General features: G+C 60.9%; 75 protein-coding genes. 19 read left to right on the top strand and 56 right to left on the bottom strand.

Translation table 11 applies throughout. The annotated features are described in order from the left end of the window. Positions 1-260 precede the first annotated feature (260 nt). The 4 genes from FIV38_RS18240 to FIV38_RS18255 all read right to left on the bottom strand — a co-directional run bounded on the left by FIV38_RS18240 (position 261) and on the right by FIV38_RS18255 (position 4,193). On the bottom strand, positions 261-716 hold the full coding sequence (locus FIV38_RS18240) for a hypothetical protein (RefSeq protein ID WP_235861047.1): 456 nt from the start codon (positions 714-716) through the stop codon (positions 261-263). Between the two features lie 83 nt (positions 717-799). Continuing rightward, a complete protein-coding gene (mapR, locus tag FIV38_RS18245) occupies positions 800-2,209 on the bottom strand; it encodes a GntR family transcriptional regulator MpaR (RefSeq protein WP_029291598.1) in 1,410 nt (469 codons plus the stop codon). 133 nt (positions 2,210-2,342) lie between these two features. After that, a complete protein-coding gene (gene ccoG / locus FIV38_RS18250) occupies positions 2,343-3,758 on the bottom strand; it encodes a cytochrome c oxidase accessory protein CcoG (RefSeq protein WP_029291600.1) in 1,416 nt (471 codons plus the stop codon). 195 nt (positions 3,759-3,953) lie between these two features. Next, on the bottom strand, positions 3,954-4,193 hold the full coding sequence (locus FIV38_RS18255) for a DUF3203 family protein (RefSeq protein ID WP_070994825.1): 240 nt from the start codon (positions 4,191-4,193) through the stop codon (positions 3,954-3,956). A 121-nt stretch (positions 4,194-4,314) separates the two neighbouring features. Between FIV38_RS18255 and FIV38_RS18260 the strand changes: the two genes are divergently transcribed. Continuing rightward, entirely contained in the window at positions 4,315-4,809 is a 495-nt protein-coding gene (locus FIV38_RS18260) for an MgtC/SapB family protein (protein ID WP_070994826.1), read from the top strand. 9 nt (positions 4,810-4,818) lie between these two features. Here FIV38_RS18260 and FIV38_RS29985 read toward each other — a convergent pair whose 3' ends face one another. Further along, positions 4,819-4,977, bottom strand: coding sequence for a hypothetical protein (locus tag FIV38_RS29985; protein WP_167362635.1), 159 nt, complete (start codon positions 4,975-4,977; stop codon positions 4,819-4,821). 200 nt (positions 4,978-5,177) lie between these two features. Here FIV38_RS29985 and FIV38_RS18265 point away from each other — a divergent pair, with 200 nt between their 5' ends. The 4 genes from FIV38_RS18265 (at position 5,178) to FIV38_RS18280 (ending at position 17,348) form a co-directional block, all read left to right on the top strand. Next, positions 5,178-7,151: an alpha-1,4-glucan--maltose-1-phosphate maltosyltransferase gene (locus FIV38_RS18265; RefSeq protein ID WP_092236799.1), complete on the top strand. Its 1,974-nt coding sequence runs from the start codon at positions 5,178-5,180 to the stop codon at positions 7,149-7,151. 155 nt (positions 7,152-7,306) lie between these two features. Then, positions 7,307-10,624, top strand: a complete 3,318-nt coding sequence (gene treS / locus FIV38_RS18270) for a maltose alpha-D-glucosyltransferase (RefSeq protein WP_092236793.1) — start codon at positions 7,307-7,309, stop codon at positions 10,622-10,624. A gap of 51 nt (positions 10,625-10,675) precedes the next feature. Continuing rightward, positions 10,676-12,904 (top strand): 1,4-alpha-glucan branching protein GlgB, encoded by a 2,229-nt coding sequence (gene glgB, locus FIV38_RS18275; RefSeq protein ID WP_092236790.1) that lies wholly within the window; start codon positions 10,676-10,678, stop codon positions 12,902-12,904. Between the two features lie 340 nt (positions 12,905-13,244). Continuing rightward, positions 13,245-17,348: a hypothetical protein gene (locus tag FIV38_RS18280; protein ID WP_092236787.1), complete on the top strand. Its 4,104-nt coding sequence runs from the start codon at positions 13,245-13,247 to the stop codon at positions 17,346-17,348. Between the two features lie 48 nt (positions 17,349-17,396). On the opposite strand, the gene FIV38_RS18285 is transcribed toward FIV38_RS18280, so the two are convergent. From FIV38_RS18285 to FIV38_RS18365, 17 genes are all read right to left on the bottom strand, one after another. Beyond that, complete coding sequence (locus tag FIV38_RS18285) at positions 17,397-19,979, bottom strand: autotransporter family protein (RefSeq protein WP_092236782.1); 2,583 nt, start codon at positions 19,977-19,979, stop codon at positions 17,397-17,399. 240 nt (positions 19,980-20,219) lie between these two features. Further along, a complete protein-coding gene (locus tag FIV38_RS18290; protein ID WP_029291613.1) occupies positions 20,220-20,981 on the bottom strand; it encodes a PIG-L deacetylase family protein in 762 nt (253 codons plus the stop codon). A 174-nt stretch (positions 20,982-21,155) separates the two neighbouring features. Beyond that, positions 21,156-21,815 carry a glycosyltransferase family 2 protein gene (locus tag FIV38_RS18295; RefSeq protein WP_092236780.1) on the bottom strand — a complete coding sequence of 220 codons (660 nt, stop codon included), beginning with the start codon at positions 21,813-21,815 and terminating at the stop codon, positions 21,156-21,158. After that, complete coding sequence (locus tag FIV38_RS18300) at positions 21,812-22,411, bottom strand: SAM-dependent methyltransferase (RefSeq protein WP_092236778.1); 600 nt, start codon at positions 22,409-22,411, stop codon at positions 21,812-21,814. The genes FIV38_RS18295 and FIV38_RS18300 overlap by 4 nt, the downstream gene beginning before the upstream one ends. Continuing rightward, positions 22,408-23,166, bottom strand: coding sequence for a PIG-L deacetylase family protein (locus FIV38_RS18305; protein ID WP_092236776.1), 759 nt, complete (start codon positions 23,164-23,166; stop codon positions 22,408-22,410). Before FIV38_RS18305 ends, FIV38_RS18300 begins: the two co-directional genes overlap by 4 nt. After that, positions 23,163-24,164 (bottom strand): acyl-CoA dehydrogenase family protein, encoded by a 1,002-nt coding sequence (locus tag FIV38_RS18310; protein ID WP_092236773.1) that lies wholly within the window; start codon positions 24,162-24,164, stop codon positions 23,163-23,165. The genes FIV38_RS18305 and FIV38_RS18310 overlap by 4 nt, the downstream gene beginning before the upstream one ends. 1 nt (position 24,165) lies before the next feature. Next, a complete protein-coding gene (gene glgX / locus FIV38_RS18315) occupies positions 24,166-26,307 on the bottom strand; it encodes a glycogen debranching protein GlgX (protein WP_029291626.1) in 2,142 nt (713 codons plus the stop codon). Between the two features lie 116 nt (positions 26,308-26,423). Continuing rightward, entirely contained in the window at positions 26,424-26,654 is a 231-nt protein-coding gene (locus tag FIV38_RS18320; protein ID WP_029291629.1) for a DUF2934 domain-containing protein, read from the bottom strand. A 23-nt stretch (positions 26,655-26,677) separates the two neighbouring features. Further along, entirely contained in the window at positions 26,678-29,425 is a 2,748-nt protein-coding gene (locus FIV38_RS18325) for a malto-oligosyltrehalose synthase (protein WP_092236770.1), read from the bottom strand. Beyond that, the gene (malQ, locus tag FIV38_RS18330; RefSeq protein ID WP_092236767.1) at positions 29,422-31,506 is read right to left on the bottom strand and encodes a 4-alpha-glucanotransferase; all 2,085 of its coding nucleotides are present in this window, start codon (positions 31,504-31,506) and stop codon (positions 29,422-29,424) included. Before malQ ends, FIV38_RS18325 begins: the two co-directional genes overlap by 4 nt. Further along, positions 31,503-33,260 carry a malto-oligosyltrehalose trehalohydrolase gene (gene treZ, locus FIV38_RS18335; protein WP_092236765.1) on the bottom strand — a complete coding sequence of 586 codons (1,758 nt, stop codon included), beginning with the start codon at positions 33,258-33,260 and terminating at the stop codon, positions 31,503-31,505. Before treZ ends, malQ begins: the two co-directional genes overlap by 4 nt. 14 nt (positions 33,261-33,274) lie before the next feature. Further along, positions 33,275-34,834 (bottom strand): glycogen synthase GlgA, encoded by a 1,560-nt coding sequence (gene glgA, locus FIV38_RS18340; RefSeq protein WP_092236760.1) that lies wholly within the window; start codon positions 34,832-34,834, stop codon positions 33,275-33,277. A gap of 560 nt (positions 34,835-35,394) precedes the next feature. Then, positions 35,395-36,348 (bottom strand): D-2-hydroxyacid dehydrogenase family protein, encoded by a 954-nt coding sequence (locus FIV38_RS18345; RefSeq protein WP_092236752.1) that lies wholly within the window; start codon positions 36,346-36,348, stop codon positions 35,395-35,397. 26 nt (positions 36,349-36,374) lie between these two features. Beyond that, positions 36,375-37,388 carry an alpha/beta fold hydrolase gene (locus FIV38_RS18350; protein ID WP_092236750.1) on the bottom strand — a complete coding sequence of 338 codons (1,014 nt, stop codon included), beginning with the start codon at positions 37,386-37,388 and terminating at the stop codon, positions 36,375-36,377. Positions 37,389-37,452: 64 nt separating this feature from the next. After that, positions 37,453-37,884: a YqaA family protein gene (locus FIV38_RS18355; protein WP_092236743.1), complete on the bottom strand. Its 432-nt coding sequence runs from the start codon at positions 37,882-37,884 to the stop codon at positions 37,453-37,455. 3 nt (positions 37,885-37,887) lie between these two features. Continuing rightward, positions 37,888-38,334 carry a DUF411 domain-containing protein gene (locus FIV38_RS18360; RefSeq protein WP_029291648.1) on the bottom strand — a complete coding sequence of 149 codons (447 nt, stop codon included), beginning with the start codon at positions 38,332-38,334 and terminating at the stop codon, positions 37,888-37,890. Positions 38,335-38,500: 166 nt separating this feature from the next. Then, a complete protein-coding gene (locus FIV38_RS18365) occupies positions 38,501-38,950 on the bottom strand; it encodes an SRPBCC family protein (RefSeq protein ID WP_092236740.1) in 450 nt (149 codons plus the stop codon). A 228-nt stretch (positions 38,951-39,178) separates the two neighbouring features. Between FIV38_RS18365 and FIV38_RS18370 the strand changes: the two genes are divergently transcribed. Continuing rightward, a complete protein-coding gene (locus FIV38_RS18370) occupies positions 39,179-39,601 on the top strand; it encodes a hypothetical protein (RefSeq protein WP_139273580.1) in 423 nt (140 codons plus the stop codon). A gap of 57 nt (positions 39,602-39,658) precedes the next feature. Here the strand turns inward: FIV38_RS18370 and FIV38_RS18375 are convergent, their stop codons facing one another. The 12 genes from FIV38_RS18375 to arnC form a co-directional block, all read right to left on the bottom strand. Continuing rightward, positions 39,659-40,810 (bottom strand): acyl-CoA dehydrogenase family protein, encoded by a 1,152-nt coding sequence (locus tag FIV38_RS18375; protein WP_029291653.1) that lies wholly within the window; start codon positions 40,808-40,810, stop codon positions 39,659-39,661. Positions 40,811-40,813: 3 nt separating this feature from the next. After that, complete coding sequence (locus FIV38_RS18380; RefSeq protein WP_092236734.1) at positions 40,814-41,920, bottom strand: enoyl-CoA hydratase/isomerase family protein; 1,107 nt, start codon at positions 41,918-41,920, stop codon at positions 40,814-40,816. Positions 41,921-42,078: 158 nt separating this feature from the next. Then, the gene (locus FIV38_RS18385) at positions 42,079-42,783 is read right to left on the bottom strand and encodes an HPP family protein (protein ID WP_092236731.1); all 705 of its coding nucleotides are present in this window, start codon (positions 42,781-42,783) and stop codon (positions 42,079-42,081) included. Positions 42,784-43,007: 224 nt separating this feature from the next. Then, positions 43,008-43,226, bottom strand: a complete 219-nt coding sequence (locus FIV38_RS18390) for a type VI secretion system contractile sheath small subunit (protein WP_133714315.1) — start codon at positions 43,224-43,226, stop codon at positions 43,008-43,010. 156 nt (positions 43,227-43,382) lie between these two features. Beyond that, entirely contained in the window at positions 43,383-44,978 is a 1,596-nt protein-coding gene (locus FIV38_RS18395; protein ID WP_092237462.1) for an ArnT family glycosyltransferase, read from the bottom strand. Positions 44,979-44,990: 12 nt separating this feature from the next. After that, complete coding sequence (locus tag FIV38_RS18400; RefSeq protein ID WP_029291660.1) at positions 44,991-46,364, bottom strand: UDP-glucose 6-dehydrogenase; 1,374 nt, start codon at positions 46,362-46,364, stop codon at positions 44,991-44,993. Beyond that, positions 46,361-46,774 carry a 4-amino-4-deoxy-L-arabinose-phosphoundecaprenol flippase subunit ArnF gene (gene arnF, locus FIV38_RS18405; RefSeq protein WP_092236728.1) on the bottom strand — a complete coding sequence of 138 codons (414 nt, stop codon included), beginning with the start codon at positions 46,772-46,774 and terminating at the stop codon, positions 46,361-46,363. The genes FIV38_RS18400 and arnF overlap by 4 nt, the downstream gene beginning before the upstream one ends. Beyond that, entirely contained in the window at positions 46,771-47,118 is a 348-nt protein-coding gene (gene arnE / locus FIV38_RS18410; protein WP_092236725.1) for a 4-amino-4-deoxy-L-arabinose-phosphoundecaprenol flippase subunit ArnE, read from the bottom strand. Before arnE ends, arnF begins: the two co-directional genes overlap by 4 nt. Further along, complete coding sequence (arnT, locus tag FIV38_RS18415; protein WP_092236721.1) at positions 47,115-48,770, bottom strand: lipid IV(A) 4-amino-4-deoxy-L-arabinosyltransferase; 1,656 nt, start codon at positions 48,768-48,770, stop codon at positions 47,115-47,117. The genes arnE and arnT overlap by 4 nt, the downstream gene beginning before the upstream one ends. Next, entirely contained in the window at positions 48,767-49,654 is an 888-nt protein-coding gene (gene arnD / locus FIV38_RS18420) for a 4-deoxy-4-formamido-L-arabinose-phosphoundecaprenol deformylase (protein WP_413469532.1), read from the bottom strand. The genes arnT and arnD overlap by 4 nt, the downstream gene beginning before the upstream one ends. Continuing rightward, positions 49,651-51,654 (bottom strand): bifunctional UDP-4-amino-4-deoxy-L-arabinose formyltransferase/UDP-glucuronic acid oxidase ArnA, encoded by a 2,004-nt coding sequence (gene arnA / locus FIV38_RS18425; RefSeq protein WP_092236719.1) that lies wholly within the window; start codon positions 51,652-51,654, stop codon positions 49,651-49,653. Before arnA ends, arnD begins: the two co-directional genes overlap by 4 nt. Beyond that, on the bottom strand, positions 51,651-52,685 hold the full coding sequence (gene arnC, locus FIV38_RS18430; protein ID WP_029291673.1) for an undecaprenyl-phosphate 4-deoxy-4-formamido-L-arabinose transferase: 1,035 nt from the start codon (positions 52,683-52,685) through the stop codon (positions 51,651-51,653). The genes arnA and arnC overlap by 4 nt, the downstream gene beginning before the upstream one ends. Positions 52,686-53,137: 452 nt before the next feature. Between arnC and FIV38_RS18435 the strand changes: the two genes are divergently transcribed. Both FIV38_RS18435 and FIV38_RS18440 read left to right on the top strand, forming a co-directional pair. Then, on the top strand, positions 53,138-53,932 hold the full coding sequence (locus FIV38_RS18435) for a M949_RS01915 family surface polysaccharide biosynthesis protein (protein ID WP_092236718.1): 795 nt from the start codon (positions 53,138-53,140) through the stop codon (positions 53,930-53,932). A 108-nt stretch (positions 53,933-54,040) separates the two neighbouring features. Then, positions 54,041-54,955: a site-specific integrase gene (locus FIV38_RS18440; protein ID WP_029291677.1), complete on the top strand. Its 915-nt coding sequence runs from the start codon at positions 54,041-54,043 to the stop codon at positions 54,953-54,955. A 491-nt stretch (positions 54,956-55,446) separates the two neighbouring features. Here the strand turns inward: FIV38_RS18440 and FIV38_RS18445 are convergent, their stop codons facing one another. The 15 genes from FIV38_RS18445 to FIV38_RS18515 all read right to left on the bottom strand — a co-directional run bounded on the left by FIV38_RS18445 (position 55,447) and on the right by FIV38_RS18515 (position 75,198). Then, positions 55,447-58,014, bottom strand: coding sequence for a fimbria/pilus outer membrane usher protein (locus tag FIV38_RS18445; RefSeq protein ID WP_092236717.1), 2,568 nt, complete (start codon positions 58,012-58,014; stop codon positions 55,447-55,449). 89 nt (positions 58,015-58,103) lie between these two features. Then, positions 58,104-58,850 carry a fimbrial biogenesis chaperone gene (locus FIV38_RS18450; RefSeq protein ID WP_029291681.1) on the bottom strand — a complete coding sequence of 249 codons (747 nt, stop codon included), beginning with the start codon at positions 58,848-58,850 and terminating at the stop codon, positions 58,104-58,106. A gap of 74 nt (positions 58,851-58,924) precedes the next feature. Continuing rightward, positions 58,925-59,530 (bottom strand): fimbrial protein, encoded by a 606-nt coding sequence (locus FIV38_RS18455; protein ID WP_070994850.1) that lies wholly within the window; start codon positions 59,528-59,530, stop codon positions 58,925-58,927. A 146-nt stretch (positions 59,531-59,676) separates the two neighbouring features. Beyond that, positions 59,677-60,324 carry a response regulator gene (locus FIV38_RS18460; RefSeq protein ID WP_029291685.1) on the bottom strand — a complete coding sequence of 216 codons (648 nt, stop codon included), beginning with the start codon at positions 60,322-60,324 and terminating at the stop codon, positions 59,677-59,679. Between the two features lie 40 nt (positions 60,325-60,364). Then, positions 60,365-63,547 carry a hybrid sensor histidine kinase/response regulator gene (locus FIV38_RS18465; RefSeq protein WP_092236707.1) on the bottom strand — a complete coding sequence of 1,061 codons (3,183 nt, stop codon included), beginning with the start codon at positions 63,545-63,547 and terminating at the stop codon, positions 60,365-60,367. 82 nt (positions 63,548-63,629) lie between these two features. Beyond that, positions 63,630-64,823, bottom strand: a complete 1,194-nt coding sequence (gene pvrR / locus FIV38_RS18470; RefSeq protein WP_029291689.1) for a response regulator cyclic di-GMP phosphodiesterase PvrR — start codon at positions 64,821-64,823, stop codon at positions 63,630-63,632. Then, positions 64,810-67,620 (bottom strand): ATP-binding protein, encoded by a 2,811-nt coding sequence (locus tag FIV38_RS18475; RefSeq protein WP_092236706.1) that lies wholly within the window; start codon positions 67,618-67,620, stop codon positions 64,810-64,812. Before FIV38_RS18475 ends, pvrR begins: the two co-directional genes overlap by 14 nt. A gap of 64 nt (positions 67,621-67,684) precedes the next feature. Then, positions 67,685-68,671, bottom strand: coding sequence for a fimbrial protein (locus FIV38_RS18480; protein ID WP_092236705.1), 987 nt, complete (start codon positions 68,669-68,671; stop codon positions 67,685-67,687). 23 nt (positions 68,672-68,694) lie between these two features. Continuing rightward, the gene (locus FIV38_RS18485) at positions 68,695-69,420 is read right to left on the bottom strand and encodes a fimbrial biogenesis chaperone (RefSeq protein WP_092236703.1); all 726 of its coding nucleotides are present in this window, start codon (positions 69,418-69,420) and stop codon (positions 68,695-68,697) included. Positions 69,421-69,520: 100 nt separating this feature from the next. Then, on the bottom strand, positions 69,521-70,015 hold the full coding sequence (locus tag FIV38_RS18490) for a DUF4019 domain-containing protein (protein ID WP_092236701.1): 495 nt from the start codon (positions 70,013-70,015) through the stop codon (positions 69,521-69,523). 88 nt (positions 70,016-70,103) lie between these two features. Beyond that, complete coding sequence (otnI, locus tag FIV38_RS18495) at positions 70,104-70,910, bottom strand: 2-oxo-tetronate isomerase (RefSeq protein ID WP_092236699.1); 807 nt, start codon at positions 70,908-70,910, stop codon at positions 70,104-70,106. Positions 70,911-70,949: 39 nt separating this feature from the next. Next, on the bottom strand, positions 70,950-71,588 hold the full coding sequence (gene otnC / locus FIV38_RS18500; RefSeq protein ID WP_092236697.1) for a 3-oxo-tetronate 4-phosphate decarboxylase: 639 nt from the start codon (positions 71,586-71,588) through the stop codon (positions 70,950-70,952). After that, on the bottom strand, positions 71,585-72,877 hold the full coding sequence (gene otnK / locus FIV38_RS18505) for a 3-oxo-tetronate kinase (protein WP_092236695.1): 1,293 nt from the start codon (positions 72,875-72,877) through the stop codon (positions 71,585-71,587). The genes otnC and otnK overlap by 4 nt, the downstream gene beginning before the upstream one ends. Before the next feature lie 20 nt (positions 72,878-72,897). Beyond that, positions 72,898-73,872: a D-erythronate dehydrogenase gene (gene denD, locus FIV38_RS18510; protein WP_092236694.1), complete on the bottom strand. Its 975-nt coding sequence runs from the start codon at positions 73,870-73,872 to the stop codon at positions 72,898-72,900. Positions 73,873-73,887: 15 nt separating this feature from the next. Then, positions 73,888-75,198, bottom strand: coding sequence for an MFS transporter (locus FIV38_RS18515; RefSeq protein ID WP_092236690.1), 1,311 nt, complete (start codon positions 75,196-75,198; stop codon positions 73,888-73,890). Positions 75,199-75,363: 165 nt separating this feature from the next. On the opposite strand from FIV38_RS18515, the gene FIV38_RS18520 reads away from it, so the two are divergent. From FIV38_RS18520 to FIV38_RS18530, 3 genes are all read left to right on the top strand, one after another. Beyond that, positions 75,364-76,143 carry a FadR/GntR family transcriptional regulator gene (locus FIV38_RS18520; RefSeq protein WP_092236688.1) on the top strand — a complete coding sequence of 260 codons (780 nt, stop codon included), beginning with the start codon at positions 75,364-75,366 and terminating at the stop codon, positions 76,141-76,143. 249 nt (positions 76,144-76,392) lie between these two features. Next, a complete protein-coding gene (locus FIV38_RS18525; protein ID WP_070994861.1) occupies positions 76,393-76,572 on the top strand; it encodes a hypothetical protein in 180 nt (59 codons plus the stop codon). Between the two features lie 696 nt (positions 76,573-77,268). Further along, positions 77,269-77,844, top strand: coding sequence for a hypothetical protein (locus FIV38_RS18530; protein WP_092236686.1), 576 nt, complete (start codon positions 77,269-77,271; stop codon positions 77,842-77,844). Between the two features lie 143 nt (positions 77,845-77,987). On the opposite strand, the gene FIV38_RS18535 is transcribed toward FIV38_RS18530, so the two are convergent. Both FIV38_RS18535 and FIV38_RS18540 read right to left on the bottom strand, forming a co-directional pair. Next, positions 77,988-78,617 (bottom strand): dTMP kinase, encoded by a 630-nt coding sequence (locus tag FIV38_RS18535; protein ID WP_092237459.1) that lies wholly within the window; start codon positions 78,615-78,617, stop codon positions 77,988-77,990. Then, positions 78,617-78,997: a lysozyme inhibitor LprI family protein gene (locus FIV38_RS18540; protein WP_092236684.1), complete on the bottom strand. Its 381-nt coding sequence runs from the start codon at positions 78,995-78,997 to the stop codon at positions 78,617-78,619. The genes FIV38_RS18535 and FIV38_RS18540 overlap by 1 nt, the downstream gene beginning before the upstream one ends. A 114-nt stretch (positions 78,998-79,111) precedes the next feature. Here FIV38_RS18540 and FIV38_RS18545 point away from each other — a divergent pair, with 114 nt between their 5' ends. Then, complete coding sequence (locus FIV38_RS18545) at positions 79,112-79,771, top strand: TetR/AcrR family transcriptional regulator (RefSeq protein WP_208602582.1); 660 nt, start codon at positions 79,112-79,114, stop codon at positions 79,769-79,771. An 81-nt stretch (positions 79,772-79,852) separates the two neighbouring features. On the opposite strand, the gene FIV38_RS18550 is transcribed toward FIV38_RS18545, so the two are convergent. After that, positions 79,853-80,323, bottom strand: a complete 471-nt coding sequence (locus FIV38_RS18550; RefSeq protein WP_092236679.1) for a VOC family protein — start codon at positions 80,321-80,323, stop codon at positions 79,853-79,855. 140 nt (positions 80,324-80,463) lie between these two features. Between FIV38_RS18550 and FIV38_RS18555 the strand changes: the two genes are divergently transcribed. Next, a complete protein-coding gene (locus FIV38_RS18555) occupies positions 80,464-80,844 on the top strand; it encodes a RidA family protein (RefSeq protein ID WP_092236676.1) in 381 nt (126 codons plus the stop codon). A 94-nt stretch (positions 80,845-80,938) separates the two neighbouring features. After that, complete coding sequence (locus tag FIV38_RS18560) at positions 80,939-82,942, top strand: peptidase U32 family protein (RefSeq protein WP_092236674.1); 2,004 nt, start codon at positions 80,939-80,941, stop codon at positions 82,940-82,942. 38 nt (positions 82,943-82,980) lie between these two features. On the opposite strand, the gene FIV38_RS18565 is transcribed toward FIV38_RS18560, so the two are convergent. Further along, a complete protein-coding gene (locus tag FIV38_RS18565; RefSeq protein WP_092236673.1) occupies positions 82,981-83,889 on the bottom strand; it encodes a DMT family transporter in 909 nt (302 codons plus the stop codon). A gap of 131 nt (positions 83,890-84,020) precedes the next feature. On the opposite strand from FIV38_RS18565, the gene FIV38_RS18570 reads away from it, so the two are divergent. The 3 genes from FIV38_RS18570 to FIV38_RS18580 all read left to right on the top strand — a co-directional run bounded on the left by FIV38_RS18570 (position 84,021) and on the right by FIV38_RS18580 (position 89,667). Beyond that, positions 84,021-84,464, top strand: a complete 444-nt coding sequence (locus tag FIV38_RS18570) for an Lrp/AsnC family transcriptional regulator (protein WP_070994865.1) — start codon at positions 84,021-84,023, stop codon at positions 84,462-84,464. 99 nt (positions 84,465-84,563) lie between these two features. Further along, entirely contained in the window at positions 84,564-88,445 is a 3,882-nt protein-coding gene (locus tag FIV38_RS18575; RefSeq protein ID WP_159439629.1) for a CHAT domain-containing protein, read from the top strand. Continuing rightward, on the top strand, positions 88,438-89,667 hold the full coding sequence (locus tag FIV38_RS18580; RefSeq protein ID WP_159439628.1) for an alpha/beta hydrolase: 1,230 nt from the start codon (positions 88,438-88,440) through the stop codon (positions 89,665-89,667). Before FIV38_RS18575 ends, FIV38_RS18580 begins: the two co-directional genes overlap by 8 nt. A gap of 2 nt (positions 89,668-89,669) precedes the next feature. Here FIV38_RS18580 and FIV38_RS30720 read toward each other — a convergent pair whose 3' ends face one another. From FIV38_RS30720 to FIV38_RS18590, 3 genes are all read right to left on the bottom strand, one after another. Continuing rightward, positions 89,670-89,801 carry a hypothetical protein gene (locus FIV38_RS30720; protein WP_256679293.1) on the bottom strand — a complete coding sequence of 44 codons (132 nt, stop codon included), beginning with the start codon at positions 89,799-89,801 and terminating at the stop codon, positions 89,670-89,672. A 4-nt stretch (positions 89,802-89,805) separates the two neighbouring features. Beyond that, the gene (locus FIV38_RS18585) at positions 89,806-90,024 is read right to left on the bottom strand and encodes a hypothetical protein (RefSeq protein WP_092236669.1); all 219 of its coding nucleotides are present in this window, start codon (positions 90,022-90,024) and stop codon (positions 89,806-89,808) included. Positions 90,025-90,109: 85 nt separating this feature from the next. Further along, on the bottom strand, positions 90,110-90,655 hold the full coding sequence (locus FIV38_RS18590) for a hypothetical protein (RefSeq protein WP_029299945.1): 546 nt from the start codon (positions 90,653-90,655) through the stop codon (positions 90,110-90,112). A gap of 374 nt (positions 90,656-91,029) precedes the next feature. Between FIV38_RS18590 and FIV38_RS18595 the strand changes: the two genes are divergently transcribed. Both FIV38_RS18595 and FIV38_RS18600 read left to right on the top strand, forming a co-directional pair. Then, positions 91,030-92,439, top strand: a complete 1,410-nt coding sequence (locus FIV38_RS18595; protein WP_092236667.1) for a circularly permuted type 2 ATP-grasp protein — start codon at positions 91,030-91,032, stop codon at positions 92,437-92,439. A 2-nt stretch (positions 92,440-92,441) separates the two neighbouring features. Then, on the top strand, positions 92,442-93,392 hold the full coding sequence (locus FIV38_RS18600; RefSeq protein ID WP_092236664.1) for an alpha-E domain-containing protein: 951 nt from the start codon (positions 92,442-92,444) through the stop codon (positions 93,390-93,392). Positions 93,393-94,189: the final 797 nt, after the last annotated feature.

The following is a 94,189-nucleotide window of genomic DNA, read 5'->3' on the forward strand; positions in this document are numbered from 1 at the left end:
GGGGGACTCTTGGTTCCAGGGCATGATCAGATACCTCCTGACCATGCGTATTAACCTGTAAACCATGTCCCCGGTTAGAAATGTAAACGATGTCCCCGGTTTGTACCGGGACGAGCCCCCTCGCCACAGGGGGGGCGTTGCAGCAGTTAGGAATTTACTGTGGCGAGCGGGCTTGTCGGAACGCCGCATCGCCCGCGCTGGGTGGCGAAGCCGCCCCAATAGCCTCACCACGTTCTGCCAGCCACCGACACGAACCCGTGTCAGAAAGTGCCTAACGCCTGATACCCCCGACGCGCAAACTGGTCCAGGCGGTCAGCCTCCGAGTCATGCAGGATGGTGACGCCCAAGTCGGAAAACCCGTCGATCTTGCCATTACGTTCCGCGCTGCCCTTGAGCTTGTCTTCGTCCAGGTTATCAATGAAGCGCAGCACTTTTTCCAGGTTGTAGATCGCATCGGCGCGGGCCTCGGGGTCTGTGTTGGACTGTGTCCAATCCCCCAGATGGCGCTTGAGGTCCACATCGACCTGAAAGCGATCATTGCCTTCCAGGAAGTCCTTGAGCACCGGGCTCTGTTCGATAATCCTTTCTGCCGAACGATGGTCACCTGTCGGGCGCCCGGCTGGCCCGTTCAACTGGCGAACTTCGCGCCGTTCGGCCACCCGCATGTAGTTGGGTGGGAGCGGAAGATGGAAGAAGGGCGGGAGTACACCTCGCATCAAACGTTTCCTGAGCAATGGAGAAAATGGACCTCCCCTACGTGGCACGTTTCAGTGTTTGGTTCCCTTTCAAGCGCAGCCCCTTAAAACGAACGCACAATGCGCCCCAACGTTTCCATGGCCTTTTCCGCCGCCTCATCCCAGGGGCTGCCGTAGTTCAAGCGAATGCAGTTGCGAAAACGCTGGGTCGGCGAAAAAATCGGCCCCGGCGCGATGCTGATACCTTGGGCCAAGGCCATCTGGAACAGTTTCAACGAGTCGGTCTGTTCTGGCAGTTCCAGCCACAGGAAATAGCCGCCGGCCGGTTGGCTGACCCGGGTTTGCGCCGGAAAGTAGCGGCCGATGGCGGCGAGCATGGCACTTTGCTGCTCTTCCAGGGCATAGCGCAATTTACGCAGGTGCCGGTCGTAGCCGCCGTGTTGCAGGTAATCGGCAATCGCCGCCTGGGCGGGCATCGAGGCACAAAGCGAGGTCATCAGCTTCAGGCGTTCGATCTTTTGCGCATAGCGGCCGGCTGCCACCCAGCCTACGCGATAGCCAGGGGCCAGGCTCTTGGCGAAGGAACCGCAGTGCATCACCAGGCCTTCGGTGTCGAAGGCCTTGGCGGGCTTGGGCGCCTGCTGGCCGTAATACAACTCGGCGTACACGTCGTCCTCGATCAGCGGCACCTGATGCCCGCGCAACAACTCAACCAACGCCTGCTTCTTGGCCTCGGGCATGGTTGCCCCCATGGGGTTCTGGAAACTGGTCATGCACCAGCAGGCCTTGATCGGGTAGCGCTCCAGGGTCTGGGCCAGCACTTGGAGGTCAATGCCATCGCGCGGGTGCACGGGGATTTCCACGGCCTTGAGTTTCAAGCGCTCGAGCACTTGCAGGCAGGCATAAAACGCCGGGGCCTCGATGGCCACCAGGTCTCCCGGCTCGGTCACCGCCTGCAGGCACAGGTTCAGCGCTTCGAGGGCGCCGTTGGTGATCAGCAACTCCTCCATGGGCAGCATCAAGCCGCCGACCATGTAGCGCAGGGCAATTTGCCGGCGTAGTTGCGGGTTGCCCGGCGACATGTCGGTGACCACCATGCGCGGGTCCATCTCGCGGCTGGCACTGGCCAGGGAGCGGGCCAGGCGTTGCAGGGGGAACAGCATCGGGCTGGGGAAGGCCGAGCCAAACGGTACGGTCTGCGGGTCCTTGATCGAATCGAGTACCGAAAACACCAGCTCGCTGACGTCCACCTCAGTGGACTCGTGCACATGGGCGCTGACCGCAGGCTCGGAGAACGGGCTGGGGGCATGGGTATTGACGAAATACCCGGAGCGCGGGCGCGCACGGATCAGGCCACGGCGCTCCAGCAGGTAATAGGCCTGGAACACCGTGGATGGGCTGACGCCATACGTTTGGCTGGCATAGCGCACCGACGGCACACGCTGGCCGGGGCCGAGGACGCCGGAGCGGATCAGTTCAGCGATGTCGTCGGCAAATTTCTCGTAGCGTTTCATCGTGATCCTAGGTCTACACAGGTCAAAGTGTGGGAGCGGGCTTGCCCGCGATTACGGTGTGTCAGTAGCAGATATTTCGACTGACGCACCGCTATCGCGGGCAAGCCCGCTCCTACAAGGGAGGTTGCGTGGGTCAGCGGTTCAGCGGCGCCACAAAACGGCTGTCGGCGACACTATAAACACTTGGCTCATCCTTATCCGTCACCTTGAAGCGGATGGTTTGCGAGCTACTGGTCGGTTTGTCACGGGTCAACGCCACAGAAACCGGCAAGTCGGTGATTTCCCCCGGCGCCAGGCTGACCTCGGTCTTGCCCTGCAGCTCGAAGCCCTCGCCATCCAGCAGCTCCACGCGGTAATCCTGACGCTGTTGGGTCTTGTTGATGATCTTCAGGCTGTAGATGTTCTCGATCAGCCCCTGGCTGTTTTCCCGGAACATCCCACGGTCCTTGGTCACGTCCAGCGAGACCATTGGCCGCTGCACCAGCGCCATCACCAACGCAGCGATCATCACCAGCAGCACCGCACTGTAGCCGATCAATCGCGGTCGCAGCAGGTGGGTCTTGCCGCCCTGCATCTGATGCTCGGAGGTGTAGCTCACCAAGCCCCGCGCATAGCCCATCTTGTCCATGATCGAATCACAGGCGTCGATGCAGGCTGCGCAGCCGATGCATTCCATCTGCAGGCCGTCGCGGATATCGATGCCGGTGGGGCATACCTGTACGCACAAATGGCAGTCGATGCAGTCGCCCAGGCCGACGTCGGCCGGGTTCACATCACGCTTGCGCGGGCCACGGCTTTCGCCACGGGCGGCGTCGTAGGAAATGGTCAGGGTGTCCTTGTCGAACATCACGCTCTGGAACCGTGCATACGGGCACATATGCATGCACACCGCTTCACGCAGCCAGCCGGCATTGATGTAGGTGGCGCCGGTAAAGAACAGCACCCAGAACAGGCTGACGCCGCCCATCTGCCAGGTCAGCAGTTCTTCGGCCAACGGCCGGATCGGGGTGAAGTAGCCGACAAAGGTCAAACCGGTCAGCACGCTGATCGCCAGCCACAGCGTGTGCTTGGCCGCACGGCGCGCCAGCTTGTTCACGCCCCAGGGCGCAGCCTGTAGCTTGATCCGCTGGTTACGCTCGCCTTCGGTGACTTTCTCGCACCACATGAACAACCAGGTAAACGAGCTTTGCGGGCAGGTATAGCCACACCAGATGCGGCCGGCAAAGACGGTGATCGCAAACAGCCCGAAGGCACAGATGATCAACAACGCCGACAACAGGATGAAGTCCTGGGGCCAGAAGGTCGCGCCAAAGATATGAAACTTGCTTTCCGCCAGGTCCCACAACACTGCCTGGCGTGAGTCCCAGTTCAGCCACACGGTGCCAAAAAACGCCAGGAACAAAAAGCCTGCGCCACTGATGCGCAAGGTGCGGAACAGGCCGGTGAAACTGCGGGTGTGGATCAGGTTGTCGCTGGATTTGGCCTTCATCTTCTTTGGATGTGCAGGCTCGAAATTTTCTACTAATCGGACGGGGATTCTATCGCTCATGGTCTTTCGCTCATCAGCCTCCATCAGGCGGATGAACTATGGGCCGCGATCTGTTTGCATAACAGACTCAGGTAAATCGATAAAAAGCGGATCAGATGGGTTTTGGCGCCCGCCCTGCGACAATGTGCAGCACCCCGCAAGCCGTGGGGCCGGTGCCTGGATCAACCGTGCCCGCGGCATGCTGATCCAGATCAATCAAATCACCGAATCACCGTCAGTGGCCTTGAGGTGCTTACGCCCATCGATGGCGCCGGCCACGGTCAAGGCGTCGGCTTGCGCCTCGGTGATGTAAATCCGCTGGCCGTCGATCTCCACCGCCGACATGGCTTTATCGCTGTCGGTAATCACCGTTACCTCCAGCACGCTGCAACGCTGCTCTTCGCCGCTGTCGTCAATCTTGAAATAGCAGCTCTGGTTTTCGATACGTACGGGCATGGTGTTCTCCTGGTTGCACAGTCCTGTTGGTTAGGTGTCGCGCCCTTGCCAATGGTTCGGCGCAACTGACTGGCGGTCGTTGCTGTCCATCTTCTATCCCCCCCATGAAAAGGACAGGACCATGGACGCCTGGTGGCAAGAAGTCTGGCAAACCCTGCAAAGCGAATTCGCCGATATCGGCGATGCGCGGCAAATGACGCAAATCACCGTACGCCTGCTGATTGCAGCGATCCTCGGTGGCATCCTCGGCTTTGAACGTGAACAAAAGGGCAAGGCCGCAGGTGTGCGCACCCATATGCTGGTGGCGATGGGCGCAGCGTTGTTCGTGCTGGTCCCGCAGATAGGCGGTTCACAGGCCGATGCCATGAGCCGGGTGATACAGGGGGTGATCGCCGGGATCGGTTTTTTGGGCGCGGGCACCATCCTCAAGGGCAAGGAGGAGGAGGCCGGGCAGCACGTCAAGGGCCTGACCACTGCGGCCGGCCTGTGGATGACCGCCGCCATCGGGGTGGCGGCGGGGCTGGGCAAGGAGTCCACGGCGGTGCTGAGCACCGTGCTCGCCCTTGCCGTGTTCAGCGTGATGCCAAGGATTGTGAAGCTGTTGGACAAGCCTTAGCAGCGGCTCCTACACGATAACCGGCGGCATCGTCGTCGGCGGTTCTTCCTGTGCCGGTGGCACGCTTTCCGGAGGTTCCTGCTCGGGAATCGGCTCCGGTTCGGTCGGCGGCAGGGTGGGTTTGTCGATATTCGGGTCTGGGGTTTCAGCAGGAATGGGGATGTTCATCGCGGTGGCCTCGTTTGTGCTTTGCTCAACCGGTGGACAACCGTCATGGCCGTTTGATTCCCGCCCGGTGGCGGTACATCCACCTGAACTTTTCCAACGCGCCCGGGCTCGGACCTTATGTGGCCGGCTCAGGGAGAGCCCGCTTGCAGCACTGACAATCAAGCACAAGAGCGTCCATGGGGCGTAAGGGGAGATGCTCGATGACTGCTGAAAGACCCGCACTACCACTGTCCCAGGCACTGTTGCTGCCCAGGATCGCCATTGAAGACACCACACCTGTGATCGACGCCGGGGCCTTTGCGGTCAAGGCCGTGCAAGGCCAGCGCATCCAGGTGGCGAGCAATGTCTTTGCCGATGGCCATGACCAGTTGGCCGTCTTGATCCGTTGGCAGGCCTTGGGTGAAGACAGCTGGCACAGCGTGCCCATGAGTGACCAGGGCAACAATGCCTGGCAGGGCGCGTTCAGCGTGACCGAGCAAGGCCCCCACCAGTATTGCGTCGAAGCGTGGATCGATCATTTCGCCAGCTTCTGCTACGAATTGGGCAAGAAACACACGGCCGGGGTTCCTGTCAGCCTTGAGCTGCAGGAAGGTCGCAACCAGGTGCTGCAAGCTGCCGAACGCAGCGAAGGCGAGCTGCAGGAGCGCTTGCAGCAGTTGCACCAGCAATTGTCCGGGCTGCTGGAAACCGAGCAGGTCGCGCTGTTTCTGCACGAAGACAGTGCACAGTTGATGGCCCAGGCTGATTTGCGCCCCTACCTGAGTATCAGCCCGCTGTACCCCCTGGATGTGGAGCGCCCCCAGGCGCTGTTTGCCAGTTGGTACGAGCTGTTCCCGCGCTCGATCACCGACGATCCGGCGCGCCACGGCACCTTCAATGACGTGCATTCGCGCCTGGCGATGATCCACGACATGGGCTTTGACGTCCTGTATTTCCCACCAATTCACCCCATTGGCCGTAGCCATCGCAAGGGCAAGAACAACTCACTGAGCGCCGGCCCCGATGATCCCGGCAGCCCCTATGCGATCGGCAGCGAGGAGGGCGGCCACGATGCAATCCATTCGCAACTGGGCACCCGCGAGGATTTCCGGCGCCTGGTAGCCGCCGCCGCCGAGCATGGCCTGGAAATCGCCCTGGACTTTGCCATCCAGTGCTCCCAGGACCACCCGTGGCTCAAGCAACACCCCGGCTGGTTCAACTGGCGTCCGGACGGCACGATCAAATACGCGGAGAACCCGCCGAAAAAATACCAGGACATCGTTAACGTCGACTTCTATGCCGCCGATGCGATCCCCAGCCTGTGGCTGGAGCTGCGCGACATTGTGCTGGGCTGGGTCGAGGAGGGGGTCAAGACCTTCCGCGTCGACAACCCCCACACCAAGCCGCTGCCATTTTGGCAATGGCTGATCAGTGACGTACGGGCCCAATACCCGGAGGTGATCTTCCTCGCCGAAGCCTTCACCACCCCGGCGATGATGGCGCGCCTGGGCAAGGTCGGTTATTCCCAGAGCTACACCTATTTCACCTGGCGCAACACCAAGGCCGAACTCAGCGAGTACTTCACCCAACTGAACCAGTCGCCCTGGCGTGAATGCTACCGGCCGAACTTTTTCGTCAATACACCGGACATCAACCCAGGCTTCTTGCATGAGTCCGGCCGCCCGGGCTTTTTGATCCGCGCAGCATTGGCCACCATGGGCTCGGGCCTGTGGGGCATGTACTCGGGCTTTGAACTGTGTGAAAGCGCGCCAGTGCCGGGCAAGGAAGAGTACCTGGACTCGGAAAAGTACGAGATCCGCCCCCGGGACTTCAGCGCCCCCGGCAACATCATTGCCGAGATCGCCCAGCTCAACCGCATCCGCCGGCAGAACCCGGCGCTGCAGACACACCTGGGCCTGACGCTCTACAACGCCTTCAACGACAACATCCTGTACTTCGGCAAGCGCAGCGAAGATGGCGGCAACTTCATCCTGATCGCCGTCAGCCTCGACCCGTTCAACGCCCAGGAGGCCCATTTCGAGTTGCCGCTGTGGGAGATGGGCTTGCCGGACGACGCCCAGGTCCAGGGCGAAGACCTGATGAATGGCCATCGCTGGACCTGGTACGGCAAGACCCAATGGATGCGCATCGAGCCTCACATGCCGTTTGGCATCTGGCGCATCACCCATTCTTGATGCTGGCGGCGATCAAATGTGGGAGCGGGCTTGCTCGCGAAGGCGGTGTGTCAGTCAAGTATCAACTCACTGATCAACCGCCTTCGCGAGCAAGCCCGCTCCCACCTAGATCGAGCCCAGTGTCTAAGTTTTTTTGAATTTTCCAGGAGTTTCCAATGGCGAAGAAACCCAAGGCTGCCACCTTTATCAAAGACCCGCTCTGGTACAAGGACGCGGTGATTTACCAGGTTCACGTCAAATCCTATTTCGACTCCAACAACGACGGCATCGGTGACTTCCCCGGGCTGATCGCCAAACTCGACTACATCGCCGACCTGGGCGTGAATACCATCTGGCTGCTGCCGTTCTATCCTTCGCCACGGCGTGATGATGGCTATGACATCGCCGAATACCGTGGCGTACACAGCGACTACGGGACCATGGCCGACGCCAAGCGCTTTATCGCCGAGGCGCACAAGCGTGGCCTGCGGGTGATCACGGAACTGGTGATCAACCACACGTCCGACCAGCACCCCTGGTTCCAGCGGGCACGCAAGGCCAAGCCCGGTTCCAGTGCGCGGGACTTCTACGTGTGGTCCGATGATGACCAGAAATACGATGGAACCCGCATCATCTTCCTCGACACCGAAAAGTCCAACTGGACCTGGGACCCGGTGGCCGGCCAGTACTTCTGGCACCGTTTCTATTCCCACCAGCCGGACCTCAACTTCGATAACCCGCAAGTCATGAAAGCCGTGCTGTCGGTGATGCGCTACTGGCTGGACATGGGCATCGACGGCCTGCGCCTGGACGCGATTCCTTACCTGATCGAGCGCGACGGCACCAACAACGAAAACCTCCCCGAAACCCACGATGTGCTCAAGCAGATCCGCGCCGAGATCGACGCCAATTACCCCGACCGCATGCTGCTGGCCGAAGCCAACCAGTGGCCGGAAGATACCCAGCTGTACTTTGGCGACCAGAAAGGCGATGACGGCGATGAGTGCCACATGGCCTTCCATTTTCCGCTGATGCCGCGCATGTATATGGCCCTGGCCCAGGAAGATCGCTTCCCGATCACTGACATTCTGCGCCAGACCCCGGAAATCCCCGCCAACTGCCAATGGGCGATTTTCCTGCGCAACCATGATGAGCTGACCCTGGAAATGGTCACCGACAAGGAGCGCGATTACCTGTGGAACTACTACGCCGCCGACCGCCGCGCGCGTATCAACCTGGGCATTCGCCGGCGCCTGGCGCCACTGATGGAACGCGACCGCCGGCGCATCGAGCTGCTCAACAGCCTGCTGTTATCCATGCCCGGCACGCCGACCCTGTACTACGGGGATGAAATCGGCATGGGCGACAACATCTACCTGGGTGACCGCGACGGCGTGCGTACGCCGATGCAGTGGTCCATCGACCGCAATGGCGGGTTTTCCCGCGCCGATCCGGCCAGCCTGGTGCTGCCGCCGATCATGGACCCGCTCTACGGTTACCAGTCGGTCAACGTCGAAACCCAGGCCCAGGACCCACACTCACTGCTGAACTGGACCCGGCGCATGCTGGCGATCCGCAAGCAGTCCAAGGCATTTGGCCGTGGCAGCCTGAAAATGCTTTCGCCCAGCAATCGCCGGATCCTGGCCTACACCCGCGAATACACCGGCGCCGACGGCAAGCACGAAATCATCCTGTGCGTGGCCAACGTGTCGCGCACCGCCCAGGCGGCGGAGCTGGACCTGTCGGCCTTCGCCGGCATGGTTCCGGTGGAAATGCTCGGTGGCAATGCATTCCCGCCCATTGGCCAGCTGAATTTCCTTTTGACCCTGGCACCCTATGGCTTCTACTGGTTCGTGCTGGCCACCGAAAACCAAATGCCCAGTTGGCATGTGGAACCGGCCCAGAGCATGCCGGACTTCACCACCTTGGTCCTGAAAAAACGCCTCGAAGAGTTGCTCGAAGCGCCATCGCGCACCACCCTGGAGCAAACCTCGTTACCCACCTGGCTGCCCAAGCGGCGCTGGTTTGCCAATAAGGACGCGGCCATCGACAGTGTGCACATTGCCTATGGCGTACGGTTTGGCGATGCGCAGCACCCGGTGCTGCTCAGCGAGATAGAAGTGACCAGCGGCGGGCAGACCAGCCGTTACCAATTGCCCTTCGGCCTGTTGGGCGAAGACCAGTTCACCAGCGCCTTGCCGCAACAACTGGCCCTGGCGCGGGTGCGCCGGGTGCGCCAGGTGGGCTTGATCACCGATGCCTTCAGCCTCGACAGCTATATCCGCGCGGTCATCGAGGGCCTGCGTGCGCAGACCGTGCTCAGCAGCAGTGACGGCGAGATCCGTTTCGAGCCGACCGCGCAATTGGCCAACCTGCCGGTGGGGGACGAGTTGCAAGTGCGCTACCTGGCGGCAGAACAATCCAACAGTTCCGTGGTGGTGGGCGAAAGCCTGGTGCTGAAGTTGATTCGCAAAGTCAGCGCCGGGGTCCACCCGGAACTGGAAATGGGCGCCTACCTGACCGCCGCCGGCTACGCGCATATCTCGCCCTTGCTGGGTTCGGTGATCCGTCGCGATGCCGAGGGCCAGGACAATCTGTTGATGATCGCCCAGGGCTATCTCAGCAACCAGGGCGATGCCTGGAGCTGGACCCAGAACAACCTGGAGCGGGCGATCCGCGACGAACTGGCCCAAGCCATTTCCGAACAGGAACAACACTACAACGCCCTCGGTGAACTGGCCGATTTCGCCGGGCTGCTTGGGCAGCGGCTCGGGGAGATGCACAACGTCCTGGCCGCGCCTACGAGCAATCCGGACTTCCAGCCTGAAGTCACCTCGGCCAAGGACTGCCAGGTTTGGGCCAAGCAAGTGGGGGCCCAGGTCGAGCGCGCCCTGCAGTTGCTCAAACAGCATCAAGGCGAATTGAACCCTGACGATCAGGCGCTGGTCACTCAACTGCTGGCGCAGAAAAAGCCCATCGCCAGCCACGTGCAGGAGTTGGCAAAAGCCACCCTGGGCGGTTTGCGCATCCGTGTGCATGGGGATTTGCACTTGGGCCAGGTGCTGGTGGTCAAGGGCGATGCCTACCTGATCGACTTCGAAGGCGAACCCGCACGGCCACTGCACGAGCGCCGGGGCAAACACAGCCCGTACAAGGACGTCAGCGGCGTGTTGCGTTCGTTCGACTATGCCGCCGCCATGGCCCTGAATGTGCAAGCACAAGGCCTGGATCACTCGGCTGATGCTGATGCGGCACGCCAGCGGGTCGCCGATCGTTACCGCAGTGAAGCGCGACAGGCATTTATCCAGGCGTATCAACAGGCTACGTCTACACTGGCGCATGACTGGCAGGATGCCAAAGGGGCGCAGGCGGCACTGGCGTTGTTCAGCCTGGAGAAGGCTGCGTACGAAGTGGCCTACGAAGCGCAGAACCGCCCGACCTGGCTGGCGGTGCCATTGCGTGGGTTGCATGGCTTGTTGGCCGGCCACATTTAGGGGGGTTGCTGTGTCTGACCTTATTCAAAACCACAAGCAGTGGGAGAAATCATGAGTTTTACACACAAAGAACCGCTGCATTCGACGTTCAAGATCATGCCTGCCCCCAAGGATATCGAAGCCCTGGTGCGAGCCGAGCACCCGGATCCGTTCGCGATCCTCGGGCCCCATGAGGACGAGGCAGGCGGTCAGGTCATCCGCGCGTTTTTGCCCGAAGCCTTGAGCGTCGAGGTCCTGGCCCGTGGCAGTCACGAGGTACTCGGCAGCCTCGACGCCACGCCGGTCCCAGGCTTATTCATTGGGGATTTCGCCACACGCCAGGGCTACCTGCTGAAGATCCAGTGGGCGGGCGGCGAGCAGATCACCGAAGACCCCTATAGCTTCGGGCAGTTGCTCGGGGAAATGGACCTGTACCTGTTTGCCGAAGGCAATCACCGCGACCTGAGCAGCTGCCTCGGCGCCCAGGTGATGAGTGTTGACGGCATCCAAGGCGTGCGCTTTGCGGTGTGGGCGCCGAATGCGCGGCGAGTCTCGGTGGTGGGTGATTTCAATATCTGGGACGGGCGCCGCCACCCGATGCGCCTGCGCCATCCGGCTGGGGTCTGGGAGATCTTTATCCCTCGCCTGCAACCGGGGGCGGCCTATAAATACGAAATCCTCGGCGCCACCGGGATCCTGCCGCTCAAGGCCGATCCCATGGCCCTGGCTACGCAACTGCCGCCCGACACCGCGTCGAAAGTCGCCGCGCCGTTGCAGGTGGCGTGGGCAGATGAGGCGTGGATGCAAGCCCGGGGCGAACGCCAGGCGGCCAGCGCGCCGCTGTCGATCTACGAACTGCACGTCGGCTCCTGGCAATGCGAACTCGACGAGTTGGGCGAAGTGGCGCGCCAATACGGTTGGCGCGAGCTGGGTGAGCGGCTGATTCCCTATGTGCAGCAACTGGGTTTTACCCATATCGAGTTGATGCCGATCATGGAGCACCCTTTCGGCGGCTCCTGGGGCTATCAGCCGCTGTCGCAATTTGCGCCCAGCGCGCGTTTCGGTTCGCCCGATGACTTTGGCGCGTTCGTCAACGCCTGCCATCAGGCGGATATCGGCATTATTCTCGACTGGGTGCCCGCGCATTTCCCCACCGATACCCACGGCCTGGCGCAGTTCGACGGCACCGCGCTGTACGAATACGGCAACCCGCTCGAAGGCTTCCACCAGGACTGGGACACCCTGATCTACAACCTGGGGCGCACCGAGGTCCACGGCTTCATGCTGGCCTCGGCGTTGCACTGGCTCAAGCACTTCCATATCGATGGGCTGCGGGTGGATGCGGTGGCGTCGATGCTGTATCGCGATTATTCGCGCAAGGCCGGCGAGTGGGTGCCCAATCGCCACGGCGGGCGCGAGAACCTGGAAGCCATCGACTTCCTGCGCCATCTGAACGACGTGGTGGCGCTGGAAGCCCCCGGCGCTCTGGTGATCGCCGAGGAGTCCACGGCCTGGCCGGGCGTCAGCCAGCCGACCCAGCAGGGCGGCCTGGGCTTCAACTACAAGTGGAACATGGGCTGGATGCACGATTCGCTGCATTACATCCAGCAAGACCCGGTGTACCGCGCCCACCATCACAACGAACTGAGTTTCGGCCTGGTGTATGCCTGGTCCGAGCGCTTTGTGCTGCCGATTTCCCATGACGAAGTCGTGCATGGCAAACACTCGCTGATCGACAAAATGCCCGGCGATCGCTGGCAGAAATTCGCCAACCTGCGCGCCTACCTGAGCTTTATGTGGATGCATCCGGGCAAAAAACTGCTGTTCATGGGCTGTGAGTTCGGCCAATGGCGTGAATGGAATCACGACCAGCAACTGGACTGGTACCTGCTGCAATACCCGGAACACCGCGGCGTGCAGAAACTGGTGGGCGACCTCAATCGTCTGTACCGCGAAGAGCCGGCGCTGCATGAGCAGGACGATGCGCCGCAGGGCTTCCAGTGGTTGATTGGTGACGATGCCATCAACAGCGTGTATGCGTGGCTGCGCTGGGGTAAAAGCGGCAAGCCGGTGCTGGTCGTTGCCAACTTCACCCCGGTGCCCCGAGAGGCGTACAAGGTCGGCGTGCCCTTGGCCGGCCGCTGGAAAGAGCTGATCAACAGCGATGCCGACACCTATTCCGGCTCCAACTACGGTAATGGCGGCGAAGCCTTTACCCAGGACGAGCCGCTCCATGGGCAGGCCGTATCACTGTCGTTGAATTTGCCGCCCTTGGCCGTGCTGATTCTGCGCCAGGAGTAATAACCGTAGGAGCCGGCCTGCCGGCGATGGACGATAACGCTGATGTTGGGTACCAGACACCCCGCAGCGTTTATCGGCCGTCATCGCCGCCAAGCCGACGCCTGAAAACAGCCCGCGCCGTTGCCCTGACGAGCGCCGTTACCAATTCCTCTGGAACAATTTCTTACGTGTGATCCACACAAGGCTGTCAGCGATCAGGCGTAGGATCTCCGTTCACCTCGTTTCGTCGCTGTCCCTGTGTATCACTGCCAGAGACGCAAACACCATGCCCCCAGCAAGCTTGAATACCCGACATGCCACTCTTTCGCCTCAGGTGGCCCCGCCAGTTGATGCACCACCTGTGGCCCAGGGCAAATCCAGCCTGGCCGCGGTGCCAACAGCAGAGCCACCTACCCGTGCGCAACAGGCCGAGGTGCGAGGCAAACTGGGGGATCTGGACGAAATGCTGAAGACTCTGAGGGAGCTTGCAGCCTCGAAAAACGCCGATACCCCCGTGAACAAAAGCGTGTTCCTGAACAAAGACTCACCGTTGATACCGCCGAACGGTTCCACCGAGCCGGGTACCAACCGGCTGGAGAACATGCTCAAGTTTTATGGCATCGTGCCATCTGATCCAAAGACACCGGAGCAACTGCAAGCAGCCATTTATGCCGTGGCAGATGCCCGCAGCGAAATCGCCCTGGGTCTGGATAATACTTCCAGTAATGCCGATGGCTTGTTGCACAAGACTAACGAGCCGGCTATCTCTGCATGGGTCGCCGAGCAGGAGGCCAAGCACAAGCGGCCTTTGCTCAGTCTGTTGACTGAGGGAATCTCGCCACAGGCCCTTGAAAAAGCCAAGGACACACCAGCAGCGGTACTGGAACTGATACTTAAGTCACCCAAAGCCAATGAGCTGATTCAACAACTGCTTAAGACCCTGGGCGGGGCTGAATTTCCACTGGATGGCGTCATTACCCGTGAGGTCAAGATCAAATTGTTGCTCAAGGCCCTGACCTTGAGCCTGGACCCGGTGCAAGGCCAAAAGCCGGGGCATATCGCCGGCTTTGACCTGGCGTCGAGTGAGCGTTGGAACCAAAGCTACCCAGCCATCAAGTCCGAGTTCAGGCAACACTTGGTCAGCACAAGGCAGTTATCCAGCGACCAGGCCTATCTGGCGGCCTATATCCTGAAACCCCAGTTCCCGGCCGACTTTGCCGTACGTGATACACCGGCAGAACTGCCTTACCAGGGATCGGCGGCGTGGGTGAACTTCAAGCACGGCGTCAGCCTGGCCGAAGCGATAAAACCAGGCTCTTCGCGGCACATGAGTTTTCAGGAGCTGGTTGACCTGCCAGCCAAGTTCAGCGAGCAAGCGACGACGGACGAGCAGTGGGCGGTTATCGCGTCGACCCGTATCCCGGCGACGTTGGATTGGGCCGTGGCACAAGGGCTGCTCCCACAAAAACAGGACTACTCCCAGGAGGAGATCAATACAGCAGTCGCCGCACTGGATGCCCACGTCGATAAGGTGGTGTCGGCAGCCCAGCAATTGTCAGCGGATGTGCCGATGCGCAAGGATTATTTCGAGCGTATGGCGCGGGGTACTTCACGCACCGAAGTGCTGAGCCTGTTCAGCCCTTTGTTTCTTCTGTACAGGCATCTCAATGGCGAGAAAATCACGCCGGCCGAGGTCAGCTATCAATACCCTGTCTATGATCAAGCCACGTTCAAAACGGCGTTCGACAAGTACCTGAAGGATACAAAGTCAGCCTATGCAAAACTGATCACCGACCAGTTGTCCCAACTCCCGCTAAAAGACCGCAGGGCCATTGAACAGGGAGATGTCACGGTTTACGCACTTAGGACCAAACCCGACTCAGCCAAGGAAACTGATGACGATAAAAAGGCAGCAATCACACGCCCGGCATTTATTCTCAAGGCGGTACATGAGGGGCAGACAACCTACTACGAGATCAATCCTGTCAAAGGTATCGCTCGGCGTCGTGACGACTTGAAACCGATTCTGGAGTCCTACAACCCGGCCGATAAAAGCTATGGCAAAGACTTCATCTCGATCGAACACTCCGCTGACGGTGTGCCTTCCGAAGAATTGGTTGTGCGCGACGCTCGTGCAGGTGGCAGGGCTGAGTTCCAGAAAAAGTGGGCGAGCTATAAGTCAGGCAAAGGTCCCAAACCTGCCAGTTTTTCTATCGTTGTCCCTCAACAACTCGCCCACTTTCCATCATCTGCCGCCCCCTCTACACGAGCCGTGCCACAAACCCTCACGTCCGAACGGTCTGAGGCTATCGCAAAGACCGCTACAGATGATCTGTTCTACGTTGATACAGACAGGCTGAAGGAGTGGGCCGAGTCCGATCCTGAGCGAGAAAGTGCCGCACAGAAAAAAGATGAGGCGTTCTGGGAGCGCGTCAAAGGTACCGCGCAGATGGTGGTTCCGCTCTGGAGCGGCATTGAAAGTCTCGTCAAGGGTGACACCAAACAGGGTGTGTTGGATCTGGTTAACGATGGGCTGTCAGCGTTAGCGGGCCCTATGGGCAAGTTTGCCGCGGGCTCGGTGCGTTTGGTTTCGCGTGCAGGCAAGATCGGAGTGCGCGCGCTACTGCCTAAGTTTGGCTCGTTGGTAAAGAAGTTTGCGGTTTCTGTGGTGCGCAATCTCAACCCCCTTGACCCCGTGATGCCTGCACTGAGGAGCAGTGGCAACAGGCTGCTGAAGTTCGGCGGCGCGCACCTGCAAAATGTTCAAGTTGGCATTGCACAGTTCAAAAAATCTGCCGTGCTTAAACTGCCCGGCCGAGGGCGTTACGACCTCTCTCCAACAATTGACCTGACCCCCAGGCCCGTTGCCCAAGGACAGACCTTGCGGGTGGCCGAAGGTATTTCCAGTGAGCAGGCACGGGTGGTGAAACGCAATAAATACAGCGATGTGATGGTCGGCGATGACGTCTATCGCTATAACCCGGGCAAACCCGAAAGCCTGGTCAAACTAGGCGGGCCTGAGGATATAGGGCCGCTTGAAGGGTTTGTGATGACCTGTGGCGCCGGAGGGCGCCGTCACAAACGGGATCTCGACGACCTGTGTTACACCAAACAGATCGAACCTGGCGGCACCCCAGTGTTCCAGGACGCCCAGGCCCTGGAGCATCGTCGCCTGATTCCGGGGGTAGGGCAGGCGAAAGGTCCGCGCACGGTCATTCACGAGCATCGTCGTTACCGCGTCAATGAAGCGGGAAACCAAGAGCTACTACCAATGGCCAGTTCACAGCCTGTGACGTACAAGGGCCGTACCACGGGGACCGTAGTCAATGAACCGGACTTTGGTTATGACGACTTTGGTGTGCCTCGGGCGGTCAACCAGCAAACGGTTGTAGTCAAGATGGATGCGATCAGCGATCTGAGTAATGACCAGCGCGTCGTCAGGGGCCTGAAGGTCAATCATGACGGCCGGCAGTACGTGGTGGTCGAGGCCGATACCGGCGTGCACTACTACGCTGAGCTGAACGGCAATGGTCAACTGGATTTTCACCGCATGACCCGCAAGGATCCACTGGACGTTGAATTTATCAAACTGTACGACCAGCATAAGGATATCTATGGCTTTGCCGCCCAGGGCCTGCCGGACAACCCGTTGGTGGTGCTGCCGACTATGGATAGCCTGGTCAAGAAGATCGTCGCTGACGAACCCATGACGCCTAAGGAAATCAACCATCTTGCCAGCGTATTGCAAGGACTGCCCCCCGAAAAACAGCGTGAAGTATTGATGGGGGTGTACGCCGCGGGGAGCAACCCCGGCCATGTGGTAGTCGCGGCAAAGCCGGTGCGACTGGCGCCGATCAAGAAACCGGCTGACTTTGCCCAACTGCCGGCAGAGCAGCAGAACCGCTTGTATGCAGAAGGGGCGAGAAAAGCCGTCGACGAGCAATTCCAGGCCACTGGCATCCGGTCAGCCAATCAACAGGTTCCAGGTCTTGCCGGTGAGGTCGCACGTAGCAACACCGCCACGGAAATGGTGGGCTGGCTTTACACACGAACAGGCGCCCCCAACTATAGCGAAATAGTCCTGAAGACCGGTGCCGGCAATTGCGACCAGATGGCCAAGGTGGCCGTTGATACCATCAATACCAGTGGCGGCCATGCGCGTATCGCGCAAGTCAAGGGGCATACTTTCGCTATCATCGGCGGCCCACCAGGGCAGCCTCGCAGCAAAGGGTTTGTGGGGCCGGAGTGGGATGACGCCTGGGTCGTTGATCCCTGGGCCGGTATCACCTGCCGAGCTGCGGATTACCCCGGGTTGTTCAAGGCGCGAATGCAAGAGTGGAGCCAGTCGGGCCGGCGCATCCTGATCAGCGATGGGGCGACGCCACCCCGTTCAGTGTGGAGTGACCCCTTGGAACCACGCTGGATAGCGGCGACCGTCGATGGCGAGGCTCAGGTGTTCCAATAGTCCCGGGCGCATCGCCCGCGACAGAAAACACCCACGCCCCTAGGGTTTTCAGAACTCCACCCTGACGCCCACAGTGCCTTTGCGCCCATCCAGCGCATTGCTATCGAGGTTGCGTTCATAACCCAGATCGCCATACAGGCTGACGCTGCTGGACATCTGCAGGGTTGCACCGGCACTCAGGTCCAGGGTGGTGGATTTCTGCTCGGTGTCGATATCCGTGACCCCGTTGAAACGCACCCGATTGGTGCCGGCCGAGGCATGCCAGACATTGGCGCGCAGATACGGCTGGACTGGCATCGACGCTACGGTATAGCTGCCCCGCAGCCTGGCGCCGAGCCGCGTGGTGATGGCGGTATCGGCGGAAAACGAAACGTCGGAAACCCCGTCATTCTGGCGATCGAGCCGGGTTTTATTGACGATCAACTGCAATTGCGGCTCCAGCACCCAGTTTGGCGCGACGGGCAGCGGTACGCCGGCTTCCACCGAGCCCAGCACATCGTGGCCCTTGGTCTTGAGCTTGAGCCCGCGATCAGACTCGCTGCTGCCATTGAGGCGGGTGCCCATCAGCACAGCATCGACGTACCAGCCATACAGGTCGATCAAGGTCCAGTACAGGCCCAGGCTGTCGCCACGCAAGGTGGTGTTGCCGGCATCCAGGTGCTGCCAGCCGCGATTGAAGCCGTCGACATTGCCCCGCAGGCGGCTATGACCGACGAAGAAGCCCACACGTTGGGTCTGCCCGTTGGCGGTGGTCCAGGCATGCACGTCGCTGCCCACCTGGAAACCGGTGACCGAACTGTCCAACCGCGGGCTGACCGTGCCGGCATAGGCCTGGCGGCTGCTGTTGCCGTACACCCGGCCCCAGCCCGCCGGGAATGAGCCGCTGCTGGCCTGGCGTGCCTGGTCGCCCATGCGCTCATGGTAGGTGCCAAGCATGGCCCGCACCGTCTGCTGCGCCGCGGGGAACAGCGCCGAATACACGGGTACTTCGGGGCGATAGATCGGGATCGGCGCTTCACCGGCCACCGGCGCAGGCAGGTCCACCGGTGTGCCTTCGGCGGGAATCGGCACCGGCAGCGGTTCCACGGGGCCCTCCGGGGCGGGCAGCGGCGGCGCCACCACGGCCGAGCGCAGGTACCACTGCTGCTGGGAGTCTGCGCTGACACCGCCCTTGAACAGGAAGTACTCGAACGCCCCGGCCGACACCGAGCCCCCCGCCAGGCTGAAGGCCTGGTCACTGCCGGTCGCGCCGTTGAGCGCTTGGACCACCTGAATGCCATCGCTCAGGGTTTCGGCGCCAGCCCCCCCAAGGTTGCTGACGTTGAGGGTCGTGCTGCCCTGAAGCGTGCCCTGGTTCACCACCAGTCTGTCACTGGCCGAGCCATCACCGCCCAATACACTTTGCAGCGCCATCTGGCCATTGTTGCCGATGTAGTTGCCATTGACCGTCAGGCTGTCGGTGGCACTGCTGCTGGCACTGGTCATATCAATCAGGCCGCTGTTATGGAGGGTGGCCAACTGGCCGGCAGTGAGGGGGCTGATGCTGCCCTGGCTGACCAACAGCACGCTGCTGCCGTCGACATTCAAGGTGCCAGTGCTGGTGCCGGTATCGCCGAGTTTGAAATCCCCGGCCAGGCTAAAACGCGAGCCATTGTCCAGGTTGACCGTTTCCCAGTTGGCGTAGCGCTCGGCGTTGGTCGCCTGGGTGTTGTCAAACGTCAGGGTATCGTTGCCCAGGCCGCCATCAATCAAGGGGGTGGCGGCGAGGGTGGCTTGCGTCAGGTTCTGCAGGAGTGCGGTGTCGTTATCCGGGCCCATATTGACTGCAGAGTTGATCGTGCCGGCGCCGATCCAGTTGAACTGATCGTTGCCAAAGCTCATGAGCACCTGGCCGTTGACCACGCCGCCGGTCAGGGTAAACAAATCATTGCCGCCGCTGACACTGACGTTACCGCCGATATACCCCCCGGAAATGCTGATGGTGTCCAAGCCAAACCCGGTCACCAGGTTGCCGTTGATCCGCCCGCCCAGCAGGGTGTAGAAGTTGTTGTCGAGCTTCATGTCGACCCGCCCGATCGTGCCCGCCGATTGGGTGGCAACATCGCCATCTTCGAACGCCCCGACGATCTCGCCGCCACTCATGTTGAACGTATCCCGCCCGTCGCCCTGGGCCAAACTGGCGACACGACCGCCGCTTTGCGCGTAGGCATCGATGCCATCACCCTGGTTGATCGCGCCAACGCTGCCGCCGCTGATTTGGATGCTATCGGCGCCATCGCCCTGGGTCACCGCCCCCACGACAGCATCCAGCTCCACACGGAAAATATTCGCCCCATTGCCCATGTTCAGCGCGCCCATGCTGCCCGATTGCGCTTGCACCAGATCGTGGCCGTCGCCAAATGTCACGGCGCTGGTGATTGCGCCATTGCCACCGGTAGGCAGGTTGAGGGTGTTGTTGCCGTTGAGGTCGGTAAAGCCGGGCGTGGTGCCGCTGTCGCAGGTGGTGGTGTCGTCGCCGGCCGTGACCACCGGTGTACAGGCCGCGTAGGCCGGTAGCGAGAGGGTGGTCATCAGGGTCGCGCCGGCCGTCCAGGCGCTCAGGTGCAGCAGAGAATATCGCCGTGTGCTCATGATCCATCCTCACTCGATGGCAACTGACATCCCGTCGCCTGCATGGGCAGGCGCGGTACGGACCATGGCAACGAGAAGCACGATAACGATAGGGGACGGCTGGTTCCGTTTCGTAAAACATCGCCAATGCAAGGGGTTGGCATGGCTTTCTCGACTGCACCTGAACCGGTGCAGTGCTTGTTCCACGTTAGCAACAGCCGCAAAGGGCCGCCACTGTCAGAATTAACAGGTACAGACCAGTTACAAGAACACAATCTCGTAGGGTTCGCGCATCCGCTCCAACAGCACCGGTGGCAGCATCGGCGCCAGGCCGATCAGCGGGTCGCCAAGCAGTTGACTGGCGTAGGCATGGGCGGCGTGGCGTTTGCGCGCCACACTCCAGGTGTCGAGGCGCACCTTGCGCGCGCACTGCCAGGGCATGCGCCCGGCTTCACGGGCGGGGCGATGCCAGGCCCAGATCGGCAATTCAAGAAGGCGCGCGCCAGTCAGCGCACAGGCAATGGCCGTGGCGCGGCCGACGGCGTCGTGGTCGGCATTGCCATCATTGCGCCAGGTGGTAAACACCACATCACCGGGTTGCAGGTAGCGGGCGATAAAGGGGCTCAATAGCTGTTCGCGAGCGGCCAGGTCGTTGTCGCAAAAACCGCCGCGAATCCACTTCAGGCTATGCAGGGGCAAGCCGAGGCGGCGCAGGGCCTCGACACTTTCCTGGGGGCGAAACACGCTCAGGCGCTGCGCCGACCATTGGTTGGAACCCGGATGACTGGCGCTGCCGTCAGTGATCGAGATCAGCTTCAAGGGGTGGTCAAGGGCGCTGAGCAGTTGCAGCAAACCACCGCAGGCCAGCACTTCGTCACCCGGGTGCGGGGCCACTACCACCACCCGCGAGCCGGCAGGCACCAGGAGGGAAGGGCTGATGGTGGGGATTTGTGCCAGTTGTGGTGCGCTGTTCCAGATTTGCGCCGGCGTATGGCGACCGTCGTTGAGAGTGGCGGGTTTGATCAATGTCACATCCTTGTCCTGATGATGCAGGTCGTGCCCCGTGGACGGGTCGACTCTCCTTTTTTATCGCGCAGGCGCCAAGGCCTGTGCGGCACACGGGCAATCCGAATCCTGGATTGCCAAGCTTGAGTATTGTTCATCACCCGGATTTCGCCGGGCAAAGTTGCAACTTTTTCAGGAAGGCTGCATCAGGCCCTTCAAATAATCGCCAAAACCGCCCTGTGCGCGGCAGTCCAGCCGCGCACTGGTGATGACCTGGGGCGCATGGCTCCAGGCAATGGTTGCGCCGCATCGCTCCAGTTGGCGCACCAGTTGCACATCTTCATGACAGGCCAGGGGTTCGAAGCCGCCGGCACGTACATAGGCACCGGCGCTGACGCCCAGGTTGGCCCCATGGATGTGCCGATGCCCGTCACAAGCCCGATAGGCCTGGTTGTAGCGGATCTGCGCGGACTCATCGAAACCTTCGCTCCAGGCATCCACCGTGACCGTGCCGCATACCGCGTCCACGCCCAGGGCCAGTTGCGCCACCAGCCAATCACTGGCCACGCGGCTGTCGGCGTCGGTGCAGGAAATCCAGCGCGCGCCCTGGTTCAACAGATGCCGTGCGCCTATTCCACGCACCTGGCCGACGTTGCGGGCCTCTACGTTCAGGCTGTGCACCCCGAATGCCTGGGCAATGGCGCTGCTGCGGTCGGTGCAGCTGTCGAGGACCACCAGGATCTGCACCTCTTCACCGAGCAAGCCCGGATGGCTGGCGGCGATCATCGCAGCCTTCAAGCACTCGGGCAGCAGCGCCTCTTCGTTGTGCACCGGGATCAGAATGCCGATCATCGCAGCCCCTCAAGGTGGGCGACCGAGGCGCTTTCGCGAGACCACAGGTCGAGTAGGAAATCACTGTCAGCCACTTGCGCCACGCGCGGCATGCCCAGGCGCTCGTGCAACAACTGGTGGACCTGTTCCGCCGTCTGCGGGCAGCCCTTGATAGGCGGGCGCCAGTGGCAGGCCAGCACCTGACCGTCGTGGGTCAACGCGGCCAGGGCCCGCTCGATCAACACGCACAGGTCATCCTGGTCGAGGTAATAGCACCACTCGCTGAGCACGATCAGTTCGAACCGGCCCTGCGGCCACTGTGCCGGCAAGCGGCTCTGGCACACCTGGGCGTGGGCAAAACCCTGCAGGCGCGCCTGGGCCAAGGCCACCGCCTTGGCCGCGGTGTCGCAACACACCAGTTGGTCACAGCGCGGCGCCAGTTCGGCGCTTAATTCGCCATTGGCGCAGCCGGGCTCGAAAATCGAGGAGTAGCGCGGTTTGCTCAGCAACCCCAGGGTCAAGGCCCGTTTGCGCTGCTCGTACCAGCGCTGGCGAAAGGCCCAAGGGTCGTCATTGTCGACAAACAGCTGATCGAAATAGGCGGTGGCAACACTCATACAAACACCACTTCAAAAGGTTGCAGTAGCCGCTCCAGCACATGGGGCGGCAATACGGGCGGCAAGTCGATCTGCGGATCACCCTCCAACTGGCTGGTGAACGCGTGCAGGGCGTGGCGCTTGCGCGCTACGGCAGCGGGCGTCAGGGCGATCTTGTGCGCACGGTGCCAGGGCACCCGCGTGTCCTCTGGGGTTGCCCAGTGCCAGGTCCATACCGGCAACTCGATCAACTGCGCGCCTACGGCCCGGGCCGCCTGGGCACTGGCGCGGCCTACGGCTTCGTGGTCGCAATGGCCGTCTTCGCGCCAGGTGGTGAACACCACGTCGTGGGGGTGCAAGTGTTGCTGGATAAATTCAACCAGTGCCGGTTCCCGCGCCTGTACCTGGCTGTCGGAAAAACCACCACGCAGCCAGCTCAGCCGTTGCGGCGACCAGCCCAGGCGGTGCAGCGCCTCGGCCGACTCCTGGGGGCGCACCTCGCGTAAACGCTGGCGCGGCCAGCGGGCCGAGCCGGGATGACTGGCGCAACCATCGGTCACCGAGACCAGCAGCAACTCGCGGTCCAGTGCCGCCAAGCCTTGCAACAGGCCGCCACAGCCCAGTACTTCATCGTCTGGGTGGGGCGCAATAATTACCGCGCGACAGCCAGCAGGCACCAGTTGCGCGACGCTGATCAGGGGCAGGCCGGCGACCCGAGTGGAGCCTTGCCAGGCGCGCAGCGAGGTGCCTTGGCCGACAATCGGGTTGGCGTTCACAGCTGCCACGTCCCTGGTGATTGCTGCGACAGCTGCTGGCCGAGGGCCGCCAAGTCACGCTCGGCGTGGCTTTGGCGCAAGTACACCGGCAAGTCGGCGATCAGCCGGGCAAAGTGCGGGTCCTGGCAATACGGCCCGGCGCCCATGGCCCGGCCAACGTGATGGATGACCTCGTTGGCCGTCGCCTCAATGACTGCCCGCGCCCGGCGGGCGAGCAGTTGGGCATTGGCCTGGGGTTGCTCATCGATCTGCCGCGCAGCGCTGCGCAACACCATGGCGCCAGCATGCAACGCCATGTCCACCGCGCCCAGGTGGGCCAGGGCATGGGGTTCTTCGCGGCGGCCACAGTGTTCGCGCAGGGCCTCGGCCAAACGTTGCGCCGCGCCGTACCAACAGGCGGCGATACCAACCCCGCCTTGCCAGAAACCCGGGCGTTGCAGGTAATCCCCTGGACCGCCGACCGCTACTGCAACGGCGTTGTCGAAAACCACCTCGACACTTGCACAGGCTTGCATACCCACGGCTCGCCAGCCGTCGCCGGTCACTTCGACACCCGGCTGAGCCATCGCCACCGCGACCAGCTGTTGGCGTTGCTGCTCATCCCAGGCAGTCAGTAATCCATGACTGACCACCGCAGCGCCGGAGCACCAGGCCTTGCGGCCCTCCAGCAGCAGCTGGCTGCCGGCACGTCTGACCTGCACCCGGGCCGCCGGCGGTTCGGCGGCCCACATGCCCCAAGTGCTGCCCGCTGGTGGGGCCGGGGCATTGAGTTCGGCCATGATTGCCAGCGCGTCAGTGTGCCCTTCGTACAACTTGCACAGGCTCAAATCGTGGCCGGCCACCTGGGCCAACTGGCTGAAACGCACCAGTGTCTGCCCGCCACCGGGGCGCGGCAACTGGTCCAGGCCAGCGTCCACCAGGGCCTTGAGGGTCAGGCCAAGGCCCTCGATTTCAGCCAGTGGGTGGCGGTTGAGTAGTAGAAAATCGTGCAATGCCATTTCACACCTCTTCCTCATGCTGCAGTTCGAACAGTAGCAGCGAGCGCCCGGTCACGGCATATTCGTGGTCAAAGTCAAAGCGCTCCTGACCGCGCACGGCCGGCTGGTTGGTGTCGACCATGCAGGTCCAGAAGCCGCCATCCGGCACTTGGGGCAAACGGAAGTTCACCAGGTCATGGTGCGCGTTCACCACCAGCAGCAGCGTAGCATCGGCCCCTGGCCGGCGAATCCCGGTTTCCTGGGCACGCCCGTCCATCAACATCCCCAGGCAACGGCCCTGGCTGTCTTCCCATTGTTCGATGGACATTTCGTTGCCATCGGGGGCCAGCCAGGTCACGTCCTTGACCCCGATGTCTTCGTTGTAGTCGCCCACCAGGAAGCGCCCGCGACGCAGGATGGGGTAGGCCAGGCGCAGCTTGATCAGGCGCTTGACGAACTTGAGCAAGGACTTGCCATCTTCATCCAGCTCCCAGTTGACCCAGCCGATTTCACTGTCCTGGCAATAGGCGTTGTTGTTGCCGTGCTGGGTACGTGCGAACTCGTCCCCGGCCACCAGCATCGGCGTGCCCTGGGCCAGCAGCAGGGTGGCGAAGAAGTTACGCATCTGGCGCAGGCGCAGCGCGTTGATCTCGGGGTCTTCGGTGGGGCCTTCGACGCCGTGGTTCCACGACAGGTTGTTATTGCTGCCGTCCTGGTTGTTCTCGTCGTTGGCTTCGTTGTGCTTGTCGTTGTAGGACACCAGGTCGTGGAGGGTGAAGCCATCGTGGGCGGTGATGAAGTTCACCGAACTGTAGGGGCGGCGCCCGCGCTGGTTGAACATTTCGCCGGAAGCGGTCATGCGCCCGGCAAAGTCGGCCAGTTGCCCATCATCGCCTTTCCAGAACGCGCGCACGGTGTCGCGGAAACGGTCATTCCATTCCACCCAGCCTGGCGGGAAGTTGCCCACCTGATAACCACCGGGGCCCACATCCCAGGGTTCGGCGATCATTTTCACCTGGCGCAGCACCGGGTCCTGCCGGCAGGCGACCAGGAAGCTGTGGCGCTCGTCGAAACCGTCGTGGTAGCGCCCGAGAATGGTCGCCAGGTCGAAGCGGAAACCATCCACATGCATTTCCGTGGCCCAGTAGCGCAGGGAGTCGGTGACCATTTGCAGCACGCAGGGGTGGCTCAGGTCCAGGGTGTTGCCGGTCCCGGAATCGTTGATGTAGAAGCGCTTGTCGTCGGGCATCAGGCGGTAGTAGGAGGCATTGTCGATGCCGCGCATGGACAGCGTCGGGCCCTGCTCGTTGCCTTCGGCGGTGTGGTTGTAGACCACATCGAGGATCACCTCCAGCTTGGCTTCGTGCAGGTGCGCGACCATTTCCTTGAATTCGGCGATCTTGCCACTGGCCAGGTAGCGCGGGTCGGGGGCAAAGAAGGCGATGCTGTTGTAGCCCCAATAGTTGGTCATGCCTTTTTGCAACAGGTGCTGGTCATTGACGAAGGCATGGATTGGCAGCAGCTCTACGGATGACACGCCCAGTTGGCGAATGTGCTTGAGCACGTCATCGACCATCAGCCCGGCGCAGGTGCCGCGCACCGCCTCAGGGACCGAAGGATGGCGCATGCTGATGCCGCGCAAGTGGGTCTCGTAGATGATCGTGCGATCCCAGGGCGTGCGCACCGGCTGGTCGTTGCCCCAGGTGTGGGCCGGGTCGATGACTTTGCATTTGGGCACGAAGGGCGCGCTGTCGCGCTCATCAAAGCTCAGGTCGGCATCCGGGTGGCCGATGGTGTAGCCAAACAGGGCTTCGGACCACTTGAGCTCACCCACCAGTTGCTTGGCATAGGGGTCGATCAACAATTTGTGATGGTTGAAACGATGGCCATTGGCAGGATCGTAGGCGCCGTAGACGCGGTAGCCATAGATCAGCCCGGGGTGGGCGTCGGGCAAGTAGCCGTGGAACGTCTCGTCGGTGTATTCCGGCAGTTCGATGCGCTCCAGTTCTACTTCGCCGGTATCGTCGAACAGGCACAGCTCGACCTTGGTCGCATTGGCCGAGAACAGCGCGAAATTGACCCCCAGACCGTCCCAGGTCGCGCCGAGGGGGAAGGGCAAGCCTTCACGAATCCGCGATGGCTCGGTATCGGGTGTCTTGCTCATAGTGTTGCTCCTGCAAAGTTTTTCCGGGCCGAACGGGGCCGTGCTGACATCAGGTCAGATCAATCGTTGAGCTGTTTTGTAGGCGCCGGCGAGCCGGCTCCTACAGGAAGGTGGGGTCAGCCGACGGGCTTGCGTGGGGCTCGGGGCTTTTTGGCGGCGGCGGGTTTTTCCGCAGGCGGCTTTGCCTTGGCCGCCGGTTTGGCCTTGGGTTTGCTGGGTGTCAGGGCCTCGGCTTCGGCCAGTTTGCGGGCCATTTCCCAATGGCGGGCTTCCTGGCCTTCGGGCTTACCTTCGGACTCCCAGATCTGATACGCGAATTCACGGACGCGCTTGTCTTCGGTGCTCATCGCAATGCTCCTCACAGAAAATTTCAGCTTTCTTGATCGTCAGAATGGATAAAGACATTCACCGGGACATCCCCCAGGGCAGCGCTGATCAGTAGCTCCTTGTTGGGTGTGACTGCGCCTGTTTGCAAAAGTCCCTTCCAATTTTGCATCGTAGCGTCGAACGGTAATTTGATCCGGGTATCGCCCCAAACTTGCGCATCTACCCGGGGTTGGGCGCTGTTTTCAAGCAGGGCGTGGGTCCAGCGCGGCACCACCACCAACAGCCATTGGCCTTGATACTCGCGACTGAAAGCCACCACCCGCTGGGCATGCTTGCCCAGCACTTGCAGCGCTTCATAGCGGCCCCTGGCAAACAGCAACGGGTGGGCCTTGCGCAGGTTCAACACCTGGGCAATCAACGCCTGCTTCAGGTGCCCGTCACGCCAGCGCTCAAGCAAGGCGCCCGGTGCTGCCGCCAGGGCCCGTTGCCGGGCGCTGAAATCCACCGCCCGCCGGTTGTCCGGATCCACCAGGCTCAAGTCCCAGAATTCGTCGCCCTGGTACAGGTCCGGCACGCCGGGCACGGTGTTGCGCAGCAAGGATTGCGCCAGCCCGTTCAGGGCCCCGGCGGGGGCGATGGCCTCGGCGGCGGCGTGGATCGCCGTGCGCAAGGGCAGGCCGATCGGGTCGAGCAGCAGGCGTGTGAGGAACGCTTCGACACCCTGCTCATAGAGGTCGTTGGGCGCACTCCAACTGCTGTGCAATTTGGCTTCGCGCAGGGCTTTTTGTTGCCACTGCCAGAGGCGTTGCTGGTAGTCGTCGATGTCGTGCAGGTCCAGGGGCCAACTGCCCAGCAGCACCTGGTAGAGGATCAACTCATCGCCGGCCGAGGGAATGCCCGGATCATCGCGCAACGGCATGGCCAGCCGGCGCCAGTGCTGCACCTGCTCGACATACCACGGCGCACATTCACTGAGTACCGCCAGGCGCGCGCGGCTGTCTTCGCCGCGCTTGTGGTCATGGGTGGCGGTGGCCAGCAGGTTATCGGGGAAAGTCTGCAGGCGTTGCTGGTTGGCGGCATGAAAGTCAGCCAGGGGCGCGCTGAACTGTTCGGTGCAAAAGCCTACGTCATTGCGCGAGAGCAATACTGCCGAGCGGTAGAAGGCGGTGTCTTCCACGGCCTTGGCGGCTGCGGGCGAGGTCAGTTGCTGGAAACGCACGCAGGCGTGCTTGAGGATCTTGCGCGGTTGCCCCACCGGACGCTCGCGCCAGGTTTGGCCACCGAGCCACTGTTGCAGGTAGTCGAGCACTGGCCAGTCGGCCTCGCTCAAGGTGCCTCGGGCGCCGGCCAGGGCCTGTTGGAACACGCTCTCGTCAGCGGCGCTGCGGCCACGGGCGCTGATATAGGTGCGATACACCGGGAAGTGCACGACCAGTTCCTGCAATGCACGGCGGATCGCGCCCAGGGTCAGGTCGCGGCTCATCACGTCGGCGCGGGCTACTTGCAGCAGGGCCTGGGCCACGCTTTCAAAATCCCCGGCCAGGGAGCCGTTGAGGATCTGTTGCCGGGCCAGCCAGGCTTCCTCGATAAACGCCGAAGGCCGTTCAGTGGCCTCGCGCCAGAGCCGGGCCAAGGCCTCGAACCCCTGGGGGTCGTGCTGCACCAGCGACACCTGGTTCATGAATTCGTAGCCGGTGGTGCCATCTACCCGCCAGTCTTCACGCAGGGTTTCGCCGGCGCCGAGGATCTTCTCGACAAAGATCGGCAAGTGGCGGTTTGGCGACAGTCCATCCACGCGCCGCCGCAACTTGCGGCAGTAACCCCGTGGATCGGCCAGGCCGTCGATATGGTCAATGCGCAGGCCGTCCACCAGGCCCTCGCTGATCAGTTGGAAGATCTTGCTATGGGTGGCCTCGAACACCGTGGTGCGCTCCACCCGCAGGCCGCCGAGCTCGTTGACGTCGAAAAAGCGCCGCCAGTTGATGTCATCCGCTGCCGTGCGCCAACTGGCCAAGCGATAGGCTTGCTGTTCGAGCAACTGATGCAGGCGGGCAAAACCTTGAGGTTGGCGCGCATCAAACACTTCCAGGGCGTGTTCGATGGCCGCCAGGGTCAGTGGGGCCTGCGCGCGCTGCGCCAGTGCCTGTTTCAGGCTGGCGGCTTGAGGCCAGGCATCGGCCTGATACGCCAGGGCGCTGAAGCGGTCGGCCAGGTCTTTGAGGGGAGGATGGGCGCGCAGGATATCGCCGTAGTCACTGGGGCAGATCGGGAAGCGGTGTTCGTAGTGTTCGACAAAAAAACTGCCCTGGGCCGGGTCAAAACGCAGGGGCAGCGTACCGCTTTGCAAGGCTTCGCCGTAGTCGCTACCGAGGAAGGGCATCAACAGTTGGCCCTTGAGCAGGGGGTCCGGCGAGTGCCACTGGATATCGAAGAATTCGCTATAGGGGCTCAGGCGCCCCCATTCCAGCAGGTCCAGCCACCAGGGGTTGTCGCTGCCGCCGACGGCCATGTGGTTGGACACGATATCCAGAATCAGGCCCATGTCGTGTGCGCGCAAGGCCGCCACCAGGCGACGTAGCGCCGGTTCGCCGCCCAGCTCGGGGTTGACCGTGGTCGGGTCGACGACATCGTAACCATGCATCGAGCCGGCGCGGGCCTTGAGCAAGGGCGAGGCGTACAGGTGGCTGATGCCCAGGCTGGCGAAATAGGGCACCAGCGGCACCGCATCATCGAGGGTAAAGCCCTTATGGAATTGCAGGCGTTGGGTGGCCCGTAGCAAGACGGCGTTCATCGATCACGCTCGAAGGCCTGATTGCGCGCCACCGCCAGCAACTCCAGGCGGCGGGCGGCGTTCTCATTGTCGAGCAATTGCGCAGCGTCCCCCGGCAGGCGCCGGCGCCAATTGGGATGGGTGTCGATGGTGCCGGGCAGGTTGGCTTGTTCTTCGACGCCCAGGGCGTCTTCCAGGGGCAGTATGACCAGCGGTGCGCGGGTGTGGCCGAGGTAACGCACGCTGGCATCGAGAATATGGTCGGTTTCGTTGCGCCACTCATCGCGAAAATTCTGCGGGTCTTGCGCCAGGGCCCGGCGCAGAGCCTCGCGCTCACCCTGGCGGTGCTCGCTCCACTGCTCCACGGTGGGCGCATCGATCAGCCCCAGTTGCACATTCCAGTCGATATCGCGGCTGTGCCACCAGCCGTTGAGTGTCGGCAGGTCATGGGTGCTGGTGGTGGCCAGGGCGTTGTCCGGCCAGTCAAGGATCGGCGTGAAGCACCCGCCATGGTCCTGTTCAAACAACAGCACGCGCATGCCAAGCATGGCGCGGGCGCTGAGTTTTTCCCGCAGGCCATCGGGCACCGTGCCCAGGTCTTCGCCCAGCACAATCGCCTGGTGCCGGCTGGATTCCAGGGCCAGCAGGCGCAGCAGGTCATCCACCGGGTAATACAGGTACGCGCCTTGTTTGGGCGAGGCGTCCTTGGGGATGACCCATAGCCGTTGCAGGCCCATCACATGGTCGATACGCAAACCGCCGGCATGGGCGAAGTTGGCCCGCAGCATTTCGATGAACGCCCGGAAACCATTGCGTTTGAGGCCTTCGGGGGAGAACGCGGAGATGCCCCAGCCTTGGCCAGCACGGTTGAGGATATCCGGTGGCGCACCGACGGTCAGGTCGGCCAGCAGTTCATCCTGACGGCTCCAGGCCTGGCTGCCGCCGCCATCGGCGCCCACGGCCAGGTCGGCAATCAGGCCGATGCCCATGCCACTGCCGCGTGCGGCTTGTTGTGCGCGCTCGAGACAGCGGGCGATCAACCATTGGTTGAAGGCATAAAAACCAATGGCTTCGCCCTGTTCGGCGGCGAAGTGTGCCAGCGCGGCGCTGCCCGGGTCGCGCCAGTCCTCGGGCCACTGGCGCCAGTCGAGGCTTTCACCGTTGGCGGCGCGCGCGGCTTGCACGGCTTCAAAGCGGCAGTGGTTTTCCAGGGCCTCGCCACCGGCGTGACGGAAACTCATGAAGTCAGCCTGCTGCGGGTGTTCACCCTGGCGGAAATCCTCGTACAGCGCCCGCAGCAAGCGTTGCTTGGCCTTGGCGGCGGCGGGCCAGTCGATCAGGCTTTGTTGTTCCAGCTCTTGCAGTTCATCGGCCAGCCCGGTGGACTCGATGGCGCTGCGCAGTGCGCGCTCGCCGAGGATGCAACCGGGCGAGGCATACAAGCTATTGAGGAACAGGCGGCTGGACGGTGAATAAGGGCTGAAATGCTCGGTATCGGCACTGAACATTGCGTGCATCGGGCTGATCGCCAGGGCGTCGACGCCCCGTTCCGCGGCAGCGCGAGCCAGTTGTTCCAGGGCCTGGGTATCACCGAACCCACCATCGCCGGCGCGGCGCAAGGCATATAGCTGAGCACTCAGGCCCCAGGCGCGGGCGGGCTGGCTATCCACTGCCTCGGCAACGCTGAAACACTGATGGGGGGCAACGGCCAGGGTGAAGGACTGGTCGGCGATCTGCACTCGGTGGTAGCCCACGGGCAGGACGCCGGGCAGGCTGGCGTCGGCATCCAGCGCCAGGCCTTGGGCGCTGCCGTCCTCCAGGTGAACCTGGCATGCCGTACCAGGGGCAAAGTAGGCGGCCAGGTCAAGGCCGGTGCCCACGTCCACGGTCAACAGCGGCGCCAGGTGCCTGTCTTGCTGCACCCGCTCCAGCTCTTGCAGGCTGGCGGCGATGGCCGCGTCGGTGTCGGCGGGGTGGCCGAGGCCTTGGAGCACGGCGCGCAACGCGTCGGCGCTGACATGCTGCGGGCGGCCGTTGGCGTCGATCCAATCCACCGCCAGGCCCGCACGGCTGGCGAGTATTTCCAATTGCGCTTCGCTCAAGAGTGCTCTCCAACAGATGATGAGGTGTCACCCGGCGTCAGGCTGACGCGGGCAGAGAAGGGCGTAAGTGACTTAAGGTCGCTGCTGGTGCTGAACAGTTCGCGGAGGCCGGCCGGGTGATGCAGGGTGGCCGGGCTCAGGTTGAGATCAATCTGCAATAGGCTGCCGTTGCCCAGGCGCCAGCGTGCAGACACCGCGCCCTGGCCCAGGATTTGCGCGCCGAGGGCAGTGCTGCCGGGCAGGTGGGGCACGATGTGCTGTTGGCGCAGGCCCAGCAGTTGGCGGTACAGCGCGGCCGGCGCCTGGGTAAATTGCGGAATAGAGCGCTCAAAGGTCTGCAGCGCGTTGGGGTCGGGAATCTGCGCGCGGCGTGCGGGGTCACTGAAGGCGGCGAAGTCAGCAAATTCATTGCGCCGGCCTTCGCGCACCGCTTCGGCCAGTTCGCCGTGATGGTCGGTGAAGAACAGAAACGGCTGTTCGGCGTTGACTTCATCGCCCATGAACAGCAGCGGGATCATCGGCGACATCAATAACAGCGTGGTCGCCGCCTGCAACGCCTGGGGCGAACACAGTTGGTGCAGGCGCTCACCGAGGGCGCGGTTGCCGATCTGGTCGTGATTCTGCAAAAACAGCACAAAGGCGCTGGGCGGCAAATGAGCGCTGGGCTCGCCGCGCCGTGTGCCGTGGCGGGTGGTCTCGCCCTGATACACAAAGCCTTCGCCCAGGCAGCGGGCGAGTTTGGCGGTGGGATCATCGGCAAAATCGGCGTAGTAGGCGTCGGTCTCGCCGGTCAACAGCACATGCAGGGCGTTATGCCCGTCATCGTTCCATTGCGCATCGAAGCCCTGCTGTAACAGGTCGGCCTGGTTGAATTCGTTTTCCAGCGCCAGCCACACGTGGCGCCCCGGCGCTACCTGCTTACGCACTCGTTGCGCCAGTTCCTTGAGGAACGCCGGCTCGTTGATGGCATGCACTGCGTCCAGGCGCAGGCCGTCGAAGCGGTATTCGTTGAGCCACATCAGGGCGTTATCGATAAAGAAGTCGCGCACTTCGCGGCGGCGAAAGTCGATCCCGGCGCCCCAGGGGGTGTGGCTGTCTTCGCGGAAAAAGCCTTTGGCATACTGGCCCAAGTAATTGCCATCGGGGCCAAAGTGGTTGTAGACCACATCGAGAATCACCGCCAGGCCATGCTCGTGGGCCGTGTCGATCAGGTGTTGCAACTGCTCGGGGGTGCCCAGGGAAGCCTGCGGTGCGTAGGGCAAGACACCGTCGTAACCCCAGTTGCGTTCGCCGGGGCATTGGGCCAAGGGCATCAGCTCGATGGCGGTGACGCCCAGCTCTGCCAGGCGTGGCAGGTGCTGCTCGACTGCGGCGTAACCACCCAGTATCCCCACATGCAGTTCGTAGATCACCGCTTCATGCCAGGGCCGGCCTTGCCAGGTGGCGTGGCGCCAAGGGTAGGCCAGGGGATCGACCACCACGCTGTCGCCATGCACATCGGCATGTTGCAGGCGTGAGGCAGGGTCCGGCACCTTCTGCTCACCATCAATGGTGTAGTGGTAGCGGGTGCCGGCCCCACAGCGTACATGGGCGACAAACCAGCCCTCTGCCTGGGGCAGCATGGGCACTGACTGACCATTGTGCAGCTCGACGCTGACATCAGACGCGTCAGGCGCCCACAGGGCGAAGCGGGTATGTTGCGCATCCTGCATGATCGCGCCGTGGGGCCATGTTTCCAGAGTCCGTAACGGCATCTATCCCAACCTCTTTATGCTTTCCCTGATTTTCCCAGCGCTTTCGCTACCAGTTGTTCGTAAAGTTCGGCGTAGGGTTCCACCGCCTGGCACCAGTTGAAGGGCGCGGCCATGGCCCTGCAGCGCATGGCGTTGAGCAGGCCGGGGAAGGCAAACACCTTGAAGGCGCGGGAGAGGGCGGCTTCGTAGCTTTGCACGGTGGATTCGTCGAACAAAAAGCCGGTCACGCCGTCTTCGATGGTGTCTGCCAGGCCGCCGGTATTGCGCGCCACCGGCAACGAGCCGAAGCGCTGGGCGTACATCTGGCTCAGGCCGCAGGGCTCGTAGCGTGAGGGCATCAACAAAAAGTCGCTGCCGGCAAACATGCGGCGGGCATCGGTTTCGTTGAAGCCGATCCGCACCCCGATGCGCCCGGGGAACCGCAGGGCCAGGGCGCGCATGGCCTGTTCTTCTTCCGGCTCGCCACGGCCGATAATCGCGATCTGCCCGCCGTTTTCCACGATAAAGCCGGCGACCGCTTCCGTCAGGTCCAGGCCTTTCTGGTACACCAGGCGCGACACTACGGCGAACAAGGGGCCGGTGGACTCGTCCAGGCCGAACAACTTGCGCACGTGGCTGGCGTTGACCGCCTTGCCTTGCCAATCGCCGATATTGAACGGGTGATCCAGGTGCGGGTCGGTGGACGACTCCCAGCTTTCATCGATGCCGTTGGGAATACCACTGAGCAGGCCTTGCTGGGTCTTGCTGGCAAGGAAACCATCCAGGCCGCAACCGAACTCGGGGGTGGTGATCTCCCGGGCGTAGGTGGCGCTGACCGTGGTGATATGGCTGGAATACGCCATGCCGGCCTTGAGGAAGGACATCTTGCCGTAGAACTCCATGCCCTCCTGTTGCAAGGCATGTTCGGGAATCCCCAGCTCCGGGCAGGAGGCCAGGCTCACCACACCCTGGTAAGCCAGGTTATGAATGGTGAACAGGGTGGGGGTGCGTGACCCACGCCAGTGCATATAGGCTGGCGCCAGGCCAGCCGGCCAGTCATGGGCGTGCACCAGGTCCGGGCACCAGTGGATTTGCGCGAGGTTGGCGGCAATATCGGCGGCGGCCAGGCCCAGGCGGGCGAAGCGGATATGGTTGTCAGGCCAGTCGCGACCGTTGTTGGCGCCATAGGGCGTGCCTTCACGCTCGTACAGTTCGGGGCAGATCAGTACATAGATGACCAGGCCATCCTTGAGGTCCATGCGCCCGATCTTGCAGGGCGGCAGCGCGGCATGGCCGCCCAGTTCGCCGATGATATGGATCGGGTTGTCGCTGTCGAGCACCTGGCGGTAGCCGGGAATCAACACCCGTACATCGTGCAGGTGCGCCATGGCACGGGGCAAAGCGGCGGACACATCTCCCAGGCCACCGGTTTTCACCAGGTCGGCCAGTTCCGAGGTCACAAACAGGACTTTCTTGCGATTGGGGTTTTGAGACGAGACCGGCCGCACTGCGCCGGGAAGGTCAACCAAGGCGGTTGGCCCATCGACCGGCTGACTGAAACGCTGTCCCTGAATTCCCGAAGCGGCACTGATCATAATTATTCTCTCCCATGTGTTGGTCAGCTGAGGGCCTGGCGCCCTCAGCGAAAGTCAACCGCGTCCTGCGGTCACGCGCACTAGCACTGCACAGACTGGCAAGGCTTATGCCAATTGCACCGAACTGATAAATAGATTGGATGGGCGGACGTCCGGCTGGCGCCGGTGGCGTGCGTCCTACCTTAAACCTGACCTACGGCAGAGTTGGAAAGTTTCGATTTATTGCGGGGGCTTTTGTTCTGATCGTGACCCATCGGTCATGAGTCTAGGACAGAGCCCAGAGCCTGCAAGGGTTGTAGGAAAATTTTGTAGGACAATTATATTTTTCGGCCAGACGCTTCCCTTGTAGAAGCTGGCTTGCCGGCGATGGCGGCCTTGAGAAATGCCGCGTTGCCCAGGGCCTCATCGCCGGCAAGCCGGCTCCTACGGGGCGAGTGCCTTTTTGTGGGGCATCGGGGCTGGGCTGCTCGATAGGAGTGCAGCCGGCTACTTAAAGTGATTTGTTAAGAGTTTATATCTATATAAATCAATGCTTTATAAGAAATGTGTGAAGTAAATAATCAGATAAGGCTGCGCAAGGTCTGCCCACTGGCCCACGCCTGGATGTCTTCGATCATCTGTCCATAGAACTGCCGGTAGTTCTGCTCGCTGACATAACCCACATGGGGCGTCGCCAGAACATTGGGCAGATGGCGAAACGGGTGATCGACCGGCAACGGCTCCTGGTCGAACACATCCAGGGCCGCGCCCGCCAATCGCCCATGGCGCAGCGCATCGACCAACGCCGCCTCATCGACGATCGGCCCCCGTGCGGTGTTGACCAGTCGCGCATCGGGTTTCATCCAGCCCAGGGCCTGGGCATCCACCAGGCCACGGCTGCGTTCGCTGAGTACCAAGTGAATCGACAGTACATCGGCCTGCTCGAACAGTTCGCGCTTGCTGACCCGGGTCACACCCACTGCGGCGGCTCGCTCTGCGGTGAGGTTTTCACTCCACGCGATCACCGACATACCAAACACCTGGCCAAACTGCGCCACCCGCTGGCCGATGCTGCCCAACCCGAGGATGCCCAGAGTCTTGCCATGCAGATCGCCGCCCAGCCCTTGCTGCCACTGGCCGGCGCGCAGGGAGTTCGCTTCGGCCAGCAGATTGCGGGTGGATGCCATGATCAATGCCCAGGTCAGCTCGGGCGCCGCGTGTTTGTAGCTGTCGGTACCGCACACCTGGATGCCCAGGGCCTTGGCGGCGACAAGGTCGATGGCGGCATTGCGCATGCCGCCGGTAACCAGCAATTTAAGGGCCGGCAGCCCCTGCAACAGCGCCTTGTCGAAGGTTGTGCGCTCACGCATCAGGCAAATCACCTCAAAACCCTGCAAACGCTCGATCAGGGTCGCGGTGTCGGCGGGATAGTCATGCAGGAAGTGCACCTTGCCGATCGCTTGCAGGGCGGACCAATCCACAACGTCACGTGCCACATTTTGCCAATCGTCAATGACTGCGATCTGTACTGACATACACACCTGCCTCGGGTTGAATGGGATTAGAGCGCCTTGAGTCCTTGCAACAGCGCCTGGTGAAAGCGCGCGGGTTCTTCCATCTGCGGGGCATGGCCCAGGCCTGGGAACTCCACCAGCGTTGAATGGGGAATGAGCTTGGCCACCTGCTTGCCCAGTTCGTTGTAGCGGCCGATCCTGGCCTTGACCTCGGGCGGTGCGTTATCACTCCCGATGGCGGTGATATCAGACGTACCAATCAGCAGCAGGGTGGGTATCTGCAGGTCCTTGAACTCGTAGTACACCGGCTGGGTGAAGATCATGTCGTAAATCAACGCCGAGTTCCACGCCACCCGTTTGTGGCCAGGGCCCTGGTTCAAGCCGACGAGCATGTCGACCCAGCGCTCGTATTCCGGTTTCCAGCGCCCGTCGTAGTAGGTCTTGCGCTCATATTCGCGCACGCCGTCGGCGTTCAGTTTCAACTCGCGCTCATACCATTGGTCGACGCTGCGATAGGGCACGCCCAGGGCTTTCCAGTCCTCCAGGCCGATCGGGTTGACCAGCGCCAGTTGCTCGGTTTGCGTGGGGTAGAGCAGGGCGTAGCGGGTAGCCAGCATGCCACCGGTGGAATGGCCAACAAGGGTGGCCGTGGAGATACCGAGCTTTTGCAGCAACTGATGAGTGTTGATTGCCAACTGCTGGAAGCTGTACTGATAGTGCTCAGGCTTGCTGGAGGTGCAGAAGCCGATCTGGTCCGGCGCGATCACCCGGTAGCCGGCTTCGCTCAGGGCCTTGATCGACGCCTCCCAGGTCGCGCCGCAGAAGTTCTTGCCGTGCATCAACACCACATTGCGGCCATTGGCAGGGCTTTTGGCGGGCACGTCCATATAACCCATTTGCACGGATTGGCCCTGGGACTGGAAGTCGAAATGTTCGACCGGATAGGGGTACTGGAAACCTTGCAACTGCGGGCCATAGCTTGGGCTTTGCGTGGCGGCCAAGGCAGGCAGGGCGCAAGCGGCCAGCAGACCGGTAAGGACAAACGAGCGTGTCAATGGCATGGGAAAGCTCCAGGGGCGATGCTCCCGGATGCTGTGGTGGGTGGATTAAGCGGGGATTAACCTGTTACATCCAGTGCAGCGTCAGCATTGCCACCACGGCATAACGAGCCGCCTTGGCCAGGCTGACGATTAACAAAAAACGCCACAGCGGCTCCTTCATCACCCCGGCCACCAGGGTCAGTGGATCGCCAATGATCGGCAGCCAACTGAGCAGCAGTGACCAATGCCCCCAGCGTCGATAGTGGCGACGGGACTTCTCCAGCTGCGCGGCGCTCACTGGAAACCAGCGACGGTCCTTGAACAGTTCCACCGAGCGGCCTAGTAACCAGTTGACCCAGGAGCCCAACACGTTGCCCAGGGTCGCGATCCCCAGCAGCAGCCCTACCGAGTAGCTGTCATTGAGCAGCAGCGCGACCAGCACCGCTTCCGATTGCAGCGGCAACAGGGTGGCCGCCCCAAAAGCGCTGAGAAACAGCCCCGCATAGCCTGCAAGCATTGCTCAGTGAGCCGGGTATTCGGCTACCACCACATCTTTGCCGGCACGGGTCAGGCCAATGACTTGATAGGCGTCGCTCATCCCATCCATTTCCATGCCTGGCGAGCCCATGGGCATGCCCGGTGCGGCGATGCCCAGCAGGTCATCACGTTTGCGCAGGGCCAGTACCTGATCGGCGGGTACGTGGCCTTCGACGAATTTGCCGTCGATCACGGCGGTATGGCAAGACGCCAGGCGGGGTGCTACGCCCAGCCGCTGTTTGACCGAGCTCATGTCGGCTTCAACATGGTCGTTGACCTTGAAGCCGTTGCTTTCGAGGTGGCTGATCCATTTTTTGCAGCAGCCGCAATTGGCATCACGGTGCACGTCAATCGGGATCAGTTCGGCGGCCTGGGCCAGGGTGGTCATGAACAGGGCGGACAGTAAAGTCAGGCGCAGGGTGGTTTTCATCGACAGGTCCCATGGGTTACGGAGTGCGCAAAGAGGGCGCATTGTCCGCGCTTTTGCGAATCAGGTGAGGTGGTTATGTTTCGAAATTATACGAGCACGCCACAACCCCGAAGCTTATCGTCCGCAGCTTTCAGCAAACTGAGAGGAAGATGACAAATTTGTCAGTTCAGGATGATTCCAGGCGCTGCTTGAGCTGGTCCATGGCCTGATTCGACAGCTCTACCATGCGCGCTTCCAAGGTGTTGAGCTTCAGTTCGGTCTCGTAGCTGAGCACGCGAGTGAACAAGGTGCCGCTGCCGCGAGATTGTAGATAGTAGTGAATGCAGCCATCTACGGCGAGCGAGGTAAAAACCGTCTTGAACTCCCGCGGCGGCTCGGCAATCTGCACCCGGTAGCTCATGGGCACACGCACCCCGAGCAAGTCGATCATCTCGGTAAACCGCTGGCCGGCAGGCAGCGAGCCGCTGGTGCCTGTGTCGGCGCTCAGGGATGTGGGGTGCCATTCGTGCCAGCGGTCCGGTTGGGTGACGTAGTCGTAGACGGCTTCGATGGGGGCTTGGATATAGCGTTCCTGGCTAATCTGCCTGACGTGGGCCTGGTGCTCGACAGCGTTCATGACACACCTCCTGTGTGGTGAGACGGAGCATTAGGAGCTGTCAGAATAGTCGTACTTGGCGACAGTGCGCGCAAAGATGTGTCGCCGATTGAAGCCTGTGTGAGTAAGCCGAAATTAAAAACGCCCCGTTTAGACTGTTATATCTGACAGGTTCTTTTTCCAATGATTGGCCTTCTAATAATAAGCGCAAAGCCCCCTCAAATTAACAATCATGAAATGGTGAGAAAAATGCCTAATGACGTGCATACAGACATTAACATCGGCGACGTTAAATCGACGGGAAACATGGGCGGTGAAATTTTCATCGACGAAATTTATAGCCATGCATTCAAGGCGGATGTTGTTCTTTACGTTAATAATGCCTCCGTCATCCAGATATACGGTAGTCAAGGGGAGTCGCAGGAAAGCACAGTTATCGCCGTATCGTTAAGGCCGGGGACGCCATCTGGCGCGTATACATTTGGCAAAGAGCCAATCACCGCTCTGGACTATTACCCTCCGCGTGACGGAGCTCTATGGAAGGTGACAGGTGGTGGCGTCAATATCAGTTTTGATGAAGAGGGCAAGCGTGCTACCGGGACCTTACAAGTTTTGTGCGAGCGTGGAGTTCAAAAACTGGACGCAACGGTGAATTTCGACATCACTAACTAATCAACGACAACGTATTTGATGATTGTTCTCCGGCAGGAGAACAATCATCACTTTTGATCAGATCTGATAGTTCTTCAATTCCCGGGCAATCACCAGCCGTTGGATCTCACTGGTTCCCTCATAGATCTGGGTGATCCGCGCATCGCGGTAGTAGCGTTCCACCGGGTAGTCTTCCAGGTAGCCATAGCCACCATGGATCTGCATGGCCGAAGAACAGACCTTCTCGGCCATTTCCGAAGCGAACAGCTTGGCCTGGGACGCTTCGGACAGGCACGGCTTGCCGGCACTGCGCAAACGGGCGGCATGCAGGATCAGCAGGCGCGCGGCATTGAGGCGGGTCTGCATGTCCGCCAGCAGGTTGGCCACGCTCTGGTGCTCAATAATGGCCTTGTCAAACTGCACCCGGTCACGGGCGTAGGCCAACGCGGCTTCAAAGGCCGCGCGAGCGATGCCCAGGGCCTGGGCGGCGATGCCGATGCGCCCACCTTCCAGGTTGGAGAGGGCAATGGCCAGGCCCTTGCCGCGTTCGCCCAGCAGGTTGGCTTCGGGAATGCTGCACTGGTTGAGGGTCACCGCGCAGGTGTCGGAGGCGCGGATGCCCATCTTGTGTTCCGTGCGGTCCACGGTAAAGCCGGGCGTATCAGTGGGCACCAGGAACGCCGAAATACCTTTCTTGCCCAACTCCGGGTCGGTGACCGCAAACACGATTGCCAACTTGGCGCGCTTGCCGTTGCTGACAAACTGTTTGGCGCCGTTGATCACCCACTGGCCATCGCGCAGTTCGGCGCGGGTGCGCAGGTTGTGGGCTTCGGAACCGGCCTGGGGTTCGGTCAGGCAGAAGCAACCGATAGCCTGGCCACTGGCGAGTTCGGCAAGCCAGGTCTCTTTCTGTGCGGGTGTGCCGTAGTTGAGGATAGGGCCGCAACCCACTGAATTATGGATACTCATCAGCGCGCCTACCGCACCGTCACCCGCAGAAATCTCCTCCACGGCTAAGGCGTAGGCCACGTAGTCGACGTAGGTGCCACCCCATTCTTCCGGCACCACCATACCCAGCAGGCCCAGTTCACCCATCTTGGCCACCAGGGCGTCATCGATCCAGCCGGCTTTCTCCCAGGCCTGGGCATGGGGGGCGATTTCACCGCGGGCAAAGTCGCGCGCCATGTCGCGAATCATTACTTGTTCTTCTGTAAATTCAATATCTTGCATGAGTTATCTCCCGCTCTTTGCGAAGTCTTGGAAGAAGCTGTCGACGTGGCTCTGCTCCAGTGCCGCTAACGTTGGCGGGTTCCAGCGCGGGGATTTGTCCTTGTCGATCAACAGCGCACGCACGCCTTCGATCAGGTCGCCACGGGCAAACCACTGGCGGTCCAGGTGCAGTTCCAGAGCAAAGCAGTCCTCCAGCGCCAGGTGCCGGCCACGTCGCAGCATCTGCAGGGTGACGGCCATGGCCAAGGGCGAGCGAGTCTGCATCAACTGGGCGGTAGTCACGGCCCATTCATGGCTGTCGGCGACGGTCACTTGCTGCAATTGCTCGACAATGCTCGGTACGTCCGGCTGGGCAAAGAAGTGATCGATGGCCGGGCGCAGGGCCGCCAGCGGCGCATCCGGCAGTTGTTGCACCGCAAGCTTGGCCAGCAGGCCTTGCAGATCCTTGAGCGGTGAGTCTTGCCACTGCAGGTGGTCGAGTTTCTGGTCCAGTTCGGCCAACCTGGCGCTGTCCAGGTACCAGTCGGCGAGCCCGCAATACAAGGCGTCGGCGGCGCGGATCTGCACCCCGGTCACGCCCAGGTAAATCCCCAGCTCACCGGGAATGCGCGGCAGGAAATAGCTGCCGCCTACATCCGGGAAATAACCGATGGCCACTTCCGGCATGGCCAGGCGACTGCGCTCGGTCACCACCCGCAGGTCGGCCCCCTGGACCAGGCCCATGCCACCGCCCAAGACAAAGCCGTCCATCAGGGCAAGGACCGGTTTGCGGTAGTGATGAATGGCCAGGTCGAGGGCGTATTCTTCGACGAAGAAGTCTTCATGCAGCGTGTCGCCGCTCTTGAAACTGTCGTACAGCGAGCGGATATCGCCCCCGGCGCAGAAGGCCTTTTCACCGGCGCCGCGCAGAACCACCGCGTGCACCTGGGGATCAGCGGCCCAGGCGTGCAAATGCGCCGACAGGCTGCGGACCATGTCCAGGGTGATGGCGTTGAGGCCGGCGGGGCGGTTGAGGGTCAGGTGGCCGATATGGTTGCGTACCTCGGCCAGGACGCTGTCCTGGGGGGACTCGGTGCTGCATGTCGCCTGGGACTGAGCCTGAGCAGTCATCTGTAACTCCCTGCTTTTATTGTTCTTTATCAAAATGTTCGCGGGCGAACCATCACCGGATCGTACCAGTGCAAATTTGCCCAGTACAACCCGGAATCCTGCAGGTCATCTTTGCATTTATGCAGGGGGTGTTCGATAAAAAACCAGGGCAGGCGTGCTTAGACCCGACTGGCCAGTACTTGGCCAATGCTGCGGCGGCGAGCGTGGTCTTCGGCGATATGGATCAGCTCTTCGAGCTCAGTGGGGGTGACGTCGAAAAACTGCTCCATTTGCGCCAGCGCTTGCTCCAGGTCCACAGCGGTGATTTTTGGATCTACCTGCGGCGTCGCAGACGGCACCATGACCGGCGCTTCGGCTGGGCCCTTGGGGTAGCGAGTGCGCGTCAGGTTGTTATAGGCCAGGGCCGAGAGCAACAACGTGGCGGCGCCCAACATGACCGGCGCGACTTCCTGCCAGCCCAGGGCGATGGTGGCCGGGTCCGCCAGCACCAGGGTCATCGCCAGGCCCCCCGAAGGCGGGTGCAGGCAGCGCAGCCAGCACATCAGGATCAAGGCCATGCCCGCTGCGAGGCAGGCGCTGCCCAGGGTGCGCCCCAATACGCGGGCCACCAGCAAAGCCACCACGGTGGCGCACAGGTAGCTGCCGATGATCGACCACGGCTGGGCGAGGGCACCCGATGACACGGCGAATAACAGCACGGCGGAGGCGCCCAGCGGGCCCAACAGGTGCATGGCCACTTCCAGGCCATACACCTGGGAGCAGAGCCATACGGTCAATAGAGTGCCCAGGGCCATGCCGATGGCGGCACGGCTCCATTCGGCGGGGCGGGTGTTGATGGCAGCGGGTAACCAGCGAGCGAGCATTGCGGGGCAGTCCAATCTTGAAAGGCGATCACAAAACAATGCCGCTCAGCTACACCTGCAGGTTTGTGCAGAACTGAGTGACATCGGGCAAAAAAAGGGCTTTGCGGTTTGCCGCAAAGCCCTTCGAAAGTTCCAACATTTGGGGGAGGAACCGGCGCAGTGTGCCGTTCAAACAAAACTGTCGCCAATGCATATTAATGCAGCTTAAGTGCAGTAATTTTGCATCAAAACCGCTCAAGCCCCGGGCTCACCTTGCCCAGTACGCGGTCGTGGTTGGCGCTGCTGTTCAGCGACTGCTGCACGCTCTCCCGCAACCGTGGGTCGCTGGCCAAGGGCCCCTTGAGGGCGACAAGGGCGTCGCGCAGCCCCATTAGCCGAGCCAGGGTGGGCAGGGGGATATAGCCGACGTGTACCGGCTCGATAGGCAATGACTCGTCAGGCACGGCAGCGGTCCTCTGAGGGGTGTTTTTGAACGCAGGCGGTAACTAAATAGCGCAATGTGCAGCGAGTGTAACGCTGGGGTCATAGGGCCGGTAGAGGCGCCGCTACCGGTATTTACGGATACAAACGTAGGAGCTTTCTTGATAAAAGCCCCCCACTCAGTCACCCGTACCCAGATGCAGCAACACATAGGTATTTTTATCGAACTGCCCTGTGAGAACCGGCGTCATGCCATGCCAGCGTGGCTCGCCCAGACGCATGAAATCCGCCTTGTCCATCACCAGCCATGCAGGCACCGGCACTGCTGCCAGGTCGCCAGGGGCTTGGGTGAACAATGGCACCCGGTCACATTCCACATTGACCATGAATTTGATGGCCTTGGCGTCTTTACCCAGGCCATGCAATACCAGGGGCGCCGGGTGCTGCCGGATGAGGGCATGAGCCTCGCGGGCAAAGGTGCGGGTGTCATACAGGCGCCGTTCCAGGGGTTCGACCACCAGGATATATACGCTCCACACCGCCAGCACCGCGCAAAACGCCGGCCCGACCGGGCGCCAGTGCCACTTGAGGAGCATCCCGGCGACAACGACCTGCAAGCCAATCAACAGGCCAACCACGCCCTGGAAATGCTCCAACTGCGCACCAAAGCGATGGCGCGCCACCACTAGCGCCCCCATCAACAGCCCCGGGCTCACTGCCCATAACGCCAGCATCAAGCCTCGCAGCGCCTTGAACAGACGGCCATCTGCCGGATGGAACGGGTACGCGGCGATGATCGCCACCATGGGCATCATGGGCAACAGATAGCGGGCTTTCTTCGCCTCGGGGATCGACAGGCCGAGCATCACGATCAAGCCCGCCGCCGTACAGCCCAGCAGCAACTGCCAACCACTGTCAGACATACGCCGGCCATTGAGCAGCACCGCAAGCAGCGCCAGCAGGGCCAACGGGTATGCCAGGGCGTAGTTGCCCAGGGAGCTGGTGAAGTAATACAACACGCTGCTTGATCCTTCGCGGCCATCCATGCGCCCGAGGAACTGCATGCGGATCACGTCCTGCATAAAGGCCTCGCCGCCACTGACCTTGGCCAGCAACAACAGCAACCCTATGCAGGCCACCAGCAACGCCAGGGCCAGCAGGCCGAAGCTGAACAACGGGCGCCACTGGCGATTGAGCAGGTAAAAGCTGCACAACACGCCGGCAGGGATCACCAGGCCGATGGGCCCGCGAATCGCAAAGCCGAGCAATAACAGGAGCAATAGCCACGGCAGGCGCCGGGGGCTGGCGAAGTGATCGTGGGCGTAGCCCAGGTAAAACACTGCCAGCGTCACCGCCGCCAACATCTGGTCCAGGGACACCGAGCGGGTTTCGCTGATAAACGTACTGCTCAGCAACAGCAACGCAACACTCAGCAACGCCCAGCGCCGCGAGTAGGGCGCGGTCAGGCGGTAGACCAGGGCGACGATCACTGCCGACGCAATGGCCGTCGGCAGCCAGGCGCTGAGGCTGGTGACGCGCCCCAGGGGCAGCGACAACAGCCAGGTCAACAAGGTTGAGGTCGACAGGTAGTCGGCATACGGCTGGCCATAGGTCGAGGGGAAAAATCCCGGCCCATGGCGCAGCATTTCCTGGGCGAACAGCACAAAGCGCGAGTCGAAACCGATAATTGCATGGTCCCAGTTGCCGGCGACAAACAGCAGCAGCGCCAGCAGCCCGATACCCCAGGACTGGCGGCGCAAGGTTGCGCCGAGCATGTTGTCCACGCCTCAGGCCTCCAGCAACCGTGGCAGCCACTGTTGCTGGGGGATCGGCAGGTCGCAGGATTGCCCGCGGCCCATGGGGAAGTAATGGAAGCCCTTGCGCGCCAGGCGCTCGGCGTCATACAGGTTGCGCCCGTCAAAGATCACCGGCGCCTTGAGGCGTGCGTGCAGCAGGTCGAAGTCCGGCGCCTTGAATTGCTGCCACTCGGTGCAGATGATCAAGGCGTCGGCCCCGCCCAGGGTCGATTCCGGGGTGCCCATCAGCATCAGGCGCGGGTCATCGCCGTACAGCCTCTGGGTTTCCTGCATGGCCTCGGGGTCGAAGGCCCGCACGTTGGCGCCGGCGGCCCATAGCGACTCCATCAGCACCCGGCTCGGTGCGTCGCGCATGTCGTCGGTGTTGGGCTTGAACGCCAGGCCCCACAAGGCGAAGGTCTTGCCGCGCAGGTCGCCTTTGTAGAACGCGCGGATCCGTTCGAACAGTTTGCTTTTCTGCCGCTGGTTGATGGCTTCCACCGCTTCGAGCAAATCACTCGAGCAATTGGCTTGGCGGGCGCTGTGGATCAGCGCGCGCATGTCCTTGGGGAAGCACGAGCCACCGTAGCCGCAGCCAGGGTAGATAAAGTGGTAGCCGATCCGCGAATCGGCACCGATGCCCAGGCGCACCGACTCGATATCGGCGCCCAGGTGCTCAGCCAGTTCGGCGATCTGGTTGATAAAGCTGATTTTCGTGGCCAGCATGCAGTTGGCGGCGTATTTGGTCAGCTCGGCGCTACGCACATCCATGAAGATGATGCGGTCATGGTTGCGGTTGAACGGCGCGTACAAGTCGCGCATTACCTCGCGTACCTCTTCGCGCTCGCAGCCGATGATGATCCGGTCGGGGCGGCGGCAGTCGGCCACGGCAGAGCCTTCCTTGAGGAATTCCGGGTTGGAGACGATATCGAACACCAGGCTGCGCCCGGCCAACGCCTTGTCGATGTGCGCGCGCAAGGTGTCGCCGGTGCCCACCGGGACCGTGGACTTCTCCACCAGGATCACCGGTTCGACGCGATGACGGGCCACCGCATCGCCCACCGACAGCACGTACTTCAAATCGGCCGAACCGTCTTCGTCCGAAGGTGTGCCGACCGCAATAAACAGCACTTCACCATGCTCGACCGCGAGTTTTTCCTGGCTGGTAAAGGTCAACCGGCCGTTTTCCAGGTTTTCCCGCACCAGGCTGGCAAGCCCCGGCTCGAAAATGCTCACATGGCCCTGTTGCAGCAGGCGCACCTTGTTTTCGTCAACGTCCATGCAGATCACATCGTGACCGACCTCGGCCAATACGGTGGCCTGTACCAGGCCAACGTAACCACTACCAAATACGCTGATTTTCATGGGGCATTCCTGGGGCTTGTGTTGCCGATACGACGGGAGTTGATTGTCAGGACGCCGAGGATGACCAGTGCCACCCCCAAGGTTCGCGACAGGGAAAAGGGTTCGTTGAAGCCCGGCAGGCTGGCTGCCAACAGGTACACCAGCACGTAGCTGATACTCAGCAACGAATAGGCGCGCCCCAGGGGCAAGTACTGCAGTGCGCCGAGCCAGCAGAGCATCGACAGCGCGTAGGCAACAATCGCCATGACCACTACGCCCAACGCCAGCGGATCCACCGTGGCGTTACCGAGTGCCGTGAGCCAGTCGGCGGGCAAGGGCAGGCGCGTCATGCTCCAGCGCATGCCCAACTGGGCAGTGCTCACCAGCGCGACGCTGGATAACGCCAAGGTAAAACCACGTAACCGGCTCATACCTGGCCCCCCAGCAACAGCACACCCGCCATCACCAGGGCCACGCCAAACCAGTGGCGGCGATCCACCGGCTCATGGAACACAAAGCGCGCCACCAGGGTAATCAAGACAAAATTCAGGCTGAGCATCGGGTAGGCAATCCCCACCTCCAGGCGTTGCAGCACCAGCAGCCACACCAGCAGGCCCAGGCCTAGACACAACAGGGCCAGCCACAGCCAGGGCGAGCGCAGTTTCAAGGCCCAGCCCGCGGGCTGGTTGCGCCAGCCTTCGACGGCATACTTTTGGGCGATCTGGCCCATGCAGGTCAGCAGGCACGCGGCCAGAAGCAGCAGCAAGGTGATCAAGGCGCCACCTGTGGGAATACCAGGATCACCATGTTGCCTTGCTCGTAGCGCTTGCCATCTTTGGGCAGCAACTCGACCTCGCGTACTTCACTCTCGCCCTTGACGCGCATCACCACGCCCACCGAGCCCTGTTTGCGGGCCTCGGTCATCCATTGCTGGACTTGCGTGGTGTCGACCCGGCGATTGGCCGCATCAGCGTAGGCAAGGCCATATTTGACTTCGCCCAGAGTGTCGTACAGCGTCACGTCCGGGCGCTTGAGCCGCCACGCCAGGGACGAGGCGGCGCCCAGGTCGTTGCTCAGCAAGCGCTGGGTGCCTGCCAGCTCTTCGACGTGGTCAATGATGAACTGGTCCGGGGTCTTGTTATAAACCACCGAGTGCGGCAACGCCGCCGGCACCAGGGCCACCAGCAACCAGCTGCCCAGGGCAGGCGCCGCCCACAGGCGCAACGGGCGTGCCACCTGTAGCAGGTTGGCGATGATCCAGCCCAACAGCACGATAAACACCAGCACCAGGCTCAGCAGTTCCTGCTGGTGGGCAAAAATCGGCTTCTTCAACTGGAAATACACGATGGCCATCAGGCCCAGTACGCCAAGGATCAGGTTGAGCCCGCCGTTGATTTGCAACACTCGGCCACGGGCCTGGGCCAGTTTGTCCGCCAGGGTGTTGCCCATCAGCAATGCCAAAGGCAGCAGGCACGGCAGGATGTAAGCCGGCAGCTTGCCCTTGCTCAGGCTGAAAAACGCCAGGGGCATCAGCAGCCACAACAATAGGAAGCCGGTCTTGTGCGTACGCTTTTGTTGCCACGCCTGCTTCAGGGTGGAGGGCAACAGCGCCAGCCACGGTAGGCTGAACGCGGCCAGCAACGGCAAGTAGTACCACCAGGCCTCTTCGTGCTGGGCATCTTCACCGGCAAAACGCTGGATGTGTTCGTGCCAGAAAAAGAAGTTCCAGTAGTCCGGTTCCTGGGCATGCACCATCAGCGCCCAGGGCAGGCTGACCACAATTGCCACCACCACCGCGACCACGCCATAGGTTAGCAACTCACGAAAGCGTTTTTGCCAGACCATGTAGGGCAGGGCGACCAGCACCGGCAGCAGCCACGCCAAAAAGCCCTTGGTCATGAAGCCCATGGCGCAGGCCAGTCCCAGCAATGCCCAGGCGCCCAGGCGCGCGCGCCGGCCGTGGCTGTCGATACATAGCCACAGCGCCACGCCGCTGAGGTTGACCCAGAAGCTGAACTGCGGGTCGAGGTTAGCGTAGCCACCAGACATCGCCACGCTGACAAAACTCATGTACAGCACAGCGCTGGCCAGGCTCTTGCGTGGATCGTTCCACAGGCGCCGGGCCATGAAGTACACCAACAGGATGCTCAAGCCCGTGGCCAGCGCCGAGGCCACCCGCACACCGAACAGGTTCTGCCCGAACACGGCCTGGCCCAGGGCGATCATCCAGTAACCGGCCGCCGGTTTTTCGAAGTAACGCAGGCCCATAAAGTGCGGGGACGCCCATTTGCCCGTCAGCAGCATTTCCTGGCTGATCTGCGCGTAGCGGCTTTCATCCGGAATCCACAGGCCATGGGTGGCCATCGGCAACAGGTAACACAGGCCGAAGACCAACAGGAGCAAGGGCAGCGCCCAACGTCGGATCATCCCTTTTGCACTCCCAGCCAGCCTTCGCGGCCGCCGAGTACGCCGCGTGTCAGATGCGCCTGGGGCAGGCTCGCCGGATCGGCCGGCAACAAGTTGCCCAAGGGCTGGAATTGAATGCCGCGCTGCCGTGCCTGGGCAAGCAACTGGCGAAACTCATTAGCCATCAGAATCCCTTCTACTTCTGCGTGGATCGTATAGACGTTGAGTGTCGATTCGGTGAACCGAGCAAGAATGAAACCGTTGAAGTACTTGGCCGCGACCTGTGGCCCGACCACTTCGTCGAAGGTCGGCAAGTCCACCGGGATCTGTGGGGTGCCGGCACTGCCGTCGGCGAGCGTCGGGCGAAACACGCTGGTGCCGCGACAATCGCTGTTGTAGCGCAGGCCAAAGCCTTGCTTGGCCTGCACCACGCGCTCGTCGGCGCGCCAGCCGGCGGCGGCGGAACAGTCCACGGGCTGGCCAAGAATGTCGCTCAGGGTGTCGAGCCCACGGCGCATCTGTTCCACCAGTTGCGCGTTGCTCCAACGGCCGGCATTGGCCTGCCAGCCATGGTGATCCCAGGCGTGCAGGCCCACTTCGTGCCCGGCGGCCCTGGCCTGGCGCATCAAGTGCCCCAGGTCGCGGCCAATCGGCTTGCCCGGCCAGGCGGTGCCGGCCAGCAGGATGTCCCAGCCGTACAGCCCGGCCGCGTTGGAGCGCAGCATCTTCCACAGGAACTGCGGGCGGATCAGGCGCCACAGATGCCGGCCCATATTGTCCGGGCCGACACTGAAGAAAAACGTCGCCTTGATGCCGGCCTCATCCAGCAACTCCAGCAACCTTGGCACCCCATCGCGGGTGCCTCGGTAGGTGTCGACGTCAATGCGCAGACCTGCCTTCATTATTTGCCTGCTTCGCTGGACTGGGCGATTTCCAGCATCGCTTCACGCAGGAAGAAATCCAGGGTGTTGCCGATGGTTTCGCTCATCTCCACGCTCGGCTCCCAGTTCAGCAGGCGCTTGGCGTTGGCGATGCTTGGCTTGCGGTGCGCCACGTCCTGATACCCGGCGCCGTAGAACGCCTTGCTTTCCACTTCGCGAAAACCCGCGAACGGTGGGAAGTTGCCACGCAATGGGTGAGCCTCGAACTGGCGCAGCAGCTCTTCGCCCAACTGGCGGATGCTGGCTTCGTTGTCCGGGTTGCCGATGTTGATGATCTGGCCGTTGCACGCGTCGTTATCGTTGTCGATGATCCGCGCCAGGGCCTCGATGCCGTCGGCGATATCGGTGAAGCAGCGTTTTTGCTCGCCACCGTCAAACAGGCGGATCGGCGTACCTTCCACCAGGTTGAGGATCAACTGGGTGATCGCCCGGGAGCTGCCGATACGTGCCGAGTCGAGGCGATCCAGGCGCGGGCCCATCCAGTTGAAGGGGCGGAACAGGGTGAAATTCAGGCCCTTGGCGCCATAGGCCCAGATCACCCGGTCCAGCAGTTGCTTGGATACCGAGTAGATCCAGCGCTGCTTGTTGATCGGCCCCACCACCAGATTGGAGGTGTCTTCGTCAAAATTCTGGTCCTGGCACATGCCATAGACTTCGGAGGTCGACGGGAAGATCACGCGCTTGTTGTACTTGACGCAGTAGCGCACCAGCTTGAGGTTTTCTTCGAAATCCAGCTCGAACACGCGCAATGGGTTGCGGGTGTATTCGATTGGCGTGGCGATGGCCACCAGCGGCAGGACCACGTCGCACTTCTTGATGTGGTACTCGATCCACTCGGAGTGAATGCTGATATCGCCTTCCACATAATGGAAGTTGGGGTGGCTGCGCAGGCGTTCGATAGCGTCAGAGCCAATATCCAGGCCGTAGACTTCGTAGCGATCATCGCGCAACAGCCGTTCGGACAGGTGGTTGCCGATAAAACCGTTGACACCCAGGATCAGCACACGGGTCCGCCGTGGCTTGCGGCCCGACTCGGCGCCACGCAGCACCGAGCCATCCACCAGCCCCAGCTCATCGGCCAGGGCCGGGCCTGTGAGGTACAGGCCGTGGTCGTTGCGCTGGCCGTAGCTGATCACCAGGGAGTCTTCACCGCAGGCAATGCGCAGCGGGTTGACGCTGATCACGCGGCCGGGTGCCTGGCCTTCGTTGCCCTTGACCACCTCGGCTTGCCACACGATCAGCTTGTGCTCGCCCACGGCACAGAAGGCGCCGGGGTAGGGCTGGGTCACGGCGCGTACCAGGTTGTACAGCGCCTCAGCAGGCTTGCTCCACACCAGCTTGCCGTCTGCCGCGGTGCGGCGGCCGAAGCAGGTGGCCTGGCTTTCGTCCTGGGCAGTTTCGCTCAACGTGCCCTTAGCCAGTTGCGGCAGCGCATCGCGCAGCAGCTGTGTGGCGGCCTCGCGCAACTTGGCGTGGAGCGTCAGGCCGGTGTCGCTGCGCTCGATCATGACCTTTTGCTGGGCGAGGATCGCGCCGGCATCGGCACGCTTGACCATGCGGTGCAGGGTCACGCCGGTTTCGGTTTCACCGTTGACCAGCACCCAGTTGGCCGGCGCGCGGCCACGGTACTTGGGCAGCAGGGAACCGTGCAGGTTGAATGCGCCCTGGCGCGCGGTGGCCAGCAGTGCCTCGCCCAGCAGGTTGCGGTAGTAGAACGAGAAGATGAAATCCGGGTTCAGCTTGGCGACACGCTCGACCCACAGGGGATGGTTGGCGTCTTCCGGCGCATGCACCGGGATGCCGTGGCGTGCGCACAGCTGGGCGACCGAGCCGTAGAAGGTGTTTTCCTTGGGGTCGTCGGCATGGGTGAACACTGCAGCAATGTCGTAACCCGCAGCGAGCAGGGCTTCAATGCCTGCACAGCCAATGTCGTGGTAAGCGAAGACAACAGCTTTTGAACTCATGACGGAACCTGATTGGAAGGTGAAGTGGAAGGCTGGGAAGAGGGCAGGCCATCGACGATGACCACCGGCGCGGGCGCTGCTGGCTCGTTGCGCAGCACCTTTTCAATAAAGAAGCGTGGGCGCGCGCGCACATCGCTGTACATGCGCCCCAGGTACTCGCCCAGCAGGCCCATGCCGATGAACTGGCCGCCGGTAAACACAAACAGCACGGCGAACAGCACGAACAGGCCATCACCGGCCCAATCGGCACCAAAGGCCAGACGCATGACGATCAGGGCGAACGCAAACAGCATGCCCAGGGCCGCCAGGCTGAAGCCGACGATGGACAGCAGGCGCAGGGGCGTGGTGGTCATGCAGGTCAGCAAGTCGAACATCAGGCTGATCAGGCGCATGGCGCTGTACTTGGATTCGCCGTGTTCGCGCTCGGCGTGGTGCACCGGGATCTCGGTGGTGTGGCGCGCAAAACCGTTGGCCAGGATCGGGATAAAGGTGCTGCGCTCACGGCAGGCGAGCATGGCGTCGACAATGGTGCGCCGGTAAGCGCGCAGCATGCAGCCGTAATCGCTCATGGCCACGCCGGTGGAGCGTTGCACGGCCAGGTTGATCAGGCGCGAAGGCCAGCGGCGGAAGGCCGAGTCCTGGCGGTTGTTGCGCACGGTGGCAACCACGTCGTAGCCCAACGCGGCTTGCTCGACCAGGCGTGGAATCTCTTCGGGCGGGTTTTGCAGGTCGGCGTCGAGGGTAATCACCACCTCGCCCCGGCATTGCTCGAAACCGGCCATGATTGCCGCATGCTGGCCGTAGTTGCGGTTCAGGATCACGGCCACCACATGGCTGCCTGGTTCACCTGCCGCGTCTTCCAGCAATTGCGCGGAACTGTCGCGGCTGCCGTCGTCCACCAGGATGATTTCGTATTCGTAGGCCAACTGCTCACACGCAGCACGGGTACGGCGCAACAGTTCGGGCAGGCTCTGTTCTTCGTTGTAGACCGGGATAACGATCGACACGCAATGAATAGGGTAGGGTTTCAAAGATTCATGACCTCGGTTTTAGAGCAACTTCAAGCGTAGAGATGACAACAAACAGCGGATGAAAGTGCGGGCAACTGAATAAAAACAGCCGTGTGCATAGCCATCCTGAGTAAAGCTCATAACGACCAAAGGTAAAGCATTATCAAAGGGTTAGTCAGCAAAACGCGGTTTGCCCCAAGTACTGCGGCCAAGATTAAGCGCAAATGTGTCCAGCGAATATGAAAGGCGGATGAAAAACTCGTTTATTTGTTGGGCAGACAGCGAGTGTTCAGCTAGACAATAAAGAACCCAGACAAACGATAACTGTTTGCGCTGTAGTCCCAGTCTGTAAGTGCTTTAGTGCGTATGTACGGTGAATTAACCGGGTTTGCACTCAGTCCCGCCTGACGAATCTTCTCTGCATCCCCCTGCAAGTCCCGGTAAAGTAAGCGATCTCTTGCCTGGGTAGTCGGATGAATAGCGTGCAGTTTTTACGCGGCCAGTTACGGCCGGTCTTGATGGTGATGGCGCTCGGGGCGGCCCATGCAGCTGTGGCGGCCGAGGAAATGAAGCTGACGCCGCTGAGCCAGGTTCCGCTCGGGATCGAGGTCCGGGGCAAGCAGGTGGCCGCGTATAGCTGGGATGATCGCCAGGGCCGTAACCTGCTGGTGTTGGCCGAGCAGGAAGCCGGCGAGCGTGATGATGACGGGACGCAGTCGGCGTCAATCTATGCCGCCCAGTACCTGTTGGAGGGGGATCGCCCCAAGCGCCTGTGGATGCTGCATGACGATGTGCAGCGCTGCGAATTCGACGCCAGCCTGCACTTTGATAACGCCGCGACCCGCGTCACCGACCTGCTGGATGACGGCCTGAGCCAAGTGACCGTGGGCTACTCGCGTACATGCACCAGCGATATCAGCCCCCGGGAGTTCAAGCTGATCATGCACATCGGCAAGTCGCACAAGTACGGGCTGCGTGGTGTCGACCGCTACGGAGCCAGTTGGTGGGACGAAGAAGCCGGTGCGCTGCGCGGTATGCCGCTGCCCACCGATTGCAGCGTTGCCGGGCAGCAGGCGTTGGTCAGTCAGTACAAGGAGCAGGGCACCGAACTGCCATTGCCAGGCTGCTACAACGACGAGCATGACTTCGCCAAGGCGCCCGCCACGCTGTTGGCTTTCATGCGCCAGCAGTGGTTTGCGCTGATGCAAAAACAGGACGTGGACTGGGGCCAGCAGCAAAGCCCGGCACCCGCAGAGGATGAGCCCTAGTTTGGTATGCGGCGCCGACCTGCGTTAGACTCGGCGCTCGCCAAACCACTAAATACCGAGATTAAACATAGGCTTAGTCTCGATATTTAATCTCAAGGCTGATCTATTTTGACCGAGATTTCCCGCAATCCCCTGACCCTGTATCTCGCGCGCCTGGCGCCCTCTAGCCAACTGACCATGCGCTACGTGCTGCAGGATGCGGCCGACCGCCTGGGTTTCGAAGAGATCAACCTCGAAGATATCGACTGGCACCTGCTGCAACCGGAGCACGTGATGGCTTTGGTCGCCGTGCTGCGTGAAGACGGGTATGCGCCCAACACATCGTCGCTGTATGTCAACGCGGTGCGCGGGGTGATGAACGAAGCCTGGCGCATCAGCCTGATCAGCCAGGAACACTTGCTGAAGATGCGCTCGGTCAAAGCCACCGCCGGCACGCGCTTGAGCCAGGGGCGTAACCTGCGTCGCACCTTGATCCGCGAATTGATGGACGTCTGCGCCGCCGACCCAAGGCCGCAAGGGCTGCGGGATGCGGCAGTCATCGGGATCCTGTATGGCTCGGGGATGCGCAAGTCAGAATCGGTCAACCTCGACCTGGCCCAGGTGAACTTTGCAGAGCGCAGCCTGCGGGTGATGGGCAAGGGCAATAAAGAGTTGATCAAGTACGCGCCGGCCTGGGCGTTTGCCAAGTTGCAGGCCTGGCTGGAGTTTCGCCGCGAGCACTTGAAGGAAGGGGAACAGGACGATAATTTCCTGTTCAACCGCATCCGCCGGGGCAGCCATATCACCCGCGAACGCATTACCAAACATGCCATTTACTACATCGCCCGCCAACGCGGCGAACAGGTGGGTGTGAAAATCATGCCCCATGATTTCCGGCGCTCGTTTATTACCCGGGTGATCGAGGAGCATGACTTGTCGATTGCACAGAAACTGGCGCACCACACCAATATCCAGACCACCGCCAGCTACGATGTGCGTGATGACAACGAGCGGCGGCGCGCGATTGATCGGTTTGACCTTTGATCGCTGGAGAGTGAACACACCCCTTGTGGCGAGCGGGCTTGCCCCGCGCTGGGTGGCGAAGCCGCCCCAATAGCCTCACCCCGTTCTGCCAGGTACACCGAGGTGGCTGGTTTTGGGGCTGCTGCGCAGCCCATCGGGGGACAAGCCCCCTCGCCACAAGGGGGAGCTTTAGCAGTCCGAAACCTGTTGTCGACCGCTAGCTTTTTGTGGCGAGCGGGCTTGCCCCGCGCTGGGTGGCGAAGCCGCCCCAATAGCCTCACCCCGTTCTGCCAGGTACACCAAGGTGGCTGGTTTTGGGGCTGCTGCGCAGCCCATCGGGGGACAAGCCCCCTCGCCACAAGGAGGGAGCTTTAGCAGTCTGAAACCTGTTGTCGACCGCTAGCTTTTTGTGGCGAGCGGGCTTGCCCCGCGCTGGGTGGCGAAGCCGCCCCAACAGCTTCACCCAGTTCTGCCACAGCGTTCCCATTTAACCATGAGCCAAAAGCTGCTTTTTAAAGACCTTGAACGCTGTGACACACCAACGCCTGGCGCTCGTAGTTCAGCGCCTTGTTTTGTGCAGGCAGCGCATACGGCGCAGTACATTGCTGGTCACCCCACTTGATCGTCAGGCTGCCTTGGTCCTCTTCGACCAGTACCAAGGCATTGCCGCTGGGATCGGCGATGGCCAACTGTTTGCCGCTGGCGTCTTCCAGTGAGGCGCCGAACGCCATGCGCTGGTGCTGCGCATCAAACAGCTCAAACAGCACGCGCCGCCCGGTTTTGCCGCTGTAGCGGGCCAATACCACCGCACCGCGGCGCGGTACTAACTGCTGCGTGGCCTGGGTGATTTCAACATCACCGCCCAGGTCGCGGGTGTCGAGGCTGATCCAGTTCACCCGATAAGGCTGTGCCGAGGGCACCACGGCATAGCCGTTGCGCCCGGTTTCAACCCCGCTGTAGCTGCTGACTTTAGCCCCGCTGATACCCGGCACCTGAACCAAGGCAAAGGTTTCGCTGACGGTCTGCCCCAGGTTGATGCCACCGGCGTGCGCCACCACTGAGCCGGCAACGTTAAGGTTTTGTGCGTCGTACCCACGGCCCTGGCTATACCCCAGGCTGATATCGGCCATGGATGTGCGGCTATTGATGTTGGCCGATCCCGATTGGCCACCCGTTCGGCTATGCCCGGCCTGGACCGAATAGAACACATCGCTGGTATCGGCCACATAACCGTTGATACCCGCCTGGGTGCTGGTATCGCCTTGCTGGGTGCTGGTGGTGACGAATGCACGCGGCGCCCGGGGCTGGCTGCCCAAGGGGAACGAAAAGGACAGGTTGAACTGCGTGTCGGAGTCCGGTGCGCCCCAACTGGCAATCTGTTTGGTGCGTGTCACCCCCAGGTTGTAGCTCAGGTCGCCCCAGTTGTTGTTGTACCCCGCCGAAAAGCTCTGGGAGCCGCCACGGTTCCAATAGCGCTGGTCGGTGGCGTTCAAGTAAAGGCTGCCGAACTCGCGGTTGCGCCCGATGCTTTGGTTGATCGTCAGGTCGGTGCGGGTTTTCGAGTTGCCCGTACGCTTGACGGCACCCTCACTGGTGTCCTCGACGTGGTCGGTCAGGGTGCGGTAGCCCTCGGTCGAGTAACGATAGGCGGCCAGGGTGAAGTTGGTGTCGGTGCCGGCAAAGGTCTTGGCATACAACGCACGCACGCTGTTGCCCTGGGTCGTTTGCCCTTGGGCGGCGCTTGAGGAGTGAGTGACGTCCATCGACACCGCGCCCAGCGACGTGTTTTTGCCAACCCCCAGGGAGAGTGCCTTGTAGTCTTCGCTCACTTGCAGGCCGACAATCGCGCTGAGGTTGCTGGTGAGCCCGTAGGCGAGGGTGCTGCTGACAAATTGCGGGCTCGCCAAGCCGTCAGCATTGCTGCTGAATTTACCGGCTGAAACGCTGTATTTGACCTGGCCTTCACGCACCATGATCGGCAGGCTGGAGAACGCCTGGGTGGTCACGCGCCGACGGCCGTCGGCCTCGATGATGGTGATTTCCAGGTCGCCGTTCGAGCCGCTGGGGTAGATATCGTTGATCTCGAAAGGCCCGGGCGCGACGTTGGCGGTGTAGAGGATGTAGTCGTTCTGGCGGATCTCTACCGTGGCGTTGGTCTGTGCCACGCCACGAATCACCGGCGCATAACCGCGCTCGCTGTCGGCGCGCATGCCTTCGTCGGACGCCAGTTTCACGCCTCGGTAACGCACGCTGTCGAACAGGTCGGTATCGGAAAAAATCTCCCCGGCACTGAACTGGCCCTTGAGCGTCGTCACGTCATGCTGCACATAGCTGCGGTTGCTGGTGAAGTTGCTCGGCCGCCCCGTGCCATTGCTCAGGTTCGATTCGTTACGCAAGCGCCATGCGCCCAGGTTGATGCCGTTGCGCAGCCCCAAGTTGTTGTTGATGCGGGTTTCATAGTCGCCGGCGGTGCGGCTGCTATTGAGTTGATAGTTGATAAACGCTGCGGGCACGCCGTCGTCCCATAACTGGGGGTCGACATAACCGCGCATGCCCCGTTGCATCGCAACCTGTGGAATGCTCGCCGCCAGGCGCAGGCGACTGGCGTCATAGCGCAGGGTGGCCTGGTCGATCAGCGTCGGTAGGTCGTAGCAGGCCTGGGGTTGGCTGGCGTCGAGCTTGCCTTGGGCTTGCAAGAGGGTCAGGTCGATCCCCAGTTGCTTGAGCAAGTCCAGGGTCAGGCACGGATCGACCCGGCCGGTCTGCGGGTTGCGCTTGAAGTCGATGTCGCGACGGCCCACCAGGACCTCATTGCTATACAAGTCGACTCGGTAGTTACCGGGCAGCACGCTGTTGGCCGACAGCAGTTGCTGCAGGTCTACCGACGATTGAGCGCCCTGCAAAAAGGTGGTGTTGAACACTTCCAGGGACGGCTCATCGGCAACGGCCCAAACGGGCGAGCCGGCAAGAATGGCCAATGACAGCGTACTCAACTTCAGAGATGTGCACGTTGTAGACACGCGTGAAGTGCGCTCGCTTGATATGTAATGATTGGGCCTGCTGCCTAAAATAAAAAACATGCAAAGAACCTATATCATCCCTGTTTATCGGACAGGCGAGGCACGCGAGTACGCACTCGAATCGAACCTGGAGGGTTTAAGGGAAACGCTTATTGCCGGGTGCGCGCCTCAGTGGCCTTGGCCGTCAGGCGCGTGGAAAGTTGTGCGGTGTATTTATCTTGTGCGCCATAGTCGTTAATGCTGGAAAAAGACAACTGCACTGTTTCGTAACCACCGAGTTGTTTAACGCTGAACTGTTTTTCAGCGCCCGGCGCAATCATTGTCGAATCGGCAGCCAGTTCCGTTTGTTGCCCGGCCTGAAGTTTTATATCGGCCATGGACACGTGATACAGCGTCGGGTTTTTTACGCTCAGCCACGACTCGGCGCCACGCTTTTGCAGTTGCCATTCCAGTTGCGCCGGCGCCGACAGGGCGCTACCTGGCAAACCGGCTGGCCGGAAAAATATCTTGATGCGCTGGCGTACCGCCAGTTGCAACGTGTTGTCGGAGGCGGCGGCCTGCGGGATCTCTTGCACATTGAGCCAGATCACGGATTCACGATCCGCCGGCATACCGCTGCCCTGGTAAAGAATGCGCAGCAATTGCTGCTCCTTGGCAAATATCCGTGCCAGTGGCGGGGTCACGGCGAACGGTGCAGCACTGGCTTGCGCATCGCTGGTATCGACCCAGGATTGAATCAATACATCCTGGTTACCGTTGCGCACGGTGATATTGGCTTCTTTGTGCTCGCCATCGAAGACGATACGCGTGGCACTCAATGAAATGCTGGCGCCAGCCTGGGTCGCCATCAGCAGGGTCAACAACCCCAGGCCTGCGGCAATGGAACGAGGCAACATGATGTCTACCGTGTATGGGTCGGATAAATGGCGAGGCCCTGGGGCCTCGCGCGTGGCATTTACAGCCTTGGGGGTTATTCGTATTGCAGGATGAACGGCAGGGTGGCGTCACCACGACCCGCAGTGGAGGCGCCGGCTGCACCGGTGGTGACGTAGGCTGCGGCAAAGCTCAAGGTTGCATCGCCGCCTTCGGTGCCTTGGCCGTGCATGCTGCTTTCGATGCGGGCGCTGGCCGGGGAGCTGAGGTCGATCAGTGCGCCTTTGCTGTCGAGCAGGGCGATGCCGACGTTGCTTGCGCTGCCGTTGCCCGGGGTCAGGGCGAGGACTTTCTTGCCGGTGACCAGGCCCGAGCCGCCGCTGTTGGCGTCAAAGATCATGGCCACTTTGGTGCCCAGGTTGCAGTTCACGTTGAGGTTGAAGTCTTTGGCTGTCACACGGCCCGAGGCCGGGTTTTCAGCGGTGCCCATGTCTTTGATCGATACCGAGCCCATGTCCACCGAGATCACGCGATCGGAGTTGGCGCCGTCGACCGAGCACGCGTCGTTGTTGATCACGCCGGTGAAAGTGATTTTGCCGCTGCCACCCAGGGTCGGGGTCGGCGCAACGGGATCTTCGGCAAATGCACTGCTGCTGGCGGCAATAACTGACACAGCGATAAGGGCCAGGGAAAACTTCTTCATGATGATGTCCGTTAGTGTTGGTTGTAGAGAGGGTTGAAACTGCCAACGAACAATAGTGATTTTAAGCCTTAGAGAGAATAAGACGATTCTTATAAAGCACTGCAAGGCAAGTTAGTTAAGGAGGAGATTAGTTGATAAGGCACGGATTAGTTGAAGATATTTTGCGCCAGGCAATAAGCCAACAAGTCTTGATCACTACTGACTTCAAGTTTGCGCATGGCCGAAATTTTTTGCGCACTGATAGTCTTTGAACTTCTATTCTGGCTGCGCGCTATATCACTGACACTTTTGCCTGAAATAAACAAACGCAGTATCTCGAATTCCTTCGGCGACAGGGTCGAGAAACGCGCATCGATAGCCGTCATCGACTCGACCACCGAAGTCTTGGCGGGCTCCAGGCTGCGATACAGCGCCTGCTGCACAATAGACTTGAGGGCCACCTGGATTTCGGTGTGCAACTGGCTTTTCTGGATGACGCCCACCACGCCCATCTCTTGCAGACGGGTCAGGATCAGATGATTGGAGATCATGGTCAGGATCAGAATCTGCACCTGGGGGAAATGCCGCTTAAGGTATTCCACCAGTTTCAAACCATCGCCGTAGGGTGAATCGCCGGGCATGTTGTAATCGGTAATCACGATGTCGATAGGCTGCTGTTCAAGCAGCCCGATGAGGCCTGCCGAACAGATCGCTTCGCCCACTACTTGAAAGCGCGCGTCTCGCTCGACGAGTTCTCGCACGCCCAAAAGCACGATGGGGTGATCATCCGCAATAACCACAGTGAAGGTTTTCATAAGGGTTGCCCGTAATGCTGGTTCAGTGAGTGAGGAGGGCTCATGGCTGCACGCTGAGCAAGGCTGAAAGCCTACTGCTGACCTGGTTTATGCGCATTTCCAGCGCGGGATTGAGCCGGCCGCTGGCCAACTGGCTTTCCAGTTCGACACACGCCTGGGCCAGGTCCAGCGCCTGCACCGCGCCCAGGGCCCCGGCCACCGAGTGCAAGGTTTCGGCCAGGCGCCGGCAATCGCGTTGCTCAAGTGCGGCGCTGATGCGCTGCAGATCGTGCTGTACGCTGCTGACAAACAGCGGGCGCATTTTTTCTGACATCTGCACCGTGTCGATCACCGCCGGCAAGACGCGTACCGTCGGCCGGCACAGCTTGATCAATTGCGCGCGCAGGGTTTGCAGGCTCAAGGGCTTGACCAGCCACGCATTCATCCCGACTGCCAGGCAACGCATGCCTTCTTCGCGCATGGCATTGGCGGTGACACCGATGATCGGTAATTGCGGGTCATGTTCCCTGAGGGTGCGGGCCAGTTCGTAGCCATTCATCAAGGGCATGTTGACGTCGGTCAGCACCAGGTCGAAGGCCTGGGGTTGCCACAGGTGCATGGCCTGCTCGCCATTGTCTGCCAAGGTAACCGTACAGCCCAGCGCTTCCAGTTGCTCCTGGATGATGGCCTGGTTTACCGGGTTGTCCTCGGCCACCAGAATGCGCAGTTGCAACTGCCCGGCGCTCTGTTGTTCGGCGTGCTGCACGGCTTCCTGCTTACCCTGCTGCGCCAGCGAGACCACCGACGCAATGGCACGCACATCATGCATATCCACTTCCCAGCCCTGGGCCGTATACAGCGGTGGGCTGTGTGCACCCGGCACACACAAGACGCGCGGCCCGGCCCAGGACAATCGCGGCCCGGCGGGCAACATGTCGACCAGTACGGCCTGCGCATTCTGTGAGGCCAGGGGCAGCGTTGCCACCGAGGCCTGGATACCCAGGCGCCCGAGCCAGTCGCACAGCGCTTCGGCCAACTCGCGCACTGGCGCCTGTACATAGACCGGCGTCGCGCTCGGCTCAAGAAGGGGAAGTCCGGGCAGCTCGCCACGGCCTATCGGCAAGCTCATTTTCAAGGTGAAACTGCTACCCAGGCCGGGCTCGCTGACGACCTTGATCTGGCCATCCATCATTTCGGCGAGCCAGCGGCATATCGGCAGGCCCAGCCCGGCACCGCCTTGGCCAGCGGTGTCTGGTGCCTGGTAGAACAAGTCGAACAGCTTGGCTTGCTGCGCCTGGCTGATGCCCACGCCAGAGTCGGTCACTTGCCACTCCAGGTCCACCTTATCGGCCCCCCGGCGAAGCGCCCGGGCCCGAATCACCACGCGTCCTATGTCAGTAAATTTGAGCGCATTGCTCACCAGGTTGTTGAGGATCTGGCGGATCCGCATCGGGTCGCCGACCACACAGTCGGGCAACTGCGCATCGATGCAGCCATACAGTTGCAGGCCCTTGCGCTGGGCGAAGGCGGCGTAGGTGTGCAAGGTGTCTTCGAGCATGTCCAGGGGGCAAAACTCGATGGACTCGATTGCCATCTGCCCGGATTCGATTTTCGACACGTCGAGCACATCACTGATCAGTTGGAACAACGTGGCAGATGAGCGTTGGATGGTGTGCAGGTAGGTTTTCTGGCGCGGGTCCAGGGTCGTCAACCCGAGCAATTCCAGGGTGCCGAGCACGCCGTACAACGGTGTGCGGATTTCATGGCTCATGGTTGCCAGGAACAGCGTCTTGGCTTCATTGGCCGCATCGGCGGCGCGCCGGGCATCTTCCAGGGCCAGGGCGTCTTCAATATGCCGGGTCACGTCGTTGAACGCATAAAGCCGCACATCCTGGCCTTGATAACGGGTCGACACGAAACCGACCTGCAGGTGCCGGCCTTCGATTTCCAGGTGGGTTTCGCCACTGTCGGCGCTGTCCTGGAAGCGGCTGAGGGCCGCCACCAACCTGGCGGTGCCCGGCCATTGTTGGGCGCGCTGGTTCTCGATCAGCACCTGGCCATCCGCGCGGCCCACCACACACAGGCCGGTAGGCGCGGTGTCGATAATCACCCGGCTGAATGCCACGCTTTCGGCAATCCGCTCATGGGCCTGGCGCGCCGGATGGATCACTTGCTTGCGGTACCAGCGGTTGCCGGCCCAGACAATCGCCAGTACGGCACACAGAAACAGCACCAGGCTGGTCAGTGGCCACAGGGCATAGCGGAAAAAATGCTTGTAGCTGATCCCGTAGATTGCGGTCCACTGCGACTGGGCGTCGTGGGTGATTTTGAACTCCAGCCCGTTGGCGCGAATATTCAGCCCTTCACCCAAGGCAGAGGCGCGGACCTGAGGCCCCGTCAGCGTCTGCCCGGCAGGGGAGATCAGGGTGAATCGATCGTAGATGGACGACTCCATGGTGCGTTCCACATCGTTGACGTGTGCCATATCCAGCAGCGTGGCAACCATCACCTGGTTAGTGCCTTGACCCGCGCGCAAAATCTGAGGGTTCAGGGGGATGCCGATATACGCCAACAACTGCGGAGCCCCGGAGGCTTTCCCGGTTGGGGTATAGGTTTCCCAGTAAAGTCTGTCGTCTACCCGGGGCAACTGCTCGAGCCTTTGCTGCACCGCGTCGGCCTGTTCGGCCGTGGGGCCGTTGAACGGGGTTGTGCCGCCGCGTTGGTAGCCGACCGCAGGCACCGCAATGTGGTAGTTGACCAGGCGGTTGAGGATAAAGACGTGGGGCGATGCGTAGGGCGACGATGACCAGTACGCGCTGTAGTAACTGGCCAGGTGCACCCCCAGGGCAAAGATCTTCTGCTGCTCGCCAGGCGTGACCCGTTGCGCCTCGAACTGTGCACTGAAGGGCACCGAAAAGGCGAACTCACGACCTTCATAGCGGGTGTTGTGCATGTCCAGGCGATGGCTCTGGAGGCTGGCCTGGGTGTTCTTGTCGCTGATCAAGTCCCGTTGGATCGCCGGCTGCGCCAGGGTCCGGAGGAAGGTTTCCTGTTCCTGGATATTTTCCATCAGCCGGGCAAAATGAAACCCCACCGCGGCGTGCTGCTCATCGATGATCCGCTGCAACGCCCAGTAACTGGTGCCTGCCAGCAACAACGCGACGCCGAGCACGCCCATCAGCCCTTTGTTCAAGCGCAGTGAGCTGCGGGTGAATGCTTCCAGGATCGCGTTGTTGTGCTTCATTGATGGTTTTCGCAGGCGGCTGAGAAATCGGCGCTGGATGGAGTTTACTCCTTATACAGGTTAGACAAATCCGAGCCGGGGGCTAATGAGATGTCGCTGGGCCATCATTGTTCAACAGTTGTTGAAATTGTTCTGAGGAGACCGCGTGGGAGATCAGAAAACCCTGCACCTGGGTGCAGTCGATTTTGCGTAGCAACGCCAGTTGCTGGGGCGTCTCCACACCTTCGGCCACCACCGTCAGCCCGAGTTTGCGGCCCAGTGCGATGATGCTCGCCAGGGCCGAGGTCATGCCTTCGTTGTCATGGCAGCCCTGCACCAGCGCCTGGTCGATCTTGAGTTCGGTAAACGGGGTCGAGACCAGGTTCAGGTAAGAGCTGTAGCCCTTGCCGAAATCATCCTGGGACAGGCCGAAACCCTTGATGCGCAGGCGGCAGGCGCCGGCGTAGAAGTTGCTGATGTCCTGGGGCACCGAGCATTCCATCAGCTCGAAGCAGATCATCCCCGGGATGCCTTGGTGGTCGAGGACGAACGCCAGCAGGCGGTCTGCCAAGTCATGGCTATTGAGCAGGTGGGTCGGCAAATTGATCGACACTGGAATCTCATACCCGCGCTGGCGCCAGCGTTCCTGGGCCAGGATCGCCTGTTTGAGCACCAGCCATAGCAGGCGTTCTTCCAGGTCGAAGGTCTTGATCGCCGGCAGAAACGCGGCGGGCAACATCACCCCTTGCTCGGGGTTCATCCACCGCACCAGCGCTTCAGCGGCGACAATCCGGCCGTTGGCCAAGGATTTTTTCGGTTGGAACCAGGCCTGGATCTGCCCGTTGCCCATGGCCTGGAGGAGTGTGTGCCGGTCAATCGCCGGCGGCGTGGCAGGCGCGGGGGAGGGGCTGCGGTCTTTGTGGTTGAGCTGGCTGACCAGGCTGCGCAAGGCGTCGGCTGCGACTGGCTTGGAAATCAGGCCGATGACTTTCACATCGAGATTTTTCGCCACCAGGCTGGCCGCCATCAACATACGCCGGGAGGCGGCACTCATGATGGCCAGGGCAGGCTTGCAACGCAGGGTCGCCAGGCTCTGGATAAATTGCACACCGTCCATGCCCGGCATCAGCAGATCGGTCAGCACCAGGTCGAAATCACGCTGGCGCAAGCGCTCCAGTGCTTCGTTTCCATCCTGGGCGGACTCCAGCATGAAGTCGCCCAATTCATTGAGCAGGTTCTGCAGGTACAGGTGCTGCAGGGGATGGTCCTCGACGATCAAAATACTATAGGGCTTCATGGGGGATCCGTGTGTAGGGCTCCAGGTAGTTGAAGAGGGCCAGCAACGCAAAGGGTTTGACCAGGCAATGGTTCATTCCGGCGGCCAGGCACAAGTCTGCCTCGCCGCGCATGGCGTTGGCGGTTGCGCCGATGATGGGCAGCGCGCAACCTTGGCTGCGCAACTCCCTGGCTAATTCATAGCCGTTGACTCTGGGCATATTCACATCCGTCAGTACCACGTCGAAGTGTGAGGCCTTGCACAACTGCAGCGCTTCATGACCATCGCAGGCCAACTCCACGGTGCACCCAAGTTCCTCAAGCTGGTCACGCAAAATCAGTTGATTGATAACGTTGTCCTCAGCCACCAGCACATGCAGGTCGAGCTTGCGCAACTCGCGCTTTTGCACCTGCTCGTCGACCCGGGCGACCCACAATCCCTGGGCCTGGCTGACCGCCTGGTGAATGGCGCTCAACTGGTTGAGGTTGGCATGCCACACGCCGGTCTCGGCATGCTGGCCATTGCTGCTGTTGCCACTGACCAGGATCACCGGCCCCGGCCAGTCGGGCACCAGGGGCTGTTCGATAGTGCCGGGATGCAGCTCCAGCAGCAGTTGCCCGTCGGGGTGGGTGGGCTGGCCAGTCTGGGCTCGGGCGCCCCAGCGACGCAGCCAACCGCTGATGGATTGAGCGAGTTCGGGAATGGGCGAAACCACGTAGACGGTCTCGGCGAGCAAGCTGCTCATGGGCGCGCAGGGCGCCACTTCGAGGGGCAGGGTGAGGCTGAAACTGCTGCCCAGGCCCAGTTCGCTGACCATGCGGATATGCCCATTCATCAATTGCGTCAGGCGCTGGCAAATCGGCAAGCCGAGCCCGGTACCGGCGACGACGTTGGTGTTGCCTTCGCTTTGATAGAACGGCTCGAAAATCATCGCCTGGTCTTCCTGGGCAATGCCTTTGCCGGTGTCGGACACTTGCCACAACACGCTGGAGCGCTCGTCGTCGCGGTCAAGCAACTTGACCCGCAGCACCACGCGCCCGTAGTCGGTGAACTTCACCGCGTTGCTCAACAGGTTGTTGAGGATCTGCCGCAGGCGGGTGACATCGCCCCTCAGCCGCTCGGGTAACTTGGGGTCAAAGCAGGCGTACAGCTGCAACCCCTTGCCCATTGCGGCCGCGGCGTAGCCCTGGATGATTTCATTGACCAGGTCCAGGGGCGAGAACTCGCTCAGTTCCAGTGCCAATTGCCCGGCCTCGATTTTCGATACATCCAGCACATCGCAGATCAGTTGCAGCAAGGTGGCCGAAGAACCCTCTATGGCATGCAGATAGTCTTTTTGCTGGGCATCGAGCTGGGTGCGGGCCAACAGTTCCAGGGTGCCCAGCACGCCGTACAGCGGTGTACGGATTTCGTGACTCATGGTCGCCAGGAACAGGGTTTTCGCGGCATTCGCAGCGTCGGCCGATTGCCGGGCTTCTTCCAGGGCCGCTTCCACCTGCTTGCGCGCGCTGATGTCGCTGAATGCACAAAACAGCACATCCTCGCCCCTATAGCGGGTGGGTGCACTGCTGAGGTAAAGGTGGCGGCCGTCGAGGGTCTCGAAGTAGTCACAGTGCCCGGAGGGCTCACCCTCGAATGCCTGGCGGATCCAGCCGGCGCAGAGGGTTTCACGCTCCAGGCCGGTGCCCAGCCACTGCTGGGCCAGGGTGTTTTCCAGTACCACCTGGCCGTCGGTGCGCCGCAGCACACACAGGGCCACCGGCGCGGTCTGGATCACATCGCGCCCGAAGGCTTCGCTTTCAATCAGCGCCTGGATGCCATTGATTGACGGGATGATGAAGCGTTGATTGACCCGGCGCATCACCAGCCAGATCAGCGTGACGCTGAACAGGCAAAACACCAGCGACCCGAGCAGCTCGCGCCACAACCCCCGCACCACATCGCGCAGGTTGATCGTGTACATCAGTTGCCAGTCCGACGATTTCAGTTGCTTGCGAATCACCAGGTGATCCGGCACCAGGCCATCGCCGACAAAGCCGAAAAAATTCTCGCCCTTGGGCTTGAGCAGGGACTGGTCCAGCCGTGGGTCATGGCTATTGGTAAATACCAGCATGCCCTGGGAGTTGAGCATCATGAACTCGCCCGCGCTCTGGTCATTGAGGGTTGTGGAGACTTCCTGGCTTTCCATCTCCAGGCCCAGCCAGCCGGAGTCGGGATCGCGCTCATCCAGCAAAATGAACAGGTAGAGGTGGGAGTGCCCCTCGGTTTGGTCGCTGAGCCAGAGTTCGCCGGGGTCCAGTGGGTTGTGTTGCTTCAACGCCCGGAGGCGGTTGAGCATGCACTTGGAAAACGGCAGTACCTGCGGCGTCGAGTCATAGAGCCGGGTCAGTTGCGGATCCGGGCCGGCGGTCACGTAGAGCAGGTTGACCTGCTTGGTCTTCAGGTAACTGCGCATGCGCGAAGTCAGCCAGATGCTCCACTGATGGCCTGGGGCATTGCCCAGCTGCAGGCGCTGCTCTTCGCTGGAGGCCGGGTAAGCCTGGGCCTTGGCCTGGGTGGATTTGCGTACCGCTGACAGGCTCAGGCTTTCGAGCAGTGCTTCACGGGTGGTGAAGAAGGTATGAGCCTCGGCAATGGCGCTACTCATATAGCCACGCCGCTGGGAGATGTCATTGTTGAAGGTGGACAGCAGGAACGTGTAGACACCGCTCAAGATGCCGACCAATAACACGGCGGCGAAAAGACGAAGCAGCCTTCTGGCTGCTTCGGGGCGGGAAAGGACGGGATTGATCTGCAGCAGATAACTTTTAAATCGCATCGGCGGATTTTAATCGGCCACCCAGCGCCTGGGCATAAGACGATCCTTAAAAGCAGCCACGTATCTACTTGTAGAACATATCGACCACGACCGCCGCATCGAACGCGCCGGGAACGGGCAGGGTGCGCCACTTCAGGTCCGCCCTGAAGTCCTGGCGGGTGGTCTGGTTGGCCCCCTTCATCTGGGCCAGGGGGAACCACTCATTGAAGGGCAGGTTCTGGTTCGTATAGTCCCAGGACAACGCGATGCCCACGGAACTGTTGTTGGTGGGCACCAACAAGCCATTGACCACGTTCCCGCCGCCCGGGGTGGTAGCGAAGCGCGCGCTCACCGTATACGGGGTATCGCAGGCTTTGCGCAGGCTCAAGCTGAAGGCTGCGGTGCTGGCCACTTCGCCGATCTGCGCCTTGCGCGAGGGCTTGGGGAAGCTCACCACATTGGGCGTAATCGTCAGGTCGGGCGTGCAGGGCACGAAGCGTATGTCGTTCACGCCGGTGACGATGTAGTTGAGGTTGCTGTTGGGGCGGTTGTTGAGACCGGTAATACCGTCCAGTTGAAACACCCGGTATTGCGACAGGGTACTGGCCTGGCCGTTTTGTGGGGTGGTACCAAACTTCTCGATAAATACGCTGAAGTTGAGGGTGAACCGGGCCTTGTCCCAACCCACGCAACTTGCCAGGGTGCAACCGCGGTCGGAGTAGAACCCAGTACCGTACTTGCCGCTGCTTTGGGTGATGGGCACCGAGTTATAGCGAATCCCGGCGCGAATACCCTGGCCGATGCTGACGCTTGCCGGGTTCAAGTAGAAATACACTTCCTCGCGCCCATGCAAGTAGTCGTCTGCGCAGATCACATTGACCGAGCGAGGGCCGGACTCCCAGATAATCGTGCCATCTGGCGCATCGGCCGCCACGGCCAATGCGGTGCCCAGGGGAGCGGTGTCGGCGATCGAGCCGCTACCGTCCACCCGGCAGGCCAGCGCGTAGCTGGTAGCGGGGAGGGCGGCGCAGGCAAACAGGGTGGCCACGAGCAGGTATTTAAGAGGTGACATAGGTCGGTATTCCCCGCGATCCATCACTTGAGGGCCGCGCGATGGCGGGCCTGCAAGCCGATATCGGTGATTTCGGTAAAGTTGATTTGGCTCCCGGCGCTGATGGGGGCCTTGGTGCTGAAGACCTTGCGTTCCCCGGGCTTGAGCAATACGTAGTCCTCCAACGCTTGAACCTGGCCGCCGGAATCGCTCTGCACATCCACCAGGGACAGATGAAACGCACTGGGATTGGTGACGGTTACCGATTGCGCATCGGTGCGGCTCCACACCAATTGCTGCACGGCCTCGGACGAACTTCCTGCAAGCCCTGGCGGGCGATAGAACAGCTTGAGACGCTGGCGCACGGCAAATTGCACACTGTCGGCGGTTTCCGGTTTCAGCGGGATTTCCATGACGTTGAGCAGGAACATCGACTCCACGTCGCCGGGCAAGCCTTCGCCGGCGTACAGAATGCGCAGCAGGTGATGCTGTTGAGCATCCAGGCGAACCAGCGGCTGGACCACGGCGAAGGGCACCGCCTGGGTTGCATCATCGTTGTCCCGAGTGACCCAGCTTTGCACCACCAATTCGCTGGGGGACTGATTGACGATATTGATGCTGGCTTCTTTGAATTGGCCAAAGTAGATCAGGCGCGTGCCTTCAATCTTGACCGCCGCCTGCGCGCAGGGCGCCAGGGCCAGCAGCGCTGCAACCAGCGCGCTGATCCAGAGCAAGGGACGGCACAATGGCCAGTGGTTGAGTGATGACATGAGGGCCCGTAGCTTTCCTGGGTATGTTCGCAGTGGCTTCGGGGTGCATGGTAGGAGTTGGGGGCTGGGGATTCTCTCAGGCGATTCTTAAAAGCCAAAATCAGGGCTGGGACGCTTTCTGCTGGTCGCCACCGAAAGTGACGCTCTTGTTAAAGAAATACCCCACCACACGCCATTGCTGGTCATCGTTGCGAAACACCACCTTTTCCCGGACGGTGGTGGTGGAGAACGTCGAGGCGAACTCGATAAGCGCGTATTTACCGGCGGGCGCATCAGGCATCTGCTCGGTAAAGCCAATGGCAGCCGGTTCCCGTTTGTGCAGTGTCCCCAAACCAAGGCGCAGGGCCTTGAGCCCATTGACCCATACCAACTCGGAGGTTTTCGCCTGCAGCACCGGGCTGACGGCTGGCCAGGTCCGGTCGGCCTTACCCGCATCCAGTAGCTCCAAGAACACCACTGCAGTATCCAATACCTGCTGTTGCTGTTGCGGTGTCCCCGGATCGGACGCCATGACCTTGGGCGTGCTGTTGTTGAAACTGATATCGCAGCCGCCAAGCAGCACCACACTGCACAGCACAATCGCCAACAGCTTCATGCAAAACCTCCAGGGGCGCCTTCATCCGTTGGGACGAGTAAAGACGAGCTTTGGACGCGTTGCCATGGGCCGGGTTAAAAAACCGATCTCAGCTTGGGCTGCCTTGAATCGAGCGTACCTGCCAATCGCGCAGCCATTGCAAACCTTGGGATGTGTTGCCCCGTGGCCGGTATTCGCAACCCACCCAGCCGGTGTAGCCCAACTGGTCAATCAGCTCGAACAAATAGGGGTAGTTCAACTCGTTGTGCAGGTCCGGTTCGTGGCGATCCGGCACGCCCGCAATCTGGATATGGCCGATGTCGGCGAAATCCCGGCGCAGCGTCGTCGCCACGTCGCCTTCGACGATCTGGCAATGGTAGATATCGAATTGGACTTTCAGGTTGGCGTGGCCGACCGCTTTGCAGATGGCGTGCGCCTGATGCTGGTGGTTGAGGAAAAAGCCCGGGATGTCCCGGGTATTGATCGGTTCCAGCAGTACGGTGACGCCGATTTTGGCGGCCTGGGTCGCTGCGTAGTCGAGGTTCTCCAGGTAGGTCTGCTGGTGCCTGGCGCGATCGGCCTCGTCTGCCAGCAGCCCGGCCATTACGTGAATGCGGTCGTTGCCCAGGACGGCGGCATATTCCAGGGCCTGATCGAAACCTGCGCGAAACTCCGATTCGCGGCCGGGCAAGGATGCGGTGCCTTTTTCCCCTGCCGCGATATCGCCGGGCGGCGCGTTGAACAGGGCCTGGACCAAGCCATTGTCGTCAAGCCGCTGCTTGAGTTGCTGCGCGGGATAAGCGTAGGGGAACATGTATTCCACGGCCCGGAAACCATCGCTAGCGGCGGCGGCAAAACGGTCGAGAAAATCATGTTCGGGGTAAAGCATGCTGAGGTTGGCAGCGAAACGAGGCATGAAGACTCCTGCGGTGAAAAATCAATCGTATGGCCTGGGTTACCACTGAACCCCAAAGACCTCGTGCAACTCATCCAGTGCCGACTGAGGCAGGGGAGTCGGTCGTGGCTGGTTCATCAACCAGAGGCGTGCGGTTTCTTCCAGCTCTTCCAGGGCGTAGCTGGCCTTGGACACTGAGCTTTCCCAGATCACCGGCCCCAGGCGTTCAAGCATTACACCGCGCACCAGGTTAGCCAACTGCGCCACGCGCTCGGCGACCTTGGGGGAACCGGGACGTTCATAGGCGATCTGCGGAATGCGCCCGACTTTCATCACTTGATAAGGCGTCAACGGCGGCAGGATCATATCCTCCTGCCAGACGCCGGCCAGGGTCAGCGCCACCAGGTGAGTGGAGTGGGTGTGGACCACGCCGCCAACCCCGGGGTTGCGATCGTAGACTTGACGGTGCAGCGCCAGCGTCTTGGAAGGCTTGTCACCGCTGACCCAGTCCCCGGCCAGGCTGACCTTGGCTATCGCCGCCGGGTCGAGGCGCCCCAGGCAGGCGTCCGTGGGGGTGATCAGCCAGCCGTCGTCCAACCGCGCACTGATGTTGCCGGCGCTGCCCACCGTGTAGCCACGGGTATACAACGAAGCGCCAACGTCACAGATCTCTTCACGCAGGGTGTTTTCGTTGCTCATGCCGGAACTCCTGCCAGTTGCTTGAGAGCCTTGTCGAAGAAGTCCACACCGCCGAAATTGCCCGACTTGAGTGCCAGCGCCAGCGGTTCCCCGGGCGTGCTGACGCAGGCGGGTACTCCAGGGTCGATTTGCGCTCCAATCTGCAATAGCTGGATATTCAGCGCCTGGACCACGGCGCCCGAGGTTTCCCCGCCGGCGACCACAAAGCGCCGTACGCCGGCCTCGCGCAGACCGCTGGCGATCCGCCCCATGGCTTGCTCGACCAAATGCCCCGCACGCTCGGCGCCCAGCTCGCGCTGGACCGCCTTGACCTCGTCGGCCGTGTTGGTGGCGTAGATCAGCACAGTTTGCGCATGGTCGGCAGCGAAGGCCAGTGCGTCCTCAACCACCGGCTTTCCCGCCGCCAACGCTAGCGGGTCGACCCGCATCGCCGGACGACCTGCCTGCAGCCAGTTCGCGATCTGGCCCAGGGTGGCCTGGGAAGCGCTCCCCGCAAGTACCACCGCCGCGCCTTGGACCACGGGCACGTGCGCGGCGTCGAGGTCGCGCAGCTTGCCGGCACGCCGGAAGTTGCCCGGCAGGCCCAGCGCCAACCCGGAACCGCCGGTGAGCAGCGGCAAGTCCGCACAGGCTTCGCCCAGCAGATAGAGATCGGTATCACACAGGGCGTCGGCGACAGCCATGCTGACACCGTCGGCGCGCAGTTGAGCAATGCGCGCGCGTATGCTCTCCACGCCGGCGGACACGCTGTCGTGGCGCAACAGGCCGACCTTGCCTTGGGTCTGCGCTTGCAGCACGCGAACCAGGTTTGCGTCTGTCATGGGCGTCAATGGGTGATGCTGCATGCCCGACTCGCTGAGCAATTGGTCTTGAACGAACAAATGCCCACGAAAAACCGTGCGGCCGTTTTCCGGGAAGGCGGGGCAGGCAAGGGTGAAATCGCTGCCAAGGGCCTGCAGCAAGGCTTCGCTGACCTGGCCGATATTGCCGGCCGCCGTTGAGTCGAAGGTTGAACAGTATTTGAAGAATATCTGTTCACAGCCACGTTCACGCAGCCAGTGCAGCGCTTGGAGTGAGTCCTCGACGGCATCGGCGGCCGGTACCGTGCGCGATTTCAGGGCGATGACAATCGCGTCGGCATTGAGTTGGTCGGCAACATCGGCAGCGGGAATGCCGATGCTTTGCACCGTGCGCATGCCGCCGCGTACCAGCATGTTGGCAAGGTCGGTGGCACCGGTGAAGTCGTCGGCGATGCAACCCAGCAGCGGCCGGGCAGGGGCATTCAACATGTCGAACTCCTCAAGCGGGTTTAACCGGGCTGGTATTCATGGATGAACTGCTCGATCACATCGGTGAAACGCTCATCCGCGGTGAAGCCCAGGTCCCGGGAGTAGGCGGCACAAAACGCGCCCGGCCAGGAACCGACGATGCGCTCGATCGCCTGATTGGGTTCCAGGCGAATGCGTTCGGCCACTTGCGCGCCGGCTGTCTGGCGCAGGGCGTCGATCATGCGCTCTACCGTGATCGACAGGCCCGGCATGTTGATCACGCGGCCCTCCGTCAACTGCTCGCTACCCAGTTCATGGCCATGGATCAGGTTGCGAATGGCCTGTGCAGGCGACATCAGCCAGAGCCGGGTGTCGAGCGGTACCGGGCAGACGCTGGTCTGGCCGTTGAGCGGTTCGCGGATGATACCGCTGGCGAAGCTGGAGGCTGCAAGGTTTGGCTTGCCCGGGCGCACGACGATGGTCGGCATGCGCAGGCTGCGACCGTCGACGAACGCACGCCGGCTGTAATCGGCAAGTAGCAGGTCGTTCATGGCTTTTTGTGTGCCGTAGGAGCTTTGTGGCGCCCATACCTGGTTATCTGGCACCTGTTCCGGCAACTGCCCGCCGAACACCGCGACGGAGCTGGTCATCACCCATTTTGGGCATGTGCCAAGCTGGCGCACGCGCTCCAACATGTGCTGGGTTGCACTGAAGTTGATGCGCATGCCCAGTTCAAAATCGGCTTCGGCCTGGCTGGAAACCACCGCAGCTAGATGGAAAATGCTGTCGGTATTGGCATCGATCAAGCGCTCGAGCACGTGGGCGTTGGCGATATCGCCACACACCACTTTTACCCGGGGGTCATTGATCCCCGTCAGTTCGACCATGTCGAACGCGACAATCTGCTCGATGGGCCGGGACTGGCCCGTGCGGTCGGTGAGCGAACCACGCAGCAGCAGCGCTTCGATCAGGCGGCGGCCAAGGAAGCCGGCTGCACCGGTCACGAGAATATTCATGAGTTACTCCAAACGTCAGCGGTTGACGAGTTTTCCGGGAATTCTGAAGACCAGCAGGGCGCCGAGGAACAGTGCGCTTGCCATCACATACATGCCGATTGTGGTGCTGTGGGTCAGGTCCTTGAGGAAGCCCATCAGGTAGGGCGAGACGAAGCCCGCCAGGTTGCCCCAGGAGTTGATCAAGGCGATCCCGGCAGCCGCCGCCGTACCGCCAAGGAACGCAGTCGGCAGGCTCCAGAACAGCGGCAGGGTGCTCATGGCGCCCATCGAACCCAGGGTCAGGCCGATCATCGACACCGTGAAGTTGTCGCTCCAGGTCGCAGAGATGAACAGGCCGATGCCACCGAGCACGGCGGTCAACGCCAGGTGCCAGCGTCGTTCGCGCAACCGGTCGGCACTGCGCGAAACCAGGATCATGGTCAGAGCAGCGGCGGCGTAAGGGATGGCGGTGAGCATGCCCACTTCGAACACATCGCTGACACCGGCCTGGCGGATAAGGGTTGGCAACCAGAAACCGACGGTGTAGAAACCGGCGATCATGCAGAAGTAGATGGCCGTCAACAGCCAGATACGCGGCTGCAGGAACACCTCTTTGAGGCTGTGTTTCTGGTGGCCGATGGCTTCTGCGTCAATGCGCGCCTGCAGCAGGGTTTTTTCTTCACGGGTGAGCCAGCCAGCGCTGGAGATCCGGTCGCTGAGGCAGAAAACCACCAGGAAGCCGACAGCAATCGAGGGTAGCCCTTCGAGGAAAAACAACCATTGCCAGCCCGCATATCCATGAACCCCGTTGAAGGCGCTCATGATCCAGCCGGACAACGGCGCGCCTATCAGCCCGGACAGCGGCACGGCGGTGGCGAACAGCGCGTACATCTTGCCGCGGCGGTGGGTCGGGAACCAATAGGACAGGTAGAGGATGACCCCCGGATAGAACCCGGCCTCGGCGATCCCGAGCAGGAAACGCATGATGTAGAAGGATGTCGGCGTCGTCACCAGGGCCATGGCCGAGGAGATGATGCCCCAGGTGATCATGATGCGTGCGATCCACAACCGCGCGCCGACACGATGCAGGATCAGGTTGCTGGGCACCTCGACGAGGAAGTAGGCAATGAAGAAAATCCCTGCGCCGAGGCCATAGACGGCTTCGGAAAATTGCAGATCGTCAGACATCTGCAACTTGGCGAAACCGACGTTTACCCGATCCAGGTAGGCGACCAGGTAGCACAGCAACAACAGCGGCATGATCCGCCACGCCACTTTGCGATACGCCAGGTTCTCGAAGCGATCTGCGGGTACGACGGCACTGGTTTGAATCACTGATTCAGTCATGTGTTTCCCCCATCCTTATTTTTATAGTGGGTGGCGTTGTTTGTGTCGGATTACATGATGGGGCGTTTTTTATCATAATACGTCATACGAATTCAACGACTAAATCCAGAGAGGACGGCGGGTCTAAAATGCAGTACCTTTCACAGATTTGAGCCAGAGTCGTCTATGCCCACTCCTGACAAATCCTCCTGTAGTGCCGATACGCTGGGTACCCTGAAGGACTCCGCCAAGGGCACACTGTCCGATCAGGTGACGGCGGCCCTCAAGGCCTATATCGCCAGCGGCGAAGCGCTGCCAGGGCATCGCCTGCCCACCGAACCGGTACTTTCGCAGCGTTTTGGCGTCAGCCGCACGGTCATCCGCGAGGCCATTTCGCGCCTGAAGTCGGCCGGCCTGGTCGAGGTCCGCCAGGGCAGCGGTACGGTGGTCAGCGAAGGGGCACACATCAAGGCATTCACGATTGACTTGGATGTCGGCGGGTCGATCGAGGCGGTATTGAGAGTCACCGAACTGCGCCGCGGCATCGAAGGCGAGGCGGCGGCATTGGCGGCCCAGCGACACTCACCGGCGCAACTGGAAGCCATCCACCAAGCGCTCAAGGCCATTGATGCAGCGGAGCAGGGGAGCCGCGACGGGGTTGAGGAAGACTTGGCGTTTCATCACTCCATTTCCAAGGCGACCGGCAATCCGTTGTACCCGTCATTGCACGAATTCATCGCGCAATTCATCAAAGAGGCGATCCGCATCACACGCTCCAACGAAGAGCGGCGCCGAGACCTGGCCAAGACCGTCCGGGCCGAGCACTTTGCCGTTTACGCGGCCATTGCCGCGCGTGATCCAGAAGGCGCACGGCAAGCGGCGCTGGAGCATATCAATAATGCGGTAGAGCGACTTAAAAGTGCGGATCCGTCGTTTTGGCAGAGTCCGGGGGCGAGGAAGGTTTAGTGTTTGAGCTTGGGAATGTGAGTGGGGCATTATAACTAAACTAAATAGTTATTAATTTTACTTATAAGCTATTGAGATATAAAGAGTAGGGCACACACCCACATTACCAGCTATGCGATTGTTGAATATGGAAATAACCACTATCGTCAAAAGCGCTAAAAAACTAGTAGTTCCTACAGTAGCCACAACCCTGGAATGCCCGGAACATCGGGTTTCCAGCACCTTGTGGTGTCTATGAGGAGAACGAACATGAATAAGATCTACGACGATGAACTGAAGGCTATTTCGACCAGGCTCGCTGCCATGACGGCTGTTGAGCGGCAACGCGCGTTGGACTTCTTGAATGGCAAGGCTGAACTGCGTCCCGATATGGGGAATAGTGCAAGCGTGGCTGGTGTTACAACGACTCCCGTTAAACCCATTGAGTGACAAGGTGCCGCCATCCGGCGTTGAGCCACACGAAGCATTCACGCAAATATCCGGCAACTTGGCCAATATTGCGTACGCAGAGTAAACCTCCGGTGATCTATAAGATTCGGGCGGGGTTTCTTTGCGTACGGAACACTTGGGGCGATTTGGTTGGATCGGTATTGCGGCGGCCTCTGGGAATAATGAGCGTCTTGCAGCACGTGTCCAATCGGTGGCCATCGCCAAACATGAGGTGTGGGTTGCTGTAACATCGCCAGGCAGCAAGCTGGGCCAGAGGATGAGGATTTGAGGGCAGGTTGCCTCAATCATTCAGAACCCGTAGGAGCGGGCATGCCCGCAGCGCGTCAGCGCGAGGACTTGACCAATCCTACGGCAACATTCATAGGGCAAATAGGGGAGGAGGGATGCATTGATCGCCTGACACCTTGTTGATTTAGCCGCTAAATTTGAGGTCGATTCCTCCGGCGCTCGATCTGCTTTTCACCGTGAAAAATAGAGTAGGTAATCGGTTCCGACTCGGTTGAACTATAACTAAACTAAATAGTCATTTAGTTTAGTTATGCCTTTAATGAATTATAAGGAGGAGGGTAGCTCATCTGGTGACCTAGGGGTAGGTCATGCATGATCGCTAACGTTCATGCATGCACGCTAGCGTTCAAGAATGAGCTAGGGTAGCTCAAATTATGGAGAATTTTGATGCAGCAGCACCTTACACCTTGGATGATCGAAAGCGCTTACCGTTATTGTGAGGCCGCGAAATACTTGCTTACTGGGTACGACATGATGGCTGTTGCCCAGGTCAATGCAGCGATCGGTATGGAGATTTTGTTGAAAAGCTTCGTCGCCCGGCCCAGCGGCAACCATGGTCAGGTCAATGAAACGTATGACTTAGACCTCAAGTTGATCAATGACGCTCATCGCGAGCTGCAGCACGCTGGCAAGATTGCTGCTGATGACAAACGCGTTGATAAGCACGATCTACTCACGCTTTTTTATGCGGTGCCTGCTGATATCCGGTCGCGACTTCGATTCGACCATGAGGAAGAATGGATCGAGCGTTACCGTAATGTTTTCACAAACGCCCGATATCCATACGAGGCCAGATCGCGCAAAGGATATAGCGACACGCTGATTCGCGTCCTGGACACCATGATCGAGAACGTTGTGCAGTGGTACCGCGATCAAGATTGCCAGGACGTATTCATTGTCTGCTATGGAATGACGCCGGCTGATTTCCAACCCAAGGCTGCCGAGCAGGCCGATCCGTCATGAGCGTGGCTTCAAATCTGACCACCGCCGGCCCCCAAGCCTCCATAGTGAGGTACGCATAATGTATATTATGTTAAATCACGTAATACACACTTCAACCTCCACCCGACACCTGCGATCACTTCCACGCCCCCAGCTTCCTCCAGTCAACCGTCCGCCCCTCTGCATATAAGCGCCTTATAAATCTCAGAAACCACCTGCGCCGTTGCGCTTTCGAGCGTTCCCTCATTACGGCATAACACCCAGCCATGATTTTCAATCGCACGCTCGAACGCGTTGGTACATGCCACATGTTCTTCCAACAGATGGATCACAGTGCTGTTCAAGCCGCGCCGTCGTGCCGCTGCCCGTGCCCAGGAGATATCAGGAGCGGTGACAATCCCGATATGCAGGTCGGGTACTTGCACATTCCGATCGATGTTCAACTGTAGGATTTCTGCAAACGGGATTGTGCGCCGGAACGCGGCATCGGACGGGTACCAGCGATCAATCAACACAATGCTGCCGGGTGGCTGTTGAGCAATGACGTGCCGGGAAATCCATGCCCGGCTATCAGCGAGGCGCTCACACACCTCCCACTCCAAGTTCCGTGAGGGATTCCTGACCAGTTGGTTAACGAGGATCATTGTTTGCCCCCGATGGGGATCGCTTTTTTTCTCGCACAGCCGGATTACTTTTTTGTTGTCTGCCCTTAGTACTGTTGTAACGGCTTCCAACAGCGTGGTTTTGCCGGTTCCCTTGGGCCCGTCTACAGAAACAAACAGCGGACGCTTGATCATTTCTGGCTTGCGGGCGTAGACGTGACCACGCCATAACCCTTCTGGAGTTCGGTCAGGCGCTGGTTGTAACTGTCACGAATGCACGCCTGTTTGTCGTCAGCCTTCCAGCAGTCGTTGCGCCCCTTGATCCAGCCACGTTGTTCAGCCTTGAGCATCTTGGCCTGGCTACCGGCCTTTTTCAGTGCAGCGCTGTAGGTGCTCGCCATTTGGCGATCCAGGGAGGCAAGCCCTTCGCTGCTGCAAATCAGTGTCTCCACGGAGCTGGTCATGTTCGCGCTGCACTTGAACGAAGGTCCGGTCTGGGCTTGTGCGCTGACGGTCAAACCTGCGGCAAGCACGGCCACTGACAACAGCGCCGCCCGGGTGATTGAATGCATATAATGGTGTCCCTGTGAGGATGTGAATGAGCGTCGTGGTAAGGGCCCACGGTGGCGGCTGCAACGCGTATGATTCTTGCACGCTTTCTATAGGTGGCACTGCATAGGTCGACAATGGCAAAAATCAGCGTTAGCAACAAGGCGACCACGCCAGGCCGAAGAAATCTCACGGCCGCCGATCGGCAGCAGCAGATGGTCGAACGGGCGATCACCCTCTTCGCCCAGAAAGGCTTCGCACTCACTACCCGTGAGTTGGCCGAGGGACTGCAGGTGACCCAACCCCTGCTCTATCGCTACTTTCCCAGCAAGCAATTATTGATCGAGCAGGTTTACCAGCAGGTGTTCATGAGCCGCTGGGACCCCGAACTGGAGCAGCAGCTCAAGGACCGTACGCGTCCTTTAAGGGAGCGGCTGATTGATTACTTTATCGGTTACACCCGGACCATTCTGAGCAATGAATGGGTGCGGATCTTTCTGTATGCCGGCTTGCAGGACCCGCAACTCAACCAGCGCTATCTCAAGCAACTGCACGAAACGGTGTTCCTGACGATCATTGAAGAACTGCGCCATCAGAAGCAACTGAACACCCCGCTGGACGAGCAGGCGTTGAGCCATGAGATCGAAGTGCTGTGGGGTTTCCACAGCAGCTTCTTTTACTTGGGGGTGCGTAAATGGGTGTATCAGTTGCCCGTCCCTGAGGATCTTCCGCAGCTGATTGCGCTGCGGGTCAATGCCTTCCTCGATGGCGCCCTGCATTGCGACCAACTCCCGTGATGTCTATTTCCGCGAACAGATACCAGGCAAAAGCCATCCATGGGTATGACCGGGTTGGTCCAGATCATCCGTGAGGGGTCATCAGCTTCCTTCCTGCGACTGGCCAATGTCGAGGCTGGCCATGGCCTGGCCGACAATCCGGGCCCCCGGCACGTAGTCAAAGATCATCTCGATGGTGATCCCATTGGGGTCTTCGAGAAACAGCTGGTGCTCACCCATCTGTGGAATGACCCGTTCACGAAAGGCAATGCCCATCGATTGCAGACGGACCTGGACAGATTCCAGCCCTTCGCAACGTAGCGATACATGATCGAGACAGCCCGACCCGTAACCCCCCTGCTTGTTACCCAGATAAGCCTGCAGATCCTTGTCACCGCCCACCACACTGGCGATATGCAGGAGTGGACGGCCACCGGCGTACATCCAGCAGCCGGGAAAACGAAAATCCGGACGGGGCCCGGATGACAAGCCAATCACGCGTTCAAAAAACTCGGCGGTCTTGCCCCACTGTTCGGTGCGAATGGTGAAATGGTCGAGCGCTAGTACTCCCATGTTCCCTCCAGGCGTTACGGATCAGAGACGTTGCAGATGCATATTTTATCATCCGATATCTTATTTCAAGAGGTAATTTATCAACCGATAACTTGTGCGGACGGTTTACTATCACGCTGATCATTCTTCTAGGGTTCCCCATGGCCAACCACGACCTCAGCTTCACCCCCGACCTCGACCCCGACTCGATTTCTTCCGACGTCATCGGCTTCAACGGCATCCTGGTCTCCACGCAAATCCCGGTGCGCGCCGATGGCAGCCTGGAACTAGGCGATATCACCGCGCAAAGCGAATGCACCCTGCAAGCCCTCAAGGTCGCGCTCGAACGCGCCGGCAGCAGCATGGACCGGGTCATGCACTTGACCATCTACCTCACCGACATGGCCGACCGCGCCGCATTCAACGAGGTGTACAAGCGGTTCTTTGCCAAACCCTGGCCAGTACGCGCGGCCGTAGGCGTGGCGTCGTTGGCGGTCGAAGGCATGCGAGTTGAAGTCACAGCGATGGCAGCCAAAGGCTGAGCACTGCGCACCATTGGGCATCCAGCGGGTGCCCACCCGGCGATTCACGGCTACAATGCGCACCTCAACCGTGACAAGCCTGACTAAAAAAACTATGTCCTTGCCCAAGCATCATCTGGAATTGCTCAGCCCTGCCCGCGATGTCTCCATCGCGCGCGAGGCTATCCTGCACGGCGCCGACGCTGTGTACATCGGCGGCCCAAGCTTCGGTGCGCGCCACAACGCCTGCAACGACGTGAGCGAGATCGCCCAACTGGTGGAATTCGCCCGTCGTTATCACGCCCGGGTGTTCACCACCATCAACACCATCTTGCATGACGATGAACTGGAGCCGGCCCGCAAGCTGATCCACCAGTTGCACGATGCAGGGGTTGATGCACTGATCGTCCAGGACCTGGGCGTGATGGAGCTGGATATCCCGCCCATCGAACTGCATGCCAGCACCCAGACCGACATCCGCACCCTGGCCCGGGCCAAGTTCCTCGATCAGGCCGGATTCTCCCAACTGGTGCTGGCCCGCGAGCTGAACCTGCAGGAAATCCGCGCGATTGCCGATGAAACCGATGCCGCCATCGAGTTCTTCATTCACGGCGCGTTGTGCGTGGCGTTCTCCGGGCAGTGCAATATTTCCCATGCGCAAAATGGCCGCAGCGCCAACCGTGGCGATTGCTCCCAGGCCTGCCGCCTGCCCTACACCCTCAAGGACGACCAGGGTCGTGTTGTCGCCTTTGAAAAACACCTGTTGTCGATGAAAGACAACAACCAGAGCGCCAACCTGCGCGCCCTGGTAGAGGCCGGCGTGCGCTCGTTCAAGATCGAAGGCCGCTACAAGGACATGGGCTATGTGAAGAACATCACCGCCTATTACCGCCAGCGCCTGGACGAGATCCTTGAGGACCGCCCCGACCTGGCTCGCGCCTCCAGCGGCCGCACCGCGCATTTCTTCCTGCCGGACCCGGAAAAGACCTTCCACCGTGGCAGTACCGACTACTTCGTCAGTGATCGCAAGATCGATATCGGTGCCTTCGACACCCCAACCTTTACCGGCCTGCCAGTCGGCGTGGTGGAAAAGGCCGGCAAGCGCGACTTGCAGGTCATCACCCATGAGCAGCTGTCCAACGGTGACGGTTTGAACGTGCTGATCAAGCGTGAAGTCGTGGGTTTCCGCGCCAATATCGCCGAGCCCAAGGGTGAGTTCGAAGAAGATGGCGAGAAGCGCTACCGCTACCGCGTCGAGCCCAACGAGATGCCGGCGGGCCTGCACCAGTTGCGGCCCAACCACCCGCTCAACCGCAACCTGGACCACAACTGGCAGCAAGCGCTGCTCAAGACCTCCGCCGAGCGCCGGATTGGTGTGTCCTGGCAAGTCTGCCTGCGCGAAGACCAACTGCAACTGACCGCCACCAGTGAAGAGGGGGTGAGTGCCAGCACCACCCTGCCCGGCCCGTTCGGCGTAGCCAACAAACCGGAACAGGCGCTGGATACCTTGCGCGACCTGCTCGGCCAACTGGGCACCACCCAGTATCACGCCACGGCCATCGAACTGGATGCGCCGCAGGCGTACTTCATCCCCAACTCACAGCTCAAGGCCCTGCGCCGTGATGTGATCGAAGCGCTGACAGTGGCCCGTGTCGAGGCCCATCCCCGTGGAGGTCGCAAAGCTGAAACCACGCCACCACCGGTGTACCCGGAGTCGCACCTGTCGTTCCTGGCCAACGTCTACAACCAGAAGGCTCGCGATTTCTATCACCGCCATGGCGTGAAATTGATCGACGCGGCCTACGAGGCCCACGAAGAAACCGGTGAAGTGCCGGTGATGATCACCAAGCATTGCCTGCGCTTCTCCTTCAACCTGTGCCCCAAGCAGGCCAAGGGCGTGACCGGCGTACGCACCAAGGTTGCACCGATGCAGCTGATTCACGGCGATGAGGTGTTGACCCTGAAGTTCGACTGCAAGCCTTGCGAAATGCACGTGGTGGGCAAGATCAAAGGCCATATCCTCGACCTGCCGTTGCCGGGCAGCGGTGTGCAGCAGCAGGTCGTGGGGCATATCAGCCCGGCCGACCTGCTCAAGACCATCCCCCGCGCGCCACATTGAGTAAACCCACGTCCCTGTAGGTGCCGGTTCGCCGGCGCCTAAAGGGGGCGTTTGGATGGCGCCAACTCTGGCTTGACACGCCACCACCAACCCCGCTGCAACCCCGCCGCCGCCAGCAATATCGCCGCAACCCCCAACCACTGTGCCCAGCCCAAGCGATGCCCGTAGGCCATCCAGTCAACCAGGATCGCCGCAACCGGGTAGATGAACGACAGCGCCCCGGTCAATGCCGTCGGCAGTTTTTGAATCGCGCCATACAGCAGCACGTACATCAGGCCGGTATGCACCACGCCCAGCGTCAACAGCGCGGCCCAGGCATCGACGGGCGCCGATAGGCTTTGCCACGAGACCAGCGGCACCAGCAGCACCGCGCCGGTAGTCACTTGAATCAGTGCCAGTAGGTGCGGCGGCACGGCCTTCAGACGTTTGATGATCAGCGCAGCGACGGCATACAAAAACGCCGCGCCTATCGCCTGCACCACGCCCAACAGGTAATGATCACCACTGCCCTGCTGCTCGCCATGGGCACTGACAATCGCCAGCATGCCCACGAAAGCCACACTCAACCAGACGAGCTTCTGTGCGGTGATCTTTTCGCCAAGAAACAACGCCGCGAGCATCACCAGCATGAACGGCTGCACGTTATAGACCGCGGTGCTGATCGCAATGGAGGCCTTGGCATAAGACGCAAACAGCAACAGCCAATTACCGACAATGGCCACGCCGCTCAACATCGCCCAGCCGAGTGTCGAGTAATTCAACCATCCGCCCCGCAAATACCCCAGCCGCCAGCACACCAGCAGCAGAGTCGGGCCGCCGATGACGCAACGCCAGAACACCACTTCGATGACCGCCACCCCAGACACCAGTACAAACCAGCCAATGGTGCCGGAGATCAGCATGGCGCCGACCATTTCCCACGAGCCGCGACGTATGGATGTGTCCATGATTTAGCTCCTCGAATGAGGCTAAATTATGGCAACCTGCGCCAATCAGGCTCCAGCGCCTGCAGAAGGTAAAAGGTGATCCTTACCTATTCTTATTAGGCAAAACAGCAAATCTGCTTAAGGAGCCCAGGATGATTGATGTTATCGACCAACAACTGATCGCCGCCCTGATGGACGACTCGCGCTGCTCGCTCAAGACCCTGGCGGGCATTACCGGCCTGTCCTCCCCCAGCGTGGGCGAACGTTTGCGACGCCTGGAGGAGCGCGGAGTCCTCAAGGGCTACACCGTGGATATCGACCCGAAACACTTTGGCTATTTGTTGCAAGCCATCGTACGTATCCGCCCCCTGCCCGGCCAATTGCAGGAGGTGGAACGGCAGATCCAGGCGATTCCGGAGTTTACCGAGTGCGACAAAGTCACTGGCGACGACTGCTTTATCGCCCGACTGCACGTACGCACCATGGACCAGTTGGATACCTTGCTCGATCGTCTCAACGCTTACGCCGAAACCAACACCGCCATTGTCAAGAAAACCCCGGTCAAGCGCCGGCTGCCGCCGTTAGCGGGCCAGTGACGCTCTGTTAAAGGCCGCCGCTGATTTGCACTACGATGGCCGCGCCAGCTGTGCCATCATGTTGCGATTACGCTTAAATCCTTTTCACGGATGATCGGTTTGCTTAGTCAATTTAATCTTTTCATCAGCACCACCCCCGTAAAGGACGTCGTTGACTTCCGTCTCCAGAACGAGCACGCAGGCCATTTGGCCTACCACCAGGCCGATCTGCGCACGTTGGACGCCAGTCTCAAGCGGGGCATATTCGACCTGCGTGATTACCTCGATCGGTACGTGTCTACCAGCGAGCAACCCAAGGCGATGGCCGAGCTTGGCGTGGCTATCGCACATCACCTGCTCGGCCCGCAGATTTTCCAGGAACTGCAGCAAGGGCACCATCAACGTACGCTGTGCGTGCACTTGCCGACCGTCACCGGGGAGCAGGACAGCCTGGCTGCCGCCATGGCCCGTGTCGCGTGGGAAATTGCCCGGCAGGATGAACAATCGGCGCCCTTGGGGGAGCGCAACTTGCTGGTGCGCGTCACCTACGCCACGGCACTCGCGCCCTCTCCACCGCTTACATTGCGAGCCGACGAAGCCTTGCGCGTGTTGTTCATTTTTGCCCAGTCCCGTGGTTCGCAACCACTGGGCGCGCGCATGGAAAGACGTGAACTGCTGCGGATGTTCAAACAGAAAATCTATCCTAAACGGCGTGTCGTTGCGCATTTCCTGACCCACGGTGTCACGCGCCAACGGTTGGTCGACCAGATCCAGGAACACAGTGGCTACCATATTGTTCACTGGAGTGGCCACGGCACGCTCAACCAGTTGGATCTTGCCAGCCCTGGCGGCGCCAAGAACAGCATCAGTGGCGATGAGTTGGTGCGGCTGTTCAACGACGCTGGAGGTTTCTTGCCCAGGCTCGTGTTTCTAGGCGCGTGCCAGTCCGGGGACAGCTTGCAACCCCGTGACTGGCGTGACTTTTTTAGCATCGCCCAAGGCCATGATCGACCAATCAAAGCCAGCGCTGACAATTCGCCAGGGGCGTGCGGCATCGCGTATGCGCTACTCAAAGGCGGTATACCTTCGGTAGTTGCCATGCGCTTCGCGGTAAACGATGACTACGCGCGTGAGCTGGCAATCAGGTTCTACCGCGGCCTGTTGGCCGACGTATCTGCGAAGGACGCGGCAGCGGCACTCAATCAGGCGCGAAAGGAGCTGGCCAATCGCACCAACACATTGGGTTTTGCCATCGGCGATCACGCCACAGCGGTACTGTATGGTGCCGAACAACCCGGACTTGTGTTGGCCGCGGGGCCGAGCCCCGGCACCTTCGCCCAAAGTAACCGCCTACACCAGATTGCCGAGCTGACCAGCGTCAGTCATGAGCACTTTGTCGGTCGGACGTGGGAACTGGCAGACCTGGGCGCCGACTTTATTGGTTCGCGTGAGGGTCCCGAAGTCACACCGGTGGCGATAATCACCGGTTTGGGTGGCATGGGCAAAACCGCTCTGGTGGCCGAAGCTCTCGAATTGTGGGCTGATCGTTTTAAATGGGTCCTGCTATACCAGTGCAAACCCTCGGCACTGGTGTTTGAGGCCACATTGCTGGATATCCATCGCAAATTGGACGCCGAGTTGGGCATCTACAACGCACATGTCCAGCAATGTCCTGCAGACAGGATCTATCGCGAGGCAACACCGACATTCACCGGCGCCGAGCGGACTCAACGGCTAATCCACAATTTGATCAGGGCCCTGCAACACGAGGCAATCCTGCTGGTTCTGGATAACTTTGAGACGAACCTCAAGCCGACATCCGAGCCTGTCGACGGGCAACCCTTCTGGTCCAGCCAGGATCCGAGCTGGGACACCTGCCTCGCGGCGCTGTCGATTGGCCTGCAAGGCTCACGCTCACGGGTATTAATCACCTCCCGCTTGCCGTTGAAAGCCTTGGCAAGCGCCACTGCATTCTCGGTGTTGCTGGGTCCATTACCCGCCCGCGAGGCGGCATTGTACCTGCGCGCTCATCCGGTACTGAGTCATATGGCGAACAGCAGCGATGAGGCCATCAGCTCATTGGCCATGCGATTGCTCAACGCCAGCCGCTTTCACCCGTTGTTGATGGATCGCTTTACGCGTTTGGCTGCGGACCCTGCATTTCATGGTCAGCTGCTGAGCGCATTGGAAACACTGGAGAGAACCGGAAACTTCTCGGCACTTCCGGATCTCTTTGCAACCACCCCCTATCACAGGGACGAACGGGTTTACCTTGATAATGCCCTTGCCGTATCACTGGACCAGTTCATCCAGCATCTGAGTGTTGATCGGCGCCAATTGCTATGGGTGATTTCCCTGGCCAATGAAGTCATTACCCTGGCGTTATTGGAGTCGGTCAACGCAGCACTGAAGTTGCCTGAAATGGGCGCATTGCTGCGCACGCTGGTCAGCGTTGGGCTGGTCAACGAGGATAATCATACGTGCGTCCCCCCGATGCCCCACCTGACTTGCCATGAGGTGGTTCGCGAACGTATTCAAGCGTGGATGGAGCATGCTGTCGAAGATCGTGGAGTGTTGAACGAGAATGTTATCCGGCGTGCCTACGGCCAGTTCCTCAAAGACTACTTTCTGGCGATGCGCCACAAGGACATGGATGCCGCGCTGCAGGCCGGCAGCCAGGCCCTGATTTACTGCGTCCAGGGGCAGGCGTGGGACCAAATGGAGTATTTCCTCAGCAGCCTAGTCACCAGCGCCCTGGGGCCCGGCATGGTTGAAACGTTGATTCCCCATCTGCAAACCGCTGCACAATCGGTGCAGGAAGACAGCCAGCGCCTGTTTTTCCTGAACTGCCTGGGCGATGCCCTATCTGCCGCCGGCAGCTTGGAAGCCAGTTCGCAGGCCTATCATCAGGCGGCCATCCTAGCCCGGGCAGCCACTGAAAACGGCGAAGGAGACACTCATGAGGCCTGGGGCAAGCTCGCTGTCATTTGTAGTAACTGGGCAATTGTGTACTCCATACAGGGTAATTTCGTGAACGCCCGCAAGTGTTATGTCGAAAGTAGCGAAGCTGAAAAACATGGCAGTCGTCCGCCCATTCACTTGCTGATCAATGAATTGCAGATGTTGAACCTGGATATCAGGAGCGGCGGCATCGAAGAAGCGGAACATCAGGTGACAGAGCGGCTTGAGCGTTTGATGCAGTGGTGGGACTGCTACAGTGCCGGTCTACCAGTGCCTGAGGCGCCCAGCAGCGAGATGCTGACCCGAGCGATCATCGGTGCGTTGCATATCTCCCTTCGTATCGACGTGCAAAAACGGGACTGGCCTAAAGCCCTGTTAAAAGCAGACAAGGTGCTTGAGATCGAAAAGTCAGTGTCGCGCTCACTGGAGGATATCGCCGAAACCCGGTTCGACAGGGCCACCGTGCTGATGCACCTTCCTGAGCACCTGGATGAGGCGCGGGCCGAGCTGGAACAGTGCAACCAGATTTTCCATAACGTGCCAAGGATGCGAGCCAGAACCCTGACCGCGCTTGCTAACCTGGCTGCAAATCAAGGCGAGTTGAAGCAGGCCATCACCCTGGAAAGGCGGGCGTTGGTTCTGCATGAACAAGGTCCAGACCCACGCACCCGTGCGGCATCCCATAGCAATCTGGCCAGTTATCTTTCCCACCAGGGGAGATCTGCGGATTTGCAGATCCAGGCACTTCATCGCATGGCCGGCATCATTTACTGCGTGGAGGCCGGGATGGGGCAGGATTTTTCGGATGTCATGCGCGGTTATACCTATGACTGTCTGCGCGCCAAGGATACCGGCACAAGCGTCACTGCGCCGACTGTCGCCGAACTGGTGAAAGCCCCCGGATTTTGCGCGCTGAGCCTCTGGCTGGAGGCACGTCAGGTCGACTTCGATGACCTGCAAGCCCGAATAGATGCCCTGGTTCAAGCGTTACACACGGCACTCTCCAATCAACCACCTTCTGAGCCTTCCGTTGATGCCTGATACCTTACCTGCTTTGCCCGTGGCCGAACTGCTCGCAGCCCTCCAGCAAGCGGTTCGATCCGGCAATAGCGAGCGCGCCCAGGAACTGTCCCGTCAAATCCAGCAACGCTTGTTGCAGGAAACCGCCGATTGCGCCGCGATCGAGCGCCAAGTGCGTGCGTTGCTCAACGAGTTAGAACAGCCTGGCCAGATCCCCACGGCGCTGACCTTCAACGACTTGCAACAACAGCGCAGCGGCGCCGCAGACCTGGTCTATCCCGTCTGGTATGGAACCAACCGCCAACCTTTGGGCGATGGTTTCAGTGGTCAGCGTCACCCCCAAGTGACCTATGGCAGGGCACTGGTGTACGTGCCCCAAGCCCACCGTTTCGGCGAGACCGGCTCCAGTCTCTGGCAGCGTATGCGGCGCTTTGATTTACGTGACGATCGCTTGCGCTTGCAGTCGACTGACGCTCTGGACCAGGGCACGTTCTTCAGCCAATTGCGCGATGAAATGCAAGCCGCCCGGGATAACGGCGATGCGCCCCATGCCTTGGTGTTTCTGCACGGCTACAACACCAGCTTCGAACAAGCCGCCATCCGCGCCGCACAACTGGGGGTCGACCTCAATATCAGTGGCGCGACGGCATTTTTCAGTTGGCCCTCCCGGGGCTCGGCCATGGCCTACACCGTCGACGAGGCCAGCATCGAAGCCAGTGAAGCGGCAATCACAGACTTTTTGGTGAGATTCTCCCAAGAGTGTGGCGCCGACAAAGTCCATATCATCGCCCACAGCATGGGCAATCGTGGGTTGTTACGCGCATTGCAGCGCATTGCCGGCAATGCGCAGACCCGTGCTACCGTGCAATTCGGCCAGATATTGCTGGCCGCCCCCGATGTGGATCGCGACCTGTTCCTCGACTTATCGTCCCTGTACGGCGCCTATGCCGAACGCGTCACCTTGTATGCCTCGGATGCGGACCAGGCTGTACACCTTTCGGCCAAGTTCCACGATTCACCCCGCGCCGGCTACTTCACTCCCTACACCGTCGCGGCAAATATTGACACGGTCGCCGTGCCGGACTTTGACGTAGACATGCTCGGTCATGGCTATTTCGCCCAGGCCGATGCCCTGCTCAGTGATATCTATAGCCTGATCCGCAATAACGCCCCTCCCGGCGACAGGCAACGCGTTTTCCCCGGGCAGTCCGAGGGCCAGACGTACTGGACGTTCCGCCGCTGACGCTAAGCATCAGCAACGCCTTCTTCGGCCAAATCATCCTGCTCGATCAGCGGCACCTGGGCATCATCCATCAACGATCCCGGGTCTTCATTGCCCGGATCATTGATCGGCTCCTCTTCGGCTGGGGTATGCATCGCCCTAGCCGCCCGGGGTATCAATGTCAGCGTCCGTTTCTGGCTTGGGCTCGCGCTCGGGCTTGAAGTCTGGGCTGTACTCGTTGTCCTTGGCGACTTCATCAGTCGCGGGTTGCGGATCCTTGGGGCCCGTACCGGGAGCGGGTATTTTATGCGTGTTGTCATCGATGGCCGGATCATTCCTGCCACTGACTTGCGGGTCTTGACTGTGATTCGCGCTCATGGGGACCTCCTACCAAGCAGATGTACAGTTAAGGCGCCACGGAGATGGGTGAAGTTCAGTTCAAACGAGCCGCGCTGATCAATGGTCACGACCCCGGATTATCCACCTGGATATAAAACGCAAACGCCGCCAGCAGCATCCAGAACACCGTGAACAACCACGGCGTACGCACCGAAAACAGCAATGACTTGCGATAGCCCTTGTGCGACGACTCGGTCTCGCAGAACAGCGGCGACTCATCGTAGGCCATGCCCATCACCGGTTCGCTGCGCAACAACTCGCTCTGCTTGAAGTGCCAGTGGTCAATGATGTCGTAGGCCGCACGTATGCCGGGCCAGGCGTTGAGCGAGCTGAACACGCCGAGCATCGACAGCAGCAGCGGCACCACCAGGGTGAACAGCTTGCCCCACTCGGGGTTGAGGTTGCCCATGCAGGACACAAAGGCAATCACCAGGAACGACTGCGCGGTGAGGTAAGCATCGGTGCGGTTGGCAAGGATGGTGGTTTCGTATTGGATTTCCCGGCGATAGAAATCCAGGCGATCCTTGGGCGAGCCAAAGATCTTGGCATTGTGTTCGGTATGGTCAGTCAGCGCCGATTCGGGGCTATGGGGGGAAATGATCCGGGGCACGATCGGTGATCCTTAGGTGCGTAATCCCGTTAGAAGAACCGGTGATGCCCGAAGTTCAGGTCAATTGCCTGCACCGTTATGGAGCATGGCATATGCCTGGGGCGCACTGCACTTGCGCAGGCCGCTCCGATAACGGGCTTACACACTGTGTAATCCCTATAAACGCAGTTTCGGCACAGCCATTGCTTTACTCCTTAAATCCCCTGCCTGCCCAGGTGAACACAGGAGCAAACGTTACCCCCCGACTCAGAGCCGACTCCAAAAGAAAGTAAGGACAAGGTCCGTTGGCGCCAAAAGCCACGGGCTCATAACAATGCGTTTTCTAAAGCGGCAGTGCCTGCAACGTTTCACCCGGCACTGACAAGGTAATTGGAATGGCTCGATCTTTCTTTGATGAAATGAATGACGCAAATGGCGTGTGCCGTACGCACTATCAGGATTTTTCCCGCTGGCTGGCCAACACACCGCCGGAACTGCTGGCCCAACGCCGTCGCGAGGCCGACCTGCTGTTCCACCGCGCCGGGATCACCTTCACCCTGTACGGTGACGAGCAAGACACCGAACGCCTGATTCCCTTCGATATCATCCCGCGCAGCATCCCCGCCAGTGAGTGGAGCGTGATCGAGCGCGGCTGTATCCAGCGGGTCAATGCGCTAAACATGTTCCTCGCCGATATCTACCACGACCAGCGCATTATCAAGGCCGGGATCATTCCGGCCGAGCAGGTGCTGGGCAATGAAGGCTATCAAAAAGCCATGGTCGGCCTGGACCTGCATCGCGGTATCTATTCCCACATCTCCGGTGTCGACCTGGTGCGCGATGGCGACGGCACCTACTACGTGCTCGAAGACAATTTGCGCACACCCAGCGGTGTGAGCTATATGCTCGAAGACCGCAAAATGATGATGCGCCTGTTCCCTGAAGTGTTTGCCAAGCAGCGCATCGCACCAGTGGATCACTACCCCAACCTGCTGCTCAAGACCCTGAAAAGCGCCAGTCGCCTGGACAACCCCAATGTCGTGGTGCTGACCCCGGGGCGCTTTAACAGTGCGTTCTTCGAGCACGCGTTCCTCGCCCGAGAAATGGGGGTGGAGCTGGTAGAAGGCGCCGACCTGTTCGTGCACGACCTCAAGGTGTTCATGCGCACCACCGACGGCCCCAAAGCAGTGGATGTGATCTACCGGCGCATCGACGATGCCTTCCTTGATCCGCTGGCCTTCAACCCGGAATCCATGCTCGGCGTTCCCGGCCTGGTAGCGGCCTACTGCGCTGGCAACGTGGTGCTGGCCAATGCCATCGGCACTGGCGTGGCCGACGACAAATCCATCTACCCCTACGTGCCGGCGATGATCCGCTTTTATCTGGATGAAGAACCGGTGCTGCAGAACGTACCGACCTTCCAGTGCCGCAACCCCGCTGAGCTGTCCCACGTACTGGCGCACTTGCCCGAACTGGTGGTCAAGGAAACCCAGGGCTCCGGCGGCTACGGCATGCTGGTGGGCCCGGCCGCCTCGGCCGCCGAGATCGAGGACTTCCGCCAACGCATCAAGGCCCGGCCCCACGCCTATATCGCCCAGCCGACCTTGAGCCTGTCCACCTGCCCGACTTTTGTCGAAAACGGCATCGCGCCACGGCATATCGACCTGCGGCCCTTTGTGCTGTCGGGCAAGGAGACCCGCCTGGTGCCGGGTGGGCTGACTCGGGTGGCGCTGCGCGAAGGCTCATTGATCGTCAACTCGTCGCAAGGCGGCGGAACCAAGGACACCTGGGTGGTGGAGGGCTGAGTATGCTGAGTAGAACCGCCGCAGATCTGTACTGGATGTCGCGCTACCTGGAACGCGCGGAAAACCTGGCGCGCATGCTGGAGGTCAGCTATTCGCTGTCGTTGATGCCCCAGGCCGGACGCAGTGATGGCCTGGACGAACTGGCGATGTCGCTGCTCAGCAGCGGCACCCTGGACAGCTATCTGGAACGCCATCAACAGCTGGACGCCGAGCGCATGCTGCACTTCTTCGCCCTCGACGAAGAAAACCCGGCCAGTATCTACAACTGCCTGCGCGCTGCCCGGGGCAATGCCCATGCGGTGCGTGGGCGGATCACCGCCGACATGTGGGAAAACCTCAACGCCACCTGGCTGGAAATGCGCAGCATCGCCGCCGGTGGCCTGGCACGCCATGGCATCAGCCATTTCTGCGACTGGGTCAAGCAGCGCTCGCACCTGTTCCGTGGAGCCACCTCCGGCACCATCATGCGCAACGACGCCTATCGTTTTATCCGCCTGGGCACCTTTGTCGAGCGCGCCGACAACACCTTGCGCCTGCTGGATGCGCGCTACGAGATGTTTGGCGAAGAGTCCGAGGAAGTCAGCGACCTGTCCGCCCGCGGCTACTACCAGTGGAGCGCCCTGCTCCGTGCCTTGTCGTCATTCGAGGCCTACACCGAGCTGTACCCCAATGCGCTGAATGCGCGTTCGGTGTCGGAGTTGCTGCTGCTACGCAGTGATGTACCGCGCTCGTTGCATGCGTGTATCGAAGAGTTGAGCCATATCCTCGCCGACCTGCCAGGTAGCTACGGCCGCACGGCCCAGCGCCTGGCTGCCGAATTCGAGGCGCGGCTGCGTTACACCGGTATCGACGAGATCCTCGAAGAAGGCCTGCACACCCGGTTGACGGAGTTTATCGACACCGTGCGCGAACTGGCGCGGGCCATCCACAGTTCGTACCTGGAAGTGGTGTAGGCATCGCTTCGCCTTGTAGGAGCGGGCTTGCCTGCGATGGCCATGAGTATCTACACAACTCTTTGGTGGTTTTTGGGGTTGGGTACATATCCGTTGCTGCGGTCACGGCCACTTAGGGTTCCGCCCTTACGGCGGGTCACTTTTGGAAAAGAGCCCCAAAAGTAACCAAAAGGGCTCTTGCCCCACCACTCGGCACCTCGCCTAGGCTCGGTGTGCCCGTAATCCGACATTGATTTGGGGGGCCGCCGCGATGGGCCATCCATGGCCCAGCGCGGCTAAACCGGCGTCCTGCCGGTTTACCCCCCAAATCAATATCGGATTACGGCCAGCGTGGTTTGATGGGGCGCCTAAGATCAAAATCACAAGCAAAACGAGGCGGCCTGACAGCCGACCTGATCGTCGAAGCGTGCGCGTATCCTTGTGGGAGCGGGCTTGCTCGCGAATGCAGTCTGTCAGTTGATAAATGTATTGACTGACACTCCGCATTCGCGAGCAAGCCCGCTCCCACAGGGGAAAGCAGCTCCGCGCTCTGGCGTTGCTGTTGCTGTTGCTGTTGCTCAGCTTTTGATCTGGCTTTTGATCTTAGGCGCCCCATCAAATCACGCTGGCCGCAGGCAGGTATTGCGCAGTGGGCACCCCGGCAGGATGCCGGGGTAGCCGCGACACGGCCATGGATGGCCGATCGCGGCGGGCCCACGGAGCAATGCCTGACTGCGGGCATGCCGAGCCTAGGCGAGGCACCAAGTGGTGGGGCAAGAGCGTTTTGCTTACTTTTGCGCTGTTCAAAAGTGAGCAGC

It is taken from the genome of Pseudomonas proteolytica (genome assembly GCF_007858275.1).
Taxonomy (GTDB): Bacteria; Pseudomonadota; Gammaproteobacteria; order Pseudomonadales; family Pseudomonadaceae; genus Aquipseudomonas; species Aquipseudomonas proteolytica.

Bases quoted from the DNA above. Each gene is read 5' to 3' on its own strand.
- FIV38_RS18240 (WP_235861047.1), bottom strand. From the start codon at position 716: ATGCGAGGTGTACTCCCGCCCTTCTTCCATCTTCCGCTCCCACCCAAC.
- mapR (WP_029291598.1), bottom strand. From the start codon at position 2,209: ATGAAACGCTACGAGAAATTTGCCGACGACATCGCTGAACTGATCCGC.
- ccoG (WP_029291600.1), bottom strand. From the start codon at position 3,758: ATGAGCGATAGAATCCCCGTCCGATTAGTAGAAAATTTCGAGCCTGCA.
- FIV38_RS18255 (WP_070994825.1), bottom strand. From the start codon at position 4,193: ATGCCCGTACGTATCGAAAACCAGAGCTGCTATTTCAAGATTGACGAC.
- FIV38_RS18260 (WP_070994826.1), top strand. From the start codon at position 4,315: ATGGACGCCTGGTGGCAAGAAGTCTGGCAAACCCTGCAAAGCGAATTC.
- FIV38_RS29985 (WP_167362635.1), bottom strand. From the start codon at position 4,977: ATGAACATCCCCATTCCTGCTGAAACCCCAGACCCGAATATCGACAAA.
- FIV38_RS18265 (WP_092236799.1), top strand. From the start codon at position 5,178: ATGACTGCTGAAAGACCCGCACTACCACTGTCCCAGGCACTGTTGCTG.
- treS (WP_092236793.1), top strand. From the start codon at position 7,307: ATGGCGAAGAAACCCAAGGCTGCCACCTTTATCAAAGACCCGCTCTGG.
- glgB (WP_092236790.1), top strand. From the start codon at position 10,676: ATGAGTTTTACACACAAAGAACCGCTGCATTCGACGTTCAAGATCATG.
- FIV38_RS18285 (WP_092236782.1), bottom strand. From the start codon at position 19,979: ATGAGCACACGGCGATATTCTCTGCTGCACCTGAGCGCCTGGACGGCC.
- FIV38_RS18295 (WP_092236780.1), bottom strand. From the start codon at position 21,815: ATGATCGGCATTCTGATCCCGGTGCACAACGAAGAGGCGCTGCTGCCC.
- FIV38_RS18300 (WP_092236778.1), bottom strand. From the start codon at position 22,411: ATGAGTGTTGCCACCGCCTATTTCGATCAGCTGTTTGTCGACAATGAC.
- FIV38_RS18310 (WP_092236773.1), bottom strand. From the start codon at position 24,164: ATGGCATTGCACGATTTTCTACTACTCAACCGCCACCCACTGGCTGAA.
- glgX (WP_029291626.1), bottom strand. From the start codon at position 26,307: ATGAGCAAGACACCCGATACCGAGCCATCGCGGATTCGTGAAGGCTTG.
- FIV38_RS18320 (WP_029291629.1), bottom strand. From the start codon at position 26,654: ATGAGCACCGAAGACAAGCGCGTCCGTGAATTCGCGTATCAGATCTGG.
- FIV38_RS18325 (WP_092236770.1), bottom strand. From the start codon at position 29,425: ATGAACGCCGTCTTGCTACGGGCCACCCAACGCCTGCAATTCCATAAG.
- treZ (WP_092236765.1), bottom strand. From the start codon at position 33,260: ATGCCGTTACGGACTCTGGAAACATGGCCCCACGGCGCGATCATGCAG.
- glgA (WP_092236760.1), bottom strand. From the start codon at position 34,834: ATGATCAGTGCCGCTTCGGGAATTCAGGGACAGCGTTTCAGTCAGCCG.
- FIV38_RS18345 (WP_092236752.1), bottom strand. From the start codon at position 36,348: ATGTCAGTACAGATCGCAGTCATTGACGATTGGCAAAATGTGGCACGT.
- FIV38_RS18350 (WP_092236750.1), bottom strand. From the start codon at position 37,388: ATGCCATTGACACGCTCGTTTGTCCTTACCGGTCTGCTGGCCGCTTGC.
- FIV38_RS18355 (WP_092236743.1), bottom strand. From the start codon at position 37,884: ATGCTTGCAGGCTATGCGGGGCTGTTTCTCAGCGCTTTTGGGGCGGCC.
- FIV38_RS18360 (WP_029291648.1), bottom strand. From the start codon at position 38,334: ATGAAAACCACCCTGCGCCTGACTTTACTGTCCGCCCTGTTCATGACC.
- FIV38_RS18365 (WP_092236740.1), bottom strand. From the start codon at position 38,950: ATGAACGCTGTCGAGCACCAGGCCCACGTCAGGCAGATTAGCCAGGAA.
- FIV38_RS18370 (WP_139273580.1), top strand. From the start codon at position 39,179: ATGCCTAATGACGTGCATACAGACATTAACATCGGCGACGTTAAATCG.
- FIV38_RS18375 (WP_029291653.1), bottom strand. From the start codon at position 40,810: ATGCAAGATATTGAATTTACAGAAGAACAAGTAATGATTCGCGACATG.
- FIV38_RS18380 (WP_092236734.1), bottom strand. From the start codon at position 41,920: ATGACTGCTCAGGCTCAGTCCCAGGCGACATGCAGCACCGAGTCCCCC.
- FIV38_RS18385 (WP_092236731.1), bottom strand. From the start codon at position 42,783: ATGCTCGCTCGCTGGTTACCCGCTGCCATCAACACCCGCCCCGCCGAA.
- FIV38_RS18395 (WP_092237462.1), bottom strand. From the start codon at position 44,978: ATGCTCGGCGCAACCTTGCGCCGCCAGTCCTGGGGTATCGGGCTGCTG.
- FIV38_RS18400 (WP_029291660.1), bottom strand. From the start codon at position 46,364: ATGAAAATCAGCGTATTTGGTAGTGGTTACGTTGGCCTGGTACAGGCC.
- arnF (WP_092236728.1), bottom strand. From the start codon at position 46,774: ATGAGCCGGTTACGTGGTTTTACCTTGGCGTTATCCAGCGTCGCGCTG.
- arnT (WP_092236721.1), bottom strand. From the start codon at position 48,770: ATGATCCGACGTTGGGCGCTGCCCTTGCTCCTGTTGGTCTTCGGCCTG.
- arnA (WP_092236719.1), bottom strand. From the start codon at position 51,654: ATGAGTTCAAAAGCTGTTGTCTTCGCTTACCACGACATTGGCTGTGCA.
- FIV38_RS18435 (WP_092236718.1), top strand. From the start codon at position 53,138: ATGAATAGCGTGCAGTTTTTACGCGGCCAGTTACGGCCGGTCTTGATG.
- FIV38_RS18445 (WP_092236717.1), bottom strand. From the start codon at position 58,014: ATGTTTTTTATTTTAGGCAGCAGGCCCAATCATTACATATCAAGCGAG.
- FIV38_RS18450 (WP_029291681.1), bottom strand. From the start codon at position 58,850: ATGTTGCCTCGTTCCATTGCCGCAGGCCTGGGGTTGTTGACCCTGCTG.
- FIV38_RS18455 (WP_070994850.1), bottom strand. From the start codon at position 59,530: ATGAAGAAGTTTTCCCTGGCCCTTATCGCTGTGTCAGTTATTGCCGCC.
- FIV38_RS18460 (WP_029291685.1), bottom strand. From the start codon at position 60,324: ATGAAAACCTTCACTGTGGTTATTGCGGATGATCACCCCATCGTGCTT.
- FIV38_RS18465 (WP_092236707.1), bottom strand. From the start codon at position 63,547: ATGAAGCACAACAACGCGATCCTGGAAGCATTCACCCGCAGCTCACTG.
- pvrR (WP_029291689.1), bottom strand. From the start codon at position 64,823: ATGAAGCCCTATAGTATTTTGATCGTCGAGGACCATCCCCTGCAGCAC.
- FIV38_RS18475 (WP_092236706.1), bottom strand. From the start codon at position 67,620: ATGCGATTTAAAAGTTATCTGCTGCAGATCAATCCCGTCCTTTCCCGC.
- FIV38_RS18480 (WP_092236705.1), bottom strand. From the start codon at position 68,671: ATGTCACCTCTTAAATACCTGCTCGTGGCCACCCTGTTTGCCTGCGCC.
- FIV38_RS18485 (WP_092236703.1), bottom strand. From the start codon at position 69,420: ATGTCATCACTCAACCACTGGCCATTGTGCCGTCCCTTGCTCTGGATC.
- FIV38_RS18490 (WP_092236701.1), bottom strand. From the start codon at position 70,015: ATGAAGCTGTTGGCGATTGTGCTGTGCAGTGTGGTGCTGCTTGGCGGC.
- otnI (WP_092236699.1), bottom strand. From the start codon at position 70,910: ATGCCTCGTTTCGCTGCCAACCTCAGCATGCTTTACCCCGAACATGAT.
- otnC (WP_092236697.1), bottom strand. From the start codon at position 71,588: ATGAGCAACGAAAACACCCTGCGTGAAGAGATCTGTGACGTTGGCGCT.
- otnK (WP_092236695.1), bottom strand. From the start codon at position 72,877: ATGTTGAATGCCCCTGCCCGGCCGCTGCTGGGTTGCATCGCCGACGAC.
- denD (WP_092236694.1), bottom strand. From the start codon at position 73,872: ATGAATATTCTCGTGACCGGTGCAGCCGGCTTCCTTGGCCGCCGCCTG.
- FIV38_RS18515 (WP_092236690.1), bottom strand. From the start codon at position 75,198: ATGACTGAATCAGTGATTCAAACCAGTGCCGTCGTACCCGCAGATCGC.
- FIV38_RS18520 (WP_092236688.1), top strand. From the start codon at position 75,364: ATGCCCACTCCTGACAAATCCTCCTGTAGTGCCGATACGCTGGGTACC.
- FIV38_RS18525 (WP_070994861.1), top strand. From the start codon at position 76,393: ATGAATAAGATCTACGACGATGAACTGAAGGCTATTTCGACCAGGCTC.
- FIV38_RS18530 (WP_092236686.1), top strand. From the start codon at position 77,269: ATGCAGCAGCACCTTACACCTTGGATGATCGAAAGCGCTTACCGTTAT.
- FIV38_RS18540 (WP_092236684.1), bottom strand. From the start codon at position 78,997: ATGCATTCAATCACCCGGGCGGCGCTGTTGTCAGTGGCCGTGCTTGCC.
- FIV38_RS18545 (WP_208602582.1), top strand. From the start codon at position 79,112: ATGGCAAAAATCAGCGTTAGCAACAAGGCGACCACGCCAGGCCGAAGA.
- FIV38_RS18550 (WP_092236679.1), bottom strand. From the start codon at position 80,323: ATGGGAGTACTAGCGCTCGACCATTTCACCATTCGCACCGAACAGTGG.
- FIV38_RS18555 (WP_092236676.1), top strand. From the start codon at position 80,464: ATGGCCAACCACGACCTCAGCTTCACCCCCGACCTCGACCCCGACTCG.
- FIV38_RS18560 (WP_092236674.1), top strand. From the start codon at position 80,939: ATGTCCTTGCCCAAGCATCATCTGGAATTGCTCAGCCCTGCCCGCGAT.
- FIV38_RS18565 (WP_092236673.1), bottom strand. From the start codon at position 83,889: ATGGACACATCCATACGTCGCGGCTCGTGGGAAATGGTCGGCGCCATG.
- FIV38_RS18570 (WP_070994865.1), top strand. From the start codon at position 84,021: ATGATTGATGTTATCGACCAACAACTGATCGCCGCCCTGATGGACGAC.
- FIV38_RS18580 (WP_159439628.1), top strand. From the start codon at position 88,438: ATGCCTGATACCTTACCTGCTTTGCCCGTGGCCGAACTGCTCGCAGCC.
- FIV38_RS30720 (WP_256679293.1), bottom strand. From the start codon at position 89,801: ATGCATACCCCAGCCGAAGAGGAGCCGATCAATGATCCGGGCAATGAA.
- FIV38_RS18585 (WP_092236669.1), bottom strand. From the start codon at position 90,024: ATGAGCGCGAATCACAGTCAAGACCCGCAAGTCAGTGGCAGGAATGAT.
- FIV38_RS18595 (WP_092236667.1), top strand. From the start codon at position 91,030: ATGGCTCGATCTTTCTTTGATGAAATGAATGACGCAAATGGCGTGTGC.
- FIV38_RS18600 (WP_092236664.1), top strand. From the start codon at position 92,442: ATGCTGAGTAGAACCGCCGCAGATCTGTACTGGATGTCGCGCTACCTG.